General features: G+C 45.6%; 90 protein-coding genes, 3 tRNA genes and 1 pseudogene (2 of these 94 only partly in view). 42 read left to right on the top strand and 52 right to left on the bottom strand.

The window, feature by feature from the left end; all coding sequences use genetic code 11:
- Both ACNOGP_RS17040 and ACNOGP_RS17035 read right to left on the bottom strand, forming a co-directional pair.
- Positions 1–401 carry the 5' end (the start) of an AGE family epimerase/isomerase gene (locus ACNOGP_RS17040; protein ID WP_418213291.1) on the bottom strand. The gene continues 763 nt to the left of window position 1, outside the view, so the window shows 401 of its 1164 coding nt (coding positions 1–401); its start codon is at positions 399–401; its stop codon lies beyond the left edge, outside the window.
- A 138-nt stretch (positions 402–539) separates the two neighbouring features.
- Positions 540–1106 carry an MFS transporter gene (locus ACNOGP_RS17035; protein WP_418214773.1) on the bottom strand — a complete coding sequence of 189 codons (567 nt, stop codon included), beginning with the start codon at positions 1104–1106 and terminating at the stop codon, positions 540–542.
- Positions 1107–1139: 33 nt separating this feature from the next.
- Here ACNOGP_RS17035 and ACNOGP_RS17030 point away from each other — a divergent pair, with 33 nt between their 5' ends.
- The 7 genes from ACNOGP_RS17030 (at position 1140) to ACNOGP_RS17000 (ending at position 14716) form a co-directional block, all read left to right on the top strand.
- Entirely contained in the window at positions 1140–2792 is a 1653-nt protein-coding gene (locus ACNOGP_RS17030; protein WP_418213290.1) for a BNR-repeat neuraminidase N-terminal domain-containing protein, read from the top strand.
- A gap of 84 nt (positions 2793–2876) precedes the next feature.
- Positions 2877–3542, top strand: a complete 666-nt coding sequence (locus tag ACNOGP_RS17025; protein WP_418213289.1) for an SGNH/GDSL hydrolase family protein — start codon at positions 2877–2879, stop codon at positions 3540–3542.
- A gap of 1 nt (position 3543) precedes the next feature.
- The gene (locus ACNOGP_RS17020) at positions 3544–5640 is read left to right on the top strand and encodes a GDSL-type esterase/lipase family protein (protein WP_418213288.1); all 2097 of its coding nucleotides are present in this window, start codon (positions 3544–3546) and stop codon (positions 5638–5640) included.
- Between the two features lie 158 nt (positions 5641–5798).
- On the top strand, positions 5799–8123 hold the full coding sequence (locus ACNOGP_RS17015; RefSeq protein ID WP_418213287.1) for a family 20 glycosylhydrolase: 2325 nt from the start codon (positions 5799–5801) through the stop codon (positions 8121–8123).
- On the top strand, positions 8123–10195 hold the full coding sequence (locus ACNOGP_RS17010; protein WP_418213286.1) for a family 20 glycosylhydrolase: 2073 nt from the start codon (positions 8123–8125) through the stop codon (positions 10193–10195). Before ACNOGP_RS17015 ends, ACNOGP_RS17010 begins: the two co-directional genes overlap by 1 nt.
- Positions 10196–10313: 118 nt before the next feature.
- A complete protein-coding gene (locus ACNOGP_RS17005; RefSeq protein WP_418213285.1) occupies positions 10314–13061 on the top strand; it encodes a SusC/RagA family TonB-linked outer membrane protein in 2748 nt (915 codons plus the stop codon).
- 11 nt (positions 13062–13072) lie between these two features.
- Positions 13073–14716: a RagB/SusD family nutrient uptake outer membrane protein gene (locus tag ACNOGP_RS17000; RefSeq protein ID WP_418213284.1), complete on the top strand. Its 1644-nt coding sequence runs from the start codon at positions 13073–13075 to the stop codon at positions 14714–14716.
- An 85-nt stretch (positions 14717–14801) separates the two neighbouring features.
- On the opposite strand, the gene dnaJ is transcribed toward ACNOGP_RS17000, so the two are convergent.
- Together dnaJ and ACNOGP_RS16990 are read right to left on the bottom strand one after the other, a co-directional pair.
- Positions 14802–15992, bottom strand: coding sequence for a molecular chaperone DnaJ (dnaJ, locus tag ACNOGP_RS16995; protein WP_186967802.1), 1191 nt, complete (start codon positions 15990–15992; stop codon positions 14802–14804).
- A gap of 36 nt (positions 15993–16028) precedes the next feature.
- Entirely contained in the window at positions 16029–16610 is a 582-nt protein-coding gene (locus ACNOGP_RS16990) for a nucleotide exchange factor GrpE (protein WP_022275529.1), read from the bottom strand.
- Between the two features lie 273 nt (positions 16611–16883).
- Between ACNOGP_RS16990 and ACNOGP_RS16985 the strand changes: the two genes are divergently transcribed.
- On the top strand, positions 16884–18503 hold the full coding sequence (locus ACNOGP_RS16985) for an ABC-F family ATP-binding cassette domain-containing protein (RefSeq protein WP_007759604.1): 1620 nt from the start codon (positions 16884–16886) through the stop codon (positions 18501–18503).
- 58 nt (positions 18504–18561) lie between these two features.
- On the opposite strand, the gene ACNOGP_RS16980 is transcribed toward ACNOGP_RS16985, so the two are convergent.
- From ACNOGP_RS16980 to ACNOGP_RS16970, 3 genes are all read right to left on the bottom strand, one after another.
- On the bottom strand, positions 18562–20313 hold the full coding sequence (locus tag ACNOGP_RS16980) for an AAA family ATPase (protein WP_418213283.1): 1752 nt from the start codon (positions 20311–20313) through the stop codon (positions 18562–18564).
- Positions 20314–20462: 149 nt separating this feature from the next.
- Positions 20463–21446, bottom strand: a complete 984-nt coding sequence (locus ACNOGP_RS16975; RefSeq protein ID WP_418213282.1) for an alpha/beta hydrolase — start codon at positions 21444–21446, stop codon at positions 20463–20465.
- Positions 21447–22496 carry a leucine-rich repeat protein gene (locus ACNOGP_RS16970; protein ID WP_195533569.1) on the bottom strand — a complete coding sequence of 350 codons (1050 nt, stop codon included), beginning with the start codon at positions 22494–22496 and terminating at the stop codon, positions 21447–21449.
- A 102-nt stretch (positions 22497–22598) separates the two neighbouring features.
- Between ACNOGP_RS16970 and ACNOGP_RS16965 the strand changes: the two genes are divergently transcribed.
- Positions 22599–23495, top strand: a complete 897-nt coding sequence (locus ACNOGP_RS16965; protein WP_418213281.1) for a CPBP family intramembrane glutamic endopeptidase — start codon at positions 22599–22601, stop codon at positions 23493–23495.
- Here the strand turns inward: ACNOGP_RS16965 and ACNOGP_RS16960 are convergent.
- Entirely contained in the window at positions 23467–25599 is a 2133-nt protein-coding gene (locus ACNOGP_RS16960; protein WP_418213280.1) for a Tex family protein, read from the bottom strand. The two genes, ACNOGP_RS16965 and ACNOGP_RS16960, sit on opposite strands and share 29 nt — an antisense overlap.
- Positions 25600–25718: 119 nt before the next feature.
- Here ACNOGP_RS16960 and ACNOGP_RS16955 point away from each other — a divergent pair, with 119 nt between their 5' ends.
- The 3 genes from ACNOGP_RS16955 to ACNOGP_RS16945 all read left to right on the top strand — a co-directional run bounded on the left by ACNOGP_RS16955 (position 25719) and on the right by ACNOGP_RS16945 (position 30383).
- Complete coding sequence (locus ACNOGP_RS16955) at positions 25719–27650, top strand: sensor histidine kinase (RefSeq protein ID WP_272720887.1); 1932 nt, start codon at positions 25719–25721, stop codon at positions 27648–27650.
- Positions 27647–29392, top strand: a complete 1746-nt coding sequence (locus ACNOGP_RS16950; protein ID WP_418213279.1) for a bifunctional metallophosphatase/5'-nucleotidase — start codon at positions 27647–27649, stop codon at positions 29390–29392. Before ACNOGP_RS16955 ends, ACNOGP_RS16950 begins: the two co-directional genes overlap by 4 nt.
- Positions 29393–29480: 88 nt before the next feature.
- Positions 29481–30383 carry a helix-turn-helix domain-containing protein gene (locus ACNOGP_RS16945; protein ID WP_418213278.1) on the top strand — a complete coding sequence of 301 codons (903 nt, stop codon included), beginning with the start codon at positions 29481–29483 and terminating at the stop codon, positions 30381–30383.
- Positions 30384–30388: 5 nt separating this feature from the next.
- Here ACNOGP_RS16945 and ACNOGP_RS16940 read toward each other — a convergent pair whose 3' ends face one another.
- Positions 30389–30973 carry a Crp/Fnr family transcriptional regulator gene (locus tag ACNOGP_RS16940; RefSeq protein ID WP_007759620.1) on the bottom strand — a complete coding sequence of 195 codons (585 nt, stop codon included), beginning with the start codon at positions 30971–30973 and terminating at the stop codon, positions 30389–30391.
- Positions 30974–30988: 15 nt separating this feature from the next.
- Between ACNOGP_RS16940 and ACNOGP_RS16935 the strand changes: the two genes are divergently transcribed.
- On the top strand, positions 30989–31813 hold the full coding sequence (locus ACNOGP_RS16935; protein ID WP_418213277.1) for a DUF3845 domain-containing protein: 825 nt from the start codon (positions 30989–30991) through the stop codon (positions 31811–31813).
- Positions 31814–31830: 17 nt separating this feature from the next.
- Here the strand turns inward: ACNOGP_RS16935 and ACNOGP_RS16930 are convergent.
- Both ACNOGP_RS16930 and ACNOGP_RS16925 read right to left on the bottom strand, forming a co-directional pair.
- Positions 31831–31902, bottom strand: a tRNA-Glu gene (locus tag ACNOGP_RS16930).
- A gap of 66 nt (positions 31903–31968) precedes the next feature.
- A tRNA-Ser gene (locus tag ACNOGP_RS16925) sits at positions 31969–32055 on the bottom strand.
- A gap of 631 nt (positions 32056–32686) precedes the next feature.
- Here ACNOGP_RS16925 and ACNOGP_RS16920 point away from each other — a divergent pair.
- From ACNOGP_RS16920 to ACNOGP_RS16910, 3 genes are all read left to right on the top strand, one after another.
- Entirely contained in the window at positions 32687–33130 is a 444-nt protein-coding gene (locus ACNOGP_RS16920; protein ID WP_270540715.1) for a hypothetical protein, read from the top strand.
- Positions 33131–33247: 117 nt separating this feature from the next.
- Complete coding sequence (locus ACNOGP_RS16915) at positions 33248–34912, top strand: putative transporter (protein ID WP_007753920.1); 1665 nt, start codon at positions 33248–33250, stop codon at positions 34910–34912.
- A 154-nt stretch (positions 34913–35066) separates the two neighbouring features.
- Positions 35067–37061, top strand: a complete 1995-nt coding sequence (locus ACNOGP_RS16910; RefSeq protein ID WP_418213276.1) for a fructose-1,6-bisphosphatase — start codon at positions 35067–35069, stop codon at positions 37059–37061.
- 194 nt (positions 37062–37255) lie between these two features.
- On the opposite strand, the gene ACNOGP_RS16905 is transcribed toward ACNOGP_RS16910, so the two are convergent.
- The 5 genes from ACNOGP_RS16905 to ACNOGP_RS16885 form a co-directional block, all read right to left on the bottom strand.
- Positions 37256–38404, bottom strand: a complete 1149-nt coding sequence (locus ACNOGP_RS16905; RefSeq protein ID WP_418213275.1) for an LA_2272 family surface repeat-containing protein — start codon at positions 38402–38404, stop codon at positions 37256–37258.
- Positions 38401–40059 (bottom strand): AMP-binding protein, encoded by a 1659-nt coding sequence (locus ACNOGP_RS16900; protein ID WP_418213274.1) that lies wholly within the window; start codon positions 40057–40059, stop codon positions 38401–38403. The genes ACNOGP_RS16905 and ACNOGP_RS16900 overlap by 4 nt, the downstream gene beginning before the upstream one ends.
- Positions 40060–40293: 234 nt before the next feature.
- On the bottom strand, positions 40294–41364 hold the full coding sequence (locus tag ACNOGP_RS16895; RefSeq protein ID WP_418213273.1) for a GDP-L-fucose synthase family protein: 1071 nt from the start codon (positions 41362–41364) through the stop codon (positions 40294–40296).
- Positions 41365–41464: 100 nt separating this feature from the next.
- Positions 41465–42535, bottom strand: a complete 1071-nt coding sequence (gene gmd, locus ACNOGP_RS16890; protein WP_007753935.1) for a GDP-mannose 4,6-dehydratase — start codon at positions 42533–42535, stop codon at positions 41465–41467.
- Positions 42536–42611: 76 nt separating this feature from the next.
- Positions 42612–43796, bottom strand: coding sequence for a dicarboxylate/amino acid:cation symporter (locus ACNOGP_RS16885; RefSeq protein WP_055279714.1), 1185 nt, complete (start codon positions 43794–43796; stop codon positions 42612–42614).
- Between the two features lie 110 nt (positions 43797–43906).
- Between ACNOGP_RS16885 and gnd the strand changes: the two genes are divergently transcribed.
- Genes gnd through pgl form a run of 3 tightly spaced genes read left to right on the top strand, consistent with a single transcriptional unit; the run spans position 43907 to position 47653 of the window.
- Complete coding sequence (gene gnd, locus ACNOGP_RS16880) at positions 43907–45382, top strand: decarboxylating NADP(+)-dependent phosphogluconate dehydrogenase (protein ID WP_418213272.1); 1476 nt, start codon at positions 43907–43909, stop codon at positions 45380–45382.
- A gap of 58 nt (positions 45383–45440) precedes the next feature.
- The gene (gene zwf / locus ACNOGP_RS16875) at positions 45441–46937 is read left to right on the top strand and encodes a glucose-6-phosphate dehydrogenase (RefSeq protein ID WP_418213271.1); all 1497 of its coding nucleotides are present in this window, start codon (positions 45441–45443) and stop codon (positions 46935–46937) included.
- On the top strand, positions 46934–47653 hold the full coding sequence (gene pgl / locus ACNOGP_RS16870) for a 6-phosphogluconolactonase (RefSeq protein ID WP_195477437.1): 720 nt from the start codon (positions 46934–46936) through the stop codon (positions 47651–47653). The genes zwf and pgl overlap by 4 nt, the downstream gene beginning before the upstream one ends.
- A 19-nt stretch (positions 47654–47672) precedes the next feature.
- Here the strand turns inward: pgl and ACNOGP_RS16865 are convergent, their stop codons facing one another.
- The gene (locus ACNOGP_RS16865) at positions 47673–47885 is read right to left on the bottom strand and encodes a hypothetical protein (RefSeq protein WP_418213270.1); all 213 of its coding nucleotides are present in this window, start codon (positions 47883–47885) and stop codon (positions 47673–47675) included.
- 77 nt (positions 47886–47962) lie between these two features.
- Here ACNOGP_RS16865 and ACNOGP_RS16860 point away from each other — a divergent pair.
- From ACNOGP_RS16860 to ACNOGP_RS16845, 4 genes and pseudogenes are all read left to right on the top strand, one after another.
- Positions 47963–48133 (top strand): annotated as a pseudogene (locus ACNOGP_RS16860) (RNA polymerase sigma factor); the annotation flags it as partial.
- Between the two features lie 203 nt (positions 48134–48336).
- The gene (locus ACNOGP_RS16855; protein WP_195533553.1) at positions 48337–48747 is read left to right on the top strand and encodes a Fur family transcriptional regulator; all 411 of its coding nucleotides are present in this window, start codon (positions 48337–48339) and stop codon (positions 48745–48747) included.
- 6 nt (positions 48748–48753) lie between these two features.
- The gene (locus ACNOGP_RS16850; protein ID WP_195533552.1) at positions 48754–49320 is read left to right on the top strand and encodes a 6-pyruvoyl trahydropterin synthase family protein; all 567 of its coding nucleotides are present in this window, start codon (positions 48754–48756) and stop codon (positions 49318–49320) included.
- Positions 49321–49481: 161 nt separating this feature from the next.
- The gene (locus tag ACNOGP_RS16845; RefSeq protein ID WP_418213269.1) at positions 49482–50009 is read left to right on the top strand and encodes a cupin domain-containing protein; all 528 of its coding nucleotides are present in this window, start codon (positions 49482–49484) and stop codon (positions 50007–50009) included.
- Positions 50010–50216: 207 nt separating this feature from the next.
- On the opposite strand, the gene ACNOGP_RS16840 is transcribed toward ACNOGP_RS16845, so the two are convergent.
- The 7 genes from ACNOGP_RS16840 to ACNOGP_RS16810 all read right to left on the bottom strand — a co-directional run bounded on the left by ACNOGP_RS16840 (position 50217) and on the right by ACNOGP_RS16810 (position 58240).
- Positions 50217–51398: a tyrosine-type recombinase/integrase gene (locus ACNOGP_RS16840; RefSeq protein WP_055255974.1), complete on the bottom strand. Its 1182-nt coding sequence runs from the start codon at positions 51396–51398 to the stop codon at positions 50217–50219.
- Between the two features lie 342 nt (positions 51399–51740).
- Positions 51741–52439 (bottom strand): LytR/AlgR family response regulator transcription factor, encoded by a 699-nt coding sequence (locus ACNOGP_RS16835; RefSeq protein ID WP_143864583.1) that lies wholly within the window; start codon positions 52437–52439, stop codon positions 51741–51743.
- A 45-nt stretch (positions 52440–52484) separates the two neighbouring features.
- The gene (locus ACNOGP_RS16830) at positions 52485–53546 is read right to left on the bottom strand and encodes a sensor histidine kinase (protein ID WP_418213268.1); all 1062 of its coding nucleotides are present in this window, start codon (positions 53544–53546) and stop codon (positions 52485–52487) included.
- An 18-nt stretch (positions 53547–53564) separates the two neighbouring features.
- Positions 53565–54785 carry an ABC transporter permease gene (locus ACNOGP_RS16825; RefSeq protein ID WP_418213267.1) on the bottom strand — a complete coding sequence of 407 codons (1221 nt, stop codon included), beginning with the start codon at positions 54783–54785 and terminating at the stop codon, positions 53565–53567.
- A 34-nt stretch (positions 54786–54819) separates the two neighbouring features.
- Entirely contained in the window at positions 54820–55566 is a 747-nt protein-coding gene (locus ACNOGP_RS16820; RefSeq protein WP_007753972.1) for an ABC transporter ATP-binding protein, read from the bottom strand.
- Between the two features lie 8 nt (positions 55567–55574).
- Entirely contained in the window at positions 55575–56804 is a 1230-nt protein-coding gene (locus ACNOGP_RS16815; protein WP_418213266.1) for an efflux RND transporter periplasmic adaptor subunit, read from the bottom strand.
- Between the two features lie 38 nt (positions 56805–56842).
- Entirely contained in the window at positions 56843–58240 is a 1398-nt protein-coding gene (locus ACNOGP_RS16810; RefSeq protein ID WP_418213265.1) for a TolC family protein, read from the bottom strand.
- A gap of 218 nt (positions 58241–58458) precedes the next feature.
- Between ACNOGP_RS16810 and ACNOGP_RS16805 the strand changes: the two genes are divergently transcribed.
- The 3 genes from ACNOGP_RS16805 to cydB are packed head-to-tail and all read left to right on the top strand — an operon-like array spanning position 58459 to position 61441.
- Positions 58459–58695, top strand: a complete 237-nt coding sequence (locus ACNOGP_RS16805; protein WP_007753982.1) for a DUF4492 domain-containing protein — start codon at positions 58459–58461, stop codon at positions 58693–58695.
- Positions 58696–58715: 20 nt separating this feature from the next.
- Entirely contained in the window at positions 58716–60287 is a 1572-nt protein-coding gene (locus ACNOGP_RS16800; protein ID WP_272720875.1) for a cytochrome ubiquinol oxidase subunit I, read from the top strand.
- 11 nt (positions 60288–60298) lie between these two features.
- Complete coding sequence (gene cydB / locus ACNOGP_RS16795) at positions 60299–61441, top strand: cytochrome d ubiquinol oxidase subunit II (protein WP_418213264.1); 1143 nt, start codon at positions 60299–60301, stop codon at positions 61439–61441.
- A gap of 111 nt (positions 61442–61552) precedes the next feature.
- On the opposite strand, the gene ACNOGP_RS16790 is transcribed toward cydB, so the two are convergent.
- From ACNOGP_RS16790 to wecB, 4 genes are all read right to left on the bottom strand, one after another.
- Complete coding sequence (locus ACNOGP_RS16790) at positions 61553–62506, bottom strand: D-2-hydroxyacid dehydrogenase (protein WP_186967718.1); 954 nt, start codon at positions 62504–62506, stop codon at positions 61553–61555.
- Positions 62507–62529: 23 nt separating this feature from the next.
- Positions 62530–63807, bottom strand: a complete 1278-nt coding sequence (locus ACNOGP_RS16785) for a replication-associated recombination protein A (protein ID WP_143864576.1) — start codon at positions 63805–63807, stop codon at positions 62530–62532.
- A 5-nt stretch (positions 63808–63812) separates the two neighbouring features.
- Positions 63813–66389, bottom strand: a complete 2577-nt coding sequence (locus tag ACNOGP_RS16780) for a DUF5686 and carboxypeptidase-like regulatory domain-containing protein (protein ID WP_186967717.1) — start codon at positions 66387–66389, stop codon at positions 63813–63815.
- Positions 66390–66472: 83 nt separating this feature from the next.
- Positions 66473–67558, bottom strand: a complete 1086-nt coding sequence (gene wecB, locus ACNOGP_RS16775; protein ID WP_007753999.1) for a non-hydrolyzing UDP-N-acetylglucosamine 2-epimerase — start codon at positions 67556–67558, stop codon at positions 66473–66475.
- A 92-nt stretch (positions 67559–67650) separates the two neighbouring features.
- Here wecB and ACNOGP_RS16770 point away from each other — a divergent pair, with 92 nt between their 5' ends.
- A complete protein-coding gene (locus ACNOGP_RS16770; protein WP_007754004.1) occupies positions 67651–68274 on the top strand; it encodes a trimeric intracellular cation channel family protein in 624 nt (207 codons plus the stop codon).
- Position 68275: 1 nt separating this feature from the next.
- Here ACNOGP_RS16770 and ACNOGP_RS16765 read toward each other — a convergent pair whose 3' ends face one another.
- The gene (locus ACNOGP_RS16765; protein WP_195533544.1) at positions 68276–68764 is read right to left on the bottom strand and encodes a DUF4251 domain-containing protein; all 489 of its coding nucleotides are present in this window, start codon (positions 68762–68764) and stop codon (positions 68276–68278) included.
- Between the two features lie 269 nt (positions 68765–69033).
- On the opposite strand from ACNOGP_RS16765, the gene ACNOGP_RS16760 reads away from it, so the two are divergent.
- Entirely contained in the window at positions 69034–69537 is a 504-nt protein-coding gene (locus tag ACNOGP_RS16760) for an RNA polymerase sigma factor (protein WP_007754006.1), read from the top strand.
- 56 nt (positions 69538–69593) lie between these two features.
- Here ACNOGP_RS16760 and mtgA read toward each other — a convergent pair whose 3' ends face one another.
- The 3 genes from mtgA to ACNOGP_RS16745 form a co-directional block, all read right to left on the bottom strand.
- Positions 69594–70346 (bottom strand): monofunctional biosynthetic peptidoglycan transglycosylase, encoded by a 753-nt coding sequence (gene mtgA / locus ACNOGP_RS16755; protein ID WP_186967715.1) that lies wholly within the window; start codon positions 70344–70346, stop codon positions 69594–69596.
- A complete protein-coding gene (locus ACNOGP_RS16750) occupies positions 70324–71040 on the bottom strand; it encodes an OmpA family protein (protein ID WP_182505711.1) in 717 nt (238 codons plus the stop codon). The genes mtgA and ACNOGP_RS16750 overlap by 23 nt, the downstream gene beginning before the upstream one ends.
- Before the next feature lie 159 nt (positions 71041–71199).
- Entirely contained in the window at positions 71200–72552 is a 1353-nt protein-coding gene (locus ACNOGP_RS16745; protein WP_143864571.1) for an MATE family efflux transporter, read from the bottom strand.
- Positions 72553–72642: 90 nt separating this feature from the next.
- On the opposite strand from ACNOGP_RS16745, the gene ACNOGP_RS16740 reads away from it, so the two are divergent.
- The gene (locus tag ACNOGP_RS16740; protein WP_007759801.1) at positions 72643–74028 is read left to right on the top strand and encodes a GDSL-type esterase/lipase family protein; all 1386 of its coding nucleotides are present in this window, start codon (positions 72643–72645) and stop codon (positions 74026–74028) included.
- Positions 74029–74229: 201 nt separating this feature from the next.
- Positions 74230–76104: a PAS domain-containing sensor histidine kinase gene (locus tag ACNOGP_RS16735; protein ID WP_418213263.1), complete on the top strand. Its 1875-nt coding sequence runs from the start codon at positions 74230–74232 to the stop codon at positions 76102–76104.
- Positions 76105–76153: 49 nt separating this feature from the next.
- On the opposite strand, the gene ACNOGP_RS16730 is transcribed toward ACNOGP_RS16735, so the two are convergent.
- Positions 76154–76226: transfer RNA gene (locus tag ACNOGP_RS16730), tRNA-Lys, on the bottom strand.
- 121 nt (positions 76227–76347) lie between these two features.
- Between ACNOGP_RS16730 and ettA the strand changes: the two genes are divergently transcribed.
- Together ettA and ACNOGP_RS16720 are read left to right on the top strand one after the other, a co-directional pair.
- On the top strand, positions 76348–78039 hold the full coding sequence (ettA, locus tag ACNOGP_RS16725) for an energy-dependent translational throttle protein EttA (protein WP_007753297.1): 1692 nt from the start codon (positions 76348–76350) through the stop codon (positions 78037–78039).
- Positions 78040–78251: 212 nt separating this feature from the next.
- Positions 78252–81416: a TonB-dependent receptor gene (locus tag ACNOGP_RS16720; RefSeq protein ID WP_418213262.1), complete on the top strand. Its 3165-nt coding sequence runs from the start codon at positions 78252–78254 to the stop codon at positions 81414–81416.
- A 60-nt stretch (positions 81417–81476) separates the two neighbouring features.
- Here ACNOGP_RS16720 and ACNOGP_RS16715 read toward each other — a convergent pair whose 3' ends face one another.
- The 11 genes from ACNOGP_RS16715 to ACNOGP_RS16665 are packed head-to-tail and all read right to left on the bottom strand — an operon-like array spanning position 81477 to position 96365.
- On the bottom strand, positions 81477–82613 hold the full coding sequence (locus ACNOGP_RS16715) for an endonuclease/exonuclease/phosphatase family protein (RefSeq protein WP_418213261.1): 1137 nt from the start codon (positions 82611–82613) through the stop codon (positions 81477–81479).
- A 54-nt stretch (positions 82614–82667) separates the two neighbouring features.
- Entirely contained in the window at positions 82668–85334 is a 2667-nt protein-coding gene (locus ACNOGP_RS16710) for an ATP-binding protein (RefSeq protein WP_418213260.1), read from the bottom strand.
- A gap of 39 nt (positions 85335–85373) precedes the next feature.
- On the bottom strand, positions 85374–86591 hold the full coding sequence (locus tag ACNOGP_RS16705) for a glycosyltransferase family 2 protein (RefSeq protein WP_418213259.1): 1218 nt from the start codon (positions 86589–86591) through the stop codon (positions 85374–85376).
- A gap of 9 nt (positions 86592–86600) precedes the next feature.
- A complete protein-coding gene (locus ACNOGP_RS16700; RefSeq protein WP_418213258.1) occupies positions 86601–88313 on the bottom strand; it encodes an LTA synthase family protein in 1713 nt (570 codons plus the stop codon).
- A gap of 24 nt (positions 88314–88337) precedes the next feature.
- The gene (locus ACNOGP_RS16695; RefSeq protein ID WP_418213257.1) at positions 88338–89846 is read right to left on the bottom strand and encodes a hypothetical protein; all 1509 of its coding nucleotides are present in this window, start codon (positions 89844–89846) and stop codon (positions 88338–88340) included.
- A 41-nt stretch (positions 89847–89887) separates the two neighbouring features.
- Positions 89888–90751 carry a glycosyltransferase family 2 protein gene (locus tag ACNOGP_RS16690; protein WP_418213256.1) on the bottom strand — a complete coding sequence of 288 codons (864 nt, stop codon included), beginning with the start codon at positions 90749–90751 and terminating at the stop codon, positions 89888–89890.
- A gap of 52 nt (positions 90752–90803) precedes the next feature.
- Entirely contained in the window at positions 90804–91985 is a 1182-nt protein-coding gene (locus ACNOGP_RS16685) for a glycosyltransferase family 4 protein (protein WP_418213255.1), read from the bottom strand.
- On the bottom strand, positions 91985–93115 hold the full coding sequence (locus ACNOGP_RS16680) for a glycosyltransferase family 1 protein (RefSeq protein ID WP_418213254.1): 1131 nt from the start codon (positions 93113–93115) through the stop codon (positions 91985–91987). The genes ACNOGP_RS16685 and ACNOGP_RS16680 overlap by 1 nt, the downstream gene beginning before the upstream one ends.
- A 41-nt stretch (positions 93116–93156) precedes the next feature.
- A complete protein-coding gene (locus ACNOGP_RS16675) occupies positions 93157–94611 on the bottom strand; it encodes a lipopolysaccharide biosynthesis protein (RefSeq protein WP_418213253.1) in 1455 nt (484 codons plus the stop codon).
- On the bottom strand, positions 94601–95719 hold the full coding sequence (locus ACNOGP_RS16670) for a glycosyltransferase family 1 protein (RefSeq protein ID WP_195475177.1): 1119 nt from the start codon (positions 95717–95719) through the stop codon (positions 94601–94603). The genes ACNOGP_RS16675 and ACNOGP_RS16670 overlap by 11 nt, the downstream gene beginning before the upstream one ends.
- A 43-nt stretch (positions 95720–95762) precedes the next feature.
- Positions 95763–96365, bottom strand: coding sequence for a hypothetical protein (locus tag ACNOGP_RS16665; protein ID WP_418213252.1), 603 nt, complete (start codon positions 96363–96365; stop codon positions 95763–95765).
- 180 nt (positions 96366–96545) lie between these two features.
- Here ACNOGP_RS16665 and ACNOGP_RS16660 point away from each other — a divergent pair, with 180 nt between their 5' ends.
- Together ACNOGP_RS16660 and ACNOGP_RS16655 are read left to right on the top strand one after the other, a co-directional pair.
- Positions 96546–97793, top strand: coding sequence for a Lin1244/Lin1753 domain-containing protein (locus ACNOGP_RS16660; RefSeq protein WP_418213251.1), 1248 nt, complete (start codon positions 96546–96548; stop codon positions 97791–97793).
- A gap of 263 nt (positions 97794–98056) precedes the next feature.
- Complete coding sequence (locus ACNOGP_RS16655) at positions 98057–99859, top strand: bifunctional DNA primase/helicase (RefSeq protein WP_418213250.1); 1803 nt, start codon at positions 98057–98059, stop codon at positions 99857–99859.
- Positions 99860–99918: 59 nt separating this feature from the next.
- Here the strand turns inward: ACNOGP_RS16655 and ACNOGP_RS16650 are convergent, their stop codons facing one another.
- Entirely contained in the window at positions 99919–100176 is a 258-nt protein-coding gene (locus ACNOGP_RS16650) for a DUF4248 domain-containing protein (protein ID WP_007759829.1), read from the bottom strand.
- A 169-nt stretch (positions 100177–100345) separates the two neighbouring features.
- Between ACNOGP_RS16650 and ACNOGP_RS16645 the strand changes: the two genes are divergently transcribed.
- From ACNOGP_RS16645 to ACNOGP_RS16635, 3 genes are all read left to right on the top strand, one after another.
- Positions 100346–100654: a nucleotidyltransferase domain-containing protein gene (locus ACNOGP_RS16645; RefSeq protein ID WP_007753256.1), complete on the top strand. Its 309-nt coding sequence runs from the start codon at positions 100346–100348 to the stop codon at positions 100652–100654.
- Between the two features lie 158 nt (positions 100655–100812).
- Entirely contained in the window at positions 100813–101337 is a 525-nt protein-coding gene (locus tag ACNOGP_RS16640; RefSeq protein ID WP_195475173.1) for a DNA-binding protein, read from the top strand.
- 203 nt (positions 101338–101540) lie between these two features.
- Positions 101541–101999, top strand: a complete 459-nt coding sequence (locus tag ACNOGP_RS16635; protein WP_418210732.1) for an N-acetylmuramoyl-L-alanine amidase — start codon at positions 101541–101543, stop codon at positions 101997–101999.
- 74 nt (positions 102000–102073) lie between these two features.
- Here ACNOGP_RS16635 and ACNOGP_RS16630 read toward each other — a convergent pair whose 3' ends face one another.
- The 7 genes from ACNOGP_RS16630 to ACNOGP_RS16600 all read right to left on the bottom strand — a co-directional run bounded on the left by ACNOGP_RS16630 (position 102074) and on the right by ACNOGP_RS16600 (position 110954).
- Positions 102074–103192 carry a glycosyltransferase family 4 protein gene (locus ACNOGP_RS16630; protein WP_418213249.1) on the bottom strand — a complete coding sequence of 373 codons (1119 nt, stop codon included), beginning with the start codon at positions 103190–103192 and terminating at the stop codon, positions 102074–102076.
- 24 nt (positions 103193–103216) lie between these two features.
- Positions 103217–104416 (bottom strand): glycosyltransferase, encoded by a 1200-nt coding sequence (locus ACNOGP_RS16625; RefSeq protein WP_418213248.1) that lies wholly within the window; start codon positions 104414–104416, stop codon positions 103217–103219.
- The gene (locus tag ACNOGP_RS16620; protein ID WP_418213247.1) at positions 104403–105347 is read right to left on the bottom strand and encodes a glycosyltransferase family 2 protein; all 945 of its coding nucleotides are present in this window, start codon (positions 105345–105347) and stop codon (positions 104403–104405) included. Before ACNOGP_RS16620 ends, ACNOGP_RS16625 begins: the two co-directional genes overlap by 14 nt.
- Before the next feature lie 4 nt (positions 105348–105351).
- Positions 105352–106668, bottom strand: coding sequence for an O-antigen ligase family protein (locus ACNOGP_RS16615; RefSeq protein ID WP_418213246.1), 1317 nt, complete (start codon positions 106666–106668; stop codon positions 105352–105354).
- Entirely contained in the window at positions 106658–108883 is a 2226-nt protein-coding gene (locus ACNOGP_RS16610) for a GumC family protein (protein ID WP_418213245.1), read from the bottom strand. Before ACNOGP_RS16610 ends, ACNOGP_RS16615 begins: the two co-directional genes overlap by 11 nt.
- Positions 108884–108894: 11 nt before the next feature.
- Positions 108895–109641, bottom strand: a complete 747-nt coding sequence (locus ACNOGP_RS16605; RefSeq protein ID WP_186967514.1) for a TolC family protein — start codon at positions 109639–109641, stop codon at positions 108895–108897.
- A gap of 125 nt (positions 109642–109766) precedes the next feature.
- A complete protein-coding gene (locus ACNOGP_RS16600) occupies positions 109767–110954 on the bottom strand; it encodes a BamA/TamA family outer membrane protein (protein WP_418214772.1) in 1188 nt (395 codons plus the stop codon).
- A gap of 279 nt (positions 110955–111233) precedes the next feature.
- Between ACNOGP_RS16600 and ACNOGP_RS16595 the strand changes: the two genes are divergently transcribed.
- The 5 genes in view from ACNOGP_RS16595 to nqrE are tightly spaced (at most 55 nt apart) and all read left to right on the top strand, a layout consistent with a single transcriptional unit that may run on beyond the window.
- On the top strand, positions 111234–112583 hold the full coding sequence (locus ACNOGP_RS16595) for a Na(+)-translocating NADH-quinone reductase subunit A (protein ID WP_143864549.1): 1350 nt from the start codon (positions 111234–111236) through the stop codon (positions 112581–112583).
- 55 nt (positions 112584–112638) lie between these two features.
- The gene (locus ACNOGP_RS16590) at positions 112639–113811 is read left to right on the top strand and encodes an NADH:ubiquinone reductase (Na(+)-transporting) subunit B (protein WP_007759868.1); all 1173 of its coding nucleotides are present in this window, start codon (positions 112639–112641) and stop codon (positions 113809–113811) included.
- 13 nt (positions 113812–113824) lie between these two features.
- The gene (locus ACNOGP_RS16585; RefSeq protein WP_418213244.1) at positions 113825–114499 is read left to right on the top strand and encodes a Na(+)-translocating NADH-quinone reductase subunit C; all 675 of its coding nucleotides are present in this window, start codon (positions 113825–113827) and stop codon (positions 114497–114499) included.
- A 21-nt stretch (positions 114500–114520) separates the two neighbouring features.
- Positions 114521–115162 (top strand): NADH:ubiquinone reductase (Na(+)-transporting) subunit D, encoded by a 642-nt coding sequence (locus tag ACNOGP_RS16580; protein ID WP_007753212.1) that lies wholly within the window; start codon positions 114521–114523, stop codon positions 115160–115162.
- Positions 115163–115192: 30 nt separating this feature from the next.
- Positions 115193–115343 carry the 5' portion of an NADH:ubiquinone reductase (Na(+)-transporting) subunit E gene (nqrE, locus tag ACNOGP_RS16575; protein ID WP_007753211.1) on the top strand. Its footprint extends 476 nt past the window's final position, so 151 of the gene's 627 nt are visible here — the first part of the coding sequence; its start codon is at positions 115193–115195; its stop codon lies off the right edge, out of view.

Here is a 115343-nt window from a genome sequence, read left to right as displayed (position 1 = left end):
TCCTGATTACCGGTTGCCAAACTCAATTGTCCGAAAGCCATTGTCGCAAAAGTATAGGAGAATATGTTATACGGTTCTACCAACGGTCTACCCGAACGGTCGAGGGAAAAGTACCAGTTGTAATTTCCGTCATGTCCGTATTTCTTTAAGAATTCGCCACCTTGAACGGCACAGTCCAGCCATTCCTGGCGTTTCTCCACCTTATTGTAAAGCATGGAGAACATCCATACCTCACGCCCTTGCAACCAAATAAACTTGTCTGTATCGAATACTTTGCCTTCACGATCCAGACAGGTGAAATAGCCGCCAAACTCTTTGTCTTGAGAATATTGGAGCCAGAAAGGAAGAACATTGTTCAACAATTCATCCTTGTATTGATTTGCTAATTTTTTAAAATCCATAATATAATTTATTATCAGGACTGTATCGACAGCTATTCAGATGATAAACGTTTATTGAATGGCCATACAAAAAACATCTTCTACCATTTCTACAATCCACTTGTTAGTACATTAAAATAATTAAGATCTGTTTTATATTTATTTCGAACGGTTCCAGTATCTTTCAATTTCCTCCAGTGACTTCCCAGTCGTCTCCGGGACTAGTTTCCATACGATGAGCATATACGGCACGCACATAAGCGCGAACAGGAAGAATGTTCCGGCGGGGGTAAGGTTCTGGAGCATCCAGGGGGTTAACTGTCCGATCAGGTACGTTCCGATCCAGAGAGCGAATCCTGCTATTGACATGGCCAGTCCGCGAACTTTGGTGGGATACATCTCCGAGAGAAGCACGAACACTACAGCGCAGATAGACACGGCACAACAGAATACATAGAACAGGAAGAAAATAAGCAGGAAGAGGCTTGAGACATTCAGTGTTTCTCCGAAAAGGAAGTACAGGCCGATAAGAATCAGAGAAACAATCATTCCCGAAACTCCGTAATACACCAGCTTCTTGCGACCAACTTTATCAATGATGACAAGAGCCAGAATGGTGGTCAATGTATTAACAAGTCCTACCAGAACTTGGTAAAAGAGAGAAAGTTTGTGGCTCTCATATTGTATTTTAAAGAAAAAGCTTAATTTGTATAAGAAAAATCCTATCTTTACTGCGTTAAACTAACTAATACCCCCATTATGAAAAGAAATCATTATTTTCTCCTTCTTATTTTATTAGGATTTTCCTTTAGTGTTCAAGCCTCAGATACTGTCCGAGCTTCAGATACAGTATTTATCCGTGAAACACAAACTCCCATTCTGATAGAACGGCAAGACAATGTTTTGTTTTATATCCGTTTGGATGCTAAAGACAGTAAGTTACTGAATGAAGTCGTATTAGATTTCAGCAAAAGCACGCCACAGCACGATATCCAGTCGGTAAAACTCTATTATGGAGGCACGGAGGCATTGCAGCATAGAGATAAAAAGCGTATGGCTCCCGTAGAATATATATCTGGTTTTCATCCGGGAACTACCTTATCTGCCAATCCGTCGTATTCGGTGAAATGTGCGGAAGTTGTGAGACCTTCCAATAAAGTAGTACTTAAGAGTAATTATAAATTATTTCCAGGCGTAAATTTTTTTTGGATTAGTTTGCAGATGAAAAAAGGAACTTCTTTATATACCCGAATAAACTCTGAACTATGTGCGGTAAAAGTAGATGGCAAAGATTTGAACTGTAAATATCTTTCTCCTAAAAATATCTCTCATCGAATGGCTATCGGCGTACGTCACGCAGGAGATGACGGATCGGCAGCTTTCCGTATTCCGGGATTGGTGACTACGAATAAAGGAACTTTGTTAGGAGTATATGACGTTCGTTATAATAGTAGCGTTGATTTGCAGGAATATGTTGATGTTGGGTTGAGCCGTAGTACAGATGGAGGAAAAACATGGGAAAAAATGCGTCTTCCTCTTTCATTTGGTGAGTATGGTGGTTTGCCAAAAGCTCAAAATGGAGTAGGGGATCCTTCTATTTTGGTAGATACAAAAACAAATACTGTATGGATAGTTGCTGCATGGACGCATGGTATGGGCAATCAGCGTGCATGGTGGAGTTCACATCCGGGAATGGATATGAATCATACAGCGCAATTGATGATGGTGAAAAGTACCGACGATGGTAAAACGTGGTCGGAACCAATCAATATAACGGAGCAGGTGAAAGATCCATCCTGGTACTTTCTACTTCAAGGACCGGGACGCGGAATAACGATGAGTGACGGCACATTGGTTTTTCCGACCCAGTTTATAGATTCGACACGTATCCCTAATGCCGGAATTATGTATAGTAAGGATCGAGGTAAGACATGGAAGATGCATAACATGGCCCGTACCAATACCACAGAAGCCCAAGTTGTAGAAATAGAACCGGGAGTTTTGATGTTGAATATGCGTGATAACAGAGGAGGCAGCCGGGCGGTATCCATTACAAAAGATTTGGGCAAGAGCTGGACCGAACACGCTTCTTCACGTAAGGCACTTAATGAGCCCGTATGTATGGCCAGCTTGCTGAATGTCAAAGCACAGGATAATGTGTTGAACAAAGACATCCTTCTGTTTTCAAATCCTAATACAGTAAAAGGACGGGACCATATCACAATAAAGGCAAGTTTGGATAAAGGACTTACTTGGCTGCCGGAACATCAACTCTTATTAGATGAAGATCCGGGATGGGGATATAGCTGTCTGACTATGATTGATAAAGAGACTATTGGTATTTTATACGAAAGTAGTGTGGCACACATGACATTTCAAGCAGTGAAGCTTACAGACCTAATAAAAGAATAATATTTGTATTATGTAAAGCAATCCGGAATGGAGCTACAGTCCGGGAGAGGCTGATATGATGCAACCTTAAAAACTGTATATATTATGAAGAAATTATTTTTATTCATCATGGTGTTGTCGCTCATAGCTACGGTCAATGCGCAAGACCGCAAGTATTCCACATTTTATTATCAGCGTGCCACTTTGTTTGAAGCACTGCCTGTTACATCCAGTGATATTATTTTCTTGGGAAACAGTATTACCAACGGAGCCGAATGGGCGGAGCTGTTTAATGACAAACACGTGAAAAATCGGGGCATCAGCGGTGATATTTGTATGGGGGTGTATGATCGGTTGGATGCAGTTTTGAAAGGCAAACCAGCAAAGATATTTCTTTTGATTGGTATTAATGATGTAAGTAGGGGAGCTCCCGCCGATACTATTGTATCCCGTATTGGAATGATTGTTGGAAAGATAAAGGAGGATTCACCGAAAACCAAACTGTATTTGCAAAGTGTTCTTCCGGTGACCGACCATTATAATATGTTTAAAGGACACACTTCACACTGGCGGGTTATTCCTGAAATCAATAAAGGATTGGTGCGTTTGGCTGAGAAGGAAGGAGTGACTTATATAGATCTGTACTCTCATTTTGTAGACAAACAAACCGGAAAGATGAACACAGCCTACACAAATGACGGCTTGCATCTTTTGGGAAAAGGGTATCTCAAATGGGTCGAGATTGTAAAACCCTATATCAGGAGGAAATAAGATGAAAAAAGTTCTGGTTCTATCTCTCTGTCTGTTTCTTTGCTGGACATTGTCCGCCAGGCAGCAGCGGATAAAGGTAGCCTGTATAGGTAATAGTATTACCTACGGAACCGGGTTATCTGACTGTGCGACACAATCGTATCCTGTGCAGTTGCAAGCTTTGTTGGGAGAACGCTATGAAGTAAAAAACTTCGGGAAACCGGGAGCGACTCTGCTTAAGCGAGGACACCGTCCCTATATCCAACAGGAAGAGTACCGGAAAGCATTGGAATTTGCCGGAGATATTGTAGTCATTCATTTGGGAGTCAACGATACCGACCCTCGCAACTGGCCTAATTATCGTGATTGTTTTGTTACGGACTATCTGAGTCTGATTGATACATTCCGTGAAGTTAATCCCGCTGTGCGGATTATCGTCGCACGAATGACTCCGATTGCCGATCGTCATAGTCGCTTCCTGTCGGGGACCCGTGACTGGCATGGCGAGATACAGATAGCAATCGAAAACGTGGCGCGTTATACCGGTGTGCAGTTGATAGATTTCCATGAACCGCTTTATCCTTATCCTTTCTTGTTGCCGGATGCTGTTCATCCTACTGCCGAAGGAGCTATGATAATGGCAAAAACAGTTTATTCAGCCATCACTGGAGATTATGGTGGCTTAAAGTTATCCCCGCTGTATACGGACAATATGGTTCTTCAGCGTGATACACCTTTGTTTATTCATGGGACAGCCAATGCCGGAGAAGAAGTAATAGTCCGCATCAACCGTCAGCAATGGGTAACTAAAACAGCACAGGACGGGAAATGGTCTGTGAAATTATTACCATTGAAAGCGGGTGGTCCTTACGTGTTGACTGTCTCCACCCCTCAAAGGACTTTGAAATACACCAATGTATTGGCAGGAGAAGTCTGGTTGTGTGCCGGACAGTCAAATATGGAGTTTATGTTACGGCAGGCTGTTACCGGAAAACAAGATATCCCCCAAGCGACTGACGGGCAACTGCGTCTGTATGACATGAAAGCACGTTGGCGGACGGATGCGGTGAAATGGGATGATTCTGTCCTTGATTCCTTGAATCATCTTCAATATTATAAAGATACGGAGTGGGAAGTTTGTACTCCGGAACGTGCTGCCCGCTTCTCGGCAATAGCTTATTATTTCGGTCGGATGTTGCGGGATAGCTTGAAAGTGCCGGTAGGATTGATATGTAATGCCGTTGGTGGTTCACCTGCCGAATCATGGATTGACCGTAACACTTTGGAATATCACTTCCCGGCTATCTTGAAAGATTGGACTCGCAATGACTTTATCCAGGATTGGGTACGCGGACGTGCAGCATTGAATATCAGCCGGTCAAAAGATAAATTGCAACGTCATCCTTATGAACCTTGTTATTTGTATGAGTCAGGTATACGTCCGCTGGCGCAATATCCGGTGAAAGGTGTGATTTGGTATCAAGGTGAATCTAATGCCCATAATTACGAAGCTCACGAAAAACTTTTTAAACTGTTGGTCGGCAGTTGGCGTAAAGATTGGGACAATGAGAGCCTGCCATTTTATTATGTCCAACTATCCGGTATGGCTCGGCCTTCGTGGCCTTGGTTCCGTGATAGCCAGCGTAGGATGATGAGCGAGATATTGAATACGGGAATGGCGGTATCGAGTGACTATGGAGATTCACTGGATGTACATCCGAGAAATAAGAAACCGGTTGGAGAGCGTTTGGCTCGTTGGGCATTGAACAAGACATACGGGATGTGCCGTGTGCTGCCTTCCGGCCCGTTATTTCACCATGCCGATTTTCGTGAAGGTGCCGTATATGTGACATTTGATTATGGTCAAGGCTTGAAGAGCGCGGACGGCCGTCCTTTACGGACGTTTGAAGTAGCCGAAGTTGACGGTGTCTATTACCCGGCGGTTGCCGAGATTGTTGATGACATATTGAAAGTATATAGCGAACAAGTAAAGCAGCCGCGCTATATCCGGTATGGCTGGCAACCTTTTACACGGGCTAATCTGGTGAATGAAGAGGGACTTCCGGCCTCAACCTTCCGTGCGGAAGCACCCGGGACATTTGTTACCCCGAATTTATAAGAATAACGATTGGATAATTTGACTGTCGGCATACAGATTTTGTTGACTTTTCGGGGAATTTTAATAAAAAAATAATATCTTTGACACCGTTAATATTTAATGCCCCTGTGAAACCTATAAATAATTTATTAATAACTTAACACTTAATTTTTTAATTTATGAAACAACTGTTGAAATTAACCGGATGCTTGGCGGTGGCAGGGCTTTTTGCTTCTTGCCAGTCAGTTCAGCAAGAAGCTAATTATCAGGTAATTCCCTTGCCGCAGGAAATCGTTGTAGAGCAGGGAGCCCCCTTTATCCTGAAAAGCGGAGTAAAGATTCTCTATCCGGAAGGAAACGAGAAGATGCAGCGCAATGCGAAATTCCTGGCCGACTATCTGAAGACGGCTACGGGAAAAGACTTTACCATTGAGACCGGAGCAGAAGGAAAAAATGCCATTATCCTGGCTTTGGGGACAGAAAATGAGAATCCGGAAGCCTATCAATTGAAAGTTGCCGGTGACGGAGTAACCATTACCGGTTCTACGGAAGCCGGAGTATTTTATGGTATCCAGTCTTTGCGTAAATCTTTGCCTATTGCCGTGGGAGCAAATATAGCCCTCCCGGCCGTAGAAATCAAAGACGCTCCCCGTTTTGGTTATCGTGGCGCCCATTTCGATACCAGCCGTCATTTCTTCACGGTAGATGAAATAAAGACTTACATCGATATGCAGGCATTGCACAACATGAACCGTTTGCATTGGCATATCACGGACGACCAGGGATGGCGTCTGGAAATCAAGAAATACCCGAAGCTGACAGAAATCGGTTCCAATAGAACGGAAACCGTCATCGGACGCAACTCCGGTGAGTATGACGGTAAACCTTACGGTGGATTCTATACGCAGGAACAGGCAAAAGAAATTGTAGAATATGCTGCAGAACGTTACATAACCGTTGTTCCTGAAATAGACCTTCCGGGACATATGCAAGCTGCCCTTGCCGCTTATCCTGAGTTGGGTTGTACCGGTGGTCCGTACGAAGTATGGAGACAGTGGGGAGTATCCGAAGACGTGCTTTGTGCCGGAAATGATCAGGTATTGAAATTCCTCGAGGATGTATATGGAGAATTGATTGAAATCTTCCCGTCGGAATATATCCATGTGGGTGGTGACGAATGTCCGAAAGTAAGATGGGAACAATGTCCGAAGTGCCAGGCACGTGCCAAGACGTTGGGCTTGAAATCGGATAAGGAACACTCTAAAGAAGAACGTTTGCAGAGTTTCATTATCAATCATATCGAGAAATTCCTCAATGCTCACGGACGCCAGATTATCGGTTGGGATGAAATCCTTGAAGGCGGACTTGCTCCGAATGCCACTGTGATGTCATGGCGCGGCGAAAAAGGAGGTATTGAAGCCGCCAAGCAGAAACACGATGTCATCATGACTCCGAATACTTATTTATACTTCGACTACTATCAGTCTAAAGATATCGAAAATGAACCTTTCGGTATCGGAGGTTATCTGCCGATGGAAAGAGTATACAGCTACGAGCCTATGCCTGCTTCTCTTACTCTGGAGGAACAGCAATATATAAAAGGGGTACAAGCTAATCTTTGGACCGAATATATCGCTACATTCCCGCATGCGCAATATATGGTATTGCCCCGTTGGGCTGCTTTGTGTGAAGTTCAGTGGACGAATCCCGATAAGAAGAATTATGCAGACTTCCTGTCTCGTCTTCCTCAGTTAATCAAATGGTATGAAGCCGAAGGATATAATTATGCTAAACACGTCTTTGAGGTGCAAGCCCAATTTGAACCGAATCCGGCAGAAGGAACATTGGATATTACGTTATCTACTATTGATAAGACCCCTATTCATTATACTTTGGACGGTACGGAACCTACCGCTGCTTCTCCTTTGTATGAAGGTGTGTTGAAACTCAAGGAAAATGCTACCTTGTCCGCCAAAGCTATTCGTCCTTCAGGAGACAGCAAGGTGCTTACCGAGAAAATTGATTTCAGCAAATCCAGCATGAAGCCGATTGTTGCCAATCAGAAAATCAATGAACAATATATGTTCAAGGGAGCTGCTACATTGATAGACGGTCTGAAAGGAAACAGTAGTTACAAATCCGGTCGTTGGATTGCTTTCAACGGAAATGACATGGATATGACGATTGACCTCCAACAACCTGTAGAGATTTCAAGTGTGTCCATCTCTACTTGTGTTGCCAAAGGCGATTGGGTATTCGATGCGAGAACTATGTCCGTAGAAGTTTCGGATGACGGAAAGAACTTCACTAAAGTTGCTTCCGAAGAATATCCGGAAATGAAAGAAGATGATAAAGACGGTGTCTATAATCATAAGTTGACCTTTACTCCGGTGAAAACGCAGTATGTAAGAGTTATTGCATCACCGGAGAAATCAATGCCGGCATGGCATGGTGGAAAAGGTAAAAACAGTTTCTTGTTTGTAGACGAAATCAGTATTGATTAATGAATATAAGAAATAGACACGCTAAAGTTTGTCTTTTCTTATGGATATTAGGGATGTGCCTTGCGGTGCATCCCATCAAAGCACAGTCCGTAATTCCTGTTCCATTGAAAATGGAGCAGGGTGCGGACTACTTTTTTCTATCAGAAAAGACAAAACTTTATACAAACTTAGAGGGGGAAGAAGCGAGGCTTTGGGAGAACTGTCTGCAAGCACTGCCTGTTTCGTTGAAGAAAGGTTCGAAAAAGGACGTACGCCAAGTACTTTCATTGCTGATAACCGGAAAGAATGAGCGGTTGCCCTCTCCGGAAAGTTACACACTGTCCGTCACTCCCCGACGAATCATTATCCGTTCAACTTCCGGAGCCGGATTATTTTACGGAATGCAGACACTGTTACAGTTGCTTACCCCTTCGGGCACGGGCTATTCCGTCGCATCCGTTGAAATAGAGGATACTCCTCGTTTTGCTTATCGTGGTTTTATGCTCGATGTTTCCCGCCATTTCTTCTCCAAAGAATTTGTGAAGAAGCAGATAGACGCATTGGCTTTTTATAAAATAAACCGGCTTCATCTGCATCTGACTGATGCGGCAGGCTGGCGCATTGAGATAAGTAAATACCCTTTGCTCACTGACTTTGCCGCTTGGCGTACGGAGCCGAACTGGAAGAAATGGTGGAACGGTGGACGCGAATACGTTCGCTTCGATGAACCCGGAGCTTCCGGCGGTTATTATACTCAGAAAGACATTTGTGAAATACTTGAATATGCCCGTCAGCATTACATGACGGTCATCCCTGAAATAGAAATGCCTTCCCATTCGGAAGAAGTGCTGGCTGCTTATCCGCAACTGTCCTGTTCGGGCGAGCCGTACAAGAATTCGGACTTCTGTGTCGGTAATGAAGAAACCTTTGCCTTTCTCGAAAATGTGCTGACCGAAGTCATGGAACTTTTTCCGTCAGAATATATCCATATCGGTGGTGATGAGGCTGGCAAGTCGGCATGGAAAACGTGCCCGAAGTGTCAAAAGAGAATGAAGGATGAGCATCTTGCCAATGTAGATGAACTGCAAAGTTACCTGATACACCGCATTGAGAAGTTCCTCAATGCTCACGGTCGTCATTTGCTGGGATGGGACGAGATATTGCAAGGAGGTATGGCTCCCAATGCTACTGTTATGTCCTGGCGTGGAGAAGAAGGTGGGATCGCTGCCGTAACCTCCGGTCATCGGGCTGTCATGACACCTGGCGCTTATTGTTATCTGGACAGTTATCAGGATGCACCCTATTCACAGCCGGAAGCTATCGGCGGATACCTGCCATTGAAGAAAGTGTATTCGTACGATCCGGTTTCCGTTTCCCTGACTACAGAGCAGGCTAAACTTGTTTACGGTGTGCAGGGTAACTTATGGGTGGAATATATTCCCACTCCCGAACGGGTTGAATATATGATGTATCCCCGTATCCTCGCATTGGCGGAAGTGGCTTGGTCTGCTCCCGAGCGTAAGTCATGGCCGGATTTCCATGCCCGCGCCTTGAAAGCGGTGAGAGAGTTACAGGCAAAGGGGTATCATCCTTTCGATTTGAAGAATGAGATCGGCAGTCGTCCGGAATCCGTAAAACCTGTTGCCCATCTGGCATTGGGTAAGAAGATAATATATAATTCGTCGTATAGTCCCCATTATCCGGCACAGGGCAATACCGCTCTAACGGACGGCATACGTGGCGATTGGACGTATGGAGACGGTTGTTGGCAGGGATTTATTGACGGTGACCGGTTGGATGTGACAATCGATATGGAAACTGTTACTTCCATTCATTCCGTTACTGCTGCTTTCATGCAAGTGACGGGTGCGGAGGTGTTTTTGCCTGAGTCTGTCACAATCTCTGTCTCTGACGATGGAACCAATTTTACGGAATTGGAACATCGGACTTTTGAAGTCACCAAAGAAATTCCTATCCAGTTTACGGACATCTCATGGAAGGGGAATGCGACAGGAAGATACATTCGCTATCAGGCTCAAGCCGGAAAAGAGTTCGGAGGCTGGATATTCACAGATGAGATAATCGTGAAATAATCTGTGAAATAACCGTGCGGTACTCCGTGTCCCAAAAATAAAAAAAAGAAGGAATCCACTCAACTAGATTCCTTCTTTTTTTGTTATATTTATAGTATTACCTTAAAAACTAACAATTATGATACGACGACACGGTAAACTAACATTGCTCACTCTTCTTTTGTCAGCTTCGTGTAGTGATATATTCGCTCAGGAGATACCCGTTACCACGCCCATAGACTCATTGATAACTGTTGGATATGCCACCGGAAGTTTGAAAACCCTCTCCGGTTCCGTAGAGAAGATTACGGAGACACAGATGAATAAAGACCAGATAACGAACCCTTTGGAAGCAATCCGCGGACGTGTGCCGGGCTTGACCATCCAACGCGGATCAAACGGTCCGGCAGCCTTGGATGCGGTACGCCTGCGGGGAACCACCTCACTGACCAGTGGCAATGACCCTTTGATAATCGTCGACGGAGTATTTGGCGACTTGAGTATGCTCACCTCCATTTATCCTACGGATATTGAGAGCTTCACTATTCTGAAAGACGCTTCCGAAACCGCACAATACGGTTCGCGAGGAGCCTCCGGTGTGATTGAAGTCACCACTAAAAAAGGAATGAGCGGCAGAACACAGGTAGCCTACAACGGTAGCTTCGGAATTTCCACCGTCTACAAGAATCTGAAAATGCTGTCCGGCGATGAGTACCGCCGTGTTGCCTCGGAACGTGGGATTTCCATTCTGGATAAAGGAAATAACACCGATTTTCAGAAAGAGATTGAACAGACAGGACTGCAACAAAAACATCACATCGCCTTTTATGGCGGTTCCAGTGAGTCCAGCTATCGCGTTTCTCTTGGTTTCATGGATCGTCAGGGAGTGATTCTGAATGAAGACATGAAAAACTTCACTTCGAATATGAACATGAATCAGAAAATGTTCGACGGCTTCCTGAACTGCGAGCTGGGAATGTTCGGTTCCATTCAGAAGAATCATAATCTGGTGGATTATCAGAAAACGTTCTATTCGGCAGCCACATTCAACCCCACCTATCCCAACCATAAAGACCCCGTCACCAATTCTTGGGACGGAATAACGACTGCCAGCCAAATCACCAATCCATTGGCATGGATGGAAGTGCAGGACGATGATGCCACTTCGCACATCAGCACGCACGCCCGTCTGACTTTCAATCTGCTGGAAGGACTGAAACTAAACCTCTTCGGTGCCTATACCTATAATATCGTGGAAAATTCGCAATACCTCCCCACCTCCGTCTGGGCGAACGGCCAGGCTTACAAAGGAACCAAAAAGCGAGAATCCTTGCTGGGCAACATGATGCTGACCTATAAGAAAAACTGGAAAAAACATTTCTTTGACGTGTTGGCACTTGCCGAACTTCAAAAAGAAACCTACACGGGATATTATACAACAGTAAGCAATTTCAGCACCGACAAATTCGGGTATAATAATCTTCAGGCAGGCGCACTCCGCTTGTGGGAAGGCACTAATTCTTACTACGACCAACCCCGTCTGGCATCTTTCATGGGACGTTTCAACTATACATACGCCGACCGCTACGTACTGACGCTGAACGCCCGTACAGATGCTTCCTCCAAATTCGGAGCGAACCATAAATGGGGATTCTTCCCCTCCGCATCTGCCGCATGGGTGATTAGTGAAGAAGAATTTATGAAGCAGTTGCCGATGGTGGATAATCTGAAATTCCGTATTGGCTACGGTCTGGCAGGTAATCAGAGCGGGATTGACTCATACACTACATTGAACCTTGTAAAGCCGAACGGTGTAGTCCCCGTCGGAAACTCCGCCGTCGTATCTTTAGGAGACTTACGGAACACGAATCCCGACCTGAAATGGGAAGTGAAACATACCTTTAATACCGGTATCGACGTAGCTCTTTTCGGCAACCGCCTGCTGCTTTCCGCCAACTATTACAACTCCCGAACCACAGACATGCTTTACCTTTACAACGTAAGCGTACCGCCTTTCACCTATAACACCTTACTTGCCAACATCGGTTCCATGCGCAACTGGGGTACGGAAATCGCCATCGGCATCACCCCCTTGAAGACCAAGGATATGGAACTGAATATCAATGCCAATATCACTTTCCAGCGCAACAAACTGCTCTCATTAAGCGGTATGTACAACGGCGAAATGCTTTCTGCCCCCGAATATAAAAGTCTTGCCAGCCTCGACGGAGCCGGCTTTCACGGAGGATACAACCACATCGTATATCAGATGGTGGGTCAACCGTTGGGCGTGTTCTATCTTCCCCACAGTACGGGACTCGAATCCGATGGAAACGGTGGATACACCTATGGCATCGCCGATCTGAATGGCGGAGGTGTCAGCCTTGAAGATGGTGAAGACCGCTATGTGGCAGGACAAGCCGTACCTAAAACGATTCTTGGCTCCAACATCAGTTTCCGCTACAAGCGTTTCGACCTGTCTTTGCAGATTAACGGAGCTTTCGGACATAAAATCTACAACGGAACCTCCCTGACCTATATGAACATGAATATATTTCCCGACTATAACGTAATGAAGAAAGCCCCGAAACAGAACATCAAGGATCAAACCGCCACCGACTATTGGTTGGAAAAGGGAGATTATGTCAACTTCGACTATGTGACGCTGGGTTGGAACGTGCCGATTGAGAAAGTACAGAAACTGAAGAAATATGTCCGTTCCCTGCGTCTGGCATTTACAGTCAACAACCTGGCAACCATTTCCGGTTATTCGGGACTTTCACCCATGATTAACAGTTCAACGGTGAACTCCACTTTAGGCGTGGATGATAAACGGGGATATCCGTTGGCGCGGACGTACACACTGGGATTGAGTATTAACTTTTAATGGAGGAGGAGATGATGAAACAATATATGAAAAATAAAAGTCGGTTAGGATTCTTTCTGGCAATGTGCCTGGGTTTATTCTCATGTAGTAAGTTTTTGGAGGAAAATCCGAAAGATAAGTTACCCGAAGATGACGTTTACAATACAATCTCGGAAGTATATCTCAATGCAGTAGCTTCGCTTTATACATACGTAGGCGGTTATAGTGATAGTCAGGGATTGCAGGGAACGGGTAGGGGAGTCTACGACCTGAACACCTTTACCTCCGACGAAGCCATTATCCCCACCCGTGGAGGTGACTGGTATGACGGTGGTTTTTGGCAAGGACTTTACCTGCACGATTGGGGAATAGAGAATGATGCCATTCAGGCTACATGGGAATATCTCTATAAAGTCGTCATGTTAAGTAACAAATCACTGGAACGGATAGACAAATTCGCCGAAACTCATTCCGCTACGGAACTGCCGGCATACCGTGCCGAAGTACGTGCCATGCGGGCTATGTATTATTATTACCTGATGGATTTGTTCGGACGCATCCCGCTAGTTCAATCCTCTTCCGTAGCAATGAAAGATGTAGTGCAAAGTGAACGGAAAACGGTCTTTGACTTTGTTGTCAAGGAATTGCAAGAGGCGGCTCCTTTGTTGAGCGATGCACATAGCAACCAGTCCGGCCCTTACTATGGCCGTATCACTCGCCCCGTGGTAACTTTCCTACTGGTCAAACTGGCTTTGAACTCCGAAGTTTATACAGACAATGATTGGACGGACGGACAACGCCCGGATGGAAAAAATATAAAGTTCACAGTGAACGGCAGCGAACTCAATGCCTGGGAAACAGTCATCTACTATTGTGACCAACTCAAGACTATGGGCTACAAACTGGAACCGGAATACGAAACGAATTTCTCTATATTCAACGAACCGTCCGTAGAGAATGTCTTCACTATCCCGATGAATAAAACTCTGTACACCAACCAGATGCAATATCTCTTCCGTTCCCGCCACTATAATCACGCCAAGGCTTACGGACTAAGCGGTGAGAACGGTCCCAGCGCCACCATTGAAGCCCTCGAAGCTTTCGGTTATGAAACCGCGGAACAAGATCCCCGTTTTGATATTTGCTATTTTGCAGGAATTGTCCACGACCTGAAAGGAAACATAATCAAACTGGATAATGGAACGGTACTGGAATATCTGCCCTGGAAAGTATCTCTGGATATAACAGACACCCCATACGAACAAACCGCAGGAGCCCGCATGAAAAAGTATGAAGTCGACCCGACTGCCACAAAAGACGGTAAGTTGATGGAGAATGACATTGTATTGTTCCGCTATGCAGACGCTTTGTTGATGAAGAGTGAAGCGAAAGTCCGGAACGGAGCAAACGGAGATGAAGAACTCAATGAAGTTCGTAGCCGTGTCAACGCTTCTCCTCGCACTGCCACTTTAGAGAATATCCTTGCCGAACGTCAGCTGGAACTGGCTTGGGAAGGATGGAGACGTCAGGACCTAGTCCGCTTCGGGAAGTTTACAAGAGCTTACAGCAGCCGTCCGCAACTGCCGGATGAGGCAAGTGGATATACAACTGTATTCCCTATACCGGAGAAAATACGGGTGATGAACACGAATTTGACACAGAACCTGGGATATTAATACCTGTAGACGTCTTATCGTGTGTCATAATGAATAGTAATACGCAGGTTTACTATTCATTATGTCGCACCTTCTCATAAAAAAATTAGTCGAAGAAACTCTTGAACTTCTTGAAAATCTTCTCCTTCACCGAAGTGCTGGGCTTGAAGTTATCGGAAGTTTCCATTTTTTCCAATGTACTTTTTTCCTCCTTATTGAGCGTTTCCGGCACATAAATACTGACATTTACGAGTAAATCTCCCGTTCCGTATCCATTCACATTTGGCAATCCCTTGCCGCGCAGGCGAAGTACTTTGCCCGGTTGTGTGCCCGAATCAATCTTCACTTTTACTTTGCCGTCGATGGTCGGAATCTCCACAGCACCGCCTAACGCGGCAGTCGGGAAACTCAACAACAGATTATAAATCAAGTCGTTCTCATCGCGAATCAAGTCCGGATGTTGTTCTTCCTCTACAAGAATCAGCAAGTCACCCGGCACACCGTTATGTTTACCGGCATTACCCTTGCCACCCATAGAAAGCTGCATACCTTCAGCTACTCCGGCAGGGATTTTCACCGTTACTACTTCTTCACCGTAGATGATTCCGTCGCCACCACACTTCTTACACTTGTTCTTGATGATCTTACCTTCACCGCCACAAGTAGAACACGTGACGCGAGTCTGCATCGTGCCCAAAATCGTCTGCTGATTACGGATCACCGAACCGCTACCCTTACAAGTAGGACACGTTTCCGAACCTCCGTCACCTTCGGCGCCCGAACCGTGGCACTGATCGCACGGAACATATTTCTTTAATTTAAACTTCTTTTCCACTCCCGTAGAGATCTCCTTCAAAGTCAGTTTCACTTTGACGCGAAGATCGCTACCCCGATACCGGCGTTGCTGTGAGCCTCCACCGCCTCCACCGAATCCGCTAAAACCTCCGAAGCCACCTCCGAAACCGCCACCGCGACCTCCGAAGATATCACCGAACATGGAGAAAATATCATCCATCGACATGCCTTCGCCACCGAAACCGCCGAACGGCCCTCCATTTCCTGCCGCACCGCTCACTCCCGCATGACCGAACTGGTCATAACGCGAACGTTTTTCCGGATTGCTCAATACATCATACGCTTCCGCAGCTTCCTTAAACTTCTCTTCCGCCTCCTTGTCGCCAGGATTCTTGTCGGGGTGATATTGAATCGCTTTTTTGCGGTAAGCCTTTTTTATTTCTTCTACTGTGGCCGTCTTTGTCACCTCCAGTACTTCGTAATAGTCTCTTTTTTCTGCCATGCTTCTTTAAAAAAATATGAGTTTTATGGGTTGTCCTTATTCCCCTACTACCACTTTAGCGTGGCGGAGCACTTTGTCGTTCAATGTATAACCCGTTTGTACACAATCCAGAATCTTACCTTTCTGTTCCTCAGATGGTGCAGGGATTACTGCGATGGCTTCGTGATAATCGGTATCCAACGGTTGGTCTTTAGTCTCGATAACCTTTACACCGTTTTGCCCCAATACAGCCATGAATTTATTATAAATCAGCTCGACACCTTCTTTCACGGCACTCACATCGGTTGCCGTCTCCATCGTTTTGATGGCACGCTCGAAGTCATCCACTATCGGAAGAATGCTGCTGAGACTTTTTTCTCCACCGTTCAGAATCAGTTCCGCCTTTTCCTTCATGGTGCGTTTACGATAATTGTCGAACTCGGCGGACAGGCGCAGATATTTGTCCTTCTGCTCATCAATAGTCTCCTGAGCCTTTTCCAATTCCTTTTCCAACTCCTCTTCGTGCGTCAGTGGAGCCGCCTCTTCAGCTTGTTCGTTTTGCGGTTGTTCATCCGCACCGTTCTGAGTTTCTTCAACGTTTAGTTCTTCTTCCTTCACTTTTTTTTCTTTTGGATCCATTTTGGTATTTACTATTTAACTAGTTACTATTTATTGTTTAAAAACACGTTATCTTTTTTAGAGATACCGTCTATTCGACATACCGGACTGACCGGATGTCATTAGTCTTGCTTGCAAAAACTTTGCCAAGTCGGCGTTTTTGCCAGAAAACGCAGCAAAGGTAACACTTTTATGTCAGATTGGCACATATCGGATAGCTCATAATTCATTTTAAATGTCTACCTTTGCACGCTCAAATAGTAAATAGTAACTAGTAAAATAGTAAATAATAAGATGATTACAGTTTCAAACGTTTCGGTACAGTTTGGTAAAAGAGTGTTGTTTAATGACGTAAACCTGAAGTTTACAAGTGGTAACTGTTATGGTATTATCGGTGCGAACGGTGCGGGAAAGTCTACGTTTCTCCGTACGATTTACGGAGATCTGGACCCTACAACAGGTACGATTGCGCTCGGACCGGGCGAACGTCTCTCAGTGTTGAGTCAGGACCACTTCAAGTGGGATTCATATACCGTCATGGATACCGTCATGATGGGACATACCGTGTTGTGGGACATCATGAAGCAACGCGAAGAATTGTATGCAAAAGAAGATTTCACAGACGAAGACGGACTGAAAGTATCCGAATTGGAAGAAAAATTTGCCGAGTTGGACGGATGGAATGCCGAAAGTGACGCAGCCATGTTGCTGAGCGGATTGGGCATTAAAGAAGACAAACACTATACATTGATGGGTGAACTGAGCGGTAAAGAAAAAGTTCGTGTCATGCTGGCTCAGGCGTTGTACGGAAATCCGGACAATCTTTTGCTCGACGAGCCTACCAATGACTTGGATATGGAGACGGTAACCTGGTTGGAGGAATATCTTTCCAATTTCGAACATACGGTATTGGTGGTGAGTCACGACCGTCACTTCCTCGACTCCGTATGTACGCACACCGTAGATATTGACTATGGAAAAATCAATATGTTTGCCGGTAACTATAGTTTCTGGTACGAATCCAGCCAGTTGGCTCTCCGTCAGCAGCAGAACCAGAAGGCAAAGGCGGAAGAGAAGAAGAAAGAGTTGGAAGAGTTTATCCGTCGGTTCAGTGCGAACGTAGCGAAGAGCAAGCAGACTACTAGTCGTAAGAAAATGCTTGAGAAGTTGAATATAGAAGAAATCAAACCTTCTTCACGTAAGTATCCGGGCATTATTTTTACTCCTGAACGTGAGCCGGGTAACCAGATTCTGGAGGTTTCCGGACTGAGTAAGAAGACGGAGGAAGGCGTAGTGCTCTTCAACGACGTGAACTTTAACATAGAGAAAGGTGACAAGGTAGTATTCCTCTCACGCAATCCGCGCGCGATGACAGCTTTGTTTGAGATCATTAACGGAAATATGAAACCGGATGCAGGGCATTTCAACTGGGGAGTGACTATCACGACTGCTTATCTGCCGCTGGATAACACCGACTTCTTCAATACCGACCTGAATCTGGTAGATTGGTTGAGTCAGTTCGGAGAAGGCAACGAGGTATATATGAAAGGCTTTCTTGGCCGTATGCTTTTCTCCGGCGAAGAGGTGCTGAAGAAAGTAAGCGTGCTCTCCGGAGGTGAAAAGATGCGTTGTATGATTGCTCGTATGCAGCTTCGCAATGCAAACTGCCTCATTCTGGATACTCCTACCAATCACCTGGACTTGGAATCTATTCAGGCTTTCAATAACAACCTGAAGACATATAAGGGAAATATCCTTTTCTCATCTCATGACCACGAATTTATCCAGACCGTTGCCAACCGCATCATCGAACTGACACCGAACGGTATCATTGACAAGATGATGGAATATGACGAATATATCACTTCCGACCATATTAAGGAATTGCGGGCGAAGATGTACGGAGACAAATAAGTGACCACTTAAAAGAAAGAGAGGGTCAGTTCATTTGAATGAATGAACTGACCCTCTGTTATTCTACCTCTTCCATCAGCGCCAGTTCCCAGCTTCTCCATACGACCGTTGTCAGTTTCAGTTTCCCTTTCTGACGGGCTTCCGCCACACATTCGTCCTTGCTATAACGGATCAGCTGCTCCCGCGCTTCATCGGCAAGCTCCCTTATTTCCTTTTCCGGAGCACCGGCTTTCGCATACTTCACTTCCAGCAGATAAGTGTAGGGTGGAGATACAGGTACGGCCGGACTGGGTTTGAAGAAGAAATCTGCAAAGCCTTTGTTCATTTCATATTCCGGATACAGTTGATAATAGCGGAACATACTTAGATAGGCGAGTAGGAATCCTTTGATATGGGCTTCCCCTTCTATATATTCCCTTATCCGGCTCTGCTCCCGGATGGCCTCTGCCACAAATTCGAACAACGGTTTCCATTCTCCCTTGAAGGACATATTCTCAAAAAGCGTCAGCAACTGGTTCACGTCGAGCTTGAAAATATCATGACGGGCATATCCTTGAATCAGGAAATTGAATAACTGTTCGCGAACCACCAGATTGGGAACGTGCAGGATGGGACGCCCCATCATATCGACCCCTTTAATAGAAAGCATTCCGAAATAGAACAGCAAAGATTTAAAGTTGCTTACGTTCGTCATTTCCAGTGCGGAGAAATGAGTGACAATATCGGTTATTATTTCTCCCTTTTCCGCAATCTCCTTGATGACAGAGAAATTCTCTCCCAGTCCGTGGTCAAGACGGATGAGGTAGGCAAGCTTGTTAAAGTCCGTACGGATATTCGGATCTACAATCTCGTCCGGTTTGACTCCGTGCAATATCAATGACTTCATGCAATAGAGCACCATGTCCGAGTTGAACATGCAATCCGCTAATTTATTTTTGCTGAAGCAATAATTGTCATAGTTTGGTTTCATCATTGCCACCGTGTCGTCTATGGACATAGGAAGAGCTCCTTGTTCCTTATAATAGGCCAGCATTTCCCGCAGTTCCTTCTCGCTGAACCCCACCAAGTCGTTAAACCAGGGATCGTTTGTGATATTCGTTCCTATGTTGAATCCGCTTGTCACGTCGTCCATCGTCACCGGGCTTACTCCCGTGATAAACAGTCTGTTGACGGCGGATCCCATTCCCGTGGTGGCGGCTTTTATTACATTGAAGAATCTCCGGATATACCCTTCACCATGCGTCGCTTTCCGATATAAGTCCGTTCCGTAAGTCGATAGGATGGTATTCGTGAAATTATCGTATTCATCGATCAGTAGATATATTTTGATGTTCCCCTTGAGGGTGGCATACGAATTGATGGCGGATAACAATGCTCCCGGTTCTTCAAGCGTCTCCGCATTCAGCACATCCCAGATTTCCTTTCCCAATATCTGTTCGTACTTTTGCAGAAAATGTCTGAGCTTCCCGCAGCAATGCATCCGGAAAGACTCCTCCACCTCATTGATATTCGAGCTCACCTCCGAGAAATTGAATCTCATGATGAGAAACTGGTTATGTATGGGTGTGGGATGTTGCCCGATATACAGCTTCCCGAACAATTCGTCGAACTGGTCAGCGTAACGGACATCATAGTACGCCTCCAACATCGCCAGCGTGAGGCTTTTCCCGAAACGTCGGGGGCGGATGAGGAAGAGATAAGACGGCTGCATTTCTATCTTTTCGATAAACATCGTCTTATCCACATAATAATAGTTTTCTTTTTGGATGCGTCCGAAATCCGTCAATCCGTATGGTATTTGTTTCATCATATTGCGATTCCCTTCTTTAATTCATATCGAAGCAAATATACGGAAAACGGATGAAAGTGGCATTTTTAAAGCCACTTATTTATTCGTTTATTTGTTATTTTGTAAGAAAACAGCTGTTTTTATCTCCATAGTTGAGTTTTGATTACTTTTTATTTGCCAAGAAATTCCACTGTATGCTTCACCGCTTCATTGAAAGCTGTTTCTTGACCGGACACAGTGATAAACAAATGCACTGCCGAGGGAAATTCGAGTCGGGTAGCATTCACGCCAAGAGAAGTGATACGGTCGATAAACTCTTTCCCTTGGCAAGCCAGGATATCTCGTCCGGCTGCGATAAGGAGTGTACGAGGTAGTTTTTTCAAGGTTTTGTCTGTGGCCGACATGGGGGATATTTCCGGATTGTGTATCCTATCGGGTGATGACTCATAACTTTGGTTGAACGCCTCCATTAAATCTCCGTCCAGCCCGAATCCCTTGTCGTACTTCTGCCATGAAGGGGTATGGTCATTCCATGCCTTCACAACGGGATAGAAAAGCAAAAGCCCCGCTATATCCCCTTCGTTCATTCTCAATGTGGAAGAAATGGCGAGATTGCCGCCGGAACTATCACCGCCTACCATAATCCGGTTGGGAGAACATCCCCAACGGGCTGCATTCTTTATTGCAAAGCTGATCGCTTCCTCACAATCGTCAAGCGGTGTCGGATAAGGGTGTTCGGGGGATAAACGATAGTCAACAGCGAGGACACTTATGCCGCTTCTCGAACAGACTTCGCTGCAAAACCGGGCACAACTGTTCAAACTGCCGATTGTCCATCCTCCGCCATGCAGATAGATAAGCAATGTATTGTTGGTGGAAGTGGTAGGGGTGTAAAGCCTCAGATTACCGGCGGGCTCTGTCACTTTTACATTTGCGGGATAAGTAGGTTTGCCATTACGCGCATTTCTTACATTTTCCAACTTCTTCGTATTTCCGTTGATAGCTGTAAATATAGCGTCACGCTGTGTGGGCTGCAGCGTCGGACTCATCCGTGCCATGAACGCGTCTGCCTCTTTCCGCATCACCGAGTCTTTGGGCTCGTCAGCGACGGGTATCCCCATGAGAGATACCGCCATTATCGTTGTTAGAATCATTTATTTCTTATAAATCAACTTGCTCGGCACTCCTTCGCCAAACAAACTGTCTCCGACGGTCGTAATCTTATCTCCGGTAGCCACTACATAGCGAAGATTGTCGCATCCCATAAATGCGCCGAACTCAATAGCCGTCACACCGGCGGGAAGTTCCAATGTGCCGCACAGACGGCCGCAATTACTGAATACACGTTGACCGATAGATTTCAGATTGCGGGGCAGTTTTATTTTCAGCAGGTATTTCTTCTGTGAGAAAGTGAAGTCGGGGATGGCCGTTGCGTTTGTTTTTGAAATGTCGACCGCTACCAGATTCGGCATATAGTCGCGGATTAGTTTGAAATCGGCGTTGTCCAGTTTGCCTTCTACAGTCAGGAAATTGATGTCTCTAGGTTGTAATCCGGCTTTCAGAATCTCTTCTTCCAATTTGCCCATCAGTCCCACTTGCAAGGTTGCTTCTACCGGTTCACCCTCGATGAAAGCGAAGTTCTGCCATCTGTCCTTATTACGGTAAGAATCGCTGCTGCCTAGAGGTACGAAGATGGCGGTAACGCTGTCCGCCAACGCTTCCGGCAACAGATTGGGAGCTGTCTTTTTGCGAATCTGACAGATTCTCAAGTTTTCGCAACCTTTGAAGGCTGCATCCTCTATGTTTTTGGTTTTTTCCGAAAGTATTATCTTCTCCAGCGTCTTCTTGCCTTTGGTTACTCCGTCTACAACATTTGAGAATGCGTATGCGGGAATGAAATTCGGCATATAAATGTAGAACTTTCCGTTGGGGTAAGTGCCCGCCTTGCCGCTGTACATCTTGATCTCGGCATTCGAGATGTCCAGTACTTTCAGACTGGCGAATTCGTCACGCAGATGTCGGAAGTCTTCTGCATTCAGCTTACCGGTCAGGGTGAGATGGGTGACGGCGTTGGCTTCATCCTCCGTCATCATGGAAATAAGTGTGCCGGGTTTGCTTACATAATAAGTTTTACTCACTTGTGCTACTGCTCCTAAAGCGTTGGCTGCCAATAAAAAGCTTATCAATAGTAGTTTAATTTTCATAATCATGCGAATTTGTTCTGACAAATATAGGAAAAAACGAAATTATATGATGTTTTTTTATGTTTTATATCTAATTTTGCAGTTGGATTAACAAATTGTAAAATGACGGCAGAAGATATTGTGGAGAAAAAAGAACCTAAGAGACTTCCTGTATGGGCGTGTATCCCACTGTTTATAGGAATATTTTTCATATTTATGGGATTGTACGGCACGCTGGCGAGAGGATTCTTGTCGATGGTGCTTGGAGTGGAAGCCCGTCATCCGGGATTGGTGGGGTATATTTTGCTGGAAAGCAGTATGCTGCTGGCTGTTCTCACTGCCGCCGCTATCATGTTACGTTTTGAACGCCGTCCGTTCTCTGACTTGGGGCTGTCCGTCAGAGGACATACGAAAGGGTTGTGGTACGGGTTTCTGATGGCTGTCCTGTTGTATGTGGTAGGCTTCGGTCTGTCGTTGGCTATGGGCGAAGTGGAAGTAGTCGGTTTTCAGTTCAAGGCTTGGGATTTAGCGGGGGCGTGGGTGTTTTTCCTGCTTGTCGCAGTGTTTGAAGAGATTCTGATGCGTGGCTATATATTGGGACGTTTATTACATACTCGTCTGAATAAATTCCTTTCCCTGTTTATCTCGGCATCGTTATTCGCATTCCTGCATATTTTTAATCCTGAAATAAATGCCTTGCCGATGATCAACCTTTTGTTGGCAGGCATGTTGCTGGGTGCTTCTTATTTATATACGCGGAACCTTTGTTTCCCGATTTCCCTCCATCTTTTCTGGAATTGGATACAAGGTCCGGTTCTGGGCTATCAGGTGAGCGGCAACAATTTTGTGTTTACTATGCTGAAACTGAATATGCCCGAAAATAATGTGCTGAATGGCGGAGCCTTCGGTTTTGAAGGCTCGCTCATTTGCACGGTACTGATGATTCTGTTTACTGTTCTTATTATCTGGTGGGGTGAGAAAAGAACGGCGATCAGTCTTGCGGTACACCGATCATGCTAAGCTGAATCCGTTTGCGGTCGGTATCTACGTTCATCACTCTGACCATGACGTGCTGGTGGATGGAAACGATTTCCGTAGGATCGGAAATGTAACGTTCCGCCAATTGGGAGAGGTGTACAAGACCGTTCTCCTTGATACCTATATCGACGAAAGCTCCGAAATTGGTGATGTTTCCTACAATGCCCGGAAGAATCATACCTTCGCGTAAATCGGCTATGGTACGTACATTCTTGTCGAATTCAAATACTTTGATGGCTTTTCGCGGGTCGCGTCCGGGCTTTTCGAGTTCCTGCATAATATCCTGTAAGGTAGGCAGGCCAACGACGGGAGTGACGTAATCGGAGATATTGATTTTCCGGCGGAGGTCCTTGTCGGCTATCAGCTCATTGACAGTACATTTCAGATCCTTTGCCATCTGTTCCACAATATGGTAACTTTCCGGATGCACGGCCGTATTGTCGAGCGGATTCTTTGCTCCGGGAATACGGAGGAATCCGGCACACTGCTCGAAAGCTTTGGCGCCCATACGCGGAACTTTCATCAGTTCTTTGCGGGAGTTGAAGGCTCCATTCTCGGCACGATAATTGACGATATTTTGCGCCAGTTGAGGACCTAATCCGGAAATGTAAGTCAACAGATGGCTACTGGCTGTATTCAGGTTCACTCCTACGAGGTTTACGCAATTCTCTACGGTCTGGTCGAGCGCTTTCTTTAATTTTGTCTGGTCTACATCATGCTGATACTGACCTACTCCGATGGACTTGGGATCTATCTTGACTAATTCCGCCAATGGATCCATCAGACGGCGGCCGATGGAAACGGCACCTCTGACCGTCACATCGTAGTCAGGAAATTCGTCGCGGGCGATCTTGGAAGCCGAATAGATGGAAGCCCCCTGTTCGCTGACTACAAATACAGGAATCTGACGGTCGAATGTCTGTTGGTTGATAAAGTCCTCCGTTTCGCGGCTGGCCGTTCCGTTGCCGATGGAGATAGCTTCGATCTGGTAGGCTTCGACCATCTTACGGAGTTTCGAAGCGGCTTCACCGGTCTTGCCGACCGGAGGATGCGGATAAATGTTTTCATTATGCAGCAGATTACCTTGAGCGTCGAGACAAACAACCTTGCAACCGGTACGGAAACCGGGATCGATGGCGAGTACCCGCTTCTGTCCCAATGGGGCGGCAAGGAGTAGCTGGCGGAGGTTCTCCGTGAAGACGCGGATGGCTTCGTCGTCGGCTTTCTCTTTTGATTGTGCGGCAAATTCCGTTTCGATGGAAGGTTTGAGCAGACGTTTGTAGGCGTCGATAGCAGCCTCGCTCACTTGCTCGCTGCATTCATTGTTACCACGTACGAATTGGCGTTCCAGACGTTCGATGCACGCCTCGTCGTCCGGAGTGATGGACACTTTCAGCAGCCCTTCGGCTTCGGCACGGCGGATGGCAAGCAGGCGATGGGAAGTGCAGCGTTTCAAAGGTTCGGAAAAATCGAAATAGTCCCGGTATTTGGCGGCCTCTTCTTCTTTGCCTTTAACTACTTTAGCGTTGATTTCCGCCTGGCGGCTGAATTGATTGCGGACAGCGTTACGGGCACGTTCGTCTTCGTTCACTTGCTCGGCTATGATATCGCGAGCCCCTTTCAACGCGTCTTCCACATCTTTTACCTCTCCCTTGACGAATGAGGCGGCACGGGCGCTCAGGTTGTTTTCCCTCTGTAATAGCAGTAGGGTGGCAAGCGGCTCCAACCCTTTCTGACGGGCGGCTTCGGCACGTGTCTTACGTTTGGGCTTGTAGGGGAGGTAGATATCCTCCAGTTCTGTCGGATTCCAGGTGTCGTTGATACGTTTCTCCAGCTCGGCGGTGAGTTTTCCTTGTTCGGTGATGGTGCCGAGAATAGTCTCTTTCCGTTTGGCTATGTCGCACAACTTATCATGTTGCTCTTTGATCTGTTCTATCTGAACTTCATCCAGCCCGCCTGTAGCTTCTTTGCGGTAGCGGCTGATGAAAGGAATCGTAGCGCCTTCACCCAGAAGGTGGAGGGTACTGCTTATTTGTTTTTCCGATATGCCTGACAGTTCGGAAATCATCTTGTGAAATAATTCCATAAATTGTATTTTTTGAGAATAAATGAGCGACAAAAATACACATTAATCCGTTAAAACCGACAAGTTTTACTATATTTGCAACCTAAATAAATAAGTAAGCACATCAAAACTGCATAACTATGCCCAGATATTCAGGATGTCTTTTTGCTTTCTTCCTTTGGCTATCCCTGTCAATGGAGGTCTTTGCAACCTCTAAGGATATGAATCCTATTCTAATTATTTGTTCCTATAATCCGGCTGCCCATCAGACTTCAGTTACTATTTCCGATTATATGGAGGGATATACCAAACTGGGAGGGAAACGTGATATTATTATTGAGAATATGAACTGCAAGAGTTTCTCGGAAGCTCCTTTATGGAGTGGTATGATGACACAAATCCTTGCTAAATATCAGGGGGGAAAGCAGCAACCGGCACAAATTATATTGTTAGGACAGGAGGCGTGGGCGGCTTATCTGTCTCAGAGGGATTCGATGCGGGTGAAAGTTCCGGTAATGTGTAGTCTGGTCAGCAGCAATGTCGTGATATTGCCGGAGGATACCGTCGGAAATTTGGATAGCTGGTTGCCCGGATCTGTAGATATCTTTGAAGATCATATGAATATTCCTGAATTGCAGTCGGGATTTATCAATCATTATAATATAGGAGATAATGTGCGTATGATTCGTGCGTTCTATCCCGAAACAAAACATATTGCTTTTATCTCGGATAATACGTATGGCGGCGTCACGATGCAAGCGTTGGTGCGAAAGGAAATGAAAAATTTCCCCGATCTGGATCTTATTCTGTTGGACGGAAGAAAACATACCATTTATACGATTGTAGAGGAATTGCGGCATTTGCCGGAGCATACTGTTATCATGGTGGGTACTTGGCGGGTGGACATGAATGAGGGGTATTTTATGCGGAACGCCACGTATGCGATGATGGAAGCGGCTCCTGCCATTCCTACCTTTACGCCTTCATCGGTGAGCTTGGGGCATTGGGCGATAGGAGGTGTATTGCCCGATTATCGGAAAGTGGGAGAAGAGATGGCTATGGAATCTGTCCGGATGGATAATCAGTCCGGCAGCACGGAAAAACATCTGCAGATTATTGAATCCAAGGCTGTGATGGACAGCCGGAAAGCGAAAGAGTGGGGGCTGGATCCGAAGGCTTTGCCTTTTGGCGTGGAGCTTATCAATCAGCCGGTTTCATTCTATCAGCAGTATACGTATCAGATATGGTTTGCTTGCGCTTTGTTTGTTGTATTGGTGTTGGGGCTGTTTATCTCTCTCTTTTATTATTTCCGTACGAAACGGTTGAAAGACGAACTGTTGAAATCGGACAAAGACTTGCGTGTGGCGAAAGACAGGGCGGAAGAGTCCAACCGTCTGAAAAGTGCTTTCCTGGCGAACATGAGTCATGAGATACGTACACCGCTGAACTCAATTGTCGGATTCTCGGATGTGTTGGCTGTGGAAGGAAGCACGGAGGAGGAACGTCAGTCCTATTTTCAGATTATCAAGGCTAATTCAGATTTACTGCTTCGCCTGATTAATGATATTCTTGACCTTTCGCGACTGGAGGCTAACCGGGTGACGCTGACTTGGGAGGAGTGCGATATCGTACAACTGTGTCGGCAGGTGGTTGCTTCCGTTAGTTTTTCACGGCAATCTTCGGATAATCAGTTTTTGTTTACCACTTCTTTTGAGACGTACCGGATGGAGACGGATATACAGCGTATGCAGCAAGTGATTATCAATCTCTTGTCGAATGCTGATAAATTTACGAAAAAGGGGAAGATTACATTGGACTTTTCTGTCGATGAAAAAACGGGAATGGCGGTTTTTTCAGTGACTGACACCGGATGCGGTATCCCGAAAGAAAAACAGAAACTCGTGTTCGAACGCTTTGAGAAACTGAATGAGTATGCTCAGGGAACCGGATTGGGGTTGTCTATCTGTAAATTGATCGTATCTAAATGGAAGGGAGCTATATGGATTGATCCCGACTATACAGGCGGGGCACGGTTCGTATTCTCGCATCCTCTAAAAATAGAAAAAGAATGAAACGAATAACATTGATTTATGCTTGGCTTTTCTGTCTGGCGCTGTCCGTTGCGGCACAGGAAAAGGTGGTGAAGCTGAAGATTGTACAGACAAGTGATGTACACGGAAATTATTACCCTTACAATTTTATAACCCGTCAGGAATGGAAAGGGAGTCTGGCCCGGATATACTCGTTTGTTGAAAAGGAACGCCGGGAGTATAAGGATAATCTGATATTGCTGGATAATGGGGATATTCTGCAAGGACAACCTACCGCTTATTATTATAATTATATAGATACCGTGTCTCCGCATCTCTGCGCCGAGATGATGAATTATATGAAATATGATGCGGGCAATATGGGGAATCATGATGTGGAAACTGGACGTGCCGTATTCGACCGCTGGATTGGAACCTGTGACTTTCCCGTACTGGGAGCCAATATCATTGATACGTCTACGGGGAAACCTCATCTTCCTCCTTATAAAGTGTTGGAACGGGACGGGGTGAAGATCGTCGTTTTGGGGATGATAACACCGGCCATTCCTGCCTGGCTTTCGGAAAATCTGTGGAGAGGGCTTCGTTTTGACGATATGGAGGAGACGGCTCGCAAATGGATGAAGATAATCCGTGCAAAGGAGAATCCGGATGTGGTAATCGGGTTGTTCCATGCCGGACAGGATGCGTTTAAGATGTCCGGTAAATATAATGAAAATGCGTCTCTGAATGTGGCAAAGAATATTCCGGGATTCGATGTGGTATTGATGGGACATGATCATGCCCGCGAATGTAAGAAGGTGATGAATGTTGCCGGAGATTCGGTGTTGGTTATTGATCCGGCAAGCAATGGAGTGGTGCTGTCCAATGTCGACATCACTTTGAAGTTGAAGGATGGCAAGGTACTGAGCAAGGATATTCAAGGGGTATTGACGGAGACAAAGGAGTATGGTGTCAGCGAGGATTTTATGAAACGTTTCGCTCCGCAGTATGAGGCTGTGCGGAAGTTTGTGTCCAAGAAAATCGGTACGTTTACTGAGGATATCTCTACGCATCCTTCTTTCTTTGGTCCTTCCGCTTTCATCGATCTGATACATACTTTGCAGCTCGATATTACGGGAGCCGACATTTCTTTTGCAGCGCCGCTTTCATTCGATGCGGAAATTAAGAAAGGGGATGTGTTCGTCAGTGATATGTTCAACTTATATAAGTATGAAAATATGCTGTACGTGATGACTTTGTCCGGTAAAGAAATCAAGGATTTTCTGGAGATGTCTTATTTCATGTGGACTAACCGGATGAAATCACCGGACGACCATTTGCTGTGGTTCAAGGAAAAACGTCGGGATGGTGCGGAGGACAGGGCTTCTTTCCAGAATTTCAGTTTTAACTTTGATTCGGCTTCCGGCATAATCTATACGGTGGATGTTACTAAACCGAAAGGGGAGAAGATTACGATTGTCAGTATGGCAGATGGCTCTCCTTTCGATATAAATAAGATTTATAAAGTGGCGTTGAATTCTTATCGTGGTAATGGTGGCGGTGAATTGTTGACAAAAGGTTCGGGCATTCCTCAAGAGAAATTGAAAGACCGTATCATTTTCTCTACTGATAAGGATCTTCGTTTTTACCTGATGAATTACATCGAGGAGAAGGGGGGAATGAATCCGAAAGCGTTGAATCAGTGGAAATTCATTCCGGAGAAGTGGACTGTTCCTGCTGCCCGGCGTGACGCTGAATATCTGTTCGGGGTGGTCAATAAGTAGCCAAAAATGTTCATTTTGTCTGGTGATACTCTGTTTTGACTTGTATATCTGATTTATTGCTGGTATATTTGTCGCAAAAAGAGAGAGTATGGATATTCAAAATGTTCCTAAAGTAGGTATTTCTTCAGTAGTTCATTCTAAGCATATAGATGTTGATAGCATTGATGTCATTGATAATGATATAGCGCTCTTCGATTCGGAGAGCGTTATTTCCTTATATGGCGGTCCCAGCAAGTTGGAGGTATTGACAATAGGACTTTGCCTGGAAGGTGAGGGTACTTTTAATATTAATCTGCAGGATTTTCAATTATCTTCGGGAGGGATGGTGATAGCCCTGCCGAGCCAGATTGTAGAACACCGGCAGTTTAGTCCCGGCTTCAAGGGAATCTTCTTTGCGGTATCCAAGAGTTTGCTGGAGACATTGCCTAAAGTAGGTAATTTGCTTGCATTGTTTTTCTATCTGAAAGATTATCCTTGTTTTAGCCTGACTCCGAACGAGCAGCGCACGGTGCAGGAATATCATACGTTTATCAGAAAGAGGTTGAGGAGTAAAGGGGATCTGTATCGCAGGGAGGTCGTGCTCGGACTGATGCAGGGTTTCTTTTTTGAACTGTGCAATATCTTTAACAATCATGCGCCTGCAGCCACTGCTTCGGTGAAGTCGAAAAGCCGGAAAGAATATATCTTTGAACGTTTCTATGAAACGCTGGTAGAATCTTATCAATCAGAACGTAGTGTGAAGTTTTATGCTGACCAGCTGTGTCTGACACCGAAACATCTTTCCGGAGTTGTGAAGGAGGTGAGCGGAAAGACCGTAGGCGAGTGGATCGATGAGTTTGTGATTTTGGAAGCAAAAGCACTTCTGAACTCCTCAAGCATGAATATACAGGAGATAGCCGACCGCTTGAACTTTGCCAACCAGTCCTTCTTCGGGAAATATTTTAAGCATTATACGGGGATGTCTCCCAAAGAATATCGGAAGAACCGATAATGTGTTTACAAAACTCCGGAGCGTACGCGGCTCAAGGTCTCCGGTGTCATCAGCAGGTAAGAGGCTATGTATGCCAAAGGAGCGCGTTTGATGATTTCCGGATGCGTTTCGAGCAGGAGATTATAGCGTTCGCGGGCGGATTCAAAGCGCCAGGAATCAGCTTTGACTTGTGATACAATTAAAGAGTATTCCAATATTTTCTGATAGAACATATTGATTTCCCAATTTTCTCTCGCCAGCTTCTGTATCATGTCGCGGGGGAAAAGGTAGATAATGGAAGGTTCCAGTGTCTCCACTATAAGCCGGGTAGGTACTTGCTTCAAGAAGCTTTCAATGCACATCACGATACATCCTTCGTAAGAGAAATGCTCGGTAACGTCTTTCCCGTTTTTGTAGTAGTATTGTCTGAGCATACCTTTACCGACGAATACAATCTCGTGAGCGACCTCTCCCTCATTCAGTGCAATGGCTCCTTTGGGAAACTCTTCACGGATCAGTATACTTTCTATCTGCCGTCTTCCCTCTATACTCATTTCCGGAAAGCGGGAATTTACAACGGCATTTACAGTTTCTCTTAACAATGTATCCATGTCTTTTTTGTTTTGGTGTGTGCAAAAATACTAAAAACGGTTGATATAAATCAATTGCAGCACAAAAAAGATGTATATTTGTTATTAAATCAAGATATAGAAAAGATTATGAATAAGATAATAGGATTGGCAGTATTGCTGCTATGCGTTTGTGGCTGTGCGAAGGATGATGATGCGATTTATTATCCGGTAGGCAATGTAGATATTGAAAGGGGTGGTGTCGCTCTGGAAGATGGAAAGGGAGAATTGGTAGCCGGGAGTTATAATGAGGAGGATTATGTGCTGGATACGCTGGCGCAGTATCCGGGAGATCCTACTCTTGGCAAACTGACGTTTATGATTGATCTGAAGAATCAGTTGGCGAGACAGGAAGCTGACGGATTTAACGGAATCGGTAAATCGGGATTGACAATGAGTCTGGGATATAAGAATGGTGACTATCCGTCGGAGAGCCAGATACCTGTTTATACTTCTCCTGATGTAACTGCTGCGTATGCGGTTAAACTCCGTTTAAAAGGAGAGCTTGCTTTGGCAGGAGATGAATGGATGATTGATTACATTTATGTGCAATTGGCTGGCTTATTTCAACCTTATCCGCCTGCGTCCTTTCCTGAAGTGTTTATGTGTAAAGGTGGTGAGCAGCCATTTGCTGCTTTTGACTCTTTCCGTAGGACTTGGACATTTGATATTACTTATAACCGTTCCGGTCTTTCTTTCAGTCAGTTATATTTCAATTTGTTCTTGAATCTGGCAGGACAGAAACGGGAAGAGAGAATTAGGTTGAGGATTGATAAAGAATCTTTCTTTGAGGTGTATAAATTAAACGAGGAAATGAATTGATTCATTTCCTCGTTGTGTAGTGGGTACGAGAATCGAACTCGTATTACATGCGTGAGAGGCATGTGTCCTAACCGTTAGACGAACCCACCGGATTTTGATTGATTTAAAAAGAGCTAAGTCTTAAAATACTTAGCTCTTTTTATTTTGAGATTTTGCGGAAGCTGGGGGATTCGAACCCCCGGTACCCTTACGAGTACGTCAGTTTAGCAAACTGGTGGTTTCAGCCACTCACCCAAACTTCCTTGAACCCGCATTCTCTCTCAAATGCGGTGCAAAGATAGGGGGAAGTTTTTGACTATGCAAATCTTTTAGCAAGATTTTTTTTACTTGTTTTTCAATAATGGAGATAACCCTCTATGTTTCAAATGTTAAACGAAATAATTTTTTCGAAGTTTTTTAGAGCCTGTTTCATTTCTATTCAGAAACGTTCATAAAATGCCGCTATAAGTAAAAGATGCATTGGATTTATTGAATAAAAGAGGGGAGATAATGTAGGTGTATAAAAAAAGGCTATCTATCCCAGACAGCCAATCTTTTGTTAACCTTAAATCTAATACTATGAAAAACACATTGCAAATATACGGACTTTTGTGGTATCTGCAAATAATACAAGAAAAAACGGATGTTTTATAACATTGATTAAATGTTTACTTCTTATATTCTATTTTTATTAAGATTTTGGGTGCTTGGAATGAGCTGTTCACGGTATTATACCATTAAATCTTAAGCGTGGGGATTTGCCCCTATAAGTAGGTAATTTCCTCCCGAAAAGTAGGATTTTTCAGTTTCAAGGGGAAAATTCATTCTATACTTTTGTCATATCGAAAGATAAATGATAAATATTAATAAACGAACCATTAAAAATAAAGGAATATGAAAACGAACACATTTAGATATTTAGGTCTGGCTTTGATGGCTGTATTGATGGTCGGTCTTACTTCTTGCGAAGTGGAGATAGACAGTTTCTACGATGATGATAATAACGGACCGGGTTATTACAACCGTTCGGCCGATTTGTGTAGCCGCACCTGGGTCAGTTTTTATCGGGATATAGACAACAACTACTGCCGTCAGGAACTGGATTTCTTTTTAGATCGTACAGGAATAGATTACATACGGGTGGAATATCCGGACGGATATGTGGAAGAATTTGAATATAAGTTCCGTTGGAGTTGGGAAAATTTCGCGCAGACTTCCATCCGTATGTCGTATGGGCCCAATGATGTTTCCTATCTGGACGACGTATATATTGGAGGCAACAGGTTGAGTGGCTATCTGGATGGGCGGAATAATTTCGTGGAATATCAAGGAAGATAAGAAAGATGATATAAAGAATATCAGCACGAGGCATGAGTAGGGCGTAAAATGAAAGCATAAAAGTTTTGAATGGGACTAAATAGTTTTTATCTTTGCGCCCTATTAGTTTGAAAATACATGGAGTGGTTATATAGTCTGTTTCTCGAACATTCTGCCTTACAGGCGGTTGTGGTGTTATCGTTGATTTCTGCGGTAGGTTTGGGCTTGGGAAGAGTGCATTTCTGGGGGGTATCCTTAGGAGTCACTTTTGTTTTTTTTACAGGTATCCTTGCCGGACATCTCGGACTTTCGGTAGATCCTCAGATGTTGAATTATGCGGAAAGTTTCGGTTTGGTGATTTTCGTTTATTCTTTAGGTTTACAGGTCGGTCCCGGTTTCTTCAGTTCTTTCCGTAAAGGAGGAGTAACGCTGAATATGCTGGCATTGGGAGTCGTCCTGTTGGGAACATTGTTGACGGTTGTAGCCAGCTATGCCACAGGTGTCTCACTTCCCGATATGGTCGGTATCCTTTGTGGAGCGACAACGAACACTCCGGCGTTGGGAGCTGCTCAGCAAACTCTGAAACAGATGGGGCTGGAGAGTAGCACACCTGCTTTGGGATGTGCGGTAGCCTATCCGATGGGAGTCGTCGGTGTGATACTTGCCGTCTTGTTAATCCGTAAAGCATTGGTTCGCAAAGAAGATTTGGAAATAAAAGAGAAAGATGATGCGAACAAAACTTATATTGCAGCGTTTCAAGTACACAATCCTGCTATTTTCAATAAGAGCATTAAAGACATAGCACATATGAGCTACCCGAAGTTTGTCATCTCCCGCTTATGGCGGGACGGACACGTCAGCATTCCGACTTCCGACAAGGTGCTGAAAGAGGGAGACCGTCTGTTGGTTATCACTGCGGAGAAAGATGCTTTGGCGTTGACTGTACTTTTCGGTGAACAGGAAAATACGGATTGGAACAAAGAGGACATTGACTGGAATGCGATTGACAGCGAACTGGTTTCACAGCGTATCGTCGTCACTCGTCCCGAACTGAATGGAAAGAAGCTGGGATCACTCCGATTGAGAAATCATTACGGTATCAATATCAGCCGTGTCTATCGTTCGGGGGTGCAACTGCTCGCTACTCCGGAGTTGATACTCCAGTTGGGCGACCGGCTGACAGTAGTAGGGGAGAAAGCTGCCATTCTGAATGTGGAAAAAGTATTGGGTAATGCCATTAAAAGCTTGAAAGAACCCAATCTGGTTGTTATATTCATCGGAATTGTATTGGGATTGGCATTGGGAGCTATTCCCTTTTCAATACCGGGTGTCAGTACTCCCGTGAAACTGGGACTGGCCGGTGGACCGATTATTGTTGGCATTCTTTTGGGGACATTCGGACCACGGATACACATGATAACCTACACTACCCGCAGTGCGAATCTGATGTTGCGTGCCTTAGGGCTTTCCCTGTATCTCGCCTGTCTGGGATTGGATGCCGGAGCTCACTTTTTCGACACCGTATTCCGTCCGGAAGGTCTGCTGTGGATTGCTTTGGGAGCCGGGCTGACTATCATTCCGACAGTATTGGTAGGTTTTGTCGCCTTCAAAATGATGAAGATCGATTTTGGTACGGTATCCGGTATGTTGTGTGGAAGTATGGCTAATCCGATGGCGTTGAATTACGCTAATGATACAATACCCGGTGATAACCCTTCTGTGGCTTATGCAACGGTATATCCGCTCTGTATGTTCCTGCGGGTGATTATCGCACAAGTACTTCTGATGTTCTTCTTGGGCTGAAAAATGAAACTTTGAATAAAAAATAATAACCGGATAAATAAAAAAGTATTATATTTATCGCGAATAATCAAAAAACGTAAGTTTGGAGATTAGAACAATGGATTGTGAGCCGATAAATGGTAATTTGATTTTAGTAATTTGTAATTAAATAGAAATGACTGCTCAAAGTAACATAACTCCTGAAAGCATTGTGAACGATCTGCGTTATCTGCAACTGCTTTCCCGAAGTTTTCCTACTATTGCCGATGCAAGTACGGAAATAATCAATCTGGAGGCTATCTTGAATCTACCTAAAGGGACGGAGCATTTCCTGACAGATGTACATGGTGAATATGAAGCTTTCCAACATGTGCTGAAGAATGCTTCCGGTGCAGTAAAACGTAAGGTAAATGAGATATTCGGCAATACGCTTCGCGAGGCCGAGAAAAAAGAGATCTGTACGTTGATTTACTATCCCGAAGAAAAACTTCAACTGGTGAAGGCCCGTGAGAAGGATTTGGACGATTGGTATCTGATCACTCTGAACCAGTTAGTAAAAGTCTGTCAGAACGTATCTTCCAAGTATACCCGTTCCAAGGTACGTAAATCATTGCCTGCCGAATTCTCGTATATCATACAGGAATTGTTGCACGAGTCATCTATCGAACCGAACAAGCATGCCTATATCAATGTGATTATCAGTACGATTATCACGACAAAGCGTGCCGATGATTTTATCATTGCCATGTGTAATCTGATTCAGCGTTTGACAATCGATTCACTTCATATCGTAGGCGACATCTACGATCGCGGACCGGGAGCGCATATCATTATGGATACCTTGTGCAATTATCATAATTTTGATATTCAATGGGGCAATCACGATATTCTGTGGATGGGCGCCGCCTCCGGCAATGACAGTTGTATAGCCAATGTGATACGTATGTCTATGCGATATGGTAATCTGGCTACACTTGAAGACGGTTACGGAATCAATCTGCTGCCGCTTGCTACCTTTGCTATGGATACTTACGCCGATGATCCTTGCACCATTTTCATGCCGAAAATGAATTTTGCCGATACTCATTATAATGAGAAAACGTTGCGCTTGATTACTCAGATGCACAAGGCGATCACTATTATCCAGTTTAAGCTGGAAGCTGAGATCATCGACCGCCGTCCGGAGTTTGGAATGGCAAATCGTAAATTGTTGGAGAAGATAGATTTTGAGCGTGGTGTCTTTGTCTACGAAGGTAAGGAGTATGCCCTTCGTGACACGAACTTTCCGACGGTAGATCCCGCCAATCCTTACCGCTTGACGGATGAAGAACGTGAGCTTGTGGATAAGATTCATTATTCATTTATGAATAGTGAGAAATTGAAGAAGCATATGCGTTGCCTGTTTACTTACGGCGGGATGTATCTGGTATCCAACTCCAATCTTCTTTATCACGCTTCCGTGCCTTTGAATGAGGACGGTAGCTTTAAGCATGTCAAGATACGCGGAAAAGAGTATTGGGGACACAAACTTCTGGATAAGGCCGATCAACTGATCCGTACCGCCTACTTCGACGAAGAGGGAGAGGAGGATAAGGAATTTGCGATGGATTATATCTGGTATATGTGGTGTGGTCCGGATGCGCCTTTGTTTGATAAGGATAAGATGGCTACTTTTGAACGCTATTTCCTGGAAGACAAAGAAATGCATAAAGAGAAGAAAGGATATTATTATACATTGCGCAATCGGGAGGATATTTGTGATCAGATACTGGCCGAGTTTGGAGCTTTAGGCCCTCATTCGCATATAATAAACGGTCATGTGCCTGTGAAGACTATTCAAGGAGAACAGCCGATGAAGGCCAATGGCAAACTATTCGTTATCGACGGAGGATTTTCCAAAGCCTATCAGCCGGAAACGGGAATTGCCGGATATACACTTGTCTACCATTCTCACGGTATGCAGCTTGTACAGCACGAACCGTTCCAGTCTCGTCAGAAAGTTATCGAAGAGGGACTGGATATCAAGTCTACCAATTTCGTATTGGAATTCAATTCACAACGGATGATGGTGAAAGACACCGATAAGGGAAAAGAATTGGTAACTCAAATACAGGACTTGAAGAAGTTGCTCGTTGCTTATCGTACCGGTCTGATAAAGGAAAAGGTCTGAATGAAGGTTACTTCTTTGCCATGTGACATTCAATAATTTTCACTGCAACGAGTGGTTCGTTCCATAGTTATTATCTTTTAGTTCCACAGTTGTTTCCCTTTTGTTCCACAGATATGGAACGAAAGGGAAACAATTATGGGACGAAATGTTTTTAGTAAAGCAAGAGAATAAATGCTATATATGCAGGATTTATATTAGAAAAGGACAATGCCTGCCTCTATAATGGCTCCTTTATCGTAATTACCGGATTTATTATAGAATCTGGTTAGGCCATAACCGCCCGTTGCGAAGATACCGAATTTCTTGGTTAGCTGATATTCCAGATTGGCACGTGCTTGTAGCGCATATAGACGTCCGGGAATCACTTCATCCTTATTGTCGAAAGCTTCGATATGCTGATAACCTAAGTCGCCGCTAATGGATAATCCTTTATAGATAGGAAAAGATAATCCTGCACGATAGGAAGCGCTCGCCGAAAACTTATCATTTAATCCCTGATACATAGATCCGACCCCAAGAATCGTATAAAACAACTGATTCTTGAAACGTACCCCGATATTGGCAGGAGTTACATTTCCCCCGTATGCCATCATCTGTACTTTGGTGTCGGGATTGGCATTAACCAGCCCCAGTTGGAAACCTTTCAAGTCTTCCCTATAGTAATTGACCAGACCGATCTGAAGTCCGCGAACTTGTGTGGCATAGTTGCATAATGCCATTTGAACTCCACGTAGCTGTGTCCCGGTTATATTGGCGATCCCTGCTATCTGCAGGCCATTCATATTTTCACCTACCACATTCAGAAGACCGGAAGTAATCATACCGTTAAAACTCTGTCCGGTGATATTCGCCGCACCGGAAAACTGTAAGCCTGAAGCCATATTCCCGGTAACATTCATAAAACCGCTCATCATGACTCCTGCGGTGTTATCTCCACCGATACCGGTCAGTCCGGATATAACCACCCCCCGTGTCCCGTCTCCGGTAATATTTACCAGTCCGGCTGCAGAGAGTCCGATCGTATTGTTACCGCTGATATTGCTTATACCTGCTATCTGCACGCCTCGCATTGTTCCACCGGCCAGGTTAGCCAGTCCTGTAATCTGTACGCCGTTCATATCCCCATGAACAACACTTCCCAGCGCATTGATGCCTACACCATTCAGACGATTCATAGTAGACAAAAGACCGATATTCACATAAGTCGTTTGTGTACTGTCATACGGTTGCGTACAAATATCTTTCCAGATAGAAAGATTAATACCGGCACTTTTGTTCTGTGCAGGCAGACAAACGGCAGCCATCAGTATAGCTGCCGTGAGTATTGTTTTCTTCATTTTCATCCTTTAGCCTCCTGATACAAGTATCGTTTGATACTCTTCTTCGGTGTCTTTTCAAACTCTTCCGGGTATATCTTCATCTTTGAAATCTGGCTGTACGCCGGTAACATGGCATTCAATGCCACCCGGTTTTCTTCCATCACCCGCTCGATGTCTTCATTCTTCAGACCGTGTGCGAAAGCGTCGTCGAAATCCGGATAAACCAGACCGACAAGTTTCTCATTCTGCTGAACGATAATGCTTTCGGATACATACGGCAGATTGTTTAACTTATCTTCTATCTCTTCCGGATAGATATTCTGTCCACTGGCGCTCAACAGAAGGTTCTTGCTACGTCCTTTGATGGTAACATTCCCTTCGGCATCCATCAAAGCCAGATCACCGGTATGCAGCCAACCGTCTTTGTCGATCACTTCTCTGGTAGCTTCCTCATTCTTGTAGTATCCCAGCATTACGTTAGGACCTTTACAAACGATTTCGCCAACGATATTTTCCGGGTCGGAGGAAAGGACCAGTACATCCATACGGGGTACGGCTTTTCCGCAAGAACCCGGTTTGAACTTCCTCCAGTCTTCGTAACAGATGATCGGGCCGCATTCCGTCATTCCATATCCTACGGTATAAGGGAAATCGATCATTTTCAGGAACTGTTCAACCTCTTGATTGAAAGCGGCACCTCCTACGATTACCGCCTTAAATTCTCCTCCGAACGCCTTAATCATCTCTTCGCGTACCGTAGCTTTAATTTTATCGTTGATGATGGGCACTTTCAGCAAAATCTTCATTGCCGGAGTTTCCAGTTTCGGAAGTACACTCTTCTTGATAATCTTTTCGATGATAAGCGGAACAGCGACAATCAGATTCGGTTTTACCTCTTCGAAAGCCTGGAAGATTATCTTCGGACTAGGCATACGGGTCAGGAAGTAGATGTGGCAACCGACGGAAAATTCATAAAGGAATTCGAATGCCAGACCATACATATGCGCCATCGGAAGCATAGACACAATCTTGTCTCCGGCCTTCAAGTCGAGTACTTCGTAGGCGAACTTCGTATTTGACCACAAACTGCGGTAGGGGAGCATAACCCCTTTTGAGTAGCTCGTTGTTCCCGAAGTGTAATTGATGACAGCCAGCTCCTCCGGCTCGTCCTTATGATAAGCGACGTGTTCTTTACGGAAGTTTTTAGGGAATTTCTTACCGAACATCTCGTTCAGATGTTCGCGGGCGTATGTCAGACGTTCGCTGCGTGAAACCAGCAAAGTGAAGTCATTCATCATCAGAATACCTTCCAATAGAGGCATTGCCGACTCGTTCAGGTTTTCCCATACCATATCGCCTACAAGCAGTAATTTCGCTTCGGAATGGTTGACGATATTGTGGACGTTGTCCGCCTTAAATTCATGAAGAATAGGGACGATAACCGCTCCGTATGTCAATGTGGCGAGGAACGTCACACCCCAATGCGAACTGTTTCTTCCGCAAACGGCAATCTTGTCCCCCTTGCGGATTCCGCTTTCCTCGAAGATGATATGGAGTTTCTCTATTTTGCGAGCTACGTCTTTATACTGTAAGGTGGCGCCCTTATAATCGGTCAGGGCATCCAGGTCCCAATTATTCTTGATACTATTCTCAATGTAAGCTATAAAACTTTGTTCCATTGTTTTTGCACATTTGATATTAAATTGTGCAAATATAGCAATTAAATTAAGAATGAAGAATTAAGAGGGAAGAATTTTTGAAAATGGGGGAGGGGTGATGTAGTGAGATTGCGACAGGCTGGTAGGAGAAAAGATTATGGTTATAGCTAATTTTATTATGCTATAATCAAAAAAAAATATGCTATAATCAAAAATAATTCTGCTTATAGCATATTGACGGATTCTTGGAATTCCCTATTTCAAGTACCATTCGTACATTCTTTGTACGCCTTCCTCGATTTCAATTTTGTGGTGCCACCCCAAAGAGTGCAGTTTCGAAGGATCGGTCAGCTTGCGCATAGTGCCGTCCGGTTTGCTGCTGTCGAAGGTCAGTTTTCCTTGATACCCTACAGTCTCTACAATACGCTCGGCCAGCTGGCGGATGGTGATTTCCTTGCCGGTGCCGATATTGATGTGGCAGTTGCGGATATCTTTGCTACCTTCTTTATAGGTATCTTTGAAGTCTACGCGCTCCATTACGAAGACGCTGGCATCTGCCATTTCTTCGCTCCAAAGAAACTCGCGAAGCGGAGTACCTGTACCCCAAAGAGTGACTTCCGTTTCGCTGATTCCGTATTTTTGCAGAATAGCCAGGATTTCTTCTTTCGGACTGTCGCCGCTGACACCTTCTACCGGACGCAGGTTCATATCCTTGCGTACAGCTTCCCAGTTTCTTTCTTTCAGACAGTGTGCCAGATGGATTTTCCGAATCATGGCAGGCAGTACATGACTACGTTCCAAGTCGAAATTATCATTCGGACCGTAGAGATTTGTCGGCATCACAGCGATGTAGTTCGTTCCATATTGCAGGTTGAAACTTTCGCACATCTTCAATCCGGCAATTTTGGCGATTGCATACGGCTCGTTGGTATATTCCAGCGGAGAAGTGAGCAATACATCCTCTTTCATCGGCTGTTCCGCATCACGCGGATAAATGCACGTGCTGCCTAAGAACAGCAGTTTCTTCACATTATGGCGGAAGCTCTCACCGATTACATTCTGTTGAATCTGCAGATTCTTGTAGATAAAGTCGGCACGGTAGATACTGTTTGCCATGATACCGCCTACGAAAGCAGCGGCAAGGAAAACATATTCCGGCTGTTCTTCATCGAAGAATTTACGGACAGCTACGCCATCCAATAGATCGAGTTCCTTGTGGGTGCGGCCTACCAGATTGGTATATCCTTTATCCTGCAAATTTTTCCAGATAGCAGATCCCACAAGACCGTGATGTCCTGCTACATATATCTTTGCATTCTTTTCCATTCTATCTTTTATTTGTTCACCACAGAGGACGCAGAGGACACGGAGGATTTTATATTTTCCTCTGTGCCCTCCGTGTCCTCTGTGGTGAAATGAAATTCATTTAATGTTTGGTAGCAATCATTCGTTTTACTTTCTCCATATCGTGGCGTACCATGATACTTACCAGTTCTTCAAATGAAGTCTTGCGCGGATTCCAGTTCAGCAAAGTCTTAGCTTTTGTGGGGTCACCAAGTAGTTGTTCAACTTCCGACGGACGGAAATATTTAGGATCTACTTCTACCAAAGCCTTTCCGGTAGCCACGTCAATACCTTTCTCGTTCACGCCTTCACCTTCCCAACGAAGTTCGATACCGGCTTCTTTGAATGCCAATGTCGCAAATTCGCGCACGGTGTGCATCTCGCCGGTAGCAATCACGAAGTCTTCCGGAACGTCATGCTGCAGAATCAGCCACATGCATTCCACGTAATCTTTGGCATATCCCCAGTCGCGGCGTGCATCCAGATTACCCAGATACAGTTTGTCTTGTTCGCCTTGCGCGATACGTGCGGCAGCCAGAGAAATTTTACGGGTAACGAAAGTCTCACCGCGACGTTCGCTCTCGTGGTTGAACAGAATACCGTTTACGGCAAACATACCGTAGCTTTCACGATAATTCTTGGTAATCCAGAAACCATATTGTTTGGCTACCCCATACGGAGAACGGGGATAGAACGGAGTTGTCTCTTTCTGTGGAACTTCCTGCACCTTACCGAACAATTCGGAAGTGGAAGCCTGATAGATGCGGGTTTTCTTTTCCAATCCCAGAATGCGTACAGCTTCGAGCATACGCAACGTACCGACAGCATCCGCCTCGGCTGTGTATTCCGGAACATCGAATGAAACTTTCACGTGGCTTTGAGCAGCGAGATTGTAGATTTCATCCGGTTGCACCTGTTGAATGATTCGGATTAACGAACTAGAATCTGTCATATCCCCATAATGCAGATTGATCGTACGTTTCTGTTTCATGTCGCGTACCCACTCGTCAAAATACAAATGTTCAATACGTCCGGTATTGAACGAAGAAGAACGACGGAGAATACCGTGCACTTCATAACCTTTTTGCAATAGAAACTCGGCAAGATAAGAACCATCCTGCCCGGTAATGCCTGATATTAGGGCTTTTTTCATACGCTATTATTTAATAAATCAAAAATATGGGTGCAAATGTCGGTATTTTTTGTGACCCATGCAAGCCACATTCTATTTATTTTTCAGCATGGTTATTCAGCACAGTTTTTCCCATCATTTTGTCGATAATCAGTGCGATAGCCCCGTCACCGGTCACATTGCAGGCCGTCCCGAAACTATCCATAGCGATGTAAAGAGCAATCATCAATGCCTGTGCCGATTCATCGAAACCCAACATGGATTGCAAGATTCCCAAAGACGCCATGATGGCTCCGCCCGGAACTCCCGGTGCGGCTACCATCGTGATTCCCAGCATGAAGATAAAACCGGCAAAGAGTGGGAAGTCGAACGGCATTCCCTGCATCATCATCAGTGCCAGAGCACAGGCTACGATTTTCAGTGTACTTCCCGACAGATGGATTGTGGCGCACAACGGAATCACAAAACCGGCTATATCCGCCGAAACACCATTCTTTTTCGTCTGTTCCAGTGTCACGGGAATAGTGGCAGCCGATGATTGTGTGCCCAATGCCGTGAAATAGGCAGGCATCATCTTCCCCAATAGTTTGAACGGATTTTTGTGTACAAACAGCGCTGCGATAGAATACTGAAAGACCAGCAGGAAGATATGTAAAATGAAAATGACTCCGATAATCTTGATAAATACCATCAGAATGGAGTACACCTGTCCCGAATGAGTCATATTCAAGAAGATACCGAAGATATAAAGCGGAAGCAAGGGGAGAATTACCGCACTGATCATGCGGACGATGATTGCCTGAAAATCCCGTGCTACGTTTTTCAGAGCATCGCTGTTCAGCGAAGCCAATCCCAATCCTAATGTGAAAGCGAGAACCAAAGCTGTCATTACATTCATCAATGGAGGAATGGAAACGGAGAAATAAGGAAGAATGCCTTTTGCCTCGCTCACTTCCTCAAGCGGCACGCCCGGTTCAATCAATGACGGGAATACCGTGACTCCGGTGAAGTAGGAGAGGAACCCCGAGAACAGGGTGGCGAAATAAGCGATAAGAGCGGTGACGAGCAACATCTTTCCTGCGCCTTTACCGATGTCGGCAATAGCCACAGTGACCAATCCGACGATAATCAACGGAATGGAGAAATTAAGAAATTCACTGAAAATGCCGTTGAATGTTACAAATATCCGGACAAGAGGAGCCGGGAAAAAAGTACCGATGGCGATACCTAGAATAATAGCGATAATAATGCGGGCTAATAAACCGATTTTGATTTTCTTCATCCTTGTTTCTATATAGTTAGCTGCAAAAATAATATTTTAATCTAAATATAGCGAACAAATGTCTGTTTCAATTGTTACTATGGTAAACAATATTACAAAATATACAAGTTATGGCAAATCAGAATAAAACAGATATCGGACTTATAGGCTTGGCTGTAATGGGCGAGAATCTTGCTTTGAACATGGAGAGTAAAGGATGGAATGTATCGGTTTATAACCGTACCGTTCCGGGAGTTGAAGAAGGAGTGGTGGATCGTTTCATAAACGGACGTGCGAAGGGCAAAAACATTGAAGGATTCACAGATATAAAGGACTTTGTAGATTCAATCGCTACTCCCCGTAAAATAATGATGATGGTTCGTGCTGGGAGTCCGGTAGACGAATTGATGGAACAGCTTTTTCCTCTGCTTTCACCCGGAGATATTCTTATCGATGGAGGTAACTCCAATTACGAAGATACCAACCGTCGTGTCAAACTGGCCGAGTCGAAAGGTTTTCTTTTCGTCGGCAGCGGTGTGTCCGGTGGTGAAGAGGGAGCTTTGAACGGAGCGTCTATTATGCCCGGCGGCTCGGAAAAGGCATGGGCGGAAGTGAAGCCTATTCTTCAAAGCATTGCGGCGAAAGCGTCTGACGGCACTCCTTGTTGTCAGTGGGTAGGGCCGGCGGGATCCGGGCACTTTGTAAAGATGATCCATAACGGTATCGAATATGGTGATATGCAGTTGATTGCCGAAGCATATTGGGTGATGAAAAACCTGCTCGACTTGAATAATGAAGAGATGGCAGATGTCTTTTCCCGTTGGAATGAGGGCAAACTCCGCAGTTACCTCATCGAGATTACCGCCAACATCTTGCGTCATAAAGACAAGACCGGAGGTTATCTTATTGATAAGATTTTGGATGCGGCCGGACAGAAAGGAACCGGCAAATGGTCGGTTATCAACGCTATGGAACTCGGAATGCCGTTGGGACTGATTGCTACTGCGGTGTTTGAGCGCAGTCTTTCCGCACAAAAGGAATTACGCCATCAAGCTTCCCACCAATTTCCGCGTCAACATACACAACCTATATATAATAAGGTGGAGCTCGTGAAGGATATCTACTCTGCCCTTTATGCTTCTAAACTCGTCTCATACGCTCAAGGATTTGCCGTGCTGCAACGTGCTTCCGATAGATTCGGCTGGCAGCTCGATCTGGCTTCCATCGCCCGTATGTGGCGTGGCGGATGCATCATCCGCAGTATTTTCCTGAACGATATTGCCGCTGCCTTCGAAGCCACCGACAAGCCCAAACACTTGTTGATGGCTCCTTATTTCAGGGAAGAAATGAAGGCGTCACTCTCCGGATGGAAGAGCCTTGTAGCCGAAGCCATGAAAGAAGAACTTCCTGTTCCCGCTTTCTCTTCTGCCTTGAATTACTTCTATTCGCTTACTTCTGCCGATCTGCCCGCTAATATGGTGCAGGCACAGCGCGATTATTTCGGTGCGCACACCTTTGAGCGTAAAGACGAGCTGCGCGGACAGTTCTTCCACGAAAACTGGACAGGATATGGCGGTGACACGAAATCGGGCACATATAATGTGTGAGTAGGACATCTTTCGGAGTAATAAGACTATTTTATGAATTAAGAAATAAAAAGCGACAATGGATAAATTCGCAATGATAATTTTTGGCGCCTCAGGCGACCTTACCAAACGTAAGTTGATGCCTGCCCTTTACTCGCTCTTCCGTGAAAAACGGTTGACAGGTGATTTTCATATACTGGGTATCGGACGTACGATTTATTCTGATGAGGATTATCGCTCGTATATATCAGGTGAACTTCGGACTTTCGTGAAATCCGAAGAACAGGATGCGGCACTGATGGAGGCTTTCATCCCGCATCTGTATTACTTGCCCATGGATCCGGCAAAGGAAGAAGGATATGCCATGCTCCGCCAACGTCTGGTGGAGTTGACCAATGAGGTGGATCCGGATAATCTGCTGTTCTACCTTGCCACTCCGCCTTCACTTTACGGTGTTGTTCCCTTGCATCTGAAAGCTGCAGGACTGAATACTCCCCATTCGCGTATCATCGTTGAAAAACCTTTCGGTTACGACCTCGAATCGGCACGTGAATTGAATAAAATTTATGCTTCTGTTTTCGAAGAACATCAGATTTACCGTATTGACCATTTTCTCGGTAAAGAGACAGCGCAAAATGTGTTGGCTTTCCGTTTTGCCAATGGTATTTTCGAGCCTCTCTGGAACAGGAATTATATCGACTACGTAGAAATTACCGCTGTAGAGAATCTGGGAATCGAGCAACGTGGCGGATTCTACGAAACGGCGGGAGCTTTGCGGGATATGGTGCAGAATCATCTGATTCAGCTTGTAGCTCTTACTGCTATGGAACCTCCTGCTATCTTCAATGCGGATAACTTCCGTAATGAGGTGGTGAAAGTATATGAGTCTCTGACACCGTTGAATGAAGAAGATTTGAATGAGCATATTGTGCGCGGGCAATATACCTCCTCCGGTACTAAAAAAGGATATCGTGAAGAGAAAGGGGTAGCTCCCGACTCGCGTACGGAAACATACATTGCCATGAAGCTGGGTATCAGTAACTGGCGTTGGAGCGGCGTCCCGTTTTATATCCGTACCGGCAAGCAAATGCCGACTAAAGTGACGGAAATCGTGGTTCATTTCCGCGAGACACCTCATCAGATGTTCCGTTGTTCAGGTGGCAATTGTCCACGTGCGAATAAATTGATTCTTCGTTTGCAACCGAATGAAGGAATTGTGCTCAAGATAGGCATGAAAGTGCCTGGTGCGGGTTTCGAAGTCCGTCAGGTGACAATGGATTTCAGTTATGCCCAGTTGGGTGGAGTGCCGAGTGGTGACGCTTACGCACGTCTGATAGACGATTGCATTCAGGGCGATCCGACTTTATTCACCCGGAGTGACGCCGTGGAGGCTTCATGGACATTCTTCGATCCGGTACTTCGCTATTGGAAAGAGAATCCCGACGCACCGCTTTACGGTTATCCGGTCGGTACGTGGGGACCTTTGGAAAGTGAAGCGATGATGCATGAGCACGGGGCTGACTGGACCAATCCTTGTAAGAATTTGACGAATACAGACCAATATTGTGAATTATGAAAGTAACTGTTTTTCCCTCGTCCATTGAAACTTCACGTGGACTGATACTCCGTCTGGTGGAAATCATGAATAATGAACCGGACAGAATATTCAATATCGCAGTTAGCGGCGGCAGTACTCCTGCTCTAATGTTCGATTTGTGGGCGAACGAATATATGGAAATTACCCCTTGGAATCGTATGTGCATTTATTGGGTAGACGAACGTTGTGTTCCCCCCGATGATTCGGACAGCAATTACGGAATGATGCGTAATCTACTTTTAGGAATGGCTCCCATTCCTTATGAGAATGTTTTTCGTATTCGTGGTGAAGTCAAACCGGTGAAAGAAGCGGCCCGTTATTCGGAATTGGTCAAGCAACAAGTACCGTCCAAGCAGGGATGGCCGGAGTTTGATATTATACTGTTGGGTGCAGGAGACGATGGTCATACTTCCTCCATTTTCCCCGGACAAGAAGAGCTGTTGACTTCCGCTTCTGTTTATGTAGTCAGTATTAATCCCCGTAACGGGCAGAAGCGCATTGCAATGACCGGTTATCCGATATTGAATGCACGTCACGTTATTTTCCTGATAACCGGAAAGGGTAAAGCTGATGTGGTAGAAGAAATCTGTAAGTCGGGAGATGTAGGGCCCGCAGCCTATGTAGCTCATCATGCGCAGAATGTGGAACTGTTTATGGATGAAGGAGCTGCGCTATACATTGGCGACCGTAAATAATAAAGAGTTCGGAGGAGAGTTACACTTTTGTAATCTCCTCCACGATGTATTTATCTTCTACTTTTTTACAAGTACATACAAAGTACTCCGGGTGCTTCAAGGCTCCTTGCAAAGTATCAGGAAGAATGATCTCTTTGGTTCGCCTGTCTACTGCTACCATTGCATACAAGATACCTTCACTTTTACACTTCTCAATAAGTGCACTTTTTAATTCCTTTACGTTAAATTCCATTTATGTGAGATTTTATTGTTGCAAAGTTATGGAAATTATGAATATTTTGTGCAATAAGTAATTCCCTTTTAAAATCCATGAGCTTTGAGCAGGCTTTATTAGAGATATATCCTTGGATATTCCGTGTTGCGAGAAGATTTTGCTCCTCTGTACAGGACGCTGAAGATTTAGCGGGTGATACAGTGTATAAGATACTTCAGAACCAAGATAAGTTTGATTGTTCTAAACCTATGAAACCTTGGTGTATTTACGCCGAGACGCACGACCGGGGCATAAGCCCTCATCGCGTTTCGGCTTTTTTATTAATAAGTGATTGGCTGTGCAAATTTTGTAACAAGTCACCGATTTACTTAAATAATTTTAATAGATAAACTTTTACCTTCTTTTTATTGCAAAATATTTGTAAATGCGAATTTTTTGCAATAGTTTTGTCTCAAAATAAAACTAAGAAATGGAAGGAATAGATAAAATAAGAGAAGCCGGGCTAAAACTAACCCCTCAACGTAGAGTCGTATATGAAGCGATGCTCGAGTTGCGGCATGCCCCAATTGAATCGATCATTTCTTGTGTACAATCGCAAGATAAAGAGATTACGCTTTCTACGGTTTACCGTATTCTTGATTCTTTCTGCAAAGCCGGTATACTATCTTTGGTGTGCCATCCTGAAACAGGCAAATGCTATTATGATATCACCGTTCATAGCCATCATCACTTGTTCAACGGACAGCAGATTATGGATTACGAAGACCCTGAGCTAACACGGCTAATACAGCAGTATTTGGAAAGTAAAAACCTTGTGTCAGCTGACATAGACAAGATACAAGTACAGATAATACTCAATAAATGTTTAACTAAAAAATGATTTGAAATGAGAAGTATCACAACATTCGATTTGCAGTATGCACACAGATTCTACGGTTTCAAAGGTGAAGCTCAATATCTTCACGGTCATACTGGTGTGCTCACTATTGAAGTGGAAGACACAGTGAACGAAGGGGTAAATATGGTTTACCCATGTAATGAGATTCAAAAAGTAGCTTGGGATGTATTGAAAAATTTCGACCATGCTCTTGTTCTTCGGGAAGATGATCCGTTGTTGCCGGCAATTCTTGATGTGTATGAAAAGCAGGGTATTAAGAATGGACACCCGCAAAACAAAATGAAGGGAGAAGCATTCAAAACCCCGCTTGCTACTGCGTATCCAGACTGCCGCTTGGTTGTAACTAAGGAGACTATGACTGTGGAAGGCATGATTAAAATCGTGTACGACCTATTGAAAGAGAAACTGAACATTGCCAAGATAACCTTTACTAGTGGTGTAAATGCAGGTTCGGCCGAGTTCGAAACAAAGAACAATATTGACCGTTGTCCACTATGCGGCATTTCACTGAACGAAGAAGGTGTATGTCCTAAATGTGGATATAAGAAAAAATAAGTCGATACACGTGTATATTGAAGAGGGGGGAAGAATCCCCCCTGTCGCTAATAACGAGATTGACAATGCGGCAGATACAGCATAACTCGTTGAGAACTATATAGATTCTATAAAGCAAACTTATATTATTACATATGGACATATATAAAAAATTTCTCCGGATGGGACTGCTAATGGCTACTCTTATAGTATCAATCTCTTGTGTACAAAAAAGTACCGGGGATACGATCGCTGAGAGTAAATCTGAAGACGAAACCAGCGTTACACTGAAAGACTATGGTAATGCTCCGACTGTGGTGGATATCGAAGCTTATACTATAGGTAATGATAACTTCCGTACAACCCTGTGGACGGGCACTAATTTGCAAGTAACCTTGATGACTATTCCCGTCGGTGGCGATATAGGATTGGAACAACATCCCGATATTGACCAATTTCTTCGTATTGAACAGGGGGAAGGACGGGTTTTAATGGGAGACACACAAGATAAACTTGATTTTGTAAAGGAAGTCAAGGCAGATTATGCAGTATTTGTCCCTGCGGGAAAGTGGCATAACCTTGTTAATACGGGCAATACCCCAATCAAACTGTACTCGATTTATGCCCCTGTTGAACACCCTCATAGTACGATACATAAGACTCAAGCCGAAGCTTTGGAAGCCGAACATGTCCACGAGACGGGGGGATAAACTCATATGATTCTCCTCTTTGTTATTGGAAGAATTGCACACATACATCAACTAACTCTTAGGGAAGGTTACATAGATATTACTATTGGATGTGGGATAAAGTTCGGTATAGGTATAAAAAAAGTGAGGGAAACCACCCCCTCACCAAGTCAAACCAAAATAATCCGAATTATGTCCGTATTATCTTGATGTTGCAAAGTTACTATTTTATTTCAGATTATCAAGTATCTCGCGTATCGCTTTATCAGCATGCTTTTTCATGATTGATACATAATTGAAGATTGGACGATCTTCTTTCATTGACTGACCGATACAGTATTCGAGGGTGCTAAGAGGTATTCCAAGATCGTATCCATGTTGAACGAATGATTTGCGAGCTGAATATAATGTTAAATTGTGAGTAACGCCTGCTACTGTTTTCAGAACTTTCATTTTCCGGGTGAGTGTATTATAACAAGATACATAGGTTTTATACTTCCCAAATACGAGCTTTCCAGTATTCTTATTCATATATTTCTTGATGAGAGGTTTTGCTTCATCAGGAATCGCAAACGAAGTCAACCGGTCACCATCTTTGGTGTTCCTTGTCTTGATTCTGATGTAATCTACAATATTTGTCCGGAAGTCATAAGCCAGCATATCAACTAAGTTCATTCCGGCCAGATAATAAGTAAGCATGAAGATGTCGCGTACTACTGATACGTTATATTGGTTAGGCACCATATCTCTGATAATCTTTAGCTGTTCAACTGTGATATACGTGTCTCTTTTCTTTGCTGAAGGAATGGAAGCTGTGACAAATGGATCTACCTTATATTCTACGTATCTCATCTTAATTGCATAGTTTATTATTACTTTCAATAGTGTAATATAGATTTTGATTGAGGTAGGTGAGAGCTTGCTCTTTCTTAAATGCGTTAGATAGTTATTAATTCGGATTGGTGTTATGTGCTCCATTAGTGCACCTGGACCGGTAAACCGAATAAAATGTTTAGCGGCCAACTTGTATAGCTTATGCGTTTTTTCTCTATCATCCTCATCTATCTGTGAGAGGAATTCTTCAACTATATCCTCAAATTTGCGGTGTTGTTCACCGTTAATTGGACTGGTTATTATTTTGACTAACTGTGTACAGGTAAGTGAATCTGCGTATTCTATACTTTCACAGCGTTCGTAATAAGTATCATAGATTCTTTTAAGTTTTGCATTTAGTAGTTCTTTATCTGAACGTTTTACAATTTTGCCATTTTTGAACTCATTGAGTGAGTCTATAACTATACTGGTCGGGATGTAACGTGTATCCCAGTTGTGAGATACAGCAATTCTTATTTTATGTTGGCCGTTTGCCAAAACTTTAGTTGGTACGATTGTGATAAATAGATTAGCCATGTTTAAATTCTATTTAATTAGTATATATTGCCGCGGCACGGTTACGGCAATGTAAATAGCGTCAAAAGTGACGTTTTAACTCTTAATGATCAATACTAATTAAGAAAGAAAAGGTTCGATTAGGATTTGTAAATTGCTGCATATCAATTATAAAAATAGCTCCCTAGTTCGTCCGCTGACGAGGGAGCTATTTAACACAAAAACTAAACTAGACTTAACTAAACTATTCTATTCTCGGAATTTCACAATCCCTTTCTGTTCGTTGCAAAGGTAGGGATAAAACAGGTTTTGGCAAACTATAATCGACAAAAATCTCGTTTTTACCGATAAAATAGGGAATCATCAACTTCTTTCATCAAGGAATGCTTGAAAAACCTGTTTGTAACTGTCGCTGATGGGGATGTATGTTTTGTCAAAAACAATGCGTCCACGATCTATTACACGTATCTTGTCCTTTTGAACGATGAAAGAGCGATGCACACGTATAAAACGACTGGAAGGCAAAAGTTCTTCCATCGCTTTCATACTCATAAGGGACAGTATTGGCTTGGGAGCGTCTTCCGTATAGATTTTAATGTAATCTTTTAATCCTTCGATATACATGATTTTCTTTAATTCCACTTGTACCAATTTGTAGTCACTTTTTACAAAAATACTGTCTATCTCCTCCGGTTTCTGAACCAGTTCGAACCATTGAAGCGCTTTGTTGGCTGCCTGTAGAAAATCAACGTATGAAATCGGCTTTAATAGATAGTCAAGTGCGTTGACACGATAGCCATCGATGGCATACTGTCCAAAGGCGGTAGTGAATACGATACGGGTACGGGAATCCACCATTTTTGAGAATTCCAGTCCGTTAAGTTCGGGCATTTGGATATCCAGAAACAAGAGGTCAACTTCCTCGCCAGGCAATTCTTTCATTGCCTGAACAGCGCTGGAGTATTTTCCTACGAGTTGTAGAAACGGAGTCTTGTTTGCATAACTTTCCAAAAGGCCGAGAGCCAAAGGCTCATCATCTACGATTGCACAACGTAATACCATACTACTATTCTATTAATATAAAATTCTATACTTAACGTTTTCTCTCTACTCTTTGATCTTAATGCTCAATTTTGATTCGTAACACTTCCCGTCCCGTGAAGTGCCTTTCGACCAAGTGTAAGCCCCCGGATAAAGTATCTCCAGCCGTCGGCTGACTTGTTCTAACCCCACGCCCGAACCACTTTTATCCCACACTTCCTTGGGGAAATTACTATTGCGGATTTCGCAGATCACTTCTTGGTCGTTCTCGGAAATATGAATGTGGATGAAACTAGCTTCGATAGGGGAGATACCGTGCTTGAAGGCATTTTCTATCAATGAAATAAAGATTAGCGGGGCGATCAGTGTCTGGCTGTTTGGGTGAATATCGAATTGAGTACTCATCTGTACATTAGCCGACAGGCGGATACGCATCAGTTCGATATAGTTACGGATGAAATCAACCTCTTTACAGAGCGGGACATACGTCTGCTGATTGTCATATAATACGTATCGAAGCAATTTGCTCAGTTCCTGCACGGCTTGTTGAGCCTTGTCCGAATCGAATGCGATTAAAGCATAAATATTATTCAGAGTATTCAACAAAAAGTGAGGGTTCAACTGATTACGCAGATTTTTCAGTTCGGCTTCCGTGCGATTCCGTTCCGCTTCCTTGCGGGCAGCCTCGTTTTGCGTCCATCGTGCGCTCATACGGATAGCGGCACTCAATCCGATAGTGAAAACAAGGCTTAGCATATCTCGCAGGAAAAACAACCATCCCGGAGGCATACCCGGACGTCTGGGCTTGTTCTCAAATGACGGATCGAATGTCAGACTTTGCCAGAGATGAAGCAGTATCCCGATGATACACAACAAGATAATGTTGTAGACAATATATCTTTTGGCTTGATTCTGAAAAAGATATCGGGGGACCAGAAAGAAGTAATTGACGTAGAACACAATCATAAAAGAAAGCGGTACGGCAAAATGGCGTATATAAGCCATCCAGTTAATGTTCCCGTTTCCGCGTTCTACGAAAAAGAACGGGAAACCGAACATAATCCCCCAGCTGATAATGTGTATCAGTATCTCCAGGGGACGACGTGCGGATGTAAAGGTTTGTTTCATAAAGACAAAGATAGCTCTTTATTCGTATCTGATAGCTTCAATCGGGTCTAAATCTGCTGCTTTTTTGGCAGGATACCATCCAAAGAAGACTCCGGTGACGGTACAGACGGCAAAAGAGAGGAATACGCTCCACGGCTGGATATAGATAGGCCAATGCGCCACACTTTTGACTATCCAACTGGCTCCGCAGCCGATGACCACTCCGATGATTCCTCCTGTGATACTGATCATGATGGCTTCGATAAGGAATTGGCTCAGAATGTCAATTCCTCGTGCGCCGACCGACATTCGCAGACCGATTTCACGGGTTCGTTCCGTGACGGATACATACATGATATTCATAATTCCGATACCGCCTACAACCAATGAGATGCCGGCAATACAAGCAAGCAGGGTGGTCATTAAATCGGTGGTAGAGTTGAGCATTGTACTCAATTCCTGTTGTGTACGAATAGTGAAATCATCATCGTCAGAGCTCTTCAACTTATGATTGCGACGGAGAATCGTGCTGATTTCATCCGTAGCGTATTCTGTCATATCTTCGGTGAGGGCGGAGGCGAAGATACCTTGCAGATAGGTAACGGCAAGCAGACGTTTCATCACCGTTGTGTAAGGAGCAAGTACTACTGCATCCTGATCCTGTCCCATAGAATTGTATCCTTTTGACTTGAGCACACCTACCACTCGGAAAGGGATCTTGCTAAAACGGATAATTTTTCCAACCGGATCGCTTCCGTCGGGAAAAAGGTTGTCTACTATTGTCTTTCCTATCACGCATACTTTTGCCGAGCTTTGTATGTCGGCTTCCGTGAACATCTCACCGTTCTCCACCGTTAATTGGCGGATATCGAGATATTCCGTTCCAACCCCATTCACGGAGGCAGGATAGTTGTTGTTGCCGGCAATAAGCTGCCCCGATGAAGAGACATTGGGACTGATGGCTGACAGGAAATTGGTCTCGTCACGCAAAGCCTCGTAGTCGGTGAGCTTTAACGTTTGCATGGCAGACGGATCTTGGCGCACACCTCCACGCATATCGGCTCCGGGATGAATCATAATCATGTTCGATCCCATTTCGGAAATCTGTTGCTGGATACTTTTCTTCGAACCTTGTCCGATGGCAAGCATCGTGATGACGGAAGCGACACCGATGATAATACCGAGCATGGTGAGAAATGCACGCAACTTGTTGTTTGCCAATGCGCGGAGAGCTATCTTGAATAAATTGGTTCCATTCATGTTGTTAGTAATTAGTTATTTCGTTAAACGCGGTCTATCCTTCTTCGTCATTTTTGGGTAATGCAGCCAATGCCTCGGCGGCGGATAGTATTTCCGGATTAGCGGTATCCTCTATGACATGACCGTCGCGCAGGCGGATATTCCGGCTGCTATATTGCGCAATCTCCGGATTATGCGTTACGAAGATGATGGTGCGTCCTTCCGCATGAAGCTTTTGAAAGAGGACAAGTATCTCAAATGAGGTACGGGTGTCGAGGTTTCCGGTTGCTTCATCGGCAAGAATCACAGCCGGATTGTTGACCAATGCACGTGCAATGGCCACCCGCTGCATTTGCCCACCGGACATCTGGTTTGATTTGTGTTCCAGACGGTCACCTAATCCTACGGCCTGCAAGGATTCGATGGCACGGCGACGGCGTTCGGCGGCACTGACGGAAGAGTTGTACATAAGTGGCAGTTCTACGTTTTCTACAGCCGTTGTTTTGGGCAACAAGTTATAGTTTTGGAACACGAATCCGATTTTCCTGTTCCTCAAGACTGCACGTTGAGGCTTGCTCATAGTGCGGACGGGTATGTCGCTGAGCAGATATTCACCGCTCGTCGGAGTATCCAGGCAACCCAGAATATTCAGTAACGTAGATTTTCCCGAACCGGAAGTACCCATGATAGTGACAAATTCCCCTTCGTGAATGGTGAACGAAACACCTCGTAACGCATGGACGGTTTCGTCACCTACCTGAAAGTTACGCTTGATATTTTGTATTTCAATTACTTTCTTCATGGTGTTTGTCACTTGTTGTTTTTCTTCTTACTTCCCGGAGGGCCAGGCATGAACGGGCTTCTTTCTCCTCCGCTCTGTTGGTTGGGTCCGGCTTCCATATTTTCGCCCGGCATGGCACCGATAGTAGCTTCCGTCACAATTTTAGTGCCTTCGGAGATACCACTGATAATTTCCGTCGACATACCGTTACTGATTCCTATCTCTACCGGATGGGCAGTGAATGTATTTCCTTCGCGTGTCCAAAGTTTATGTTCACCTTCACAGTCATTTACGATGTCGTTAGTGCCGATTAAGGGTTTTTCGGGTACGAAACGCAATGCTTTGTTCGGTACGGAAAGTACGTCTTTTTTGTCAAGGATATAGATGGTGACATTGGCCGTCAGACGTGGTTTCAGTTTCAAATCGGGATTGGGAGCGGAGATTACCACTTCATAAGTAACCACCGTGCTACTGCTGGTACTTGTACTGCTGGTACTGCTTGCATCGCCCAAACGAATCTGAGTCACAACGCCCTCAAAGGTATCATTAGGATATGCGTCCACCGTAAAACTGGCGCGCTGTCCTTCTTCTACGCCACCTATATCGGCTTCATCCACATCGGCCACTACCTGCATTTGCGTCAAGTCCGCGGCGATAGTGAACAGGGTAGGAGTCTCGAATCCGGAAGCGACAGTTTGTCCGGCTTCCACATCACGGCTGATAACAACTCCGTCGATAGGTGAAGTGATGGTAGCGTATGATAAGTTACGCTCTGCCTTTGCGAGAGAAGCCTTACTGCTGTCATAGCTGCTCTTAGCCTTCTGATAGTTGTAGAGGGCTTGTTCGAAATCCGTGTCGCTGATGAGTGATTTTTCGTGCAAGCCTTTGCTACGTTCATAGTTTTTCTTCTGATATTCATATTCGGCTTTCGCACCGTCGTATGTCGCTTGTTGTGAAGCCAATTCACTTTGCAGTGTGACGCGGTCCATTTCGGCAATCAATTGTCCTTTGGTGACTGTCGAGTTATAATCTACATAAATCTTGTCGATGATACCCGATACCTGTGTACCGACTTCGACTTCCGTCACCGGCTCTATCGTTCCGGTAGCAGTTACCGAATTTGAAATATCGCCTTTGCTGACAGCGATGGTAGCATACGTGACTTTATGCTTGGCGGGTGAACCGGTGAAGAACCAGATTCCTATACCTACTACCACAATGACTGCCACGGCGATTAGGATAATCTTTTTCGTTTTCATTCGTTTATGATGCTTTTAATTAATATACGTTTGTTGATTTATAATGTCAATTTGTCTCCTTGATAGAATTTCAGTAACTGTGTGTTCAGTATGGCCATATATTTAGCCTGAAGTTGCTCTTGTTGAGCTTGTAGCAGGTTATTCTTTTCGGTGAGGAGCTCCACTGTATTTTTCATACCCAAATTGAACTGTTCGCTGATCAGGTCATAGCTGATCTGTGTACTTCTCAGCTTTTCGTTGGCTGCCGCATAACGTTGTTGTGCGCTGTTTGCGTCCAACCAAAGACTTTCGATGGTCTTATAGAGGGCTTTTTGTTCGTCAAGTAAGGAAAGCATATTCGTTTCGCGTTGCAGTCTAGCTTTTTGTACAGCACTTTTCGTCTGGCGGTTATTAAAGATAGGTACACTGACAGACAATCCGATAGAATTATTCCATCCGTTTTTCACTTGTTCGCCGAAAGTGAAATCGCTTCCACTTGTATGGTTTGTGCCGATGCCTGCGCTGAGGCTGACAGTGGGGAAGTAACTCGATTTGGCAATATCAATGCCTAGTTCGGAAGCCTCTACATTCAACTTACTTGCCTCGATTTCGGGACGGATGGCAAGGGCGCTTACATAGACATCCTTTTTGGCAGGTAACGGAGCCAGTACGTTTTCATCGGACAGGTTAGGGAGGTAGACGTTCATTTCATTCTCTCCGTCCAGTTCGAGCAATTGTTTCAGTTGCAATTTGTAATCTTGTAAGGTGGCTTGCGCTGTGACAAGTTGATAACGGTCTGTGCTTACCTGAGCCTCTAACTGTGCAAAGTCACTTTTGGCAATACTTCCGGCATTGAGAAGTTCCTGTCCGCGATCACGTTGGGCAATGGAGACTTGCAGTGTGTTTTCATTCACCCTGACGGATTCGGCGGCATAAAGAATCTGGATATAAATTTGTGCAATCGACTCTTTAATCGTATTCTCCGAAGTGGCTACATCCAATTCGGCTACCTGGTTGTTCAGCCGTTCCTGTTTGAGAGTTTTGAGTCGCTTACTGCCGTTGTATATGGTCCACGAGGCATTCAGGCCATAGTTGCCGTTGTAACTTGTTTTACTGTTGCTGCTGATGATTTCGCTGCCACTCACCCGGCTGCTCGTCTCCTGATAGGGGCGATTCACTACTTGCTGGCTGGTAGAGAACGAAAGGCTGGGAAATAAAGCCGCTTTGGCAGTCTTTACGTCAATCTGTGTGCTTTCCGCAGTCACACGGTTCTTGCGAATCGTAATATTCTGTTCCAAAGCATAGTCGATGCAAGATTGCAAATCCCATTGAGCGGGGAGTCTGGCTTCATTTAACGTATCGGCTTGCAACGAAAAATCTTGTGCAGATATGTCGGAAAGCATACCTGCACCAAGAAATGTCATCACTACCAATCTTCTTACATTTATCATATTCATACTTCTATTGATTTATTGGTAACGAAGGTACGTACATATTATATTAGCGGCAAAAGTGATAGACGGATCATTGAATTTTACCGTTAAATGATTTTTTTCTGTCGATAGGGAGATTAGCCGGGAAAAACACAATAAATCTCGCAACAATTCGGGGGATTTGTTTGTTTTTATTATAAATATTGTATATTTGTACTTATTACAAATTCTAACGACGATATATGAAGAATGCACTGCTTGCCGTTTGGAACTTTTATTTGGAAGGTTTCCGCAGTATGACACTTGGTCGTACATTGTGGGTTATTATCCTTTTGAAATTATTCGTCATGTTCTTTATCCTCAAATTATTCTTTTTCCCGAATTTCCTTAGTGATCACCCTACGGAGGCTGAAAAAGGAGCATATGTGGGCAATGAACTGATAGAACGTGCCCTTCCGGAGAAACCGATTGATTTTTAACTCTTAAACAACATAAGATTATGATTGAAAGTATTGACACCTCGCTGATCGATTGGTCGAGAGCCCAATTTGCGATGACAGCTATGTATCATTGGATTTTTGTTCCGCTTACACTTGGACTGGCAGTGGTGATGGGAATCATGGAGACGCTGTATTATAAAACAGGAAATGAATTCTGGAAAAAGACTGCTCAGTTCTGGATGAAGCTTTTCGGTATCAACTTCGCTATTGGTGTAGCGACCGGTTTGATTCTGGAATTTGAATTCGGTACAAACTGGAGTAATTATTCATGGTTTGTAGGTGACATTTTCGGAGCACCGTTGGCGATTGAAGGGATTTTGGCATTCTTCATGGAAGCCACATTTATAGCTGTGATGTTTTTCGGTTGGGGAAAAGTGAGCAAACGCTTCCATCTGGCTTCTACCTGGCTGACGGGATTGGGAGCAACTATTTCTGCTTGGTGGATTCTGGTGGCCAATGCATGGATGCAACATCCGGTAGGGATGGAGTTCAATCCCGATACGGTGCGTAACGAGATGGTAGATTTCTGGGCTGTGGCTACATCACCTGTGGCTGTCAACAAGTTCTTCCATACCGTATTGTCCGGTTGGGTGTTGGGCGGTGTGTTCGTGGTCGGCATTAGTTGCTGGTATTTGTTGAAGAAACGCAACCGTGAGTTTGCACTTGCGAGCATAAAAATTGGTGCTATCTTCGGACTAGTGGCATCGTTACTCGCCGCTTGGACAGGAGACGGTTCCGGTTATCAGATTGCACAGACACAGCCGATGAAGCTGGCTGCTGTGGAAGGTCTGTATGAGGGTGGAACGAATGTAGGACTGGTAGGAATAGGAGTGCTTAACCCTGAAAAGGAAACCTATGATGATGGGAAAGAACCTTTCCTCTTCCGTTTTGAGATACCGAGTCTGCTTTCTTTTCTGGCGGAACGTGATGCGGATGGTTACGTTCCGGGAATCACAAACATTATTGAAGGCGGTTATCAAATGAAAGACGGTACGACGGCTCTCTCGGCAGCCGAGAAGATAGAACGCGGGAAAACGGCTATTGGGGCATTGGCAGCCTATCGTGCGGCAAAGAGTGCAGGTCATGAAGAGGATGCGCAAGTGGCATATAAAGTGTTGCAGGAGAATATTCCCTATTTTGGATATGGGTATATTAAAGATGTGAATCAGTTGGTTCCGAATGTTCCTTTGAATTTTTATGCGTTCCGTGTCATGGTAATTCTCGGAGGATATTTTATTTTGTTCTTTATTGTAGTATTGTTCTTTGTCTATAAGAAAGATTTGAGTAAGATGCGCTGGATGCATTGGGGCGCTTTGCTTACTATTCCTTTGGGATACATTGCCGGACAAGCGGGATGGGTGGTTGCCGAGTGTGGCCGTCAGCCTTGGGCAATTCGTGATATGCTGCCTACGACGGCTGCTATCTCCAAACTTGATGTGGGTTCCGTACAGACTACTTTCTTTATTTTCCTGTTCCTGTTTACTGTAATGTTGATTGCCGGTACCGGAATTATGGTGAAGGCTATCAAGAAAGGACCGGATACGGAAGATAATATGAATACTAATCATTAATTGTAAAGGCTATGTATATATTTCTACAACAATATTGGTGGCTTGTCGTTTCCTTGCTGGGAGCTATCCTCGTGTTTTTATTGTTTGTGCAAGGAGGTAATTCTTTGTTGTTCTGTCTCGGTAAGACGGAAGAACACCGGAAAATGATGGTGAATTCTACCGGTCGTAAGTGGGAGTTTACATTTACTACACTGGTCACGTTCGGAGGGGCTTTCTTTGCTTCTTTTCCATTGTTTTATAGTACAAGTTTCGGTGGAGCTTATTGGCTTTGGATGATTATTCTTTTCAGCTTTGTATTGCAGGCTGTCAGTTATGAATTTCAGAGCAAAGCGGGAAATCTGTTGGGCAAAAAGACATATCAGACTTTTCTGGTGATTAATGGAGTAGTAGGGCCGTTGTTGCTTGGCGGAGCTGTGGCGACTTTCTTCACAGGTTCTGATTTCTATATCAATAAAGCTAATATGACGGATACTGTTATGCCGGTAATCAGTCATTGGGGGAATGGCTGGCATGGATTGGATGCACTGACAAATATATGGAATGTTATTCTTGGATTAGCAGTATTCTTCCTTGCCCGTGTGCTGGGTGTGCTTTACTTCATTAATAATATTGCGGACAAAGAACTGACGGATAAATGTCGTCGTGCGGTGCGGAATAATACGATTCTGTTTCTTGTATTCTTCTTGACATTTGTGATTCGTACATTGGTTTCTGATGGCTTTGCCGTGAATCCGGATACACAGGAGGTGTATATGCAACCCTTTAAATATTTCATGAACTTTATCGAAATGCCCGTAGTTTTGATCTTATTCCTGATAGGAGTGGTGTTGGTACTCTTCGGTATTGGCAAGACGTTGCTTAGAAAGACTTTTGATAAGGGTATCTGGTTTACAGGAATTGGGACGGTATTGACTGTTTTGTCTTTGCTGTTGGTGGCAGGATATAATAATACTGCTTATTATCCGTCTTATACGGACCTGCAAAGCTCATTGACTTTGGCTAACAGTTGTTCTAGTGAGTTTACATTAAAGACGATGGCTTATGTTTCTATACTTGTCCCGTTTGTGATAGCTTATATATTCTACGCTTGGCGTAGTATCGACCGTCATAAGATAACGGAAAAAGAGATGGACGAGGGAGGACACTCTTATTAAGTTGAGAGTTGAAAGTTGAGAATTGAGAGTCGGCTGCGCAATAATATTATTGCGCAGCCGACTTTTTGTTTTAATGTCGGACTGGATAGAAAAACAGTTTTTGATTCTTACCTATTTGACTACATTTTCCGGTGTTCCGGCGATGTATGCTTGTAGATTGCTGATTGCAATGTTCATCAATCTTTCGCGGGCTTCTAGGGTTGCCCATGCAATATGTGGAGTGATGTAACAGTTCTTGGCTGTCAGCAACGGGTTATCAGCATGGGGAGGTTCGGTTGAGAGTACGTCTACTCCTGCTGCAAAAATCTTACCACTGTTCAGAGCATCTGCCAAATCTTGTTCATTGACTAGCGGTCCGCGCCCGGTATTGATTAAGATAGCTGTTGGCTTCATCATGGCAAGACGACGGGCATTCACCATCTCATGTGTCTCCGGAGTAAGCGGGCAATGTAAACTGATAATATCACATTCGCTGAAAAGTTGGTCTAAATCCATCTTCTTGATTTCAGGTGGTAATTGGAAATGAGACTTTGAAGTCAACGCATACACTTGCATACCAAAACCTATGGCAACACGTGCTGTTGTATATCCGGTATTTCCCAATCCGACCAGACCTATTTTCTTATCTCTCAATTCTATCAGCGGTGTGTCCCAGAAACAGAAATCTTTGCTGTTCGTCCAACGGCCTTTATGCACTTCTTCCGAATGGTGTTGCACTTGCTGGCTGATATTCAATATGTGCGCAAATACCATTTGGGCAACGGAAGCTGTGCTGTATGAAGGTATGTTGGTTACAACAATACCCCGTTCTTTAGCTGCAACTGTATCAACTACATTGTATCCGGTAGCTAATACACCGATATATTTCAATTCGGGCAGTGCAGCCATGTGCTCTGCATTAATGATTACTTTATTAGTCAGGAGTACTTCAGCTCCGGCTGCACGTTCTAATACTTCTTCGGGAGCAGTACGGTCGTAAATCACGCATTCTCCTAAGGCTTTTATCCCTTCCCAAGACAAGTCGCCGGGATTGGCTGCAAAACCATCTAAAATAATAATTTTCATTTCGATTTTATATTAATAATATGTTATACGTCTTTTTTGAACTTGTCTCCCCACAGTTGTATCATCCGTTCGGCATGTTTCTGTTCTGCCGGATTATTCTGCGGTTTCCAGATACGTTTGTCTTTCAATTCGTCCGGAAGGAACTGTTGTTTCACAAAATTCCCTTCATAATTGTGAGCATACTTGTACTCTTGTCCATAGCCTAATTGCTTCATCAGCTTCGTAGGTGCATTGCGCAAGTGTAATGGGACAGGTAGATTACCTGTTGAGCGAACCAACTCCAGTGCATCATTAATGGCATTATACGCAGAATTGCTCTTAGGGCTGGTTGCCAGATATATGGTCGTTTCAGCTAAAGGAATTCTTCCTTCGGGCCATCCGATTTTCATCAATGTATCGAAACAGGCATTAGCAAGAAGCAAGGCATTGGGATTTGCCAAGCCGATATCTTCGGAGGCCGAAATAACCAGTCGGCGGGCAATGAAAGCCGGATCTTCACCGCCTTCCACCATACGGGCAAGCCAATAGATTGCTCCGTCCGGATCACTGCCGCGAATAGATTTGATGAAGGCTGAGATAATATCATAATGCATTTCCCCGTCTTTATCGTATGCCAACGGGTTTTGTTGTAATCGTTCAGTCACCATTTCATCAGTGATCACAACGGTGTCTTCAGCTTCGGATTCAACGACCAGCTCTAATATATTAAGGAGTTTGCGTGCGTCTCCACCAGAGAAGCGCAGCATGGCAGTTGTTTCTTTTAGTTCGATTTTACGTTCTTTCAGTACAGTATCCGTAGTGATGGCACGTTGCAGAAGTTCCAGCAAATCTTCCTTCTCCAGCGATTTGAGTACGTAGAGCTGGCAGCGGGACAGAAGCGGACGGATAACCTCGAACGACGGATTTTCCGTTGTTGCTCCGATCAGTGTGACGGTTCCGTTCTCTACAGCTCCCAACAAAGAATCCTGTTGTGATTTACTGAATCGATGGATTTCATCGATGAATAGTATAGGGCTGGACTGGGAGAAGAATCGGTTGCTTTTGGCACGGTCTATCACTTCACGCACATCCTTTACCCCTGAAGTCACTGCGCTTAAAGTATAGAACGGGGTTTCCAGCTTATTGGCAATGATTTGTGCCAATGTAGTTTTGCCTACCCCGGGAGGTCCCCAGAGGATAAAGGAGGAGATGCGTCCTGCGTCAATCATCTTTCGCAAGATAGCACCCGGTCCTACTAAATGTTTCTGACCGATATATTCGTCTAATGTTTTGGGGCGTAATCGCTCTGCTAAAGGTTGCATAATTCTTAGAATGCCATTAATACCATGAAGCGGACACCGTTTTTATTGATACCCGGATTATCACGGTAGGTGAAACGATGTACATATTCAATGTGCAGCAACTTGAATATATTATAGATACCCACACTTGCTTCAACATACGGAATCTTCGGATCCATGACAAAACTAGTAAATTTTCCATCACGCATCGGGAAGCGGAACAAATCGGGGTTACTGCTTTTGAACGGATTGTTCTTGTCTGTCAGAGTACCCCATAAGGCACGGACACGGAACATTTCCCTCCATTTCAGATTCTTGATAAGGGGAATACGATTGAATAGTTTGCCATTCATATCGTAAGATAATGAAACTGAAGCGAAACGGTCGTTCAAGAACTCCATATTATTAATAAGGTTGAACGTCTCGCGTTGGGTGATGTATGATAAGTTGGCTTCCGGCAGAATAAGTAACGGGAAAGGAACGGTGTTCCACTCGGCCCCTGCCTTTATACTGCAATCTATCTTTCCCCACGAAGATGGAAGCCAGAAACGTTTCCATACACTCGCTTCCGTACGGTTGAAACTGTATTCGCCACCCAACACTCCTTTGAATCCCATGGCATGAGTGAGTGTGAAGATAGGAGCGTCCAATGACACGGGGATACGACGCTGTTTGGAGTTGACAAATGATTCGCCCGGAGCATAGCGTAGTGTCAGGCTTGCTTCGGCAGTAGTGACGTCATGCACACGGGTTTGTGCGGCATCGTTACGCAAATATTCCAATTTTCCGGCAGGCTCGTCGTTACGGTGGCGGAGCATTGCTTTTATGCCGAATCCTGTAAGTGTTTCAAGTTCATAGTTGATGGTAGCATCGCGCATATACGACATTTGGTCTACTGTCGTTGTTTTTAATGAAAGGAAAATGTTATCTTTATCTGTAAACAGGAATTTATCCATCGGAGACATTACATCATAACTGTAAGTTGCCGAAATGTAATGCTTCGGGAACTCCCAAACCACATAATCGCGTTTGTTGAATGAATATGTCAGTGTTCCGCTGTATTTCCATCGTTCATCTTTCAGACCGTAGGCTCCATAACCGTTCAAGAACCAGTGTTTGTTGAGATGAGCTGTTGTCATGCCACTTAACCGGAAACGGGTTCCATCAATATAGTTGCTCGAAATCATCGTGTTGATAGGACCTATGTCCACTTTACTCGGATGTTTCTTGCTCCCTGTTTCTACAAAGTTTTCGATCACAGCTTTCGCACCGAAGATGATATACTTAAATCCCGGAATCTGTTCGAGTCTGTTGACGAATACATCCATTGTGCTTTCTGTTTTCGTCAGTGGTACTTGGCGAACACTAGCCCAGTATTCATCGCTTTTCGAGAGCATATCGGCTTCTTTTATCACACTGCCTTTCAAACGGAAAAGCCGTTGCTCTATAGGGTCGAACTTATAATTGCTATATTTTGTAGTCCGCTCTACCTGCAATCCCCCCACCGTTTTGTTTGAACTCCACGAGAGATCTACGGTCATATCGTCATCTGCCAATACCCAATTACCATTTGGTAGTTGTTCATACTGTTGGACGATATCCATACGGTTCACAAAATTGACTCCGGTCTTTTTAGGCAGATTCATTGTACATTTCTGGACAGCATAGGTCGAATCTTTCAATACATAGAGATGTCCCGTAAATCCGAAATCCTGCGAATTCTGTGGAACAAATGTCAGATGTACGCATTCGCGCTTGTCCACCATCAACGTATCCATCAGATAATACTTATAAAAAGAAATCGCATTGCTACCTATAGGACTGACGAAACGCTGCTGAAGCAGACGGATCTCGTCATCATAGATGTTGATATCCGCAAAGACGTCCTTCAATACAGTGCCGAGCATATCTCCTGTAGAGAAGAATTCTTCGATACCATTGGAGTTTTTTCCTTTGATAATCGTTTTCTTACTTTCGGGATCTTTGCGGAAGATGGTTTGTGAAGCCGTTTCTTGTACAGAGATCGGGAGAATCAATTTATTGGTAGTTTCCGACACTTCTACCTGATCTCTAAGGAAAGAATATTTTTTGTAGATACCCTTCTCTAGTTTTTCCGGAGTAAGGTCATTGATAGACATTTTCATCTTTTCGTACTTATCGTACTGATAATATTCGTTCACTTCGAGGGCTTGCGCCTTCTTATGTTCGATTACTTTCTTCATGAACTCCACTGCCGGATTGTTCTTACGCGAATATTTCTCTTTCTTAGGCTTTACAACGACTTCATTCAGAATCACGTTATCGGGAGCCAACTGAACATTGACCGTCTGATTGCCATAGCTTACTTTTACTGTCTTACTGATATAGCCCACTGCGGAAAATACAAGTGTCCCTCCGTTTCTACGGGCTTCGAGACTGTATTCTCCGTCAATATTGGTGATCGTACCCATATCCTTTTTTTCTTGGTAGTAAACAGATATATACATCAATGGCTCATGAGTCACCGAATCTGTAACTACTCCCTTTATCTGCTGCGCAAAAGCGTTTGAGGCCGCCAATATGAGTAAGATCAGTATAAGTATTTTGCTATATCGTTGTTTCATAAACGTTCTTAGTAGGGCTGCAAAGTTAACAAATAACTCTGAGGATGGTTGAATATATAACTTTTTTTACCCATCATTGTTGGTTATTTACTCGTAAGGATCTGTACGATACGCTCCGCTGTGCGCCCATCCCAACGTTCGGGAAGCTCGCCTCTTTTCCATTCGCCTTTCATTAATGTGTCCATTGCTTTGGCGAGAAGAACAGGATCTTCACCGACAAGTTCGTTTGTTCCCATCCGCCATGTTTCCGGATGCTCGGCGTATGTATTGAGCGTAATACATGGAATACCTAAGAATGTCGCTTCTTCGGCTACATTGCCTGAATCCGTTATGATTCCTTTTGCCTTGTTTATCAGATAACCGAAAAATAGATAATTCTGAGGAGGCATGATATGCAGGTTCGGTGCTTCGATTCCTAATTCTTTAATGGCATTGCGTACATACGTGTGCATTGGAGCTACGATAGGCATACCGGCAGACTTTTCGATTAATGTTTGCAAAAGTTGTCGGAGATTCTCCTTATCATTGAGCAGTACACGCCGATTCAGGGTAAGTAAGAGGTAATTACCTTCTTGCAGTCCCAATACGGAAAACCATATCGGCTTGAGTAACCGGTTTCTATTATATCGGATAGTATCTATGAGGATATTACCTACATAATATACGTTTTCGTTTTCTGTTCCCGTCTGGTTCAGATTACGGTTGGCAACCATACCGGCAGTGAACAGATAGTCGGATAGCCCGTCTGTGATCATACGGTTTACTTCTTTCGGCATTTTCATGTCGAAGGAACGGGTTCCCGCCACCAGATGCGCCACTTTGATTCCTTGTTTTTTAGCGACGATGGCACAACTCATCGTTGCTGTCAGATCATCCACTACAAGGACTACATGAGCCGGATTTTCGGTTAGTTCCTGTTCAAAAGCTATCATGATTCCGGCTGTCAAGCTCGTAGGATTGCTACTTTCCACTCCCAGATAAACATCGGGAGCTTTCATGTCGAGGTCCGAAAAGAGAGAAGCATCCAGACTTGTATCCTCTTTCTTGCCTGTATATACCAATCGGTACGAGATACTTTTACCCAGCGCCCGTGCGGCTTCAATAGCGCGTGTAATGGGGGCTATCTTCATGAAATTGGGGCGTGCCCCGGCAACAATTGTTATTTTCATACTGTTTCTATCTTATTCGGTTTAATTCGTGAAGCAAAAGTACATTTTCTTACGGAATTTATTCGTTACTTTGCATACAAAATAACAAATATATGCCCACATTCGTTCAAATTCTTGATTTTATAGGCACATTTGCCTTTGCCATCAGTGGTATCCGGCTTGCCTCGGCTAAGCGTTTCGACTGGTTTGGAGCCTATGTTGTAGGTCTTGCTACTGCGATCGGTGGTGGTACTATCCGTGATGTTCTGCTTGATGTTACTCCCGGCTGGATGACAAATCCTATTTATCTGATATGTACGGGACTTGCTTTGCTGTGGGTTATCTGTTTCGGCCGTTGGCTGATCCGGCTCAATAATACCTTCTTTATTTTTGATACTATCGGGCTCGCTTTGTTCACTGTGGTAGGTGTGGGAAAAAGTATCGCTTTGGGATATCCTTTTTGGGTAGCCATCATTATGGGTAGTATAACGGGAGCAGCCGGTGGGGTGATTCGTGATGTGTTTATCAATGAGATTCCCCTCATCTTCCGAAAAGAAATTTATGCGATGGCCTGTGTGGTAGGAGGCATTGCCTATTGGATTTGTGACCTAGTAGGGATCGAATCATACGGTTGTCAGCTGATAGGCGGATTAGTAGTCTTTCTAACCCGCATCTTAGCTGTGAAATATCATATTTGCCTACCTATATTAAAAGGGGGAGAAGAGGCGGAAGATTAGGCTAATCCTCCATCTCCAGTTCGCCTTGGAAACTGATAGACTGACGGTTCTGCATATTTACGTTGATGCTTGCCTCACCATTCGTATATACTTTGGCTCTGAATTCATATCTGTCTTCAGGATTCCGGGCAACGAATTCGATAACGGCATTTCCTTTTTTATCCATTTTCATATCATATTCTTTAAGGGGAGCTCTGAAATTGAGTCCGTCACCTCCACCATACGGGATACTGTAGGCCCGTCCGAAATAAGGCAAGTAGGAGATAACCGAGTCATTTCTGATTTCCAATGAGTAGGGAGACGTCAAGGGAATGGAGCGTCCGCGCATCGGCATGGCGGTCCTGACATCTATCTTGTAATTCTCTGAGGCAATGAGCTTCTTGACAGCCTCTTTTTTCTGCTCTTTCTTCTCTTGTTTACTTTGAGCGGAAAGGGGGAGTCCCACTAGCAAGGCTAGCAATAACATAAAGATTTGTTTCTTCTTTTTCATATCCGTTGTATTTAGGTTGATATAAGTATAACAACCAAATTTACTAAAAAGTCGGGAACTCCTCTGTTTTCTTTAATGAAAATTAAATAGAAAATTCGACCTTCCTCCGATTTTTCACCACCCAAAAACTATCAAAAAACACCTAGAAACTATCATTTGATAGAATTTCCCCTCATAAATAACGGAAATTACCCTTCCGAAGAGGAAAAATACCTTTAAACTTGCAAACATCGAGAAAAACGAATATTAACCATTAAAACCTTTAAAGTATGAAAAGTTTAAGTTTCAGAAAAGATTTAATTGGAGTTCAGGAGGAGTTGCTTCGTTTTGCTTATAAATTAACGGCTAACCGTGAAGAAGCAAATGATTTATTGCAGGAAACGTCTTTAAAAGCATTAGATAATGAGGACAAATATGTTCCGGACACAAACTTCAAAGGATGGATGTACACTATTATGCGCAACATCTTTATTAATAACTACCGGAAAATAGTACGTGACCAGACCTTTGTAGACACTACCGATAATTATTATCATTTGAATTTGCCGCAAGATTCCGGATTTGACAGTACGGAGGGCGCGTATGATTTGAAAGAGATGCATCGTGTAGTCAATGCATTGCCAAAAGAATATAAGGTACCTTTCTCCATGCATGTGTCGGGATTCAAATACCGTGAAATAGCAGAGAAGTTAGGATTGCCATTGGGAACGGTGAAGAGCCGTATCTTTTTCACACGTCAGCGTTTACAGCAAGAGTTGAAAGATTTTGTATAAATGGGGATAGCACACAGTCGGACAAGTTTATCAGTGAAAGGAGCAAGAGAGATTTCTCATTGCTCCTTCTTCGTTTTCTTGTTTTTACCTTGTTGCTTTCTTATAGTCTTTTCTTCCGGTGGGAACTTGGGAACCAGATTCATTAATCGTAATATCTGTTTTTGACGTTTTAGGATATATGGCGAAGGCTTCGCAGAATTGAAGCGTATCGGGTTAGGGAGGGTAGCGGCGATAAGCGCACATTGTCCCCGTGTCAGTTTGGCGGCTGTTGTTCCGAACTTTATTTGGGCGGTAGCTTGTGCGCCATAGATACCATTTCCCATTTCAATGGAGTTGAGATAAACCTCCATGATTCGTTCCTTCGACCAGAATAATTCGATCAAAAAGGTGAAATATACTTCAAACCCTTTTCGTACCCATGAAGACTTAGGCCATAGGAACACATTTTTGGCTGTCTGCTGGCTGATGGTACTTGCTCCCCGCTTTCGCTTACGTGTTTCGTTCTCTTTCATTGCTTTCCTGATCTCTACGAAATCGAACCCGTTGTGTTCCGCAAAACGGTTATCTTCGGAAGCTATCACCGCCATCGGGAGGTTAGGGGATATCTTATCAAAAGAAACCCACGTGTGTTTCCACGTGGGTTTATCTCCTGAGAAAATCTGCTGAACACTTCGAATAACCATCAGCGGAGTGATATAAACCGGCATAAACCGATAGATAATGACCGTCAGTAAGGTTGATGCGAAGAAAAAAATCAGCAGGTTGCGTGTATAGCGCAGTAATTTTTTAATTAGCAGCTGCCTGTGCATCTCTGATCATCTGTTCGCTAGCGTACATATATACTTCTACACGGCGGTTCTGTTCGCGGCCGGCTGCTGTATCGTTGCTTGCAACGGGATCGCTTTCACCCATACCTTGCACACCTTTGATCTGGTTGCTGGACACACCGCAACTCAACAGATAGCTTGCCACACTCTGTGCACGTTCCTGTGACAAGTTTAGGTTTTTCTGGCGACTTTGTTCAGCCGTACTGTTTCTCCATCCTTGATTGTCGGTATATCCATAGATAGATACGTCCATATCACGGTTCTGGTTAAGTACATTATTTGCGAATTTGCTTAATGCGGATTTAGCGGCAGGACTCAAACTTGCGTTACCTGTTGTGAAAAGGATACCCGAGTCGAATGTTACTTTTACGGCTTTCAGACCGTTGTTATCCGTAATCTGTTCTACTTGCGCACCTTCTATTTGTTTTGCTTCGGCTGCAGCTTTATCCATTTTCTTTCCGATGAGAGCACCTGTACCTGCGCCTACTGCCGTACCGATGGCAGCGCCGATAGCCGCACCTTTACCTTTACCGATAACGCCTCCCAGGATAGCACCCAAAGCAGCGCCCGAACCTCCACCTATAGCCGCACCTTTACCGGTGTTGTTCATACTCGCACAGCCACTGAATATCATGGCAACACTCATAAAGAGAACCATAAACTTCATCTTGTTCATAATGTTGATGTTTTTAATTAGTAAAAAAATAATTTCATACGAATCATATCGTATGATGAATAACACCGCAAAGATATATATTATTTAGCAAAGGTGTACTTTTTAAGTTAAAATAACGAGTGGAATTCCAACTGTCTGTTAATGAAGGAGAATTATGAGTTATTCTTTTGTTACAGAAGGGATACTCAGACATTTCTTTTTAATAATCACAAACCAGCTTAAAAGTACCAATCCTTTGGCAACGGTAGTGACGCAGACAGCCCACCAGATACCTTCCACTCCCATGCCCATTTGCACGAACACGATAGCAAGCGGAATACGCATATAGTTGCAGGCAATGCTGATAATGGCAGGAGGTATCGTCCGGCCGATACCGTAGAATACTCCTTGCATGGTGATTTCGAGCATCATGAAGAGCTGTGAATATCCGTCGATGCGAAGGAAAACACCTCCGGCTTCATAAGCAGCCTGTTCGGGGACGAAAATAGAAAACACCTCATTTCCGAAGAAAACAAATAATAATGTGCAGAATGTTCCGAAGATACCAGTCATCCATAGTGTAGTATGCCAGGCCTTGAGTACCCGTTCGATCCGTCCCGCTGCATAGTTTTGGGCGATAAAAGCACTTAGAGCGGTAGAGAATCCCTGTGAGGTATTCCAGGTGATAGCTTCGATTTGTCCTCCGGTCGTAAAAGTCATCAATCCGATGTGCCCTCCTTGTTCGGAAGCGGTGCGGCAAAGGAACATATTGACAAAGGCGAAAAGAGTATTTAATGTTGCTACGGGTAATCCTAGTTTTAAGATTCTCCGTGTGTATTGTTTCTTCAGTCGTGTGAAAAAAGAGAACCCGCCGAGCAGTGCATCCCTATAACGCAACTGATAAACGAAAATAAGAAAAACGCTTGCTTCTGCAATCCAGGTAGCGTAGGCCGCGCCGTTAGTACCCAGCCCAAGACCAAATATCAGCAAAGGATCGAGAATGATATTCAATACCAATCCGGTGCCACTGATGAAAAAAGGAATCTTGCTACGTCCGGCTGCATTATAGATTCCGGTGAAAGCTGCCGACAGAAAGACGAAAGGCAGTCCGGTAGAGACAATCCGTAAATATTGGATAGCATTGGCGGTAATATGCTCTTCGAGTTCGTAGATGCGTATGATAGGATCGGCAAAAACAAAAAGCAATCCACCCCAACAAAGAGAAATGATAAGTGCGATTGTGATGTTATGGGATGCAAAGTTCCGGGCGGCCTCCTGGTTCTGTGCACCGATAGATTGACCGACGCTGACTTCCGAGCCTACCTTATTCAATAAAGATATGGACCCCGACATCCATGTCAGAATTCCGACAGATCCGATGGCAGCTACAGCTTCACTTCCCAGTCGTCCTACCCATGCCATATCCGTGAGGCTATACGCCATCTGTATAAATGACGTTGCCATGATAGGCATTGCCAGATTGAACAGTTGGCGGTTGATAGGCCCTTGCGTCAGATTCTTTATTCCTTGCATATCTTTTTATAATCAAAATGAGGTGCAAAGATACGGAAAATTACTATCTTCGCACATCTAATTATTCATTAATCAAAGTACATAGATACTATGAAACAGAAATTTTCTACTCTTTTTTTCCTGTTGCTTTTCCTGTTTTCAGGTCTGCAGGTGGTAGCCCAGAAGGCTCCCGGCCCTTTTGATATTGAACAACCTTCGCTTCGTGTATTCCTACCGGCACCGGAATTAGCTACGGGGCGGGCGGTGGTAGCCTGTCCCGGAGGGGGATATTCCCATCTGGCAGTTGACCACGAAGGTTATGATTGGGCTCCATACTTCAACAAACAAGGCATTGCTCTTATTGTGCTGAAATATCGAATGCCGAAAGGCGACCGCACACTTCCTATTTCGGATGCCGAAGCTGCAATGAAGATTGTGCGTGACAGTGCTGATGTATGGAACCTGAATCCCAATGACATCGGTATTATGGGATCTTCTGCCGGTGGTCATTTGGCGTCGACGATTGCTACCCATGCCAGACCCGAGCTTCGCCCTAACTTCCAGATCCTGTTCTATCCGGTGATTACGATGAATAAATCGTATACCCACATGGGCTCTCGCAATAATCTGTTAGGGAAAGACGCTTCTGCCGAGCTGGAGAAAGAATATTCCAATGAAAAACAGGTGACAAAAGAGACACCGCGTGCCTTCATCGTATATAGTGATGATGATAATGCCGTTCCTCCTGCCAATGGCGTTAACTACTATCTGGCATTGAATAAGAATAAAGTTCCTGCAGTTCTTCATATTTATCCTTCCGGCGGGCATGGATGGGGAATCCGCGAAGGTTTCCTTTATAAAAATGAAATGCTGGATGAACTGACAGCTTGGTTGCGCAGCTTCAAGGCTCCCCGTAAAGATGCGGTCCGTGTTGCTTGCATTGGCAACAGCATTACTTATGGAGCCCGGATTAAGAATCGTAATCGTGACAGCTATCCTTCCGTGTTGGGGCGTATGCTGGGTGACGGTTATTGGGTTAAGAACTTCGGAGTCAGTGCCCGTACCTTATTAAATAAAGGAGATCATCCATATATGAAAGAGAAAGCCTATCAGGATGCGTTGGCTTTCAATCCCAATATCGTAGTGATCAAACTTGGAACAAACGATAGCAAATCATTCAATTGGAAGTATAAGGCGGATTTCACAAAAGATTTGCAAACAATGGTAGACGCATTCAAAGCTCTGCCTGCCCAACCGAAGATTTATCTCTGCTATCCTTCCAAATCCTATCGGACTGGAGACAATATCAATGATGATATAATTTCCAAAGAAATTATTCCGATGATAAAGAAAGTTGCCAAGAAAAATCATTTGCCGGTTATCGACCTTCACTCGGCAATGGATGGAATGCCCGAACTTTTCCCGGATAAAGTTCATCCGAATGAAGAAGGAGCAAAGGTGATGGCAAAAGCCGTTTATCAAGCTCTGAAAGAATGAGATAAAGGAAGCAATGCCTCCTTATATACACCCGATTGAACTTACTTCAGAAGAAGAGTTGTTCAGTCGGGTGTTTTTTATGTATTAGTAATAAATCTCTTATAATGTGTTAAAAAATATCTTTTAGAAAGTTATAAATTGCCTGTAATATTTAATTTCGTATCTTTGACTGTCCTTAGAAGGATTAGTTAGCGTAGCGTTATGAATAAACAGAAAGATTCTATATTTTTTTCAAAATTGATGAATGCCGCCAATATGGGTTGGTGGAAGGCTGATCTGACAACATCAAATTACGAGTGTTCAGAGTATGTTTCAGAATTGTTAGGTTTGGACGATTCGGGTATTATTAGTTTTGAAGATTTTAATAAACGCATATTGAAGGAGGAACAACGCCCTACAACAGTTCATTCTTTCAGTGAGCGGCAGACGTCTGAAGTCGTGTATTTACTTGATACGGTAAAAGGAGCTGTTTGGGTGAGGAGTAAGGTTTGTTTTCAGGAAACGGACAAAGAAGGGCATACAAATGTCTATGGGATAGCCGAATTGCAGGAAGCCCCTAATATGACATCAGCTTACCAGGCTTTGCAGCACAGCGAACGCATCTTGCATAATATTTATAAGCATCTGCCGGTCGGTATCGAATTATACAATAAGGATGGGGTATTGATAGATTTGAATGATAAAGAACTGGAGATGTTCCATCTCGACAAAAAGGAGGATCTTTTGGGACTCAACATATTCAAGAATCCTATGTTCCCGGAAGAAATGAAAGAGCGTTTGAGAAGGAATGAGGATGCGGACTTTACATTTCGTTATGACTTCTCTAAGATCGGTTCATATTATAAGAATTCCAAAAAGGAAGGTACGATCGACCTGGTAACTAAGGTAACGACGCTGTATGATGATGAGGGTAATCCGATTAATTACCTGTTGATCAACGCTGATAAGACAGAAACGACCATTGCCTATAATAAGATTCAGGAGTTTGAGGAGTTTTTTGAGCTGGTAGGAGATTATGCAAAAGTAGGATATGCCCATCTTAATCTTCTGACCGGAGAAGGTTATGCCCAAAAGAGTTGGTATAGGAACATCGGTGAAGCGGATGGAACGCCATTGTCCGACATTTTTGGGATTTACAGGCATCTCCATCCGGACGACCGCAATTGCATGGCTCAATTCTTTGAAGATGCACGAAACGGGTTAACGGCAAAATTAAGTAAGGAAGTGCGTGTCCTTAGAGATAACGGTGAATATACATGGACACACGTCAACCTGTTAGTTCGGAAATATACTCCGCAAGATAAAATTATTGAATTGATCAGTATAAATTACGATATAACGGAGTTGAAAAAGACAGAGGAAATGCTTGTCAAAGCGCGTGATAAAGCCGAAGCGTCCGACCGTCTTAAATCAGCTTTTCTGGCTAATATGAGCCATGAGATTCGCACACCGTTGAATGCGATTGTCGGGTTCTCGGCCCTATTGGCGACTACGGAGAATATGGCCGAAAAAGAACTCTGCAACTCTCTCATTAGCCATAATAACGAACTCCTGTTGAATCTGATAAACGATGTTCTTGATTTGTCCAAGTTAGAATCCGGTCATCTGGAACTGCATCCGAATTGGTTTAATCTGGCTGAACTTCTGGATGAAAGTGTTGCGGAGTATACCCGTCAGTTGCCTGCGGGAGTTGAACTTCAGACTCATTATCCCGAGCAGGGCTTTCTGGTAGAATTGGATAGGTTGCGAATCAAGCAGATCTTAAACAATTTTCTTTCCAATGCCCTAAAGAATACAACCAGTGGATATGTGGAGGTTTTTTATGAGATAGATTCGTCGTATGTACGGATTGGTGTTCGAGATACCGGTCGCGGTATTCCTCAGAATATGTTGGAAAAGATATTTGAAAGATTTGAAAAAGTCGATTCTTTCACTCAAGGAGCCGGGTTAGGCCTGTCTATCTGCAAATCTATTGTAGATAAGATGAACGGACGGATATGGGCTGATTCCCAGTTGGGGATAGGTACAACTTTTATGGTTGAGTTACCTTGCCTTGTCACTCCAATTGATGCATAAAAAATTCCCTTGATAAATCTCTGATTATCAAGGGAATTTTACTTTTCAGTGATCCAGCTGGGGCTCGAACCCAGGACCCCAACATTAAAAGTGTTGTGCTCTACCTGCTGAGCTACTGAATCAATCCTTATCTGCTTTCTTTCGAATGCGGGTGCAAAGGTAGAACATTTTTTTATAACTCCAAAAGATTTCAAACATTTTTCTTATCTTTGTGCCATTATCAACAATATACATTATTAATATATGGCTGCTGACGATAAAAAAATTATCTTCTCGATGGTTGGAGTAAGCAAAGCTTTCCAACCCAATAAGAATGTGTTGAAGGACATCTACCTGTCATTCTTCTATGGAGCTAAGATCGGTATAATCGGTCTGAACGGTTCCGGTAAATCTACCTTGTTGAAGATTATTGCAGGTTTGGAGAAATCCTATCAGGGAGAAGTTGTATTCTCGCCGGGATATTCTGTGGGTTATCTGGCACAGGAACCCTATCTGGACAACACAAAAACGGTAAAAGAAGTAGTAATGGAAGGCGTTCAACCTATTGTGGACGCACTTACGGAATACGAAGAAATCAACCAGAAATTCGCTCTGCCTGAATACTATGAGGATCAGGATAAGATGGATGCTCTTTTCACCCGTCAAGGAGAGTTGCAGGATATCATTGATGCGACAGACGCATGGAATCTGGATAGCAAACTGGAGCGTGCGATGGACGCTCTCCGCTGTCCGCCCGAAGATCAGCCGGTGGCAAATCTCTCCGGAGGAGAGCGCCGTCGTGTTGCCCTCTGCCGCTTGTTGTTGCAAAAACCTGATATTCTGTTGCTTGACGAGCCTACCAACCACTTGGACGCAGAGTCTATCGACTGGTTGGAACAACATCTCCAGCAGTATGAGGGAACAGTTATTGCAGTGACGCACGACCGTTACTTCCTCGATCATGTTGCCGGATGGATTCTCGAACTGGATCGTGGTGAAGGCATTCCTTGGAAAGGTAACTACTCTTCCTGGTTGGAACAAAAGACCAAACGTATGGAAATGGAGGAAAAGACAGCCAGCAAACGCCGTAAGACCTTGGAGCGTGAGTTGGAGTGGGTGCGTATGGCTCCTAAAGCCCGTCAGGCAAAGGGTAAGGCACGTCTTAACTCTTACGACAAACTCTTGAATGAGGATGTGAAAGAGAAGGAAGAAAAACTTGAAATCTTCATTCCTAACGGTCCTCGTTTGGGCAACAAAGTCATTGAAGCCAAGCACGTGGCTAAGGCATACGGAGACAAACTGTTGTTTGACGATTTGAACTTTATGCTGCCCCCCAATGGTATTGTCGGTGTGATTGGTCCTAACGGTGCAGGAAAAACAACGCTGTTCCGCCTGATCATGGGGCTGGAATCGGTAGACAAAGGCGAATTTGAAGTAGGAGAGACTGTAAAGGTGGCGTACGTCGACCAGCAACATAAGGATATTGATCCGAATAAGAGTGTCTATCAGGTCATTTCGGGTGGCAATGAATTGCTTCGTATGGGTGGACGTGATGTGAATGCGCGTGCATATCTTTCACGTTTCAACTTCTCCGGAGCCGATCAGGAAAAACTTTGCGGAGTGTTGTCCGGTGGTGAAAGGAACCGTCTGCACTTGGCGATGGCGCTGAAGGAAGAAGGGAACGTGCTGTTGCTCGACGAACCTACCAATGACATCGACGTGAATACATTGCGGGCATTAGAAGAGGGATTGGAAGATTTCGCCGGTTGTGCAGTTGTTATTTCCCACGACCGTTGGTTCCTCGACCGTATCTGTACGCACATCCTTGCTTTCGAAGGCGATTCCAATGTATTCTACTTTGAGGGTTCTTATTCCGAATACGAGGAAAATAAATTGAAACGTTTAGGCAATGAAGAACCCAAGCGTGTTCGTTACAGAAAGTTAATGACTGACTAGAGAAAGTAATAGACTGAAATAATTCTAATACTTTCAGTTTCAAAATAAAAGGCTCTACAATGCTTGTAGAGCCTTTATTGTTTTATAACGCAATAAAATGTTTATCTCTCTTAAAATTTTGTAGTATAATCGTAACGTAGTTCTAAATAATATTAATTATATTTGCCACAGTTTTAAGATCAAACAATTAGTATTAACTAATCAATTACATTATGCAAAAGAGAATGCGATCTTTTTTAGTAGTAGCGATGCTGATGCTTATTGCTACAGTAAATGCACAAGTTACGACCTCCAGTATAGCGGGTAAGGTAACAGCGCAGAAAGAACCTATCATAGGCGCGACGGTAGTAGCTATACATGAGGCCTCCGGAACCCGTTATGGAGCAATAACAAATATAGACGGGCGATTTACGATGCAAGGTATGCGTGCCGGCGGTCCTTATAAAGTTGAAGTTTCCTACGTGGGATATAGCACTGCGGTTTTCAATAAGATTAATCTTCAATTAGGAGAAACCTACCAGTTAGATATTCAGTTAAAAGAATCCTCAGAATTATTGGATGAGGTCGTTGTTACAGGTCAGAAAGGTGTGGCAGCCAGTCGTACTGGAGCTGCAACTAGCTTTTCTTTAAAGAATATAGAATCAGTGCCGACAATGAGCCGTAGTCTGAATGACATCACCCGTCTGACTCCGCAGGCTACTGTAAATTCCAATGGTGCGATTTCTTTTGCAGGTGCCAACAACCGCTATAATAGCTTCCAAATTGATGGAGCAATGAATAATGACGTGTTCGGCCTTACTTCCAATGGAACGAACGGAGGACAAGCTAGCGTTGAACCGGTTTCATTAGAGACGATTGAACAGATTCAGATAAATATCGCGCCTTTTGACGTTCGCCAGTCAGGTTTTACCGGTGGTGGAATTAATGCAATTACTAAGTCTGGTACAAATAAGTTCCACGGTTCCGCATATTTCTTTGGAAATACACAAGCTTTGATCGGAACTACTGCCGGAGAGATGGAAGAAGGACAGAAACGTACAAAATTAGATAAACAGCATGATTATCAATGGGGTGTAACGATTGGTGGTCCTATTATTAAAGACAAACTATTCTTCTTTGCCAATTACGAAAAAACGGATAAATCTTATCCGACAGCATATAATGTTGGTGATGGTTCCGATTTCACACTTGAGGAGACGCAGCGCGTATTGAATATTTTGAAGGATAAAACAGGTGGTAAATATAATGCTAATTTTGATCCGAAAGATATCTATACACGTTCAGATAAAGTAGGAACAAAAATAGACTGGAATATAAATGATCGTAATAAATTTACGGCTCGTTATAGTTTTGTAGGAGCACAACGTTATAATTTCTCTCGTTCATACTCAAAACTGAATGCTTCCGATGTAGCGTTTGTTTTTACTAATAAGACACATTCACTGACTGCCGAATTGAATTCCCGTATTGGTGATAATATGAATAATGAAGCTCGTTTTTCATATGTACGTGTACGTGATAACCGTGAGCCTCAAGGGGATATATTCCCGGCAATCACCGTAAAGAAAGGGGCATCTTCAATGATTTTGGGTACGGAATACTCTTCTTGTGCAAATCGTTTGGATCAGGACATTTTTACATTATCAGATAACTTCTCTGTATTGTTAGGTAATCACTCATTGATATTCGGTACTCATAATGAGATGTATCAATTTGAGAATCTGTTTATTCAGAATCTCTATGGTGCTTATACCTTTAACAGTATTGATGACTTAGAAAATGGAGTCATTAATAATTATTACTATGGTCGTTCAAAGGTTGATGTAACGGGTAGGGACGATTGGGCTCCTAGTTTCGGAGCTATGCAGTTAGGATTTTATGCTCAAGACACTTGGAATGCTACCAACCGGTTTACATTGACGTATGGTATTCGTATGGATATTCCAATTTTCTTGGATACTCCTACAAAAAACGATACTTTCAACAATACGGATATAGCTAAAAATTATGGTGTTTATACTAATCGTAAACTGAGTAGTACTCCTTTGTGGTCTCCGCGTTTGGGATTCCGTTGGAAATTGACTGATGATGGAAGAGCCTTGTTGCGTGGTGGACTCGGTGTTTTCACAGGTCGTATACCTTTTGTGTGGTTAAGCAATAGTTTTTCAAATACAGGTATGGAATTTGAGAAGTATTCTTTATATAGTAACGATATAAAGAAATTGGGTAATGCTTTCTATTTCAATACTGATCCCAAAGGACAGGCTGAAATGTTACAAAATGCAACGGCATCTACGACAGAGGTAGATGTCTTCTCTAAAGATTTTAAATTTGCTCAGAACCTTCGTGCTAATCTGGCTTTCGAATATATGCTTCCGGGAGATGTAAAGATGACATTGGAAGGTCTTTATTCAAAGACGTTGAATGATATATATTATCGCAATTTGAATTATGAGATGGATGGTGATGCTACTGTCGGTTCTACTTATCCGTCGCTTGCTTTTGATAACCGACCTATGTTTAAAAAGCAAAATACCGGGTATACTGACATAATGTTGTTGGACAATACAAGTAAAGGCTATACCTATAACGTGTCTCTAAAATTGGAAAAATCATTCAACTTTGGTTTGGATGTAATGGCAGCTTACACTTATGGAGAAAGTAAGTCTATCAATTCTGCGACTTCTTCCGTTGCCTATTCAAACTGGAGATATAATGAGACAACAGGTAATCCGAATGCTCCGGAGTTGAGTGTATCCGATTATAGTATTCCGCATCGTATTGTGGCATCTCTATCTTATGGTAAGGAATATGCCAAACGTTTTAAATCAACGGTCAGTCTGGTATATACAGGTCAGTCGGGTGCTCCATATAATGTGACTTATTACGGTGATTTGAATGGCGACGGTAGTAATGGTAATGATTTGGTTTTTATTCCTACAGATGAGCAGATTGATGCGATGCAGTTTAAGGCTACGGCGAAACTGGATGCAGATCAGCAAAAAGCAGACTTGAAAGCATTCTTAGGCAGTGCGAAGTATCTGAAAGACCATCGTGGTGAGTATTATGAAAGAAACTCAGACCGTATGTCTTTTGAACATCATTTTGATTTCCGTTTCTTGCAAGATTTCAAATTCAGAGTAGCTAAAGAAACACATACTTTGCAATTCTCTATTGATATAATGAATGTTGGTAACTTGCTGAACAGAAAATGGGGACTTGAAAGTTATATGTCCAATAATTCATATTCTCCTATCACATACTCAAAAGGAGGCGAATTTCAATATACTCAAGGAGATAAATACGATCCGTTTAAAGAGATCTCAAACATAAGCTCTCGATGGAGATGTCAACTTGGTTTAAGATATATATTCTAAGACGAAGTATATCATAAGGAAAAGCCGGATGGACAAATAAGTCTGTTCGGCTTTCTTTTTTTATAGCTTCATCCTCATTACCACCGGATTATGATCGCTATAACTCCAGTCCGGTGAAAAGTAATCCGTACTTTTCAGTTCCGGAGAGTGTAGGATATAGTCAATTCTTAGTAAATGCTTGAAAAATTTGAAAGTATACATATAGCCATGTCCGCTTGTCAGGAAGCCATCTTGCAGTTTGTTACCTTTCTTGTTACCTGCCTTATCACCTTTCCTGTTACCTTTTATGGTGTGATAGACATAAGAAGACGGTAGAGAGTTGAAGTCGCCGCAAACGAGGGTAGGATGGGGGGAGTCGGCTATCAGTTGTTTGAGGACATCAGCTTGTCCGGCACGTTTCCGGAAGTTCTCGTGCAGACCGTCTATCAGAGTCAGAGCGGCACGTTCCGCTTTTTGGGTATCCTCCTTGTAAAGCTCTTTTTCCAGTTTTCTTTTGTTACGGGTCACTTCCGTTGTTTGCAGATGATTATTAAACAGGCGGATTGTGCGACCGGGTATTTCGATGTCACACCACAGGCTGCAATTCTTAGAGTCAGGGTAGGTGATAAGACTCTGTTCCCTGATAGGATAACGGCTGAAAACAGCCAGTTGCAAAAGCTCCTTTCCTTCGGGAGCGGAAGGAATATACTGATACGGCCAGTTAGAAAAAGCGGTACATACACTGTCAATGTTAAATGAGGAATTGATGCCGACCTCCTGCAAGCAGAGGATATCCGCTTGCAGATTCTGCATTTGAGTGGCGATACCTTTGCAGGAATACCCCATATGTTCGTGGTTGAAAGCATCCACATTGTAAGTCGCTACGGTCAATATTCCGGGTGTATAGGTTCCCAGCTTGGCTATCGGCTCCGAAGCCGGGCTGAAAAGAGGAAACTGAAAGACGCAACTTATATACCCCCAATTACCGAATAAAGCAATGAGAGAAAGGAAAACCCAACACCGCCAGCGGATCGTCCAATAAATGGCAAAAGCCAGATTAGCCAATAAAAGTACAGGCAACCCTAGGCCGATAAAAGAGATAAGTTTGAAACTTTCCGGTGTGGCACTTCCGGCGAAAGCACCCACTAGGGTAACACCTGCCAAAACACCTGTCAGCAGGATAGAAAAATAGTAGAACAGTCTATAAAAGGCTTTCATAATAATCTTAGTAATCTTACTTTATTCTCACACAATATTCTGATTCAGGTATAGTCACTTCATCGTCAGCCACTTATCGATTACCTCTTTCAGTTTCGACTGAGCTATCGGTTTCGCTATGAAGTCATTGCATCCCGCTTCCATCGCAGCTTTCACATCATGCTCATAGGCAAAAGCACTCTGAGCGATAATAGGGACCGTAGCAGACAGTTCGCGAATGATCTTGGTAGCCTCCAGTCCATCCAGATTCGGCATTTTGATATCCATCAGAATCAGATCCGGCTTCACCTCATCGTACAAGAGAACCGCTTCCATACCATCGTTGGCACGGACGAGACGATACTGCTTGCTTAGAATAGCGTTCAGTAAATCATAGTTACTGTCCGTATCTTCGGCAATCAGGATACAGACCGTTCCTGTTTCCTTTCCTTTTCCCTTTCCCGTTCCTTCATTCGTAGAACCACCGTTTCCACTCTGCGGCACCTCCTCTTTGTAGAGCACTGTCTTCATTTCCGAATCGACCTCTTTGGGCGTTTCCTGTGTATTATACGGCAGAGTAAACGTAAACGTTGTGCCCACACCCACTATTGAACTGACGGAAATCTGTCCGCCGAGCCGTTCCACGATAGACTTGCAGATAGACAATCCCAGTCCCGTTCCTTGAGCGTGCTTATTCAATTTGGCAAAACGCTCGAACACACGTCCCACCTTTTCCGGTTCGATTCCCGTGCCCGTATCCGTCACATGAAATACAATCTGGCCATCCACCAACTCATAACCATACTTGATACTGCCTTCCTTCGTAAACTTTACCGCATTCCCGATCAGGTTCGAAATCACCTGGAACACCCGGTTCTTGTCCGTCTCTATCCGCAGGCTTTCGTCCGAAGGCTCATAGACAAGTTGCACACCCTCCGGCGTGCGGAATATATGCGCATCATGTATTTCCTGACACAAACTATGCAGACTTGTAAGCCCAAGCGAAAACTCAATCGTTCCCGACTCAATCTTCGAAAGATCGAGAATCTCGTTAATCAGTTGCAACAGACGCTCGTTGTTGGCTTCCACAATCTGATAATACGTTTTCCGTTCTTCCGCGTCATCACTCTCGGCTATCAGATGCGAGAAACCGACAATCGCGTTCAGCGGTGTACGGATCTCATGGCTCATATTGGCGAGGAAAGCCGATTTCAGATTGTCGGACATCTCCGCTTTCTCCTTCGACGACTGGAGTTCCCGCTTGATCATCTCCAGCTCCGTGATATCCCACTCAATGCTGACGATGATAGGAGAGGACAACTCGTCACCATCCACCTTAATCTTCCGTTTGTCAAGAATAATCAGATTTCCGTTCCTGTCCTTTCCCTCAGCGACCCAATGCAGTCCTTTTCCGGTAGCAGCCACCTCAATATCCTCCTGCCTCTTCTTTTCCGCTACAATCGGCGGATAGAAGTCATAGTCATTCTTGCCCACCGGATTATCACTGAAATGATCGCGGTTGTACGATTCGCGGTTCCGATACACATATCTGAAATCGTTGTTAATCTCTTTCACCACGATCCCTGCGGGAAGATTATTGATTGTCGTATCCATAATTCGGTTGAGTCGTTTGATCTGCGCCTCATACCTCATTCTTTCCGAGATGTCATGAGCGAACGACCAGAAACTCTCCTCGCCGGAATCACTGATAACGTTGTACATCGTACATTCGTAAGCCAGAATATCCTTATGAATTTTAGAAGGACGATGTGCGATAAATGTATTGCTACCGTTCTGCACCGCATTCCTGCACCGTTCCTGCCAAGACTCTTCGGTCGGCATATCTGCGGCGACATCATAGATTTTCAACCGGCTGATATCCATATTATCCGCCAGACCGTGATTATGCAGAAAACGTCGGTTGGCAAAAATCACCGTACCGTCGGGTTTGGCGGCAAAGATACTCTCTTTCGCATTATTAATGGCATGAGTCAGCGTATTGATGTCATTTCTCCGGTGCTGGAGAGCGGTGATATTCTGAATATACCCTTCTATATTGCAACTCCCGTCGGGCAGTTCCTCCCGCAGATAAGTCTGGATGCGCACATAGAAGATATTCCCGTCAAGCCGAATCCGGTAACTGATACTTTCCTGATTGAATTCCGACATATTCTTTCCGCACCAGTCCTCGAAAGCCGGACGGTCTTCCTCCATTATCACTTGTTTGTACTCGTCGAAAGAGATTTGTTGCACACCTTCCTTGCACAATACCCCCGTATATCCCGTATAATAAAACACGTTTTCTGCTGTATTATACGTCCAATGTCCGATCTGCGCCACCTTCTGAATCTCGCGCAACGTACGGTTTGCCTGCTCCAACTGGCGTTTCACGTTACTTCTTTGCGTGATATCCCGATATTGGCAAAGCACCATATCATCATACGGATACATGAGACACTTGAAATAGAACGTCTCTTCCTTCAGCTCCAGCTTGAAGTTTTTGCTGATATTCCGCTGTTCCCCGATCACCGTCTCGAACACCGGCATTACCTTATCCCGTGTACGTTCCGGCAAAAGTTCAAAAATATTCTTCCCTAAAAGAACTTCCTCCTGCAGAAACCATAAATCGCAATGAGAATCGATATCCACACAGAAGCCGTTTTTGTCTATCAGCAACATTGTGTCTGCCGTCAGTTCCAGAATCCGTTGTGCATTGTTTGCATTGTGTAATGTCCTATCCATATTTTTTATTAAGATAACAAAAGATTCCGCAATTTGTTTTTACTTCTCCGCCCGTTTCGCTTTTTCCCACGCTCCGTTTCCTTTTTTCTTCTTCAGGTAACGGATCCCTTTCAACACATTGATATTCATAAAAAGAAAATAATAAGGGATGAAGAGTATCTTGTTCTTAATTTGTTTGGTAGACAGATAATAGCCCCAATATCCCAACCCGTAGAAGAGGAGCTGCATCCCGAGCAGCACCCCGTAGAATACCGTCGAACCGCCCGACAGCAGAATCGCCACGTTCAGCGGCAGGAGTGTGAACAGCAGGAACGGAGTGACCGACCACCTCAACACCCGGTGCGACGTATACTGAAAACTGAGCACCCCGTAGCGGAACGGGTTCAGCAATGGGCGCAGCCGCCAGATAGATTGCAATCCTCCCGCAGCGATGCGCACTTTTCTTTTTTCCTCCTCCCTCATATCCGCCGAACCGCTTTCGATGGCGTAGGCATTGGTGCAGTAAGCAATCGTGTACCCCTTCATCGTGATTCGCAGCGATAGGATAAAGTCGTCGAGCAACGTATCCGGTTCCATCGCCTCGAACAGTTCGCGGCGTACGGCAAACAGTTCACCCGCAGCCCCCACCGCCGAATATAGCCGTGCGTCCAACGCTTTCAGCGTCGACTCATACTTCCAGTAAATCCCTTCGCCACCGGCGGCAGCCCCGTCCTTCGTCTGCACGGCAATCCGTTTCTCTCCCGCCACGCATCCCACTTTCGGATCCTGAAAAGCGAGTACAATCTCCCGTATCGCTTCCCGGTTTACCATCGTATTGGCGTCCGTGAAGACAACGAGCGGAGTGTCTACAAGCGTCATTCCGCGCGTCATCGCAGCCGTTTTCCCCTGCCGGAGCGGTTGGAAATGCACCGTCGCCTTTCCCTGCCAGCGTGTCTGCAAGCGTTCATTCGTTCCGTCATTGCTGCCGTCTGTCACCCAGACAATGTGCAGCTTATCCGCAGGATAGTCCAGCTCAAGACAGTTCTCCATCTTCTCGTCCACCACCTCTTCCTCGTTGAAAGCCGTGATAAACAGCGTCACCTCCGGCAGTTCCCCGTCCGTTGCCGGGAGCGAGCGTTTCACCGGTTTCACGAAAAGCTCTTTCAGCTTGACAAGGATGTAAAGCAGGATTCCGTAGCCCAGATACGTGTAGAACACAACGAACAGGGCAAACCAGAAAAGAATTTCGAGACAAAGAGCAAGTGTATCGTCGTTCATAGTTATGCGTTATTTTATTTTAAAATAGTCACTATCCAATATAATATCAGAGATCTCCTCCCTATGCAGGACCCTCAGTTTTTCTCTTTCGCTATCCATCACCGAGTCGGGACGAAGCAGGCTGTTGCCTACACCCCTCCATTGCGAGTCAATGCCCGCCAAGTCTAGAATCGTGGGAAACAGGTCGGCTTGTGAGATAGCCAGATCGCTTCTTTTGTTGATTTTCTGCGGAGCGTTCACAATATACAACGGAATTTTTGAAAAAGCACTATCTTCCTCCTTCAATTTTAGCCAGTCGTTGGAAATTGAATGGTCGCTGGCAATTATAATCAGCGAATTGTCATAGAGATGGTTTGCCTTCAAGAAATCAATATACTTGCCCAAATACTTATCCATATAATGTATATTAGACAAATACACTTTCAATTCATCGGAGTATGAGTCCGGAAAAGGAATGGCATATTCCTCGAATATCTTCTTGTAAGGCGAGTGCGTAGACGAAGTGAGGATCATCGAGAAGAAAGGCTGCCTGCCCGTTTTGTCGATGCTTGCCGCATACTCGAAGAGCAGCTTGTCATTCAGCCAACTGTCATCACATTCCTTCAGCGCATATTCCTTTCTCGAATAGAGTCTGTCGAATCCATACCGTATACATATCCCGTCCTGTCTCCACATTTTCGACGACGTAGGAATCACCATCCGGCACTCTGTTTCCGGATTCTGTCTTTTCAGTAATTTGGGGATAGACTCAAACGTATTATCAAAATAATCATAAACAGTTACCCCTCTCTTTTTGGGTAAGAGTCCGTTTAAATAGGTGAACTGCCCGTCACTGGATTCGCCCAGTTGGATCAGTGAGGTCATATTCTTATTGTAATATGCCCCCTCTCTCACCAGTCTGTTGAGGGTAGGGGTGATCTCCACACCGCCTATGCTCATACTTGTGGGAAATGCCAGAAACGACTCCACCAGGATGAAGATGATATTTTTCTTCGGTTGTCCGTCGGTGCAGTATCCGGTTGCATTAAAAAGAGGCTCGAGTCTGGCAAACTCTTTCGGATCATAATCCTGCTTGTTGTTGGAGATAAACTGTATAGCGGTTCCATACAGAATGCCGAACTTGAAGATACATTCTGTCGGGCTGTTCTTGAATGGGTGTATATACTTATATTTCAATGACGACCAATGTATAGTGGCAATACTCACCAGCACCCCGATGATGAGGACGGCAGTTCCCAGTATGCAGGCGGAGACGATTCTCCGTGCCTTGTCTACAATGCCGTAGTAGCCGACATGATAAGCCTTGTAAAACAATATGCTCGCTACGGTCGTTATCACTATCGTAATGTCGCTCCACCTGAACATAGACAGCACGCTGGTAGAAATCCCTCCCAGATTATTGACCTCGCCATACAATACAGGTGGCATATACGTATAGAAGAATCTGCTGTACAGCACGTTGACAATAGTAAGAAGCGTAATGAGGGCATAAGGAATAAAGAAAAGATATGTCTTTTTTTTGATCAGGAAAAGTGGGAGGAAGAAAAACAGGCATACGTCGGCAAGCGTATGGAAAATATTCTCCACGTAAGAGAACGTGGTAAGAGAATACTTGTCCATAAGAACCGTGTAGTGCATATATTGAAGATTGATATAGCACAACAACATCAACAACATGGGGAATGCCAGTTGCCTCAGTAAAGTTCCGGCTTTTTTGTTCATATTATATACTTCATACAGGCTTCTTTAATTAATACGTGCTTTCAGTTCCTCTTTCTTCTCCGATTTTTTCAGCATATCTACGAAATAAAGGGCGTCCGCTCTGGCAGAAGCATCTGTCCTCCGGGCTTCATGCCGCTTGACAAAGTTCTCCGCGTGTTCCACTAATGACGTCCGGCAGTCGATATTCAGCATAAGTCCGTCCTTGTAGTCACCGTAACTGAATCCGGTTACGTCCTCGTTAGTCTCTATATGGTCGATATCAGACAGGCTGACACCCGGTATGTTGACCGTCACGGAAGGGTAGTAGAAATTCTCTTCTCCCTTCAGTTCCATTGTCAGCTTCCAGGTATCCGGATCTGTTTGCGTCAGATCGGGTATGGTGTGTCGGCGGTAATAATAATATTCATAATACTCCTCCTGATTGGCAAACCACATCGAGTCGTCACCATCCCGTCCGTACTGGTCGTTGAGCCATTCGAGAAAGTCCACCCATCCGCTATCCGTGTTGTGCACGCCTATTGAGATAGCCGCCCGTTCTTCTTGGGGGCGGTCGAGTTCTTCGCGGATGGCAGCCTTTATCACTTCCTGATGAGACTCTTCGTCCTCTCCGGTCGGATTGTAAAAGCTCCTTTCCAGCACCACCTGTGCCAGGTCCCTGTCTTCCTTGAAAGGATACAGCTTTACCGCTCTGCTTTGCGCGGTCATGGTTCTGACGGGAGGATATTGTCTGGCAGCTTCGATATACACCTTTTCATTGTTCGGCTCTGCCAGCATTTTGCAGGTGCGGTCATTCAGTTTCCCGCGTATGATATCCTGCGCGATGGGGAAATGTGCCAGTAAATTCTCCACAGTTCTATCTTCTTCCTCCACGTTCAAATCATGGAAAGCGATTCCCACACCGTAGTTCATCATTTCCTGCAGATTGCCCCATACCAGTCCTGACTTTTTATAGAAACGGAAAAAATCCTTCGAATATCCTTGTTGCACCCAAGTAGAGGCATTCATAAAATCCCATTCGGCAGCCACAGTGGTAGTGAAAGAAAAGCGCACTTCCCGTCCGGTTCCGTCGGTGGTAGCGAGCGTCTTTCCCATATAATGTACATCCGGAGGTAGATCCCCATACTGGATATGAGCCAAGTCATAATGATAGTTGTAGGACAAAGGTTTGCCGTGAATAGCCGCCCACGTATAAGAAAAAGCCGAATGCATACAATCATCCTGCGTCATCATGAACAGCCATTCCTTATTATACTTCAGAGGAGGTATTTCCGCACGCGAAGGCTCCGCCTTCCGGTCAGCTTTCAGACGAATGGTAATTTCGATTTTCTTATGGGCCGTCTCGTCACCGAAAGGGTATATGAAGTCCGTTTCGCAGATGACATCCTGCCTTGTGTCAGTTTCCTCCTTTCCTCCCTCATCCTTGTCTTCCCCGTCTTTGTCTCCCTCATATAGATTGACATGACGGATGCAGCCGGACATGATCAGGCCACTGATTAAAAAAAGAACGATATTAATAATAAATCCCTTGTTCATAACATTTCTCTCTTGTTGTCTTGTTGTGAGATAGTTTTTCCTCACTTCTTCTTCTTTTTCACGAGATTGCTCTCCTCATCCTTATATTCCTTCTTCTTGGTAAAAAGTCCTCCGATTCCCCTCAGCCCGTTGGCCACACGAACCTTGAAACTGTTGAACAGCGATCCGTCGGCTCCCACCGTTCCATACCCCGTGACGGCACGTGCGCGGCGTTTTCTCACAAAAGCGATTTTCCCGAACTGTTTCAGTTGTAGCGCCAGATACCCGTCCTCGCCCCGGATGATGTCCGTGCGGATGCCCGTTTTCCGTGCCAAATCCGTGCGGTAGGCAAACACCAGTCCCCGCACACTCAGCTCCGGACGCTTGAACGATTGCAGCCACAGATGCAAATCTCGGGTAGCCTCATACAGCTTCAGTCCCCACCGGGAATGCTCCTCGTCCGGAATATAGCTCCATAGCGAACTTACCCCGACAACGCCCGGACGCTCCAGCGCATCCACCATCGTCTCCACATACTTGGGCGGGTACATCGTGTCCGAATCAATGTTGATGTGATACTTTCCCCGTGCGTGGTTCAGCCCGCAAAGGCGGGCAAAACCGCAACTATGCTGCGTCTCCGTATAATAAGGTACTCCGCACGCCCGAAAAATCTCCGCCGTGCGGTCCTTCGATTCATTATCCACCCCGATGATCTCTACGGGATACTTGCACTGCATCTCGCTCAGCGACCACAGACAAGCCAGCAGATGTTTTTCCTCGTTGTAGCCTATCAGCGAGACGGTAACCACCGGATTCTCGCTCTGAAGCCCGGCGATCTTCTGCCGCACTTCCTCCACCACCGCTTGAGGAGCTTCCGCAAACGGTCTCTCGTACACCTGCAAATATTTCTTATACCAAACTCCCATAACTCACTTCCTGATTTATTAAGCGTACTACTTATCTGTTCAAGAACACCGTTTATTTATTTATCGTACCGTCGGAACCACCTTTTTCCAAAGCCTCCTCGAACAACTCTTTCCATTGCTCCGCGATATGCTCAATCCTGAAACGTTCCACATCCACCCGTGCCTGCCGTCCCATCTTCCTGCGCAGGTCCTCATGCTCAATCAGATAACAGATCTTCTCCGCCAATCCCTCGATGTCACCGTTCTCCACCAACAACCCGTCGCGGCCGTCTGCGATAATATCTCTCGGTCCGCACGGGCACGTGAACGAAACGGGGGGCACCCCGCACGCCATAGCCTCGATGATGACCATTCCGAACCCCTCATAGCGCGAAGACAGGACAAAGATAGAACTCTCACAATACTTATCCACGATATTCTGCACCGTGTGTTTGAGCAGGCAACTCGAAGCCACCCCTTCCTCATTCACCTGCCGTTGGAGTTGCTCGCGCATACCGTCCCCGTAGATCGACAGCGTCCAGTCCGGATGTTTCCGGCTGACGATGCGCCAGGCGCTCACGAGGCGGTCGAATCCTTTCTGCGGCATATACCTTCCTACGGCAATCACCTGTTTTTGCGTGCCGTCCGACTGTTGGTCGGGGAGGAAAGGAAGCGGATTGTGAATCACCTTCACGTTGCCCAGTTCCGTCCATTGGGCTGCGTCCTCGTTGCTCAGCACGACGAAATAGCGCACTTTCCGCAGTTGCCGGATCAGTTGCCGCATCCAATGCTGCTTCACCATCCGCTGCACGAATCCGGGAAGCCGGTTATCGTTGAACTCGCGGTAGTTGGACTTGTTGAAATGGATTTCCCCCAGCTTGACACTGCCGTCCTTCATCTCGCAGATGAAGTTGATCTCACGCCGCAGCAGAGACACCGTGATGTCCGGACGGATTTCGCAAAGGCACTCGTTCAGCCGCTTCTTGTAAATCCGCTGTTTCTTCGAATATCCCGAAATACGTTTCATCAAGGAACGCCCGTACATCTCGTCGTAATTGATACTGAGTTGATGAAGCGTGATAGACGGATGCAGCGGATAGTAAGGCTCTTTCCCTTTTCCATCCGTCAGGATAATATGTATATCATAGCCGAAATGCTCTGCAAAGTAATTCGCTTTCAGAGTCAGTGCCCGTTCCATACCGCTGGGGTAATAGAGCGAAGGAATGCAGTAGGCTATTCTTAATTGTTTATTCATCAGTTATTTTTTTTAAGTCCGACCTCCTCAATCACCTTCTGCATCTGCGCTTTCCATGACAGCGGGCGGACCGACTCCCGGATCTCAACCGGTGGAATCTTCAACGACCGTTGAAACGCAATCAGCTTCGGGACGTCCACCGCCGACTCGTCCGCAGGCACCTTCCACACATACGGCATAGCGTCAAAATCCGCATCCGTCTCCGAGTAAGTGAAGGCAAACCCGCGTGCCGCGTACTCCCGGTTTTTCAGTGTCTTGATTTCCGTGATACCGCTCCGGTGGCGTCCCAGACTGCCGATGGCAAAGTCCGCGCGTTCAAACTGCGCATCGAGTTCCTCTCCGTGCAGAGGTCCGTGCAGAATCACGTACTCCTCCAGATGATGGTCGCGTATCACGGGAAGAATCTCCTCCCGTTCCCGTTCGCCCGACAGCGGACCTACGATATGTAAATAAACCTTATACTCCGGATTCGTCCGGTAATACTCCGCGAGGCCCCGTACCAGGCGGTCGAACCCGTGCCAATAGTGCACCTCCGCCACACCGATCAGGTGCAGCTCGTGTGAAGTGTCGTTCTGTCCGCTCCGCAGCGGGATAGCGTCGAAATCGATCCCGTTGGAAATCCGGATCGTCCTGCCTCCGAAAATCGTCTCCGCGTTGGAGAAAGTCACGATGCCGTCCAGCAGCTTCGCCATCCGGTGGCGGAAACAACGGTCTACAGCGAGCGAAGCTCTCATAGACCGTGAGATGTACTCCTGATCGTAAGGATATGTCGGTATCTCCACCGCCACTTTCGCCCCCGTCTTTTTCAGGCGTTCCACCAGCCGCAGCGTGAAAGGGTTGGCGTTGTGATAGGAACGGATGTACACAAAATCGATCTTCTCCCGCTGCGCGTACTTCACGATAGGCGAGTAGTAGACACGTTTCAGCAACTTCGCCATCGTCCCTTTGCCGAAATCGGCCATCACCTCGTCGTCGATCATCAGCCTCCGGTTGCCGAAAGGCGTGGTGTCGTAGTAACACAAGCGAACATCCGCGCCGCACTTCTTGAGGGCCTTCACTTGGTAATGTATCTTCTTACTGATTCCGTTTGCTTTATCGAAACCGTGAAATATCAGGAATAAGGCTTTCATGCGTGCTCTTCGTCTTGATGTATGTTGTCCATTTCGTTCATTTATTTTCCTTTTCCCGCCATGCTTCGTATTTTCCCAAAGAGGTCGTACTCACGCGTAGCTTGTATATATCCTCCAAAGATAGTAAAACTTACTATACTTTTTACAATTATTGTAAGAAAAATATTTATTCCTTCCGTCGCGTACTGTATCGGCAGGAGAATGGCCGCCATCAACAGGCTTACCGCCAGCGGAGAAAGGAGCTGACGGACGAACGGCAGGACGCTTCGCCGGAAAGTCACCCGGTACATCTGCCAGTAGCATTGCACGAAGTTGACGGTGAACGTGACGACGATGCAGCTTGCCACTGCCGTCAGCGTGCCGAAATAGAAGATTCCGAGCAGCATACCCGCCACGTTGAGCGCGGACGAGAACAGTCCGCATACGAACAGGCTCTTCGTGTCGCCCGCCGCCTGGAAGATGGAGCCGGAAGAAGACAGCATGATCTGAATCCCTACGGACAGTGACAGAATCCGGAAAACGGGTACGGACGGCAGCCATTGGTCGCCGAAGATGATCAGCGTCACTTCCTCCGCCGTGAAAAAGAGCAGCACGCTGAGCGGCAGTCCGATGAAGGCGAGAAAGCGCAGGATGCGTTCGTAGGAGGTGGCGAGCTTCCCTTTGTCGTCTTGAAAATCGCTGAATATCGGGTGCATCACGGGGGTGATCACTTGTGTGATGTTCTGCAAGGGAAGCATCATCAGACGGTAAGATTTTTCGTAGTATCCCAAGTCGGACATTCCCATGTATTTGCCTATCAGCAGCTTGTCAAGGTTGCGGCTGAAATAGTTGATGACATTGAACAGGAACTGGTAGGCGGAATAGGAGAATATCTTGCGCAGCACGGTCAGTCCCAGCGTGAGGCGCAGGCGTTGCGGATAGCGTTGGTAGGAGATGGCGAATATCAGTATGCTGGATACTATCGGGTTGATAATCAGCGCATACAGTCCCGCTCCGCAGAGTGCTGCGGTGACGGCGGCGGCTCCTGCGGAAATCTGGATGATGAAGCTGCGGATAGCGATGAACTTGAACTCCTTGTTGCGGTAGAACAAAGCTCCCGGCACGATGGTGGCGGAGGCGAAAAACAGGTTGACGGACAGCAGCTGGCACAGTGTCCGCAGGATGTCGCTGTTGTAATAATCGGCTATCAGCCACGACGCGGCGAAGAAGAGGACGCTTATGCCTATGCCGGTCCACACGGTGAACGAGAAAATATCCGACAATTCCTCCCGTGTCAGCGTCTTGTGCTGCACGATGGCGGGGGATACGCCCATGTCCGTGAACAGGTTGAAGAAGGCGATGATTACGGTGGCTATCGCCACAATGCCGAAGTCGTCCGGCGAGAGCAGGCGTGCCAGCACCCCCGCCACCACGAGCGAGATGACGACGCCGCTGTATTTGGCGAGCGCCGTGTAGAATACTCCGGAGAAGAGCTGACTTTTGAGATTACCTGCCATTTATCGCGTCTTTATAGACTTGAGCATACTCGCGTCCCGTTTTTTGGATATTCATGTTGTCGATGGCGTAGTCGTAGTTTGCCTCCCCGTGTTCGTAAGCGGCATACCGTGCGCCGGTTTCGAGTGCGCGGACGATATCTTCCCGGTCGTCGGGGTCGAACGAGGGGTTTCCGGTGATGGCCAGCAGCTCGCCGTTATTCCCCGTATCGGGACCCACCACCACTTTGTGGTAGAGGAAGGCGAGGGGGATGTTGCCGGAATTCAGGATATCTTTGCGTGGAATCATTACCAGGTCCGAAGCTGCTATATAATAAGGTAGGTCGCAACTGTCCACCAGGTCGTCGTTGCCTCCGGCTCTCAGATGCAGCCAGCGGTTGAGCAGGGGCCTGACCACGTAGTAGCCGAAGCGCGAGAGCCATCTCTTGAGGAAGTTCTTGCCGTACCCGTTGCGTCTGGAGAAAGGGTAGAGACGGGGAGCGAGCAGCAGTTTACGCGGCCGTTTCCATGCACGGAATGCTCCGAGCACCATGCGTATCTCTTCCCGGTTGCGGAACTTGCCGAAGGCGGTGACGATGAACGCCTCCTGCGGCAGATTGAGGTATTGGCGTGCGCGCGCCGCGCTGATATCCTCCTGATAGGTATATTCATAGATATGGTGGAGGATGACGACATTCCGGCTTTGGGGGTATCTGGCGGCAAAGTCATCCGCGCTGAAATGTCCCATGTGTACCACGATGTCGCTTTGCGTCTCGATGATGTCGTAGGCGCGGCTGATGATGTCGTTTGCGTAGTGCGGACGCACGTTGTGCCGCGTGTAGACGAAATGCGCCCCGCGCGAACGGAAGAAACGGATGCGCTCTTCGAGCCGGCGTATCACGTCGGGGTCGTCGCAGTTCCAGCCTACTACTTCTTCCGGCCATTGGAAGTGTATGATGTCATACGCCGTGTCTGATTCCCAAAATGCTTCTTTGGAACATCGTACGTCAATACCCGTCATGCGGATAGCGTCGCATAGAATAGGAGCGAACAGATTGTCCGTATCACTTATTTCTCTGAATACTATGAGCGCTTTTATTGCCTTGTCATTCGTCTCTTCACAATCGTTCATGTCCTTACTTTTGTATCCTTCTTGTGCCACAAAGGTAGTAAACTTATGATAACTTTACCTGTTTTTCCGATTTCTTTTTTCCCTTACCTCCTTTCTCCTTCTCTTTTCTCTTCTTTTCCTGTTCTTTTCTCTTCTTCTTCTTTTCATTTTCCTTTTTCTTCTTTTCATTTTCCTGTTCTTGACTTTTGCTTATCCGCAGGTGCATGGATTTGCTCAGTAACGCCTCTCTCGCCTTTTTCCTCCGTTCCAGTTCTTCCGCGTCGGGGTGCTGCTCGAGGAGGATTTCGCCGGGAAGGTAATCGTCCAGTTTGTCGGGATCTACGGTTTTGATGATGATGCACTGCCCGTTTTGAATCGCTTTGATCATCGTCTTTGAAAGATGCAGGACGTAGAACTTGCACTTCAAGGCTATGAAATGCGTGTAGATCACTTGCGCGTACGATAATATGCTGTAATTCCGGACTTGTTCCATGTTCCATGTCGTGCTGGAATTGATGGTGGTCTGTCCCGCTACTTTCTCGTGCGACAGGGGCGATACGGTGCGCTGGATGTTCAGAAAACGTCCTAACGTAATGTGGACACAATATTTCAATCTCTCTTTGATTACCTTGTCGTCATTCAGGATGACATTTGACTTCATTTTCATTTAAATAATATTTTTATTTATGGTTATTATATTGCTGCAAAGGTTGTTAAAAGAATCGTAATAGCCCTCTGTTTTTTTCAACAAGTGTAACCAAAACATTTAAAATACCTTTGCGCTCACTGAGTTAGCTCGTCCGAAAAGGATGATTTTCGTGAATAATTTATTAAAATAGAAAGAATAATGAAGAAGGATCAGTATTTTAATCTGGAAGTAAATCTGCTGAATGACGATAATATCGCCGGTATGATGTCGGAACTGGATGCGGCGGAAGCGCTCGGCATTTATGTGATGTTGCTGTTGCACCTGCGCACGAAAGATAATTATGAGGCGTCGTGCACTCCGCTTTTGTTGAGGGCGTTCGCGCGGCGGTATGACCTTGAGTTGGATATGCTGGAAAAGGTGCTCCATGATTATAATCTTTTTGAGGTGGACGAGGAGCGGCAGACGTTCCGGGCTCCGTATCTTGACCGGGTGATGCAAAGGCTTGAGGAAAAGTGGAGAATGGATACCGAAAACGGTAAAAAAGGAGGGCGCCCGAAGAAGCGTGCGAAATGCGCTGAAACGCCCGCCACCAAAGGGCGAAAACCCAACGAAACCCAAGAGAGGAGAGAAGAGGAGAAGATAGGTATTACTCCTGTTGTAAACAACAGCAGCAATACCCTCGCGGGAGGAGCTGCTGATGCTGCTACGGTGGTGACGGGGATTCCTGAAACGGCTGCTACGGGGAATTCGGGGGCGGCGGAGAGTTCGGGGATTAAGGGGACTTCGGGGATGACGGTTATTCCGGAAACGGAGGAGAAGATTTCTGCTACAGGGACTTCGAGGGCTTCGGAAATTACGGAGGATTCGGGGAGTTCGGGGAGTTCGAGGGCTTCGGAAATTATGGGGGATTCGGGGAGTTCGAGGACTTCAAGGGCTTCGGAAACTTCGGAAGTCCGAACAGCTTCTTCCGTTCCTGTTGAAAGGGGAATGAAGATTCGGGCGGTGGATGAGGAGGGGCAGCAACCGTTACAGCCGGTGTTGTCTTGGGAAGCGTTGGTAGACCGGCTTGCCGACTCACGCTTGTATATGGAGCTGGCGGGGCAGCGTTCCGGTCTGGGACGGCTTTTTATCGACCATCAGCAGCAGATTATCGGTCTGTTCAAAAAGCATATCCTGCTCTACGGAAAAGAAGGCGGCTTGCTCTTTTTTGAGGACGTGAAACGCTATTTTTCCAATTATATCGCTGCCGGATCGCCTACTTGCCGTATGCTGCGCGAAGAGTTGATGCGGGAAATCAAGGAGCGGGAGAGCAAGGATGTGAGCCGTTTTGAAAGTATTGTGGATGGAAAACGGATGTATTTGGGACGTCTTATTCCCGATAGCGCACCGCCAAGACCCGACAACTCGGCGGTGTGGGATGATGCGCACAAAAGATGGGGGCATTAGCTTAGCACACATCCGGCTGCGGTCTGTTCTATGCTTGAACGCTGCTCGTCCCGCATCTGAACGCTGTTCGTCCCACGTTTGAACGCTGCTCATCCCACGCTTGAGCGTCATTCATCCCACGTTTGAACACCATTCATCCCACGTCCGAAAGCGGTTCATCCCGCATTTGAAAGTATCAATCTCTCCATGTTCTACATGAAGTGTTTGTCTTCCTGTCCCTGTGTGGGGGAAATATAATTATTCATTTAAAAATAAAGCAAGTTATGAGAAATTTTGCCAGTTACGATGTCGATGTCCGTCGGAGGACAAGCGGCGTAGTGAAAACTGTTTGTAATAAATGTCAGGCCACGCGCCACAACAAACGCGACCGTTCGCTGCGTGTCAACGTTGATACGGGGCATTGTCACTGTTATCATTGCGGGGCGGACTTTTACGTCCCCGACGAAGCGGAAGAGCGTGAGAAAGCCGAACGGCGTGCTGCCCGCCAGCGTCGTGCGGCAGCCGTTCCCCGTCATTTCCAGCGTCCGGTGTTCGATCCGGCACGGACTACGCTTTCCGAATCAGTAGAACGTTGGCTGGTGGAGACACGTTGCATCCCGCAGAGCGTCATCGCCGGATTGCGCATCACGGAACAGGAGGAATTCATGTCGCAATCCGGTCAGAAGGAGCGTTGCGTCTGCTTCAACTATTTCGAGGACGGACAACTGGTCAACACGAAATTCCGTAGTGTGGACGCGAAGCATTTCAAGATGTTTCAGGGCGCCGAACTGATTCCCTACAACATCGACTCCGTGCTCGGACAGACTTCCTGCATCATCCACGAAGGCGAACTGGATGCCGCCTCTTCCCTTGCCGCCGGATTCAAGAGCGTGATTTCCGTCCCTGCCGGAGCCAATTCGAACTTGTCTTGGCTCGACCGTTTCATGGAGACGCATTTCGAGGATTTGACGGAGGTTATCATTGCCGTCGATACCGATTCCGCCGGACTGCAACTGCGTGACGAATTGATCAACCGTTTGGGCGCCGAGCGTTGCCGTGTGGTGACGTACGGACCCGGTTGCAAGGATGCGAACGAACATCTGTGCAAATACGGGGTTGCCAGTCTGCGGGTAGCCATCGAGCAGGCGGCGGAGGTTCCGCTCGAAGGGGTGTTCACGGCCGCCGACCTGCACAGCGACCTGCTTGCTCTTTTTGAGAATGGTTTCGGACCGGGTGCGGAAACCGGCTGGGAGGAAATGGACAAGATCTGCACTTACGAACGGGGGAGGCTTGTCATCCTCACGGGAGTGCCGGGTGCGGGAAAATCGGAGTGGCTCGACGAGCTGGTGTTGCGGCTTTGTCTGCGCCATCAGTGGAAGATCGCTTTTTTCAGTCCGGAGAATACGCCGATTGTCTATCACATCCGAAAGTTGGTGGAGAAGCTGACCGGACACCGTTTTCAGAAGGGGTGCGGCATTTCGGAAGGGCTGCTGATGCGGTCGGAGGAGTTTCTTACCGATAACGTGTCGCATATCTCTCTGAAGGGGAACGCTACGCCGGCGCGGGTGCTTGCGAAGGCGCACGAGCTGGTGGTGCGGCGGGGGTGTCGTATTCTGGTGATCGACCCGCTCAACCGGCTTGACCACACTCCGCAGCCGGGGCAGACGGAGACGCAGTATCTTTCCAATTTCCTGAATATGATTACGGAATTTGCGGTGCAGCATAATTGCTTGGTGGTGCTTGTCGCCCATCCGCGCAAGATGAACCGTAACCCGGTGACGAACACTACTCCGCGCGTGGAAATGTATGATATCAACGGCTCTGCCGATTTCTTCAATAAGGCGGATTATGGTATTGTAGTGGAACGTGACAAGGAGGTGGGGGTGACCCGCGTGTATGTGGATAAGGTGAAGTTCAAACATCTCGGAATGGGTGGGATGGTGACTTTCGCCTATGATCCCGTGAGCGGGCGTTACCTGCCGTGCGTGGAGTCGCATGATCCGGCTGTTCCCGTAGAACAGCGCGTCGGAGGTGTGACGTTCGACTCCAGTTGCTGGCTGCCGGATAAGGAGCTGTTTGAAGAGTGAATGGCAGGGAGAGAGCTTGCTTAATGGGGTACTTGTCTATGGATGAGCGGTACTTGTGTTCAGGGCTCTTGCAGCACTTCTACGATTAGCCGTACTTGTGCGGGGGTATAGCTTCTGCTTCGGGGATTCATGCCGGTGGCGATGAGTCGTTCTTTCAGTCCCGGAGCGGCGGCTATCCATTTGTTGAAACGGTCTACCGCACTCTGCTGCTGTATGTCGGGGAGGTACAACATGGCAAGTTCCCCTTTTCCGTAGCTTCGGTATTCAAATGTTTTCTCTTTCTTTTCGTCATCGGTCGGCTCTGCATTTGTCTTCATTTTCTGATTGTTTTTAGTCCGTATTTATAGAGTGTAAAGTTACGCTTTTTTACCGGATTTGCCAAGCTGTTCCGGCTGTTTTTGGGGGTGAGATAAAAAGAAAATGAGAGAAAATATAGGTTTTAGCCATTCTTTTCTTAACTTTGTGGGAGAGGAGGAAAAATAGCTTATGAAACGTACAGATATTGTTCATCGTATTGCAGAAACAATGCATCGCATAGCGCCTACGGCACGTACCATACTTTATGGCTCGGAAGCTCGTGGGGAAGCCCGGCATGATTCTGATATAGACTTGCTTATCGTAGTGGATGAGAAGGAACTGACACCGGAAACCGAGCTTACTTTGCGCCGTCCTTTAAGCGAACTGGAAGCGCAAACGGGGGTAGCTATTAATACATTGGTCGTGTTGAAACGTGTATGGGAAAATATTACTACACCACTGACACTTAACATTAATCGGGAAGGCATTGTGTTATGAAAGCAATTTCCTTTTTACTCCTTGTTATCCTTTCTTAATCCTTTCTAATCCCTCCTAGTCCGGTGTAATCCGTTAATCCGTCTTTCGGTTGTCGTACTTTTGTTGTACCAACAGAAAGGAAGAATGTCCTTCTTTTCGTAGAAACAACAATTTTTAGTATGGCAACAGTTACAGTGGTGCGCTATAAGCGCAGAAAACGAATCAGCGATGCGGATTCGCCGATGGTATTTGCCCTCAAACCTAAGTCGGGGGAGTCAAAAATCTATTCAATAGAGGCGCTGGCGCGCGAAATCGAAACGATCGGTTCGCTTTCGGTGGAGGATGTGTCGCACGTCATGAAATCCTTTGTCCGCGCGATGAAGAAAGTCCTTGTGGCAGGCAATAAAGTGAAAGTGGAGGGGTTGGGAATCTTCTATACCACGCTGACCTGTCCCGGTGTGGAATTGGAGAAAGACTGCACCGTGAGAAGCATTACCCGTGTCAATCTTCGTTTCAAAGTCGACAATTCCCTCAGACTGGCAAACGACAGTACGGCCACTACTCGTGGCGGAGATAATAATATGGTGTTTGAGTTACTCTCGGATAAGAAGAACGCTTCGGGAGATGATGGCAGCAGTCCGGACGGTTCTGGCGGAGGAGAGGACGGAGATAACAATGGGGAAGCTCCGGATCCGGCGGAGTAATCCGACGGGGATGTTCTACAGATATATTCCGCAGAAATGTCTTACGGAGCAATTCTGCAGGATCTCCGATGTTCTAGTATTCAGTGAATAAATAATCAATTAAAAATGCAAGGCTATGGTTGACAAAATCTTGGAAGTTGTATTGGAAGTGCTGTTTTTCTTTCGCAGAAAGAGAAAAGCTAAAAGGATGAAAGGGCAGGTTGATGAGGAAGATTGACCTGATTGTGATCCACTGTTCCGCCACTAGGGCGGACAGGGATTTCACGGAAGACGACCTGGACGTGTGCCATCGCCGTCGTGGTTTCAACGGTGCTGGGTATCATTTTTATATCCGAAAAAATGGCGACATCAAGTCTACCCGTGAAATAGAACGTATCGGAGCTCATGCGCGCGGCTACAACGCTCGTTCGATTGGCATCTGTTATGAGGGTGGGCTGGATTGTCACGGTCGTCCCGCCGATACCCGTACCGAGTGGCAGATTCATTCCATGCGTGTGCTCGTTCTTGCGTTGCTGCGTGATTATCCCGGTTGCCGTATCTGCGGTCATCGTGACTTGAGCCCCGACCTGAACGGAAACGGGGAGATAGAGCCGGAAGAGTGGATTAAGGCGTGTCCGTGCTTTGAGGTGAAAGAATCCGACTTCTTCTCCGGTCAAGAGTAGGATGGAAAACAAGACTTGCAATCTGGTAGCTGAATACCGGTGTTGCAAGTCTTTTTATATTGGGCAATCGCTTCCTATTCCGCCATATTCCTATAAATATCGAGCAATGCTTTCGCACTGTTCTTCCATGAGAACAGTTTGCTGCGCTCCACTCCGTAGTCCGCTTGTTGCCGGTAAAATTCCGCATCTCCTTCCAGTTGAAGAATCTTCGCCGTGATGTCCTCCGAACTGAACGGATCAGCCAGCAAAGCCCCTTCACCCGCTATTTCGGGCATTGCCGAAGTGTTTCCGGCAATGACAGGCGTACCGCAGGCCATTGCTTCGAGCATAGGGATACCGAAACTCTCGCGAAGAGAAGGATAAAGGAATGCGAATGCACCGCTATACAGTGCCGGAAGGTCGGTATTCGCAATGTATCCGGGGAAATACAGGTAGCCTTTGATGTCCGTAATCTTCTCTTCCCCCAATATCCGGTCGATAGCGTCTTCCTTGAGGTCGGCTATGAGCAGCGGGAGCTTCTTCCGCGAACGTCTCAGATAGTTACTGTACGCTTTCAGCACTCGCGGCGTGTTCTTTTTCGGATCGGTATTTCCCAAGAAAAAGAGATATTCGTCCGCATCGATATACTTCCGGGTGATTTCCGGAGCTTTGGGCTGAAGATGAAAATGGCTGTTGAATCCGTTGTATACGGCAACCAACTGTTCGTCGGACAGGTGCAGAGCATCGAGGATACGCTGACGTTCAAACCGGGAAACTGTAATGATTTTCTTGCATTTGGGGAGTATGCGGGGCACTACCAGGCGGCGGTAATGCCATCCCATCTCCTGATATAGCGACAAGCTGGACGATTGGCGTTTCTCCAGATAAATGATGTCGTGCAGCGTCAGCACCAACGGCACGGGACAGTTCAACGGAGCCGTATTGCTGGTACAATGCAACAAGTCGGGGCGGATGCGCTTCACCGCTCGCGGAAGAGCCACCTGTTCCCACAGCGGATAGGTAGGGCATTCCAGTTCGATGACGTGCACATTCTCCGAACTCTTCAGGCATTTGTCTTCACCGGGACTGACGAAAATGAAATACTCATTTTCGTGATCCATCTTCTGTAACTCACGGACACTCTCAAGAGCGACAAAATCCATTCCATGTTTGTTGGGGCGGAAGATGCGCTGTGCTTCAATGGCTATTTTCATTGTTTCTTGTTGGGGATAATGTGTTTATGAATGAGAGTGATGTTCACCGTGCTCTGTATGGATGAACTTCTTATTTGCTCCTTTAAGTTTGAATAAATTGCCTATCATGGTGACAGCCAGCATGGGTACCTTCATGATGGCTTTCCCTACCTCTTTGGTAAACAGTTGCCCTCCCGGTACGGGTAGAATCATGGCGGAGACCTGTGCTACCGACAGAATCCACCATTTGATGGCCATCGTCCATTCATTCCCTCCATTGCGCAGGCTCATGACAAGACCGATAACGGTGAAAACGAAAGTCAGTCCGAACACTCCTGCCAGCTGTATCAGGCGGGGAGGCAGCATCCATTGGAATATCTTGTCGCAATAGTCTATATTGCCTTGCAGCAGGGCTTTCGGCAAGTGGGGCAACGAAGCGCGGAGTGCTCCGAACTGCGCCGCTATCCAACGTTTGCGCTGGTTGCTGATCGCTTCTTTTTTCTGTGTCTTTTCATCGAACACAGGGAGGTCGTTCAGATAGACTGTATGGATTCGCTGCTGCAACAGCATGGATTCCAGTTCTTTGTCTTCGCCTGCCGTTTGCAGGTATTGCACATTCTGTTGAAACCATTTTGCATCAAAGGCCATTCCCGAGCCGGATAACCCGGCGGAAAGTCCGAGCGCGTTGTGCCCGCTGCGGAAGAAGCCGTTGTTGATCTCTTCGCTCGCGCCGTCCAGAATGGAGATATCGGTATTCAGATTCTTACCTGTCCGGTGAGCCTGTATGGATCTTACTCCACTGTCGAACGCACGGTTGATGCAGGACAGGAATTCGGGGACGGTCACGTTGTCGGCGTCCATGATAACCACTATGTCGTAGAGATCGGTGTCGATGTTGTTCATGGCCATAGCCAGCGCTTTGGCTTTGGAGCTTTCCGTGTAATCCGCCATCAGTAGCCGGATGGGGAGCGTGCGTAAGGCTTCGTTCGTTTCCGGCTGCATCTGGTCGGAAATGACGACAAGGTCGAACAACTCCTTCGGATAGTCCTGCTCGAGAAAACTGCGGACCGAAGAGAGTATCACACGGTCTTCCTTGTAGGCGGGGAATAGCACGACAATGTGCCGGAGCGTACGGGCTTCGGGATATTGGGGAGCCCGGTAGAACTTGGAGGCGATGGCGTAAAGCAGCAAGTAGCATACGCATAGCGTGAGGGGGATGTAGAGAACCCAATCAATGATGTTCATAGTATTCGTTTTTTTGTTCTTTTGTTTCTTTGTTGGCCGACGGAAGGATCAGTCCTGAATTGACGCCTTTGCAGACGGCCAGGAAGAGATCGAAGCGTCCTTTTAAAGCATAGAGCAGACCGTTCTTCAAGGCTGCTACAGTGCTTTGATAGAGCACGGAGCCCAGACGTGCGGCTCCCCTCAGGTTGCGGCGGGCGTAGAGCAGGCGGTTGCGGGTCAGATAATAGGTACGCAGCTGGCTGAGTTGTCCGGTACTCTGGCTTTCTTTGTGGAAGACCGTGCAGCGGGGCTCGTACCATAGCTCGTAGCCGGCACGTGTCATGCTTGTGCTCCAGTCCAGCTCTTCGTAGTACAGGAAAAAGATCTCAGGCATCATCCCCGCTTTCCCGATCACCTCACGTTTTATCATCATGGCTGCGCCATGCAGGTAGGGAGTGGGGTGGGGAGTGTCGTATTTCCCGTCATCGGGACAGCCGAACCCCAACATATTGTTACGTAACGTGATTCGTGACAAGGGGGTGAAGCCTGCGAACTGTATGTGCTGCGGCGGGAAAGCGAAACGTATTTTCGGCGATACGCCTCCGATTTCGGGACGGCTTTCCAACCGTTCTACCAGGCAGGAGATTGCGTCTGACTCGATATAGGTGTCGTTGTTAATGAAGAAGAGGTATTTTCCTCTTGCCGCACGGATTCCGATGTTATTGCCGCCGGAGAATCCTCCGTTTACCTCGCTGCGGATGGCGATGACTGAGGGGTATAGTCTGGATATCTTGGCAGCCTCGTCCTCGCGCGAGGCGTTGTCTACCACAATGATCTCGTAGGTCACGGAATGCAGTTTCTCCTGTAACGATTCTATCAGCTCGCAAGTGTCTTTGAAGCCATTGTAGCAGATCGTGATAAATGATATGTCCGTCCGGTGGTTGTCTGTCATTTTTTTATTCGTTTGGTTCTTTAATCAGGTGCGGTTCTTGTTTTTCACTTTCCTCCGGCTCCTCACTGATGTGTTTGTCTATATAAGGTGCGGCGAGGCAGAGGGCGAAGCCTGTGTATACAGTCAGTTGGTTGGGATATTGCATCACGTCGTTGACGTAGGCGGCAATGAAGAGTCCGGCATTCATGCAAAGCCATGCCGCCGCCAGTCCCCGTAGATTCTTATTGCGTACTTTGAACATCAGGAGCCATGAACACCAGGCGAAGAGAGTGCCGTGTATGGCAAGATAAAGTATCAGCCCCACAATTCCGGTTTCCACCCAGACGGCAACCAGCCACGAGTCGGGTGGATAAGGCATTTGTTCTTTCGAATCGAAGTTGCCCGCTTTGGACAATCCTATCCCGTAGCCTATCGGTTTCCTTGCCATCAGCTCCTTCATCCGCTGGCGGTTTTCGACACGCACGAGGTAGGAGGCATCTTCGGTGGGGTGGAAGGAGGAACGCATCTTATGGATATACTGGTTGCCACTCCCGATATTGGTGTAATAGAAAAATACGAAAATGCTGATAGATATGAATATTCCCCCTAGTAACGCTTTCCAGTTCTTGGCTATGATAGTAATCATAAGCATACCGCCCATAAGCACTCCCATAGCGGAGCGGGTTCCGGAAATACCCATGCCGTAGATACCGCACAAGGCTATAAAAAGGAAATAGAGGCGCTTCCATCTGGAGTCGACAAAGAATGCGGAGATGGAGAAGGTGACGGCTGCCATCGCTGAGTGCACACCATAGTTTGCCGCGTCCGAAAAACAGGAAAAGTAACGTATTCCCGACCAGATGATGTGGGTTCGCGCACCGCCGAGAACGTGCAGGAAGTAAAGGTCTTTGGTGCTGAAACCGTGATTTTTCTGCCAGTATCCTTTGAGGGTGAAGATGATGACGAACACGGACCATACGATCAATAGCAGTTCTATGTCTTTCCTGGTACGTATGACGACAGGAACGACGAATGCGCATATCAGGGGAATGAGCGCGTAGGGCGTGATGTTGATGTTCCATGCCTCCAACACGCAGTTGGGGTTCATGATCTCCATGATATAGTACGACAGCCAGACGATGAACAGCCAGGTCATTATGTTTTGCCCGCGCTCCCATTCGGTGGACTTGTCGTTACTGAGTTGTATCAGGCAAATAACGGTGAGCAACAAGATAAGAACCATTGAGAACAGCCCTGTCTTGACGTTTACAAGCATACTTACCGCTATTAGCGCGAATTGTGCGGCAAGCAGGATATGGAAAGTAGTGTTCCTATTCGTCATCGTCCTCGTCTTCTGCTTCCTTTGCTTTTCTTCTGAGGTTGAATATGATTTTTTCTGTCAATGACAACTGGCTGAAGTGATAGCTGATCCTGCGCAACAGGGTGTATGGCGGCAACTGTCCGGTGAAGTCTTCGGCGGCTTCACGGCTGGCGTTGGTCAGGCAGATACGGAAAGGCACATTGCTCTTGCCCAACTGCAACATAAGCTGCTCGCATAGTTGCTTGTCTATCGTTTTCCATCCGCGATTGGCCGGAGTCACCAGTATATTGGCGTTGGCGTCATGCAACAGGGCACTTGATATGCTGCTCTTTGACAGAGGAGGATAGGCGACGATCAGTACGTCTTCTCCTTGCGGCGTATAGAAATCCGTGACGCTCCTTGCAAGCAGGTATTGGGTGGACGCGGTATCGAAGTCTTTATCGTAGCAGATGAACTTCGTGTTCAGTTTGCGGCTTTGCATGAACCCGCAGATCAGTGTCCCGATTATGTCTTCTCCGGAATCCTCGCTGGTGCTGAACAGGTTGATGATAAACACACCGGGGGATTTCCGCTTGGTCAGGAAGCGGAGCAGGGAATTGGTCAGCTCTCTTACGGAAAGCTGTACGTACGTTTTGGTCAGTCCTCCGTAGCGGGCGGTTGAGAGGCTGGGAACGGCGCCTATCACCTTATATCCCGTCACCCGCAGGGTGCGGCTGGCGTCACGCAGTGTTCTGTCAAGCAATTCTATCAATACCAGCAAAGCTATGATAATCACGAAGATGGCGACACAGGCGGCTATGACGATCTGTTTCCGGTTGGTTGAGTTGGCTCCGATCGGATAGGTAGGCTCATTGAGGACTTTCAGCGTGGCGGAGGTCATCTCCAGATTCTTTTTCCTCAATAAAGCTTCGTTGTAACTTTGCAGGACGGTCAGGTAGCTGCGTTCCGTGAAGTTTATGCTACGCTCTTTCTGCTTGATGGTGGTACCTACAGGAGCGAAGAATACGTAACGGTTGTTCAAGTCGCGACGGGCGCTTTGTACGATTTTCAGTTCGGCTTTCGCCTTCTCGTAGAGCAATGTCTGTTCCAGCCATTGGTCGATGATATTGGTGCGCGACGCACCTTCTTTGGTATATTTGTGGCCTACGTATGAGGTAGTCAACTCATTCAGTTCTTGTCTAAGCTCGTTCAACCGCTTTTTGTCTCCTTCCAGCGAATGGAGGTCTTTCTTGTTGGAATCGGTCATCGCTTCGGCTTCCGATATCTTGCCGGTGATGTTGGAGGCTTCGCGCAGCTTGTCTACGAATTCCATGTTTTTCAGTACTTGCTTGGCGTTGCTGTCCATGTGTTTTTCCAACTCTTTGAGCATGGACGCGGTGCTGTTGAATGCGAAAAGCGCATCCTGTTCTCTCAGCTCGAATTCCTTGCTGATGGCGGCTATTTCCTTAGTCTCGTCGAGGTAGTTGATAATGCGTTTTTGTACATTATACTTCGTCAGGTCTTCTTCTTCCGCTTTCAGTTGCTTGCCGATACGTTTCAGCTCTTCTTCGAAATACTTGATCACTTTGTCCGTCTCTCCGTAACGGATACGGCGGTATTCCTCGACAAACTCGTGCATCAGGATACTTACGGTGTTGTAGGCGATACCCGGATCACCGGAAGTATAGCTGATGTCCAGCAGGTCGCTGGTGAGGCGGCGCTGTACCTTTACATTTTTCAGAGCACTGTAGCTGTAATAGGGATGGGAATAATAAAAGAGCCCGTAGATGTAATTGTCTTTGTGCGGGCGCATATATGCTTCCAGATTGGCTACTGTCTTGTCTTCGCTCGATTTGTCGATCAGTTTCAGTATCTCGTCTCCCGGAGGGCTGTTTTTCAGATGGTTGTATGTGTAGTTGTAGCTGGAAGGGGTGATTCCGTCATTCTCTTTTTCCGGATTTCCTTTGATCAGTATGCGGGCGAACAATCGCAGACTGACTCTTTTCAGCGTACTTTCGGCCTGCATGATACTGATGAGGTTGTCCATAGAGTTCTGCACGGTTGCCCAATCGGTGCGTTTGTCACTTTCGAGGTTGTAGCCCGAAGCAACTCCCGTGTAAAGGGTTGCTTTCACATCATACCCGCCTCGCATATGGCGTGTGTAATAAATGACCAGTAATGTGAAGAGAGTGGTCCCTATCAGTATCAGCCAACGATGCCGAAATAGGGTCCGTATGATGGAAATGATGAAATTCATATCTTAGTCTTTTATTTTCGTATAATGGGCGTGCGTGAAATAATTTCAAGCATCATGAGACTCTTGGTTAACTCAAATTTGCTCTTTTCGTATGCTTCACGGGCTTGCGACTGCCTTTCCTTGTCTGTCGCCAAGTCGGTGGATTCGATGGTTCCGTTGGCAAAATTCTTTTCGGAAATCTCATATTGCACGTTCGCCAGCACCAGACCCTCGCTTCGCATCTGAAGGACTTTGATCTGTGATGTAGCCATCGCGTACATTTCGATTATGTTCTTCTTGATCTCGTCGTATTTGATTTCCCGCTCAAGCTCCGCGCTCTTCAGATTGAGCTTCTGACGACTGACACGCGCCTTGAGGTCAAACAGGTCGTCCAACGGGATGCTGACTCCCGCTCCTACCGTATATCCGTTCTGGGCTTGGGTGGAGTAGGTGGGGTATGGCTCTACGTAAACGTCTGTATAGGTGGATTCGTTGCCGAAAGTACCGTATTGGTAGCTTCCCCGCAGACTGAAGAATCCGAGAAATGCACGCTTTTCTTTCGCCAGCAGTTTGCGCTCTACCGCCGCTTTGACATCTGCCATCTCATAGATGGGATTGTCTTTGGCATTCTCAAACAGGACGGAGAGTGGGGGAAGAGTGATATTGCTGTAATCTTCTTCGCTTAATTGAGTATAATCACTGACCTCTTGCGCAACGATCGGTGTGTTGGAGGTGAATAAAAGGAGTAATCCTAAACAGATATATATAATTTGTTTCATAAAATAACCCTGTTATTTGCTTCTGCTGTGTTCTGTTGTGACATAGCTTGCGCAAATATAAGGATTAATTTCATTTATGAACAGACTTTTGTTGTCAATTTTGCATTCTTTCTTGTTAATTTGTGCTAGAAGGCCTCCGTCATGTTGAAATAGAACAAATTCTGCTTGTTCACCATGTCTCTTCCCAAGTCGAGACGTACGTTCATGCGGGGCTGGACTTCTATGCGCAGGCCGACTCCGAGATTAGGCAGGACGCCTTCTATCTTTCCCGGTGTGGGTCCCATGAATCCGCAGCCTCCCCAAGCCACATATCCTATGTGGTTCAACATCTTTTTGATCCATGTGCTTTTGTCTGTATTTATCATCTGGCGGTATTCAGCCATCATTACATGAGAGGACTTGTCGCGGAACTGTCCCATGTAATAGCCGCGAAGGTCGAAAGGGGTTCCGCTCAATACATATTTCGTCAAGGGGACGTCTCCGAATGCGTTTTTGCTCTGCACGGTCCAGGCGAGAACTTTCCGCTTTCCGACCGTTTTGTATTGGCGGTAGTCTATCTCCAGACGGTAAAAATTATCGTCACCTCCGAAAGCTTTGCTGTACATCATCCCCCGAAAATCGAGGTAAGTGCCCCGATAGGCATTGGCGGGTACATCGCGTGTGTCGTAGGTCAGCAGGAATCCGAGTCCCGAACTGAAATTGGTGTATCCATGTTCCGTACCGCCTGCCGCGATATATGACGGTTGCTCGACCATTCCCGCCGCCGGTTTGGTAATCTTGTCGTAGTTCAAGTCAACCTGGGGACCTGCGAAGAAATCGCTTTCCCCCAACCGGAACAGAAACCACGGATTCACCTGAATGCCGCTGTATCGGTATTCACTCGTATCTTCCCCTCGCGGATAGTCCTTGTTTGTGCCATATCCGATACCGTAGAAGTTTTCGATGGTGTTTTTGTAGGAGAAAGTGCCGAATATGCGGAAACGGTCGCCTTTGAAGAAGAGTTGCGGCTTTGTCATGAGATTGAGCCCTCCGTTGAATATCAACGCGATGGACATGGGTACGACGGAACGTCTCTGGGTGGTGTCGCTCGGGTTCATCCGGAACGTCATCAATGCGCTACCGCCCACCAGAAAACCGAAATCGGGTGTGTAGCTGGGACCTCCCAGAATGTTGTAATGTAAATTCCGTTTCGCCACACGCTGGCGGCGTAACTCACGTTTGGTATCTTTTACCGTCCTTGTACTGTCTGTCTGTGCCAGCATGACATCGATGGGCAACAATGCCATCCATATACCTATTATATATTTCTTCATCTTGTAGAGCTTCGGCTGTTTCATATTCTTTCTTAATTTCAGGGTACAAAGAAAACGCTTTTATTCTGATTAGTTTTCATATTCATAGATAATAAATGTAAATTCGCTCTTTTTCTTTGCTTCTTTCTTTGCTTTCGGGAGAAAAGAAAGATGGGGTACGTGTGCGAACACGAAGATAATTACGGAAAAATCTCCGTAATTACTCCCTTTTTTCCTCCCGAATCCCAATCTTATTTATTACTTTTGCGGCAAATTTATGAAACCATTATTTTATATAGCATGGCAAATGTAATAAAGTTACGCAAAGGCCTTGACATAAACCTGAAAGGTAAAGCTGCTGAAACGTACACAACAGTGAAGGAGCCGGGTTTTTACGCCCTCGTGCCCGATGATTTTCCTGGTGTGACACCGAAGGTGGTCGTAAAGGAACAGGAATATGTGATGGCCGGTGGACCCTTGTTTATCGACAAGTATCATCCTGAAATTAAATTTGTTTCGCCCGTGAGCGGCGTAGTGACGAGTGTAGAGCGTGGAGCTCGTCGTAAGGTGTTGAACATCGTGGTAGAAGCTGCTACTGAGCAGGACTACGAGGAATTTGGCAAGAAGAATGTGGCAACGATGGATGCGGAGGCTGTAAAGAACGCTTTGCTGGAAGCCGGTCTTTTCGCATTTATCAGACAACGTCCTTATGACATTATCGCAGATCCGACGGTGACTCCGAAAGGTATCTTCGTTTCTGCTTTCGATACCAACCCGTTGGCACCCGATTTTGAGTTTGCTCTGAAAGGCGAGGAAGCAAATTTCCAGACAGGACTCGATGCACTCGCCAAACTGGCAAAAACTTATCTGAGTATCAGCGTGAAACAGAATGCTGCCGCTCTGACGCAGGCCAAGAACGTTACAATCACCGCATTCGACGGACCGAACCCCGCCGGTAACGTGGGTGTGCAGATCAACCATCTCGACCCTGTCTCTAAGGGAGAAACGGTATGGACTATTGATCCGCAAGCTGTTATCTTCATCGGCCGTCTTTTCAATACCGGTCGTGTGGATTTCACCCGTACGGTGGCAGTGACAGGTTCCGAAGTGCTGAAACCTGCTTACTGCAAACTTCAGGTAGGGGCGCTGCTCACCAACGTGTTTGCCGGCAATGTCACTAAGGACAAGGACTTGCGCTATATCAGCGGTAATGTGCTGACTGGAAAGCAGGTGTCTCCGAACGGATTCCTGGGAGCGTTCCACAGCCAGTTGACGGTGATTCCCGAAGGGGATGATATTCATGAAATGCTCGGATGGATCATGCCGCGTTTCAATCAGTTCAGCGCCAACCGCTCATATTTCAGTTGGCTGATGGGCAAGAAGGAGTATACATTGGATGCCCGCGTGAAAGGTGGCGAACGCCACATGATCATGTCCGGTGAGTACGACAAGGTATTCCCGATGGATATCCTGCCCGAATATCTGATTAAGGCTATCATCGCCGGTGATATCGACCGTATGGAAGCGCTTGGTATCTACGAAGTCGCACCCGAAGATTTCGCTCTCTGCGAATTCGTCTGCTCTTCGAAGATGGAGCTGCAACGCATCGTTCGTGCCGGACTCGATATGCTGCGAGCTGAAATGGCATAATCGCCCGACTGTCGGCAAATAGTAAATTGTAAATAGTAAAATAGTAAATATATTAATGAAAGCGTTAAGAAATTATCTCGATAAGATAAAGCCGAACTTTGAAGAAGGCGGCAAATTCCACGCATTCCAGTCGGTGTTCGACGGCTTCGAAACATTCCTGTTCGTGCCCAGCAAGACTGCGAAAACGGGAACGCACATACACGACGCAATCGATAGCAAACGCATCATGTCGATTGTGGTTATTTCGTTGATACCGGCTCTCTTGTTCGGTATGTACAACGTAGGTTATCAGCATTTCACTCACACGGGCGCTACCGGTAGTTTCTTTGAGATGTTTATCTACGGATTCCTGGCAGTGTTGCCGAAAATTATCGTATCATACGTGGTAGGTCTGGGTATTGAGTTCGTTGTGGCTCAATGGAAGAAGGAGGAGATTCAGGAAGGATTCCTCGTTTCCGGTATCCTGATCCCGATGATCGTTCCGGTGGACTGTCCGCTGTGGATTCTTGCCGTAGCTACCGCATTCTCTGTGATCTTCGCGAAAGAGGTTTTCGGCGGTACGGGTATGAATATCTTTAATGTGGCATTGATCACTCGCGCATTCCTGTTTTTCGCATATCCGACCAAGATGTCCGGTGATGCCGTTTGGGTATCGGGCGACAGTATCTTCGGTTTGGGACAGACGGTGGATGGATTGACGGTTGCCACTCCGCTCGGTGTGGCCGCTACGTCGGGCACTGCTCCTGCGTTCAATATGGATATGGTGATCGGTCTGATTCCCGGTTCTATCGGCGAGACGAGCGTGATCGCTATCTTGATCGGCGCCGTTATCCTTCTGTGGACAGGCGTGGCAAGCTGGAAAACTATGATTTCCGTATTTGTAGGTGGCGCGTTCATGGCATGGGTATTCAACGCGATCGGCATGGAAGGCAATGCTATGGCAAATATGCCGTGGTACGAACATCTTGTGCTCGGCGGTTTCTGTTTCGGTGCCGTATTTATGGCTACCGACCCCGTAACGTCCGCACGTACTGAAAAAGGCAAGTATATCTTCGGATTCCTCATCGGTGTGATGGCTGTTGTCATCCGTGTGCTGAACCCGGGTTATCCGGAAGGTATGATGCTCGCCATCCTGTTGATGAACATCTTCGCTCCGTTGATCGACTACTGTGTGGTACAGGGCAATATCAGCCGTCGTGAAAAACGTGCTATCAAGTCTAACCAATAAATACCGAATGAAAATGAATACAAATAGTAACAGTTATACTATCATTTATGCTTCGGTAATGGTTATTATCGTTGCATTCCTTCTGGCATTCGTCAGCTCTTCGCTGAAAGCTACGCAAGACAAGAATGTACAGTTGGATACGAAGAAGCAGATTCTTGCCGCATTGAATATTAAGAATGTGGAGGATGCGGATGCTGAATATAAGAAATATGTGAAAGGCGATATGCTGATGAACGTTGACGGTACGTTGACTGAAAACACCGGAGACTTCATTACGAACTACGAGAAAGAAGCAAAAGAGGAGAATCGTCTTCATGTGTTTGTCTGCGAAGTGGACGGACAGACGAAATATGTAGTTCCTGTTTACGGTGCAGGTCTCTGGGGCGCTATCTGGGGATATGTCGCACTGAATGAGGATAAGGATACTGTATACGGTACTTACTTCTCTCACGCGAGTGAGACTCCGGGTCTGGGCGCTGAGATCGCTACCGACTGGTTCCAACAGGAATTTGTAGGTAAGAAAACATTGGAGAATGGTACTGTTGCCTTAAGCGTGGTGAAACACGGCAAGGTAGAGAAAGCCGACTATCAGGTGGACGGTATCTCCGGTGGTACAATCACTTCGGTAGGTGTGGACACTATGCTGAAAGAGTGTTTGAAAGAGTACGTGAATTTTTTAACTAAATAATAAGGAGGAGAAAAATAGAATATGGGACAATTGTTTTCAAAGAAGAATAAAGAAGTATTCTCTGCTCCGTTGGGAATAGATAATCCGGTAACCGTACAGGTGCTCGGTATCTGTTCCGCACTTGCCGTTACCGCAAAACTGGAGCCTGCTATCGTGATGGGACTTTCGGTTACGGTTATTACGGCGTTTTCTAACGTGGTGATTTCATTGTTGCGCAAAACCATTCCTAACCGTATCCGTATCATCGTTCAGTTGGTTGTGGTAGCTGCGTTGGTGACTATCGTAAGCGAGATCCTGAAAGCATTTGCATACGATGTAAGCGTGCAGCTTTCTGTATATGTTGGTCTGATCATTACCAACTGTATCCTGATGGGACGCCTGGAAGCATTTGCCATGCAGAACGGTCCTTGGGAATCTTTCCTGGATGGTGTAGGTAACGGATTGGGTTACGCCAAGATTCTTGTTATCGTTGCGTTCTTCCGCGAACTGCTGGGTTCGGGAACATTGCTCGGTTTCAACATCTTGAACTACGAGCCTATTCAGAAAATCGGATACGTGAACAACGGTCTGATGTTGATGCCTCCGATGGCGCTGATTATCGTCGCTTGCATTATCTGGTACCAACGTTCACGTCACAAAGAACTGCAGGAAGAAAGTAATTAATTCTTCATTCTTAATTCTTAATTAAAAGATATGGAACATTTATTAAGCTTATTCGTCCGCTCTATCTTTGTGGACAACATGATATTCGCGTTCTTCTTGGGTATGTGTTCATACCTGGCTGTATCGAAGAATGTGAAGACTGCCGTAGGACTGGGTATCGCCGTGACTTTCGTGTTGCTGG

The organism is Bacteroides difficilis (genome assembly GCF_048319815.1).
Classification (GTDB): domain Bacteria; phylum Bacteroidota; class Bacteroidia; order Bacteroidales; family Bacteroidaceae; genus Bacteroides; species Bacteroides zhangwenhongii.
Note: the sequence above shows the minus strand (reverse complement) of the source record. Positions and strands in the feature narration are given on the sequence as shown.

Coding starts and splice junctions, on each gene's coding strand:
- ACNOGP_RS17030 (WP_418213290.1), top strand. CDS start 1,140: ATGAAAAGAAATCATTATTTTCTCCTTCTTATTTTATTAGGATTTTCC.
- ACNOGP_RS17025 (WP_418213289.1), top strand. CDS start 2,877: ATGAAGAAATTATTTTTATTCATCATGGTGTTGTCGCTCATAGCTACG.
- ACNOGP_RS17020 (WP_418213288.1), top strand. CDS start 3,544: ATGAAAAAAGTTCTGGTTCTATCTCTCTGTCTGTTTCTTTGCTGGACA.
- ACNOGP_RS17015 (WP_418213287.1), top strand. CDS start 5,799: ATGAAACAACTGTTGAAATTAACCGGATGCTTGGCGGTGGCAGGGCTT.
- ACNOGP_RS17010 (WP_418213286.1), top strand. CDS start 8,123: ATGAATATAAGAAATAGACACGCTAAAGTTTGTCTTTTCTTATGGATA.
- ACNOGP_RS17005 (WP_418213285.1), top strand. CDS start 10,314: ATGATACGACGACACGGTAAACTAACATTGCTCACTCTTCTTTTGTCA.
- ACNOGP_RS17000 (WP_418213284.1), top strand. CDS start 13,073: ATGATGAAACAATATATGAAAAATAAAAGTCGGTTAGGATTCTTTCTG.
- dnaJ (WP_186967802.1), bottom strand. CDS start 15,992: ATGGCAGAAAAAAGAGACTATTACGAAGTACTGGAGGTGACAAAGACG.
- ACNOGP_RS16990 (WP_022275529.1), bottom strand. CDS start 16,610: ATGGATCCAAAAGAAAAAAAAGTGAAGGAAGAAGAACTAAACGTTGAA.
- ACNOGP_RS16985 (WP_007759604.1), top strand. CDS start 16,884: ATGATTACAGTTTCAAACGTTTCGGTACAGTTTGGTAAAAGAGTGTTG.
- ACNOGP_RS16980 (WP_418213283.1), bottom strand. CDS start 20,313: ATGATGAAACAAATACCATACGGATTGACGGATTTCGGACGCATCCAA.
- ACNOGP_RS16975 (WP_418213282.1), bottom strand. CDS start 21,446: ATGATTCTAACAACGATAATGGCGGTATCTCTCATGGGGATACCCGTC.
- ACNOGP_RS16970 (WP_195533569.1), bottom strand. CDS start 22,496: ATGAAAATTAAACTACTATTGATAAGCTTTTTATTGGCAGCCAACGCT.
- ACNOGP_RS16965 (WP_418213281.1), top strand. CDS start 22,599: ATGACGGCAGAAGATATTGTGGAGAAAAAAGAACCTAAGAGACTTCCT.
- ACNOGP_RS16960 (WP_418213280.1), bottom strand. CDS start 25,599: ATGGAATTATTTCACAAGATGATTTCCGAACTGTCAGGCATATCGGAA.
- ACNOGP_RS16955 (WP_272720887.1), top strand. CDS start 25,719: ATGCCCAGATATTCAGGATGTCTTTTTGCTTTCTTCCTTTGGCTATCC.
- ACNOGP_RS16950 (WP_418213279.1), top strand. CDS start 27,647: ATGAAACGAATAACATTGATTTATGCTTGGCTTTTCTGTCTGGCGCTG.
- ACNOGP_RS16945 (WP_418213278.1), top strand. CDS start 29,481: ATGGATATTCAAAATGTTCCTAAAGTAGGTATTTCTTCAGTAGTTCAT.
- ACNOGP_RS16940 (WP_007759620.1), bottom strand. CDS start 30,973: ATGGATACATTGTTAAGAGAAACTGTAAATGCCGTTGTAAATTCCCGC.
- ACNOGP_RS16920 (WP_270540715.1), top strand. CDS start 32,687: ATGAAAACGAACACATTTAGATATTTAGGTCTGGCTTTGATGGCTGTA.
- ACNOGP_RS16915 (WP_007753920.1), top strand. CDS start 33,248: ATGGAGTGGTTATATAGTCTGTTTCTCGAACATTCTGCCTTACAGGCG.
- ACNOGP_RS16910 (WP_418213276.1), top strand. CDS start 35,067: ATGACTGCTCAAAGTAACATAACTCCTGAAAGCATTGTGAACGATCTG.
- ACNOGP_RS16905 (WP_418213275.1), bottom strand. CDS start 38,404: ATGAAAATGAAGAAAACAATACTCACGGCAGCTATACTGATGGCTGCC.
- ACNOGP_RS16900 (WP_418213274.1), bottom strand. CDS start 40,059: ATGGAACAAAGTTTTATAGCTTACATTGAGAATAGTATCAAGAATAAT.
- ACNOGP_RS16895 (WP_418213273.1), bottom strand. CDS start 41,364: ATGGAAAAGAATGCAAAGATATATGTAGCAGGACATCACGGTCTTGTG.
- gmd (WP_007753935.1), bottom strand. CDS start 42,535: ATGAAAAAAGCCCTAATATCAGGCATTACCGGGCAGGATGGTTCTTAT.
- ACNOGP_RS16885 (WP_055279714.1), bottom strand. CDS start 43,796: ATGAAGAAAATCAAAATCGGTTTATTAGCCCGCATTATTATCGCTATT.
- gnd (WP_418213272.1), top strand. CDS start 43,907: ATGGCAAATCAGAATAAAACAGATATCGGACTTATAGGCTTGGCTGTA.
- zwf (WP_418213271.1), top strand. CDS start 45,441: ATGGATAAATTCGCAATGATAATTTTTGGCGCCTCAGGCGACCTTACC.
- pgl (WP_195477437.1), top strand. CDS start 46,934: ATGAAAGTAACTGTTTTTCCCTCGTCCATTGAAACTTCACGTGGACTG.
- ACNOGP_RS16865 (WP_418213270.1), bottom strand. CDS start 47,885: ATGGAATTTAACGTAAAGGAATTAAAAAGTGCACTTATTGAGAAGTGT.
- ACNOGP_RS16855 (WP_195533553.1), top strand. CDS start 48,337: ATGGAAGGAATAGATAAAATAAGAGAAGCCGGGCTAAAACTAACCCCT.
- ACNOGP_RS16850 (WP_195533552.1), top strand. CDS start 48,754: ATGAGAAGTATCACAACATTCGATTTGCAGTATGCACACAGATTCTAC.
- ACNOGP_RS16845 (WP_418213269.1), top strand. CDS start 49,482: ATGGGACTGCTAATGGCTACTCTTATAGTATCAATCTCTTGTGTACAA.
- ACNOGP_RS16840 (WP_055255974.1), bottom strand. CDS start 51,398: ATGGCTAATCTATTTATCACAATCGTACCAACTAAAGTTTTGGCAAAC.
- ACNOGP_RS16835 (WP_143864583.1), bottom strand. CDS start 52,439: ATGGTATTACGTTGTGCAATCGTAGATGATGAGCCTTTGGCTCTCGGC.
- ACNOGP_RS16830 (WP_418213268.1), bottom strand. CDS start 53,546: ATGAAACAAACCTTTACATCCGCACGTCGTCCCCTGGAGATACTGATA.
- ACNOGP_RS16825 (WP_418213267.1), bottom strand. CDS start 54,785: ATGAATGGAACCAATTTATTCAAGATAGCTCTCCGCGCATTGGCAAAC.
- ACNOGP_RS16820 (WP_007753972.1), bottom strand. CDS start 55,566: ATGAAGAAAGTAATTGAAATACAAAATATCAAGCGTAACTTTCAGGTA.
- ACNOGP_RS16815 (WP_418213266.1), bottom strand. CDS start 56,804: ATGAAAACGAAAAAGATTATCCTAATCGCCGTGGCAGTCATTGTGGTA.
- ACNOGP_RS16810 (WP_418213265.1), bottom strand. CDS start 58,240: ATGAATATGATAAATGTAAGAAGATTGGTAGTGATGACATTTCTTGGT.
- ACNOGP_RS16805 (WP_007753982.1), top strand. CDS start 58,459: ATGAAGAATGCACTGCTTGCCGTTTGGAACTTTTATTTGGAAGGTTTC.
- ACNOGP_RS16800 (WP_272720875.1), top strand. CDS start 58,716: ATGATTGAAAGTATTGACACCTCGCTGATCGATTGGTCGAGAGCCCAA.
- cydB (WP_418213264.1), top strand. CDS start 60,299: ATGTATATATTTCTACAACAATATTGGTGGCTTGTCGTTTCCTTGCTG.
- ACNOGP_RS16790 (WP_186967718.1), bottom strand. CDS start 62,506: ATGAAAATTATTATTTTAGATGGTTTTGCAGCCAATCCCGGCGACTTG.
- ACNOGP_RS16785 (WP_143864576.1), bottom strand. CDS start 63,807: ATGCAACCTTTAGCAGAGCGATTACGCCCCAAAACATTAGACGAATAT.
- ACNOGP_RS16780 (WP_186967717.1), bottom strand. CDS start 66,389: ATGAAACAACGATATAGCAAAATACTTATACTGATCTTACTCATATTG.
- wecB (WP_007753999.1), bottom strand. CDS start 67,558: ATGAAAATAACAATTGTTGCCGGGGCACGCCCCAATTTCATGAAGATA.
- ACNOGP_RS16770 (WP_007754004.1), top strand. CDS start 67,651: ATGCCCACATTCGTTCAAATTCTTGATTTTATAGGCACATTTGCCTTT.
- ACNOGP_RS16765 (WP_195533544.1), bottom strand. CDS start 68,764: ATGAAAAAGAAGAAACAAATCTTTATGTTATTGCTAGCCTTGCTAGTG.
- ACNOGP_RS16760 (WP_007754006.1), top strand. CDS start 69,034: ATGAAAAGTTTAAGTTTCAGAAAAGATTTAATTGGAGTTCAGGAGGAG.
- mtgA (WP_186967715.1), bottom strand. CDS start 70,346: ATGCACAGGCAGCTGCTAATTAAAAAATTACTGCGCTATACACGCAAC.
- ACNOGP_RS16750 (WP_182505711.1), bottom strand. CDS start 71,040: ATGAACAAGATGAAGTTTATGGTTCTCTTTATGAGTGTTGCCATGATA.
- ACNOGP_RS16745 (WP_143864571.1), bottom strand. CDS start 72,552: ATGCAAGGAATAAAGAATCTGACGCAAGGGCCTATCAACCGCCAACTG.
- ACNOGP_RS16740 (WP_007759801.1), top strand. CDS start 72,643: ATGAAACAGAAATTTTCTACTCTTTTTTTCCTGTTGCTTTTCCTGTTT.
- ACNOGP_RS16735 (WP_418213263.1), top strand. CDS start 74,230: ATGAATAAACAGAAAGATTCTATATTTTTTTCAAAATTGATGAATGCC.
- ettA (WP_007753297.1), top strand. CDS start 76,348: ATGGCTGCTGACGATAAAAAAATTATCTTCTCGATGGTTGGAGTAAGC.
- ACNOGP_RS16720 (WP_418213262.1), top strand. CDS start 78,252: ATGCAAAAGAGAATGCGATCTTTTTTAGTAGTAGCGATGCTGATGCTT.
- ACNOGP_RS16715 (WP_418213261.1), bottom strand. CDS start 82,613: ATGAAAGCCTTTTATAGACTGTTCTACTATTTTTCTATCCTGCTGACA.
- ACNOGP_RS16710 (WP_418213260.1), bottom strand. CDS start 85,334: ATGGATAGGACATTACACAATGCAAACAATGCACAACGGATTCTGGAA.
- ACNOGP_RS16705 (WP_418213259.1), bottom strand. CDS start 86,591: ATGAACGACGATACACTTGCTCTTTGTCTCGAAATTCTTTTCTGGTTT.
- ACNOGP_RS16700 (WP_418213258.1), bottom strand. CDS start 88,313: ATGAACAAAAAAGCCGGAACTTTACTGAGGCAACTGGCATTCCCCATG.
- ACNOGP_RS16695 (WP_418213257.1), bottom strand. CDS start 89,846: ATGAACAAGGGATTTATTATTAATATCGTTCTTTTTTTAATCAGTGGC.
- ACNOGP_RS16690 (WP_418213256.1), bottom strand. CDS start 90,751: ATGGGAGTTTGGTATAAGAAATATTTGCAGGTGTACGAGAGACCGTTT.
- ACNOGP_RS16685 (WP_418213255.1), bottom strand. CDS start 91,985: ATGAATAAACAATTAAGAATAGCCTACTGCATTCCTTCGCTCTATTAC.
- ACNOGP_RS16680 (WP_418213254.1), bottom strand. CDS start 93,115: ATGAAAGCCTTATTCCTGATATTTCACGGTTTCGATAAAGCAAACGGA.
- ACNOGP_RS16675 (WP_418213253.1), bottom strand. CDS start 94,611: ATGGCAGGTAATCTCAAAAGTCAGCTCTTCTCCGGAGTATTCTACACG.
- ACNOGP_RS16670 (WP_195475177.1), bottom strand. CDS start 95,719: ATGAACGATTGTGAAGAGACGAATGACAAGGCAATAAAAGCGCTCATA.
- ACNOGP_RS16665 (WP_418213252.1), bottom strand. CDS start 96,365: ATGAAAATGAAGTCAAATGTCATCCTGAATGACGACAAGGTAATCAAA.
- ACNOGP_RS16660 (WP_418213251.1), top strand. CDS start 96,546: ATGAAGAAGGATCAGTATTTTAATCTGGAAGTAAATCTGCTGAATGAC.
- ACNOGP_RS16655 (WP_418213250.1), top strand. CDS start 98,057: ATGAGAAATTTTGCCAGTTACGATGTCGATGTCCGTCGGAGGACAAGC.
- ACNOGP_RS16650 (WP_007759829.1), bottom strand. CDS start 100,176: ATGAAGACAAATGCAGAGCCGACCGATGACGAAAAGAAAGAGAAAACA.
- ACNOGP_RS16645 (WP_007753256.1), top strand. CDS start 100,346: ATGAAACGTACAGATATTGTTCATCGTATTGCAGAAACAATGCATCGC.
- ACNOGP_RS16640 (WP_195475173.1), top strand. CDS start 100,813: ATGGCAACAGTTACAGTGGTGCGCTATAAGCGCAGAAAACGAATCAGC.
- ACNOGP_RS16635 (WP_418210732.1), top strand. CDS start 101,541: ATGAGGAAGATTGACCTGATTGTGATCCACTGTTCCGCCACTAGGGCG.
- ACNOGP_RS16630 (WP_418213249.1), bottom strand. CDS start 103,192: ATGAAAATAGCCATTGAAGCACAGCGCATCTTCCGCCCCAACAAACAT.
- ACNOGP_RS16625 (WP_418213248.1), bottom strand. CDS start 104,416: ATGAACATCATTGATTGGGTTCTCTACATCCCCCTCACGCTATGCGTA.
- ACNOGP_RS16620 (WP_418213247.1), bottom strand. CDS start 105,347: ATGACAGACAACCACCGGACGGACATATCATTTATCACGATCTGCTAC.
- ACNOGP_RS16615 (WP_418213246.1), bottom strand. CDS start 106,668: ATGACGAATAGGAACACTACTTTCCATATCCTGCTTGCCGCACAATTC.
- ACNOGP_RS16610 (WP_418213245.1), bottom strand. CDS start 108,883: ATGAATTTCATCATTTCCATCATACGGACCCTATTTCGGCATCGTTGG.
- ACNOGP_RS16605 (WP_186967514.1), bottom strand. CDS start 109,641: ATGAAACAAATTATATATATCTGTTTAGGATTACTCCTTTTATTCACC.
- ACNOGP_RS16600 (WP_418214772.1), bottom strand. CDS start 110,954: ATGAAGAAATATATAATAGGTATATGGATGGCATTGTTGCCCATCGAT.
- ACNOGP_RS16595 (WP_143864549.1), top strand. CDS start 111,234: ATGGCAAATGTAATAAAGTTACGCAAAGGCCTTGACATAAACCTGAAA.
- ACNOGP_RS16590 (WP_007759868.1), top strand. CDS start 112,639: ATGAAAGCGTTAAGAAATTATCTCGATAAGATAAAGCCGAACTTTGAA.
- ACNOGP_RS16585 (WP_418213244.1), top strand. CDS start 113,825: ATGAATACAAATAGTAACAGTTATACTATCATTTATGCTTCGGTAATG.
- ACNOGP_RS16580 (WP_007753212.1), top strand. CDS start 114,521: ATGGGACAATTGTTTTCAAAGAAGAATAAAGAAGTATTCTCTGCTCCG.